At 38.0% G+C, this 115343-nt stretch carries 114 protein-coding genes and 2 pseudogenes (2 of these 116 running past the window's edge); 46 read left to right on the plus strand and 70 right to left on the minus strand.

Annotated elements, in window-relative coordinates:
* From PHU20_RS04180 to murQ, 4 genes are all read left to right on the plus strand, one after another.
* On the plus strand, positions 1-33 hold the 3' end of the coding sequence (locus tag PHU20_RS04180; protein ID WP_274824087.1) for a RagB/SusD family nutrient uptake outer membrane protein. The gene continues 1275 nt to the left of window position 1, outside the view; the window shows 33 of its 1308 coding nt (coding positions 1276-1308); its start codon lies beyond the left edge, outside the window; the stop codon is at positions 31-33.
* 104 nt (positions 34-137) lie between these two features.
* A complete protein-coding gene (locus PHU20_RS04185; RefSeq protein ID WP_274824088.1) occupies positions 138-1328 on the plus strand; it encodes an exo-beta-N-acetylmuramidase NamZ family protein in 1191 nt (396 codons plus the stop codon).
* A 22-nt stretch (positions 1329-1350) separates the two neighbouring features.
* Complete coding sequence (locus tag PHU20_RS04190) at positions 1351-2799, plus strand: sodium:solute symporter (RefSeq protein WP_274824089.1); 1449 nt, start codon at positions 1351-1353, stop codon at positions 2797-2799.
* Between the two features lies 1 nt (position 2800).
* The gene (murQ, locus tag PHU20_RS04195; RefSeq protein ID WP_274824090.1) at positions 2801-3619 is read left to right on the plus strand and encodes an N-acetylmuramic acid 6-phosphate etherase; all 819 of its coding nucleotides are present in this window, start codon (positions 2801-2803) and stop codon (positions 3617-3619) included.
* Between the two features lie 354 nt (positions 3620-3973).
* Here murQ and PHU20_RS04200 read toward each other — a convergent pair whose 3' ends face one another.
* The 7 genes from PHU20_RS04200 to PHU20_RS04230 all read right to left on the minus strand — a co-directional run bounded on the left by PHU20_RS04200 (position 3974) and on the right by PHU20_RS04230 (position 11018).
* Positions 3974-4717, minus strand: coding sequence for an NAD(P)-dependent oxidoreductase (locus tag PHU20_RS04200; RefSeq protein WP_274824091.1), 744 nt, complete (start codon positions 4715-4717; stop codon positions 3974-3976).
* Between the two features lies 1 nt (position 4718).
* Positions 4719-5573, minus strand: coding sequence for a CPBP family intramembrane glutamic endopeptidase (locus tag PHU20_RS04205; RefSeq protein WP_274824092.1), 855 nt, complete (start codon positions 5571-5573; stop codon positions 4719-4721).
* A 50-nt stretch (positions 5574-5623) separates the two neighbouring features.
* Entirely contained in the window at positions 5624-6742 is a 1119-nt protein-coding gene (locus PHU20_RS04210; protein ID WP_274824093.1) for an adenylate/guanylate cyclase domain-containing protein, read from the minus strand.
* A gap of 121 nt (positions 6743-6863) precedes the next feature.
* On the minus strand, positions 6864-7634 hold the full coding sequence (locus PHU20_RS04215) for a DUF6090 family protein (protein ID WP_274824094.1): 771 nt from the start codon (positions 7632-7634) through the stop codon (positions 6864-6866).
* Positions 7635-7771: 137 nt separating this feature from the next.
* Positions 7772-8803: a serine hydrolase domain-containing protein gene (locus tag PHU20_RS04220; RefSeq protein WP_274824095.1), complete on the minus strand. Its 1032-nt coding sequence runs from the start codon at positions 8801-8803 to the stop codon at positions 7772-7774.
* A 481-nt stretch (positions 8804-9284) separates the two neighbouring features.
* Positions 9285-10397, minus strand: a complete 1113-nt coding sequence (locus PHU20_RS04225; protein ID WP_274824096.1) for an acyltransferase family protein — start codon at positions 10395-10397, stop codon at positions 9285-9287.
* 21 nt (positions 10398-10418) lie between these two features.
* Positions 10419-11018 (minus strand): ankyrin repeat domain-containing protein, encoded by a 600-nt coding sequence (locus tag PHU20_RS04230; RefSeq protein WP_274824097.1) that lies wholly within the window; start codon positions 11016-11018, stop codon positions 10419-10421.
* Between the two features lie 270 nt (positions 11019-11288).
* Here PHU20_RS04230 and PHU20_RS04235 point away from each other — a divergent pair, with 270 nt between their 5' ends.
* Positions 11289-13316, plus strand: a complete 2028-nt coding sequence (locus PHU20_RS04235) for a helix-turn-helix domain-containing protein (RefSeq protein WP_274824098.1) — start codon at positions 11289-11291, stop codon at positions 13314-13316.
* A gap of 1235 nt (positions 13317-14551) precedes the next feature.
* Here the strand turns inward: PHU20_RS04235 and PHU20_RS04240 are convergent.
* The 38 genes and pseudogenes from PHU20_RS04240 to PHU20_RS04425 form a co-directional block, all read right to left on the minus strand.
* On the minus strand, positions 14552-14923 hold the full coding sequence (locus tag PHU20_RS04240; RefSeq protein WP_274824099.1) for a DUF4143 domain-containing protein: 372 nt from the start codon (positions 14921-14923) through the stop codon (positions 14552-14554).
* A gap of 18 nt (positions 14924-14941) precedes the next feature.
* Positions 14942-15067, minus strand: coding sequence for a hypothetical protein (locus PHU20_RS04245; protein ID WP_274824100.1), 126 nt, complete (start codon positions 15065-15067; stop codon positions 14942-14944).
* Positions 15068-15649: 582 nt separating this feature from the next.
* Positions 15650-15829 (minus strand): annotated as a pseudogene (locus PHU20_RS04250) (zinc-dependent peptidase); the annotation flags it as partial.
* Positions 15830-16010: 181 nt separating this feature from the next.
* The gene (locus tag PHU20_RS04255; RefSeq protein ID WP_274824101.1) at positions 16011-19097 is read right to left on the minus strand and encodes an efflux RND transporter permease subunit; all 3087 of its coding nucleotides are present in this window, start codon (positions 19095-19097) and stop codon (positions 16011-16013) included.
* A gap of 12 nt (positions 19098-19109) precedes the next feature.
* Positions 19110-20612, minus strand: coding sequence for an efflux RND transporter periplasmic adaptor subunit (locus PHU20_RS04260; RefSeq protein WP_274824102.1), 1503 nt, complete (start codon positions 20610-20612; stop codon positions 19110-19112).
* Positions 20613-20631: 19 nt separating this feature from the next.
* Positions 20632-20868, minus strand: a complete 237-nt coding sequence (locus PHU20_RS04265; RefSeq protein WP_274824103.1) for a hypothetical protein — start codon at positions 20866-20868, stop codon at positions 20632-20634.
* A gap of 18 nt (positions 20869-20886) precedes the next feature.
* On the minus strand, positions 20887-22071 hold the full coding sequence (locus PHU20_RS04270) for a TolC family protein (protein WP_274824104.1): 1185 nt from the start codon (positions 22069-22071) through the stop codon (positions 20887-20889).
* Between the two features lie 72 nt (positions 22072-22143).
* Positions 22144-22584 (minus strand): hypothetical protein, encoded by a 441-nt coding sequence (locus tag PHU20_RS04275; RefSeq protein ID WP_274824105.1) that lies wholly within the window; start codon positions 22582-22584, stop codon positions 22144-22146.
* Positions 22585-22666: 82 nt separating this feature from the next.
* Positions 22667-23440: a M90 family metallopeptidase gene (locus PHU20_RS04280; protein WP_274824106.1), complete on the minus strand. Its 774-nt coding sequence runs from the start codon at positions 23438-23440 to the stop codon at positions 22667-22669.
* Between the two features lie 15 nt (positions 23441-23455).
* A complete protein-coding gene (locus PHU20_RS04285; RefSeq protein WP_274824107.1) occupies positions 23456-23668 on the minus strand; it encodes a heavy-metal-associated domain-containing protein in 213 nt (70 codons plus the stop codon).
* A 20-nt stretch (positions 23669-23688) separates the two neighbouring features.
* Positions 23689-25947, minus strand: a complete 2259-nt coding sequence (locus tag PHU20_RS04290) for a heavy metal translocating P-type ATPase (RefSeq protein ID WP_274824108.1) — start codon at positions 25945-25947, stop codon at positions 23689-23691.
* A gap of 194 nt (positions 25948-26141) precedes the next feature.
* Positions 26142-28106 carry a heavy metal translocating P-type ATPase gene (locus PHU20_RS04295; RefSeq protein WP_274824109.1) on the minus strand — a complete coding sequence of 655 codons (1965 nt, stop codon included), beginning with the start codon at positions 28104-28106 and terminating at the stop codon, positions 26142-26144.
* Between the two features lie 44 nt (positions 28107-28150).
* Entirely contained in the window at positions 28151-28567 is a 417-nt protein-coding gene (locus PHU20_RS04300; RefSeq protein ID WP_274824110.1) for a Fur family transcriptional regulator, read from the minus strand.
* A gap of 4 nt (positions 28568-28571) precedes the next feature.
* Positions 28572-28910, minus strand: coding sequence for a P-II family nitrogen regulator (locus PHU20_RS04305; protein ID WP_274824111.1), 339 nt, complete (start codon positions 28908-28910; stop codon positions 28572-28574).
* A 111-nt stretch (positions 28911-29021) separates the two neighbouring features.
* Positions 29022-30254: an efflux RND transporter periplasmic adaptor subunit gene (locus PHU20_RS04310; protein ID WP_274824112.1), complete on the minus strand. Its 1233-nt coding sequence runs from the start codon at positions 30252-30254 to the stop codon at positions 29022-29024.
* A gap of 16 nt (positions 30255-30270) precedes the next feature.
* Positions 30271-34683, minus strand: a complete 4413-nt coding sequence (locus tag PHU20_RS04315) for a CusA/CzcA family heavy metal efflux RND transporter (protein WP_274824113.1) — start codon at positions 34681-34683, stop codon at positions 30271-30273.
* Between the two features lie 118 nt (positions 34684-34801).
* The gene (locus tag PHU20_RS04320) at positions 34802-35197 is read right to left on the minus strand and encodes a hypothetical protein (protein WP_274824114.1); all 396 of its coding nucleotides are present in this window, start codon (positions 35195-35197) and stop codon (positions 34802-34804) included.
* A gap of 53 nt (positions 35198-35250) precedes the next feature.
* Positions 35251-35367 (minus strand): annotated as a pseudogene (locus tag PHU20_RS04325) (GDCCVxC domain-containing (seleno)protein); the annotation flags it as partial.
* Between the two features lie 35 nt (positions 35368-35402).
* Positions 35403-37109 (minus strand): mercury(II) reductase, encoded by a 1707-nt coding sequence (merA, locus tag PHU20_RS04330; protein WP_274824115.1) that lies wholly within the window; start codon positions 37107-37109, stop codon positions 35403-35405.
* Between the two features lie 29 nt (positions 37110-37138).
* A complete protein-coding gene (locus PHU20_RS04335; RefSeq protein WP_274824116.1) occupies positions 37139-37507 on the minus strand; it encodes a heavy-metal-associated domain-containing protein in 369 nt (122 codons plus the stop codon).
* Complete coding sequence (merTP, locus tag PHU20_RS04340) at positions 37497-38090, minus strand: mercuric transport protein MerTP (protein ID WP_274824117.1); 594 nt, start codon at positions 38088-38090, stop codon at positions 37497-37499. Before merTP ends, PHU20_RS04335 begins: the two co-directional genes overlap by 11 nt.
* Entirely contained in the window at positions 38087-38461 is a 375-nt protein-coding gene (locus PHU20_RS04345) for an ArsR/SmtB family transcription factor (RefSeq protein WP_274824118.1), read from the minus strand. Before PHU20_RS04345 ends, merTP begins: the two co-directional genes overlap by 4 nt.
* A 103-nt stretch (positions 38462-38564) precedes the next feature.
* Positions 38565-39131 (minus strand): helix-turn-helix domain-containing protein, encoded by a 567-nt coding sequence (locus PHU20_RS04350; RefSeq protein WP_274824119.1) that lies wholly within the window; start codon positions 39129-39131, stop codon positions 38565-38567.
* 226 nt (positions 39132-39357) lie between these two features.
* Positions 39358-40062, minus strand: a complete 705-nt coding sequence (locus tag PHU20_RS04355; protein ID WP_274824120.1) for a PepSY domain-containing protein — start codon at positions 40060-40062, stop codon at positions 39358-39360.
* An 897-nt stretch (positions 40063-40959) separates the two neighbouring features.
* On the minus strand, positions 40960-41454 hold the full coding sequence (locus PHU20_RS04360) for a DUF3347 domain-containing protein (RefSeq protein ID WP_274824121.1): 495 nt from the start codon (positions 41452-41454) through the stop codon (positions 40960-40962).
* A 51-nt stretch (positions 41455-41505) separates the two neighbouring features.
* Complete coding sequence (locus PHU20_RS04365; protein WP_274824122.1) at positions 41506-41958, minus strand: heme-binding domain-containing protein; 453 nt, start codon at positions 41956-41958, stop codon at positions 41506-41508.
* Positions 41959-42609, minus strand: coding sequence for a DUF3347 domain-containing protein (locus PHU20_RS04370; RefSeq protein WP_274824123.1), 651 nt, complete (start codon positions 42607-42609; stop codon positions 41959-41961). It abuts the gene before it with no gap.
* Between the two features lie 70 nt (positions 42610-42679).
* A complete protein-coding gene (locus PHU20_RS04375; RefSeq protein WP_274824124.1) occupies positions 42680-43066 on the minus strand; it encodes a DUF302 domain-containing protein in 387 nt (128 codons plus the stop codon).
* 4 nt (positions 43067-43070) lie between these two features.
* Positions 43071-43262 carry an SHOCT domain-containing protein gene (locus tag PHU20_RS04380; protein ID WP_274824125.1) on the minus strand — a complete coding sequence of 64 codons (192 nt, stop codon included), beginning with the start codon at positions 43260-43262 and terminating at the stop codon, positions 43071-43073.
* A gap of 12 nt (positions 43263-43274) precedes the next feature.
* Entirely contained in the window at positions 43275-44573 is a 1299-nt protein-coding gene (locus PHU20_RS04385; RefSeq protein ID WP_274824126.1) for an APC family permease, read from the minus strand.
* Positions 44574-44575: 2 nt separating this feature from the next.
* Positions 44576-46957 (minus strand): multicopper oxidase domain-containing protein, encoded by a 2382-nt coding sequence (locus PHU20_RS04390; RefSeq protein ID WP_274824127.1) that lies wholly within the window; start codon positions 46955-46957, stop codon positions 44576-44578.
* A gap of 623 nt (positions 46958-47580) precedes the next feature.
* Positions 47581-48009 (minus strand): hypothetical protein, encoded by a 429-nt coding sequence (locus PHU20_RS04395; RefSeq protein WP_274824128.1) that lies wholly within the window; start codon positions 48007-48009, stop codon positions 47581-47583.
* Positions 48010-48016: 7 nt separating this feature from the next.
* On the minus strand, positions 48017-48370 hold the full coding sequence (locus PHU20_RS04400) for a P-II family nitrogen regulator (protein ID WP_274824129.1): 354 nt from the start codon (positions 48368-48370) through the stop codon (positions 48017-48019).
* Between the two features lie 79 nt (positions 48371-48449).
* Entirely contained in the window at positions 48450-48989 is a 540-nt protein-coding gene (locus tag PHU20_RS04405; RefSeq protein WP_274824130.1) for a DUF3347 domain-containing protein, read from the minus strand.
* A 26-nt stretch (positions 48990-49015) separates the two neighbouring features.
* On the minus strand, positions 49016-50866 hold the full coding sequence (locus PHU20_RS04410; RefSeq protein WP_274824131.1) for an efflux RND transporter periplasmic adaptor subunit: 1851 nt from the start codon (positions 50864-50866) through the stop codon (positions 49016-49018).
* Between the two features lie 7 nt (positions 50867-50873).
* A complete protein-coding gene (locus PHU20_RS04415) occupies positions 50874-52121 on the minus strand; it encodes a TolC family protein (protein WP_274824132.1) in 1248 nt (415 codons plus the stop codon).
* Positions 52122-52131: 10 nt separating this feature from the next.
* The gene (locus PHU20_RS04420) at positions 52132-55971 is read right to left on the minus strand and encodes an efflux RND transporter permease subunit (protein WP_274824133.1); all 3840 of its coding nucleotides are present in this window, start codon (positions 55969-55971) and stop codon (positions 52132-52134) included.
* Positions 55972-56071: 100 nt separating this feature from the next.
* A complete protein-coding gene (locus PHU20_RS04425) occupies positions 56072-56488 on the minus strand; it encodes an HYC_CC_PP family protein (protein WP_274824134.1) in 417 nt (138 codons plus the stop codon).
* Between the two features lie 497 nt (positions 56489-56985).
* On the opposite strand from PHU20_RS04425, the gene PHU20_RS04430 reads away from it, so the two are divergent.
* A complete protein-coding gene (locus PHU20_RS04430) occupies positions 56986-59220 on the plus strand; it encodes a TonB-dependent receptor family protein (RefSeq protein ID WP_274824135.1) in 2235 nt (744 codons plus the stop codon).
* Positions 59221-59394: 174 nt separating this feature from the next.
* A complete protein-coding gene (locus PHU20_RS04435) occupies positions 59395-60084 on the plus strand; it encodes a DUF6503 family protein (protein WP_274824136.1) in 690 nt (229 codons plus the stop codon).
* A 203-nt stretch (positions 60085-60287) separates the two neighbouring features.
* On the opposite strand, the gene PHU20_RS04440 is transcribed toward PHU20_RS04435, so the two are convergent.
* On the minus strand, positions 60288-60566 hold the full coding sequence (locus tag PHU20_RS04440; RefSeq protein WP_338040876.1) for a hypothetical protein: 279 nt from the start codon (positions 60564-60566) through the stop codon (positions 60288-60290).
* A gap of 262 nt (positions 60567-60828) precedes the next feature.
* Here PHU20_RS04440 and PHU20_RS04445 point away from each other — a divergent pair, with 262 nt between their 5' ends.
* The 32 genes from PHU20_RS04445 (at position 60829) to PHU20_RS20135 (ending at position 85798) form a co-directional block, all read left to right on the plus strand.
* On the plus strand, positions 60829-61248 hold the full coding sequence (locus PHU20_RS04445) for an HYC_CC_PP family protein (RefSeq protein ID WP_274824137.1): 420 nt from the start codon (positions 60829-60831) through the stop codon (positions 61246-61248).
* Positions 61249-61459: 211 nt separating this feature from the next.
* Positions 61460-62008, plus strand: a complete 549-nt coding sequence (locus tag PHU20_RS04450; protein WP_420828663.1) for a helix-turn-helix domain-containing protein — start codon at positions 61460-61462, stop codon at positions 62006-62008.
* 71 nt (positions 62009-62079) lie between these two features.
* The gene (locus tag PHU20_RS04455; protein WP_274824139.1) at positions 62080-62484 is read left to right on the plus strand and encodes a c-type cytochrome; all 405 of its coding nucleotides are present in this window, start codon (positions 62080-62082) and stop codon (positions 62482-62484) included.
* The gene (locus PHU20_RS04460; protein WP_274824140.1) at positions 62481-63641 is read left to right on the plus strand and encodes a porin family protein; all 1161 of its coding nucleotides are present in this window, start codon (positions 62481-62483) and stop codon (positions 63639-63641) included. The genes PHU20_RS04455 and PHU20_RS04460 overlap by 4 nt, the downstream gene beginning before the upstream one ends.
* A gap of 24 nt (positions 63642-63665) precedes the next feature.
* A complete protein-coding gene (locus tag PHU20_RS04465; RefSeq protein ID WP_274824141.1) occupies positions 63666-64076 on the plus strand; it encodes a hypothetical protein in 411 nt (136 codons plus the stop codon).
* Between the two features lie 112 nt (positions 64077-64188).
* Entirely contained in the window at positions 64189-65004 is an 816-nt protein-coding gene (locus PHU20_RS04470; protein ID WP_274824142.1) for a prohibitin family protein, read from the plus strand.
* A 155-nt stretch (positions 65005-65159) separates the two neighbouring features.
* Entirely contained in the window at positions 65160-65627 is a 468-nt protein-coding gene (locus PHU20_RS04475; RefSeq protein WP_274824143.1) for a hypothetical protein, read from the plus strand.
* 32 nt (positions 65628-65659) lie between these two features.
* Complete coding sequence (locus tag PHU20_RS04480) at positions 65660-65932, plus strand: hypothetical protein (RefSeq protein WP_274824144.1); 273 nt, start codon at positions 65660-65662, stop codon at positions 65930-65932.
* Between the two features lie 53 nt (positions 65933-65985).
* The gene (locus PHU20_RS04485) at positions 65986-66159 is read left to right on the plus strand and encodes a copper resistance protein CopZ (protein ID WP_274824145.1); all 174 of its coding nucleotides are present in this window, start codon (positions 65986-65988) and stop codon (positions 66157-66159) included.
* A gap of 278 nt (positions 66160-66437) precedes the next feature.
* Positions 66438-66656 carry an SHOCT domain-containing protein gene (locus PHU20_RS04490; protein WP_274824146.1) on the plus strand — a complete coding sequence of 73 codons (219 nt, stop codon included), beginning with the start codon at positions 66438-66440 and terminating at the stop codon, positions 66654-66656.
* Between the two features lie 16 nt (positions 66657-66672).
* On the plus strand, positions 66673-66951 hold the full coding sequence (locus tag PHU20_RS04495; protein ID WP_274824147.1) for a DUF5676 family membrane protein: 279 nt from the start codon (positions 66673-66675) through the stop codon (positions 66949-66951).
* A gap of 59 nt (positions 66952-67010) precedes the next feature.
* Positions 67011-67547, plus strand: coding sequence for a hypothetical protein (locus PHU20_RS04500; RefSeq protein ID WP_274824148.1), 537 nt, complete (start codon positions 67011-67013; stop codon positions 67545-67547).
* Between the two features lie 330 nt (positions 67548-67877).
* Entirely contained in the window at positions 67878-68678 is an 801-nt protein-coding gene (locus tag PHU20_RS04505) for an AlbA family DNA-binding domain-containing protein (RefSeq protein ID WP_274824149.1), read from the plus strand.
* 5 nt (positions 68679-68683) lie between these two features.
* The gene (locus PHU20_RS04510) at positions 68684-69388 is read left to right on the plus strand and encodes a lycopene cyclase domain-containing protein (protein ID WP_274824150.1); all 705 of its coding nucleotides are present in this window, start codon (positions 68684-68686) and stop codon (positions 69386-69388) included.
* 43 nt (positions 69389-69431) lie between these two features.
* On the plus strand, positions 69432-69896 hold the full coding sequence (locus tag PHU20_RS04515; RefSeq protein ID WP_274824151.1) for a universal stress protein: 465 nt from the start codon (positions 69432-69434) through the stop codon (positions 69894-69896).
* Positions 69897-69961: 65 nt separating this feature from the next.
* Entirely contained in the window at positions 69962-71359 is a 1398-nt protein-coding gene (locus PHU20_RS04520; RefSeq protein WP_274824152.1) for an NAD(P)/FAD-dependent oxidoreductase, read from the plus strand.
* Positions 71360-71371: 12 nt separating this feature from the next.
* Positions 71372-72385 carry a type II glyceraldehyde-3-phosphate dehydrogenase gene (locus PHU20_RS04525; protein ID WP_274824153.1) on the plus strand — a complete coding sequence of 338 codons (1014 nt, stop codon included), beginning with the start codon at positions 71372-71374 and terminating at the stop codon, positions 72383-72385.
* A gap of 10 nt (positions 72386-72395) precedes the next feature.
* Positions 72396-73457: a class I fructose-bisphosphate aldolase gene (locus tag PHU20_RS04530; protein WP_274824154.1), complete on the plus strand. Its 1062-nt coding sequence runs from the start codon at positions 72396-72398 to the stop codon at positions 73455-73457.
* A gap of 54 nt (positions 73458-73511) precedes the next feature.
* Positions 73512-74342: a universal stress protein gene (locus PHU20_RS04535; RefSeq protein ID WP_274824155.1), complete on the plus strand. Its 831-nt coding sequence runs from the start codon at positions 73512-73514 to the stop codon at positions 74340-74342.
* Between the two features lie 3 nt (positions 74343-74345).
* Positions 74346-75185, plus strand: a complete 840-nt coding sequence (locus PHU20_RS04540) for a restriction endonuclease (protein WP_274824156.1) — start codon at positions 74346-74348, stop codon at positions 75183-75185.
* Between the two features lie 39 nt (positions 75186-75224).
* Positions 75225-75479, plus strand: a complete 255-nt coding sequence (locus PHU20_RS04545) for a hypothetical protein (protein WP_274824157.1) — start codon at positions 75225-75227, stop codon at positions 75477-75479.
* 207 nt (positions 75480-75686) lie between these two features.
* Positions 75687-77069: an MBL fold metallo-hydrolase RNA specificity domain-containing protein gene (locus PHU20_RS04550; RefSeq protein WP_274824158.1), complete on the plus strand. Its 1383-nt coding sequence runs from the start codon at positions 75687-75689 to the stop codon at positions 77067-77069.
* 6 nt (positions 77070-77075) lie between these two features.
* Entirely contained in the window at positions 77076-77483 is a 408-nt protein-coding gene (locus tag PHU20_RS04555; protein WP_274824159.1) for a hypothetical protein, read from the plus strand.
* A gap of 104 nt (positions 77484-77587) precedes the next feature.
* Entirely contained in the window at positions 77588-77974 is a 387-nt protein-coding gene (locus PHU20_RS04560; protein ID WP_274824160.1) for a hypothetical protein, read from the plus strand.
* Between the two features lies 1 nt (position 77975).
* Entirely contained in the window at positions 77976-79478 is a 1503-nt protein-coding gene (locus PHU20_RS04565) for a thymidine phosphorylase family protein (RefSeq protein ID WP_274824161.1), read from the plus strand.
* An 8-nt stretch (positions 79479-79486) separates the two neighbouring features.
* A complete protein-coding gene (locus tag PHU20_RS04570; protein ID WP_274824162.1) occupies positions 79487-80377 on the plus strand; it encodes a ribose-phosphate pyrophosphokinase in 891 nt (296 codons plus the stop codon).
* Entirely contained in the window at positions 80377-81009 is a 633-nt protein-coding gene (locus PHU20_RS04575) for a hypothetical protein (protein ID WP_274824163.1), read from the plus strand. Before PHU20_RS04570 ends, PHU20_RS04575 begins: the two co-directional genes overlap by 1 nt.
* A gap of 6 nt (positions 81010-81015) precedes the next feature.
* A complete protein-coding gene (locus PHU20_RS04580; RefSeq protein WP_274824164.1) occupies positions 81016-81309 on the plus strand; it encodes a phosphoribosylpyrophosphate synthetase in 294 nt (97 codons plus the stop codon).
* A gap of 17 nt (positions 81310-81326) precedes the next feature.
* Positions 81327-83444, plus strand: coding sequence for a copper-translocating P-type ATPase (locus tag PHU20_RS04585; protein ID WP_420828664.1), 2118 nt, complete (start codon positions 81327-81329; stop codon positions 83442-83444).
* On the plus strand, positions 83444-84652 hold the full coding sequence (locus tag PHU20_RS04590) for an MFS transporter (RefSeq protein WP_274824165.1): 1209 nt from the start codon (positions 83444-83446) through the stop codon (positions 84650-84652). The genes PHU20_RS04585 and PHU20_RS04590 overlap by 1 nt, the downstream gene beginning before the upstream one ends.
* A 78-nt stretch (positions 84653-84730) precedes the next feature.
* Positions 84731-85405: a phospholipase D-like domain-containing protein gene (locus PHU20_RS04595; protein WP_274824166.1), complete on the plus strand. Its 675-nt coding sequence runs from the start codon at positions 84731-84733 to the stop codon at positions 85403-85405.
* Between the two features lie 96 nt (positions 85406-85501).
* Positions 85502-85798 (plus strand): phospholipase D-like domain-containing protein, encoded by a 297-nt coding sequence (locus PHU20_RS20135; RefSeq protein ID WP_420828665.1) that lies wholly within the window; start codon positions 85502-85504, stop codon positions 85796-85798.
* A gap of 321 nt (positions 85799-86119) precedes the next feature.
* Here PHU20_RS20135 and PHU20_RS04600 read toward each other — a convergent pair whose 3' ends face one another.
* From PHU20_RS04600 to PHU20_RS04635, 8 genes are all read right to left on the minus strand, one after another.
* Positions 86120-86275: a hypothetical protein gene (locus PHU20_RS04600; RefSeq protein WP_274824167.1), complete on the minus strand. Its 156-nt coding sequence runs from the start codon at positions 86273-86275 to the stop codon at positions 86120-86122.
* Positions 86276-86331: 56 nt separating this feature from the next.
* Positions 86332-87231: a polysaccharide deacetylase family protein gene (locus PHU20_RS04605; protein WP_274824168.1), complete on the minus strand. Its 900-nt coding sequence runs from the start codon at positions 87229-87231 to the stop codon at positions 86332-86334.
* Positions 87232-87247: 16 nt separating this feature from the next.
* Positions 87248-89641, minus strand: coding sequence for a TonB-dependent receptor (locus tag PHU20_RS04610; RefSeq protein WP_274824169.1), 2394 nt, complete (start codon positions 89639-89641; stop codon positions 87248-87250).
* A gap of 112 nt (positions 89642-89753) precedes the next feature.
* Positions 89754-91079: a M23/M56 family metallopeptidase gene (locus PHU20_RS04615; protein ID WP_274824170.1), complete on the minus strand. Its 1326-nt coding sequence runs from the start codon at positions 91077-91079 to the stop codon at positions 89754-89756.
* Positions 91072-91455 (minus strand): BlaI/MecI/CopY family transcriptional regulator, encoded by a 384-nt coding sequence (locus PHU20_RS04620; RefSeq protein WP_274824171.1) that lies wholly within the window; start codon positions 91453-91455, stop codon positions 91072-91074. Before PHU20_RS04620 ends, PHU20_RS04615 begins: the two co-directional genes overlap by 8 nt.
* Positions 91456-91659: 204 nt before the next feature.
* Positions 91660-93036 (minus strand): serine hydrolase, encoded by a 1377-nt coding sequence (locus tag PHU20_RS04625; protein WP_274824172.1) that lies wholly within the window; start codon positions 93034-93036, stop codon positions 91660-91662.
* Positions 93023-93499, minus strand: a complete 477-nt coding sequence (locus tag PHU20_RS04630; RefSeq protein ID WP_274824173.1) for a nuclear transport factor 2 family protein — start codon at positions 93497-93499, stop codon at positions 93023-93025. Before PHU20_RS04630 ends, PHU20_RS04625 begins: the two co-directional genes overlap by 14 nt.
* A gap of 287 nt (positions 93500-93786) precedes the next feature.
* On the minus strand, positions 93787-93999 hold the full coding sequence (locus tag PHU20_RS04635) for a hypothetical protein (RefSeq protein ID WP_274824174.1): 213 nt from the start codon (positions 93997-93999) through the stop codon (positions 93787-93789).
* An 857-nt stretch (positions 94000-94856) separates the two neighbouring features.
* On the opposite strand from PHU20_RS04635, the gene PHU20_RS04645 reads away from it, so the two are divergent.
* The 7 genes from PHU20_RS04645 to PHU20_RS04670 all read left to right on the plus strand — a co-directional run bounded on the left by PHU20_RS04645 (position 94857) and on the right by PHU20_RS04670 (position 102303).
* A complete protein-coding gene (locus PHU20_RS04645) occupies positions 94857-95549 on the plus strand; it encodes a LytR/AlgR family response regulator transcription factor (protein WP_274824176.1) in 693 nt (230 codons plus the stop codon).
* A gap of 774 nt (positions 95550-96323) precedes the next feature.
* Entirely contained in the window at positions 96324-96401 is a 78-nt protein-coding gene (locus PHU20_RS20085) for a hypothetical protein (protein WP_338040880.1), read from the plus strand.
* A 1669-nt stretch (positions 96402-98070) separates the two neighbouring features.
* On the plus strand, positions 98071-98406 hold the full coding sequence (locus tag PHU20_RS04650; RefSeq protein WP_274824177.1) for a single-stranded DNA-binding protein: 336 nt from the start codon (positions 98071-98073) through the stop codon (positions 98404-98406).
* A gap of 70 nt (positions 98407-98476) precedes the next feature.
* A complete protein-coding gene (locus tag PHU20_RS04655; RefSeq protein ID WP_274824178.1) occupies positions 98477-98857 on the plus strand; it encodes a DUF6876 family protein in 381 nt (126 codons plus the stop codon).
* 440 nt (positions 98858-99297) lie between these two features.
* Complete coding sequence (locus tag PHU20_RS04660; protein WP_274824179.1) at positions 99298-99837, plus strand: BfmA/BtgA family mobilization protein; 540 nt, start codon at positions 99298-99300, stop codon at positions 99835-99837.
* 1 nt (position 99838) lies between these two features.
* The gene (gene mobB / locus PHU20_RS04665) at positions 99839-100873 is read left to right on the plus strand and encodes a MobB family relaxase (protein ID WP_274824180.1); all 1035 of its coding nucleotides are present in this window, start codon (positions 99839-99841) and stop codon (positions 100871-100873) included.
* Positions 100870-102303 carry a type IV secretory system conjugative DNA transfer family protein gene (locus PHU20_RS04670; RefSeq protein WP_274824181.1) on the plus strand — a complete coding sequence of 478 codons (1434 nt, stop codon included), beginning with the start codon at positions 100870-100872 and terminating at the stop codon, positions 102301-102303. The genes mobB and PHU20_RS04670 overlap by 4 nt, the downstream gene beginning before the upstream one ends.
* 445 nt (positions 102304-102748) lie before the next feature.
* Here the strand turns inward: PHU20_RS04670 and PHU20_RS04675 are convergent, their stop codons facing one another.
* The 16 genes from PHU20_RS04675 to PHU20_RS04750 form a co-directional block, all read right to left on the minus strand.
* Positions 102749-103327 (minus strand): Pycsar system effector family protein, encoded by a 579-nt coding sequence (locus PHU20_RS04675; protein WP_476703470.1) that lies wholly within the window; start codon positions 103325-103327, stop codon positions 102749-102751.
* Between the two features lie 3 nt (positions 103328-103330).
* Positions 103331-104161, minus strand: a complete 831-nt coding sequence (locus PHU20_RS04680; RefSeq protein ID WP_274824183.1) for an ATP cone domain-containing protein — start codon at positions 104159-104161, stop codon at positions 103331-103333.
* 36 nt (positions 104162-104197) lie between these two features.
* Complete coding sequence (locus tag PHU20_RS04685; protein WP_274824184.1) at positions 104198-105097, minus strand: hypothetical protein; 900 nt, start codon at positions 105095-105097, stop codon at positions 104198-104200.
* Complete coding sequence (locus PHU20_RS04690) at positions 105094-105537, minus strand: DUF2141 domain-containing protein (RefSeq protein WP_274824185.1); 444 nt, start codon at positions 105535-105537, stop codon at positions 105094-105096. Before PHU20_RS04690 ends, PHU20_RS04685 begins: the two co-directional genes overlap by 4 nt.
* Entirely contained in the window at positions 105516-105920 is a 405-nt protein-coding gene (locus PHU20_RS04695) for a hypothetical protein (RefSeq protein ID WP_274824186.1), read from the minus strand. The genes PHU20_RS04690 and PHU20_RS04695 overlap by 22 nt, the downstream gene beginning before the upstream one ends.
* A complete protein-coding gene (locus PHU20_RS04700; protein WP_274824187.1) occupies positions 105910-106674 on the minus strand; it encodes an LOG family protein in 765 nt (254 codons plus the stop codon). Before PHU20_RS04700 ends, PHU20_RS04695 begins: the two co-directional genes overlap by 11 nt.
* A gap of 11 nt (positions 106675-106685) precedes the next feature.
* Positions 106686-107807 (minus strand): ABC transporter permease, encoded by a 1122-nt coding sequence (locus PHU20_RS04705; protein ID WP_274824188.1) that lies wholly within the window; start codon positions 107805-107807, stop codon positions 106686-106688.
* Positions 107807-108913: an ABC transporter permease gene (locus tag PHU20_RS04710; RefSeq protein ID WP_274824189.1), complete on the minus strand. Its 1107-nt coding sequence runs from the start codon at positions 108911-108913 to the stop codon at positions 107807-107809. Before PHU20_RS04710 ends, PHU20_RS04705 begins: the two co-directional genes overlap by 1 nt.
* Positions 108910-109638: an ABC transporter ATP-binding protein gene (locus PHU20_RS04715; RefSeq protein WP_274824190.1), complete on the minus strand. Its 729-nt coding sequence runs from the start codon at positions 109636-109638 to the stop codon at positions 108910-108912. The genes PHU20_RS04710 and PHU20_RS04715 overlap by 4 nt, the downstream gene beginning before the upstream one ends.
* Positions 109635-110540, minus strand: a complete 906-nt coding sequence (locus tag PHU20_RS04720; RefSeq protein WP_274824191.1) for an ABC transporter ATP-binding protein — start codon at positions 110538-110540, stop codon at positions 109635-109637. The genes PHU20_RS04715 and PHU20_RS04720 overlap by 4 nt, the downstream gene beginning before the upstream one ends.
* Positions 110541-110652: 112 nt before the next feature.
* Entirely contained in the window at positions 110653-111150 is a 498-nt protein-coding gene (locus tag PHU20_RS04725) for a hypothetical protein (protein ID WP_274824192.1), read from the minus strand.
* A 9-nt stretch (positions 111151-111159) separates the two neighbouring features.
* Entirely contained in the window at positions 111160-112071 is a 912-nt protein-coding gene (locus PHU20_RS04730) for an HlyD family secretion protein (RefSeq protein ID WP_338040877.1), read from the minus strand.
* Positions 112072-112159: 88 nt separating this feature from the next.
* Positions 112160-113281, minus strand: coding sequence for a TolC family protein (locus tag PHU20_RS04735; RefSeq protein WP_476703471.1), 1122 nt, complete (start codon positions 113279-113281; stop codon positions 112160-112162).
* A 126-nt stretch (positions 113282-113407) separates the two neighbouring features.
* Entirely contained in the window at positions 113408-114019 is a 612-nt protein-coding gene (locus tag PHU20_RS04740; protein WP_274824194.1) for a TetR/AcrR family transcriptional regulator, read from the minus strand.
* An 89-nt stretch (positions 114020-114108) separates the two neighbouring features.
* The gene (locus PHU20_RS04745) at positions 114109-114834 is read right to left on the minus strand and encodes a LytR/AlgR family response regulator transcription factor (protein WP_274824195.1); all 726 of its coding nucleotides are present in this window, start codon (positions 114832-114834) and stop codon (positions 114109-114111) included.
* Positions 114831-115343, minus strand: the 3' portion of a protein-coding gene (locus tag PHU20_RS04750; protein ID WP_274824196.1) for a sensor histidine kinase. It continues 519 nt past the right edge of the window; the window shows 513 of its 1032 coding nt (coding positions 520-1032); its start codon lies beyond the right edge, outside the window; it ends in the stop codon at positions 114831-114833. The genes PHU20_RS04745 and PHU20_RS04750 overlap by 4 nt, the downstream gene beginning before the upstream one ends.

A 115343-nucleotide genomic window follows, 5' to 3' on the forward strand; every position in this document is an offset into this window, starting at 1 on the left:
AACACGAATACCCCCTCAAATCCAACATCATAATCTAAAGATTGTTGTTAGTAACTAGTTGATGCCCTAGTTCTTGTTGCTTATCCAAGCCAAATCAGGTATTTGGCTTGGATTTTTCAATCTTAAAAAATGATGATATGCCGAAAATAAAAACAGGATTGGATGTACTTGTGGAAGATTATGGTCTTCAGCGTGAATTTCCAGGACAAGTCGCCCTGTTATGCCATAATGCTTCCGTGAATAGCAGCTTGGAACATGCCACACTGGCTTTTAAAAAAATTTTCTCAGATCGTTTTGTTAAGATATTTGGTCCCCAGCACGGGTTTTGTACCGATGCACAAGACAATATGATTGAAACGGCCCATAACGTACACCCCTATTTCAATATTCCGGTCTATTCCCTTTATTCGGAAACGCGGGTGCCAACGGAAGCCATGTTGGAAGGGGTCGACCATTTGTTCATAGACCTTCAGGATGTGGGCTGCAGGATGTACACCTACATCTATACGATGACCCTTATTTTAGAGGCTTGCGTATCGAAGGACATAGAAATCATCATCCTTGATCGACCAAACCCCTTAAACGGAATGGACTTGGAAGGTAACATCCTGAATATGGATTTTACCTCGTTCATAGGACGTCATCCCATACCCGTAAGGCACGGAATGACCATTGGTGAGGTTGCCTTAATGCATCAAAAACATTGGACCCATGAAAAAGCAAATTTACGGATCGTGGCCATGCAGGGTTGGAAAAGAGACATGTTTTATGAGGACACCGGACTACCATGGTTATTGCCCTCACCCAATCTATCCAGGATTGAAAGCGCTTTTACCTTTCCCGGCATAGTGTTATTCGAGGGAACCAAACTCAGTGAAGGACGGGGCACCACACAGCCTTTGGAAATAATGGGCCATCCAAGCATAGAACCCTATGGTCTATGGGACACGCACTTGTCCAAAGCATTTGCCAAAAGTGGTTTGGAAGGCGTGGCTATACGCCCCATCAATTTCTTACCCACTTTTCAAAAACAGGCCAATGTAGCCTGTGGCGGTTTTCAAATGCATGTCTTGAATCGGAAAATCTTTAAACCTTGGAGAACCGGACAGTGGTTGATGCGGGAATTGTACAAACACATGGATACAAATTTCGAATGGCTTGACCCACCTTATGAATACGATTATGACCATATGCCCATCGACATAATAAATGGTACCGATAAGCTGCGAAAATGGGTCGTTTCACAGGGATCGATGGCCGAACTGGATGCCATGGAAAACCTGTCGGGATATCAATCCATATTCTCGGACATTAAATTATACACCTAATTACGAAATAAAATATCCTGAAGTGAAGCCATTTGTTGTATTTACGATTATTGTTGCCTATTTCTGTTTATTGATGGTTATCTCCTACCTGACTTCTAGAAAAACCGATAACGAAACCTATTTTACAGGAGACCGCAAGTCACCTTGGTTTTTAGTGGCTTTTGGTATGATCGGGGCCGGCTTATCGGGGGTAACTTTCGTTTCGGTCCCGGGTATGGTCGCCAACAATAACCTTTATTTTTTCCAATTTGTTTTGGGAAACGTACTCGGCTACCTCTTCATCACCTTTGTTTTGATTCCGTTGTATTATAAATTAAGGTTGGTTTCCATATATGGATATTTAAAGAATCGTTTTGGAACTGTCTCCTATAAGACGGGATCACTCATTTTTTTGATTTCCCAGTCCTTCGGCGCCGCACTTCGACTACTTTTAGCCGCAAAAATCCTTCAATTTGTATTCTTTGATTCCATTGGTGTCCCCTTTATCCTGACGGTGGTCGTCATATTGATCCTAGTGTGGTTATATACCAACAAATCGGGAATAAAAACCATTGTGTGGACCGATACCATACAGACGGCATTTTTGATCATGGGTGCGGTTTTTACCATTGTGGCCATAATGCAATCATTCAATTTCACCGTTGGTGGTGCGATCCATGCGGTAAAGGAACACGAATATTTCAAAATCTTTGAATGGAACGGCAATTCGCCGAACAATTTTTTCAAACAGTTCATTTCGGGCTTTTTTATTGCCATTGCCATGATGGGACTTGACCAGAATATGATGCAAAAGACCTTAACCTGCAAAAATAGGTGGGATGCCCAAAAGAACACATTAACCTATAGTCTAATCTTGGCCGGGACCCAATTCTTGTTCTTGGGGTTAGGTATTTTACTCTACCTATATGCTGAAAACAACGGTGTTTACCTACCCCAAGATAAAAACGGGACCTTTCTGGATACCGACATGCTATTTCCCAATTTGACCATGAACTATCTTGGTACTTTGGCCGGGGTCAGTTTTTTATTGGGCATCATAGCCGCTTCGTTCTCCAGTGTCGATTCGGCCCTTACGGCATTGACGACTTCATTCACATATGACTTTCTTGAGATTGACAAAAAGATCGGCACCAACGTCAGATCCGTCAAGAACAAGGTACTTATTGCCTTTTCCACTATCCTGTTTTTAATAATAATGGTGTTTTCAGGGAGTAAAGGTGATGTGATTTCGTTGGTGTTTACCATGGCAGGCTATACCTATGGCCCATTATTGGGACTATTTATGTTTGGAATGTTCACCAAAATACAACTTAAGGATAAGTGGGTGCCGATAATATGTGTATTGGCCCCAATATCCACCTATTTCATCGGAATATTTTTAAAGGAATCATACGGTTTTGATATGGGCTTTTTTACAATTGCCGTAATCGGCGCCCTAACCCTTATTGGACTGATATTAATTAGAAAATAATATGAAAACATTTAATCCTATAACAGAACAACCTTCCCTATTTGACCATTTGGAGGATATGGACACATTGGAATTGTTGACCAACATCAATAGTATGGACAAGACAGTTCCCCAAGCAATTGAAGTAGCCATTCCGGCTATAAAACGTTTTGTGGATGCAACTTACGAAAAGATGGAACATGGAGGCCGCCTATTCTATATAGGAGCGGGTACAAGTGGTCGTCTGGGGGTTCTGGATGCTTCTGAGTGCCCTCCCACATTTGGGGTAGACTATGATATGATCATCGGCCTAATCGCGGGGGGTGATTACGCCCTAAGAAAGGCGGTAGAGAATGCCGAGGATGATACCGAACAAGCATGGAAAGACCTCACTCAATTCGATATTGACAAGAATGACGTGGTTTTGGGTATTGCCGCTTCAGGCACCACCCCCTATGTCATCGGAGGATTGAAAAAAGCCCGTATCAACGGTTTGGTTACAGGCTGCATTGTCTGCAACCTCAATTCACCCATGGCTGAAGAAGCCACCTATCCCATAGAACTGGTAGTAGGTCCCGAATTTGTAACCGGGAGCACCCGTATGAAAAGCGGAACGGCCCAAAAATTGGTCTTGAACATGATATCAACCGCTATCATGGTCAAACTTGGGCGTGTAAAGGGAAATAAAATGGTGGATATGCAATTGTCGAATAAAAAACTGGTACAGCGCGCTATTCGAATGCTGATGGATGAACTTCATGTTAATGAAAAGGAAGCTTCCCTTTTATTGGAAAAACACCACAACGTGCGAAAGGTATTTAAGCATTACGGAAAGCATTGAAACGACCAAACATTAACTATCCTAAGTTAGGACACGCCCCTGGCTATGGCTTCTAACGGCGCTATTGGTATATGAACATAACATCCGATCACTTTTGTGGTCGGATTTTGTCAATCGTTGTATAGGGTTTTACCCAATCCACCCTATTTCAATGATCAATGGGCCATTGGTTTTTCCTTTAGTGGCCGTAGGATAAGGCTTCCAATTAAATACCTCTGCTTTTGACTTCTTTTTTTGGGCACCACATCCAACTATATTATAGAATCAAACTCCAGCTTTTCTTTGATTGTCCAAAAAGCGGATTTCCATTCAATGTGCCCATTTACTCAATGTCCTTGTTTTTTACAAATAGGGCTACGTCTCCGATGAACTGTAAATGACGGGCATTTTCCCTTTCCATTTTTGCCATAGGCCATCATTGATTATCAAAGCTGCCATAAAATGGGCAACATTGATCCTACTGACCTTTCCCGCTTCAAAGATGGCACTCCTGATCGGGGAAGGATGCAATTCGTATGACGAAACCTGCGGCTCATTGATCAGACCGTCGGGGCGGACAGCCGTCCACTCGACCATGGCATCATTTTGACCGATTTTGGTCCGTAGATACTCCGCGGCCTTTTCATTATCCACATGGGGTGGCAACAACAACCGAAGTAAGGCGATTACCATTTTTTGGCCCAAAGAAATCGGCTCGTTCAAATCGCGATTGCTACAGCCAGAAGAATTCATCAGAACATATTTTACGGGCTTTTCCGGTTTAGTTGCCTTTATCGCGTTGCATAATCTACGTGCGGCATCGGTCACCAATCTTCGCGGCTTACCATAAATGCCCTTAAAGGTCAGATTATGGCCCAAGCAGGAGGCAACAGCATCACAACCGGCTACATGTTCAGCCATTTCCGCATCGCTAAGATCCAAAATACTGGCTTCGATAATGGATAAACGGTCATGATTTTTCAGGGCTTCCGGTAATTTCCCTGCAGATCGTAGAACAGCTTTGACATACTGCCCCTGTTCAAGAAGTTGTGCAACCATTTGTTGTCCTGTTGCGCCACTTGCCCCTACTACCAGTATGGTCATTTCTTTTGCTTTCATTTTATAAATTTTCATTCCTGGCTTTTCTCCAAAAATACACTCCAAATGAAAAGGTTACTATGGCAAACATAATTCCGTATTCCCCGAACCAGTATTCAGATCCTTCCATTTCCATTGTTAATGGAGGTAGTATTTTCTGTATATAAACATTGCTCACGGCATGGAAGATTACGGCAGGCCATAAACTATTGGATTTAAAGGTATAATAGGTCATGATAAATGACATCGAAATTATTACAATAAAGAAAGTTATCAGTTCCAAAACGATATTCCCTCCATAATATACGATCAAAGGCCAATGCCAAGAAGCCCAGATAAATCCACTAAAAAGGGAAACACCTGTAAATGGCAGCACCTTTCTTAATTCATATATAAAAAATCCCCGCCAACCGATTTCTTCCCCTAAGGTCGTTGCCATTGCCTTTAACACGCCAATGGTCCCCAATAATACAACACCCACGATGGTTGCAACCAACGGACTCAGGGTTCCTATCCCTACAAGACCAAGTTCTCTGGCCCAAGCCAAAATCATTTCTGCATCGGCCAGGCCTCCCAAGCCAAAAAGCCAGAGAAGCAAATAGGTAATCAAGACATATAGGGCAGGTACAACATAAGACCAGCGTATATATTTCCACTTGGCCCAATTCCAATTTAGTGAAGAAACAGATCGTCCAAGCAACGTTAAGGTAACAAAGGTAGCTATAGCCGGACTCCACATCAGTGCACCAACATAAAGGCTGGATGGGTACAAATTCACTATGGCATAATGAAACAGGGCACTTGTGGCCGTAACTATGGTCAAGAAAAGGAAGATTGACCTCCATGTTCCTTTATGTTCCAATTTCTTTTCTTGCATTTTAGTTTTAATCGAATAAAAACAAGACGAACCGATTGAAGCTTTGTTACTTAAACCTGATTGTTTTTAGTTGCCGCTCCCTTCCTATGAACCGTATACAACGCTATCTCTTCCTCCTTTCCTTTCAATTTGGCAATCCCCAAAGATTCGGTTTGAAATTTACTGCCGGATTGCAATGCAGTTAGCAGATCTTCCGAAATTAGGACATCCACATCGTAAGTATTGCAGAGCCCCTGAATACGGGCGGTGGTATTTAAAACATCGCCGGTAAAAATGATTTCCTTTTTGAGTGCACCTATTTCACCGGTAGTCACCTCACCCACATGCATTCCGGCTTTAAAAGTGGGTGCCACCCCGAAAGTTGTATTGTACCAATCCGTCCTTTTATCAAGGTCTTCTTTCATGGCAAAAAAGCAATTGATACAATTGTTGTTTTTAATCCCGTCTTCGTACTTCCAGGAAATGACGATTTCATCCCCGATATATTGATACACTTCCCCCGAGTAGCGAATAATGGCATCGGAAAAGTCGGAATAGTATTCCTTTAACAATTCAAAATATATGATATGGCCCATTTGCTCGGCTATGGCCGTCGAGGACTTCATATCCGAAAACAGGAAGATGCGTTTTTCCTCCTTTGGACGATGGTATTTTCCGGTAAAGAAATTCATCAATACCCCATGTCCTACATTTTCACTGATTTCAGAATAAAAAAGGCTTATAAAAAGACTGAAGGAAACCGAAACCATGGTACTGACAAAATCCATGCTGGCCAAGAAATTCGAGAATTTTTCAAAAACAAGCCTATCAAAGGGAGATACGTGTAATTCCAAACCGGCCGCTATGGGGTAGGTAATCAGAATTACCCCGAATAAGAAAAGGGAATAAAAAACCACCTTGTAGGCAATTTTCAGGGAAAAACTCTTTTTACCGAAAAGATTGCCCAACCACAACACCTCAATCGACCCCACCACAAGACCAACAATGGTCACGGCCAGACTGGCGAATACAAAAACGATCGGGGTCAAGGTGATTGTGGAAGTCGGGTTTATATTCTCACCTTGTGTGGCAGTCTCTTGGACAAAAAGAATAAACCACCCTAAAAAAAGCCAAATGACCCCAAAAGGAACTATTCGCGAAATATTTCTTTTTGTTTTTGGAGTCAACATATAAAACTTTTCAATATTTGACTTTTCGTAGATCGATGCATTAGTTACCGCATTATGGTTCGGAAAAAGGATATGCAACCAATTTTACCGTTCCTATTCAAAAAAAACAGCACTTTAGTCCCTAGTCTTTGTTCAACTCACTTTCCAACATTTCCAAAATTACCTTAAGGTCTTCCATCAAGGGCAAATAATGGTAACTCTCGGTGGTATATGTCGTAAGTATGAACATAAGTACATTATTTTCAAATTCTTTCGATTTCAATAATTTCAAGTTACCGTCTGTACGCTTCCCAAGGGGCAAATCCAATTCCTTACTTACTCCCGATAAATCAAAAATAGTACGTATACTATATGCTTTGTTCCTGAACATGTCAAGGACTTTTCCCCTTTGGTTTGCGAGATCGTTTTCTTGTTTGGCGATATCTTCCAATGTCGACACCCAATTGGTAAGATATATTCTTAGTTGGGTGTTGGAGATATCCTTCAAACTTCCCGAATTAATCATCTCATTTAAGAGTGAATTATTGGGGTTAAATGAAATATCAAGGGCAAATGATGCGTAAAGCAATTCCGAAAACTCTTTTTCGGTCAGGGTAACCGTATCATTTGAAAGGTGCGCCATTATGCTTTTTGCCCCTTCATAGTTGCCCTTATTCACTTTGATCAACTCCTCAAGTTTCAATTTACTGATTTGAAACTCTTTTTTTAATCCATTAAGGTAAATATCCTCCTTTATTCTAGTTGCCTTATATTGATTATTGTTGTTGATGGCCAGGGCGATCAAGATCCCAATTACCACAAGTATGATTTCCCCTATGGCATACAATAGGTAATTTCGGAGTTTTTTTTCAACAACGAACTTGAGTCTGTTTTTTCGAAAGAATTTCATCATCGGTCTATTGATTGGTTAAAAGAATCACCTTCGGAACAGTGGCCGGTTGTCTTGCACATTTGTGAAGCAACACGAAAATTGAATACGGCAAGAACCCCATAATCCTTGAATGTCATTAGTATTGATTCCGCACATGTTCAAGAGCTTTTTTCCCTACCCACTATTTTTACAATACGGTTAATAACGATCTCGGATAAATTCCATTCGTACCCATTGAAATCAGTTGTATTTATAAATTGAACGACTACGGTATCGATATCTTTGTGATATTCCGCAAGACTCTGATAGCCTGGAACCAGTCCGCCATGGTCATAGACGTAAGGATAGATTTCCTGTTCCCCTTCATCAAATATTGAACCATCGTTCAATGCCCTGAGAAATATGCCTACGTCTTCTGCAGTAGCCAACATTCCATTTTCGTTTGTTTTAAAATCTTTGTCAACACCTACATAATAGCCGCTCATCACATCGTCTATATTCACTTCCTTAAGCGAAAAGAACGTATTTTTTAACCCAAGTGGAATAAGGATTTCTTCCTTGATATACTGTTCATGGCTATACCCTATCACTTTCTCGATGATCCGGCGAAGCAACAAATAATTCGTGTTTGAATATTCATACCCCTCATCGGGTTCAAAACTAGCAGGCAGATCAAGGGCGAATTCCAGGGCTCTTTTACCATTTTCCTGTTCGTTTTCCCAATACGTAGGATTATCGGTGAAATTGGGAATACCACTGCGGTGTTGCACCATCATTCTCAAAGTGATTTTATCCGCATTTTCAATCCTTCCTACAAGTTCGGGAAAATAATCAGCAAGCGTTTCATCCAAGGACAAGTGTTTGTCTTTGGCTAGTTTCGTAATAGCAACGGCAACATATAATTTACTGATACTGGCAATCTTGAATAAGGATTTCGGGTCGGCAGGTATTTTATTTTCCCGGTCGTTCCACCCCCCTGTATAAAATGCCGGTGGTTTGCCCGCTTCGTCCACATAAACGATCATGCCATCAAAGCCATGGCCAATGGCCTCTTCTACTTGTTCTTGAACCGTATCGGGTAAGGGTAAAATCCAAGCCTTTACCAAGATCCATGGTACGAAAAACATGGAGACTATGGTTCCTATGAGCAATCCGATTCTAATAATCCGTTGTTTTTGTTTCTTGTTCATACCATTGAATGTTATTCTAAAAACGTCTTTTTTTATTTCCTTCCATGAGGCATCCGCTGCTCATCCTCCTTCTAATTTGTCGAAAACCCGACGTGCATTTTTTCTTCGGGAATCCTATAATCCATCTTCTTTGATGCCGTTCTTTCCAATTTATATTCATTGGACCTACTGATTCCCCATCGCACCAAATTGAAATGCTACTTAATCAATACAGTTTCGACAATGGGCAAAATATAGGCCTCCTGAAATACTTATCGATCGATACGCGCCATTTTTTACCTTCCTCGTATGGATATATTCCCCTCACAGCGCCTGCATGCTCTTTGGTCCATATTTTGACCGAAATCTATTTGCCCCTGAAATTTAACACTTTTTTGCTTTCGTTGCCAGACCTATAAATCAGTAACCCTTTGCATGTACACGGGAAGCTAGGACATGACTTCTCAATATCGAAGTATCGCGGATTCCGGCCCCAAAAAAGCTAATTTTCAGCATATTCCTTATTCGGGATGGATATTGGGGCTTGGACCTTATCGCTTTTTCTGGATGTCCATTTCATCCCAAATAAGGGACCCAAAAAATAGATCCGTCTGACCACGGATTCATATAGGACAAAACAACCTATTCCCGTAAACATGGTGATGGCCAAAAATTTTAGGACAACGGGGATTTCAAGGGGCAAAATAAGCAATGCTCCGGCATACAGCACGAACATATGGATAATGTAGACGGGATATGCCGCTTTGCTTAAGTAACCCAGAAGAGCACTAGGACGGTTCAGATTTTTGTGACCGAGACCGAATACCCAAAAAATCCAGCAATTGGATTCAATGGCCATTAGGTAACCCGGAGCTTCCGTTTCATACATAATGTATCGTACCCCATATAAAACAACGGCCATTCCAAAATATAACCACCTCCATTTCAAAACGGTTTTCCAAAAGGCTTCACCACTGTACATCAGGATAAAACCAAAAAAGAAAGCGAGGAGCCCTATAAAAAACCCATGCCATGTTTGTGCATACATCGCGAATAGTTGGGGCCTTACCACTATGGTCTCAAGGACAAATACCAGGGACAATAACAATGGCCCACCAGGATGCCCCATGACTAAGGATAATCCTTTTCTTAGTTTGCCTCCCCCTTTTTGCTTTAAACAGTAGAAAAACGGCAACAACACCAATACGTACACAAATATATTTCCCAAGAACCATAAATGGCCTTGGTGGGGAAAATAGCCCAAGGGCATATTGTAATATTTTTGGAATATGAACATATGCAGTGGGGTTATGGCCACAATACCAAAGAGAAAAGGCAGGAGGATACGCATTGTACGCTCCAAAAGCAATTGCCTCCAACTTCTTTTCTTCATGGCAAAATACAGTCCCATCCCCGAAACATAAAATAACAAGGGAATCCTCCATACATTGAGCATTGTCATGGGTTTCCAGAGCCCTTCAAGAAGTTCATTACTCCTTATAAAGCCAATGAACATGGCCCAAGGCTGAAAAATTATGGCTATGTGATAGATGAGCAACAAGCCAATGGCCAATACCCGTAACCAATCAATATCGTGTCGTCTTTCTGTTGTCATGGCTATAAAATTTTAAGTCCTTTATTGCAACATCATCGCAATGACCAGACGGGTTTTTTCTATTTCCTTTAAATCAATTTGCATACCCAACGGCCCCAATTGTTGCTGAAGCATTTCATAGATGGGTTTCATTTCCTCAAAAGGCCCCATTACGGTTTCCCTTGCCGTAAGGCCAAAATTGTTTTTTAAGGTTTTATCCGCCTTGGCGTCGATTAGCAGCTGTACGACTTCCACCCTACCGAAGAATGCAGCAACATGTAAGGCCGTGGCCCCATCATTGTTCTTTAACGTTAAATCCGCCCCGGCATCGATCAGCAGCTGCGATATCTTATTTTTTCCGAAACTTGCCGCAGTGATCAATGGGGTAGCGCCACTCATGGGGTCTTTTTTGTCAATATCCGTTCCAGCCTTAATGTGCTGTTCAACGGCTTCATGATTATCCGATAATATCGCTGCCTGAATATTGATTCCAGGTTTTTTGACGCTGGCCTCGGTTTTGATGCCAACAGCCGACCCTGCTTTTGGCTTATCGCCAGACTCCCCACAGGCACCTGTGAACAAAAGAAGGGCGAATGACATGTTTACCAATGATTTCAATGGATTGATTTTGAAAGTTTTCATGATTCTAATTTTTAATTGTTGTTTGTAAATTTCGTTATCACAAATGTCGAACAGAACCTGATGCAACACCTATGAGCTATGCGTAGAAAACCGTCAAGTTTCGGGAGGGCATAAAAATTATGGCGCAGGGATATCAATTATGATGCAAACGCGAACGAAAACTTTTCAAAAAGTGACCATCGGCACAATCTGAATTTTAACACATTTTTTCTAATTTAGAACCTGTAACGAAACCATATGGATAATCCCACATCATCTAGGTCGAATTTTATGGCACAAGCCGAGGCGATAATTCTGGAGCATATGGCCAATGAGCAATTTGGTGTATCCGAACTGGCCAAAGCCTTACATATGAGCAGGTCTAACCTACTCAGGAAAATCAAGAAACATACACAGCTTTCGGCGAGCCAATTCATTCGTCAAGTTCGCCTTAGGGAAGGGATGGCGTTGCTAAAGGACACCTCCCTAACGGTTTCTGAGATTTCCTATCAAGTAGGCTTTGGAAGTTCCTCTTATTTCATTAAATGTTTTCGAGAGCAGTATGGATATCCTCCCGGCGAGGTCGGTAAAGGTACCGTACAGATCGAAAGTGAAAAGATCAAGCCTAACTTTTTAAAAAAATACCGTTGGCCTACCATTGTTACGGCATCAATTCTAATAGTGGCGGTTTCCTTTTTCCTTATTGGCAAAAAAGATACCGTGAACAGGTTGGAAACCAAAAAATCGATAGCCGTATTGCCCTTTAAAAATGACAGTAGCGACTCCACCAATCTGTATTTTGTAAATGGGCTTATGCAATCGGCTTTGAACAATCTTCAAAAAATCGAAGCCCTAAGGGTAATCAGTAGGACCTCGGTAGAAAAGTACCGAAAAACCGAAAAGGGCATCCCTGAGATAGCCGAAGAACTGAATGTGGATTATTTGGTTGAAGGTAGTGGCCAAAGGGTCGATAATCAGGTGCTCCTCAATATCCAATTGATCGAAGCGTCAACGGATACCCCTATTTGGGCCGAACAGTACAATCAGGAGGTAGTCGACATTTTTACGCTGCAAAACGATGTGGCCAAAAAAATTGCGGATGCCATTGAGACGGTCGTGACCCCGGCAGAAATGGAGCAAATTGATAAAAAACCAACTGAAAACCTTCTGGCCTACGATTATTACCTCCAAGCATTGGACCCTTTTTACTCACGCACTCCAGAAGGTTTGGAAAAAGCCATCCCTTTATTTGAAAAAGCCATAGAACATGATCCACAGTTCGCCCTCGCCTATGCTGACCTTGCCATATCGTATTACTATCTTGACATATACCGGAAGCAGAAGCGATATACCGACCTTATAAATAATTATTCGGATAAGGCCTTACTGTATGATTCCAAAAATGACGTAAGCCTAATCTCCAAGGCATTGTATTATATGCATACCGAGGAATACAGATTGGCATTGCCCCATTTGGAGAAGGCCCTGGAATACAATCCCAATTCGGCCGATGTTGTTCAAGTACTTTCCATCTTATACAACAGTTACATTCCAGATACTGCCAAATACCTCAAGTATGCCTTGATGGGTATTCAGCTTAATATTGCCTCCAACGACTCGGTTTCCAAAAGTTATATTTATTTAAACCTAAGCAATGCCCTTGCCCAAACCGGTTTTACCGACGAGGCATTCACCTATATTAATAAGTCACTGGATTACGACCCCGGTAATTACTATGCCCCTTATTTAAAAATCTACATCCAGTATGCCAAGGATCGGGATATGGAGAAAGTCAAAAAATCATTACTGGAAGTATTGGAAAAGGATAGCACCCGCTTGGATATTTTACAGGAAGTGGGCAAAATGTACTATTTCCAAGAAGACTTCGAAAATGCTTTTAAGTATTATGAAAGGTTTGTAGCCATCCGGAAAAAGCAAAACTTGAGTATTTATCCCCATGAAGACGGAAAGATCGGTATGGTCTATGAAAAAATGGGGCTCGATGAACAAGCGTCTGAATTGTTCAAGGCGTATGCCGACTATTGTGAAAGGGACGAATCAATTTACAAAAATGCGAGTATGGCCCTGAAGTATGCCTATGAAGGGAAGATCGACCAAGGTATGGAACAGCTGAAAATCTTCGCATTACAAGACCATTACCAATATTGGATCTTATTGTTCCTCGAAAAAGACCCACTGATCGATCCGTTGAAAAAGCATCCTGAGTACAAAAAGACGATCCAAAAGATCAAAGACAGGTTTTGGGACAATCAGGCCAAACTGAAAAAATCCTTGGAAGAGCAAGGGCTTATTTCATAGCACGGAATAATTGCATCCTTCCCGGAATCTACAGGCATCCACATAGAAAAGACGGTATTTAAAAAAGGGGAAAGTTTTAAGACCACTGCCTTAATCCCGGTCCTCCCAAATAAGTAAAAACATAACTGGCCGCACAGGATTACCTCCCTGCGCTCGGTGAACCTGAAATGGGGTTGTTGCCCAAGATAATCCGACACAGGCCACGGCCTGTGCGTATTTTTTGTTTTCCATTGCTTAAGTACCTAGCGGTACTGCACTACGGAAAACAAAAAATCCGACCACTTTCGTGATCGGATTTTCTTGGTCGGGGTGGCAGGGCTTGAACCCAACCACATAAAACTTTACATACCAACAAGTTACATTTCAAAAAAACTTAACTGTTAGCCGATTTGTTGACGATACTTAAATGAACTTAAAGTAAAATGCCTTACTTCTGACGTTACGAATATAAAATATGTTAATTATTAAAACAACATAATTCGCGTCGAATCTTATAGATGTGTGACTATCACATTAACCGTTCCTACAGAGCATTCTGATCTCCTCTTTAACGACATTCGGTTAAGGTTCTTAACTGCAGTGAATAATTCGTGTGAGTTCATTAGTAAAATATTGGGCAAGAGGACATATGAAGTTGAGGGTGTTTTCATTTGTTTCGTCATTTAATCAACCACAGTATGTTGTCAGACGAAAGCCAAATCACTTAAAAAGATACATTTTATTACTGAACCGAAAAGGCCATTCCAACAATTAGATAGACACAAACGTTAAAACTGTTTTGTTATCCGATTTGTAGACTTTTCTTGACGGATTCAATTATTTCTCTTGATTCTTGAAAATACGATAAATCTTGAAAATCAACGGATTAAATGCATTTTTTTAGAGATAAAATTAGCAACTATTTTCATATAGATTCATTTAACTTCAAATTAAACACTTTTCCAGCGGTAATTCGTTTCACAAAATCTATTTCGACGTATAATTGCTAAGAAAGCAATCGATATACCTCGGCAGTTGCATCCCCAAATAATAGGGTAAATTCATCAATAAGTAGGGAGTTCCTTCGATTGATGTAAAATTTTAAATTCTCTCGCGTACATTCTCACAGCATATTGATGGTCTGTTCTATCCATAAATTGATGCAAGGATTTCAAGGTTCCTATTGCGCCAGACTTTATTTCAATTGGAACAATCTTATCACGATAGGCATCTACCAAATCTACTTCGGATGAAGACTATTTTCTTTCACGCACCCAAAAATGAGGTTTGGTATTTGTTATGGTGTTTAAAGATATGAGTTCTTGAGTGATTAAATGTGGTATTATAGCTCCTTTAAAGGCTTTGCTCAAATCATCCATACCTAATAACTGAGCTTGTACTCCCAAGCTGTAGTTCACTAATCCTGTATCCAAAAGTTGCAACCTTGGTGATTTTTTGATATCTGATTTGATAGGTGGCTCTATATCCGTGGTAGTATAAATAAGTTGTACAATCTTGGCTGCATCAAGATTACGCATGGCCTCCCCTACCTCCCTTGACCTATAGTTGGATTTTCCGAAATTTTGGAATTTGATTCGTTGGTCAATATGTAAGTGTGCGGTGCCCATGATATGTTTAATAACCTTTCATTCTGTGGCATTAGAAGTATATTTTTCAACATCCTCTTTGTAGGTGCCCCAGATAATTTCATATACTTTTGGAAGATTGGCCAGATTTCCTTCTCCGATATCCCCTTTGACCACTTCAGGCATTCCTCCAAAAATGAAATACCTATGAAAAAGCTCCAGTAATATTTTGTGTGTTATGGGGTTACAGGTACGCTGGTCAATTTTTTGAATACCATGGTAGGGTTTATCGCTTGCCTTTTGAAATTCATATCTAAATACTTTTGTAACAAAGTAAGGGTGTTTACACAATTGACGTCAATATTTAAGTCTATGTTATCCCAACTCTTACCATAACTTACCTTCACGTAGAGCTGTAAGTTTCCCTTAGATAGAAATGCTTAGTTTTCTAAAACTTTACTAAAGTTATTTTTTAAATTCTTTTGGGTCTATGTAACCTTTCCTAAAAAACAGGACACTATTATAGGACTATTTAAAATACAGTTCATTTTCAAAGGGCTCATTTTAAAACTCTCTTATTACTCCTATTAATAGGAAAAAAATCCCTCATAAAGTGACCATATTTTTGATTTATTGAACTAATATATTGTTAACAGAATCGAAGTTTCCTACGACTATTTACTTACTCCTCTATTTAAATCTTTGGTCTTAAGTATTATAAAGTCACTAAAGACAAACTTAAGATGGCTTTAGTGTCCAAAATTTCCATTACTCACCTAGTTTTTGCTTAAAACATTGTACCAGCATTAAGTATAGTTCTGGATGTTTTTCCTTTAGTAGATCGGGACATTCGAAAAAATACTCTGTAACTACGGCAAAGAATTCAGCTTGATTGATTCCTCCATATTTTCTGATATCAGAGTAGTTATCATTTATCGCTTCCAATTTGAATTCATATGTTCAAAAAAGAAATTTAAAACCGTAATTTTTACTATTACTTTTTAGTTTGTATCAACCGTAGTCCTTTGGTAGAAAAATTAATCCCACCCAAAATTCATATATTTATTCATTCTTAATTTTTAAAAATATATAATATGTTATATTTTGGGCAGGACTTATACTTATCAATTTATACTAAGTCTTTCTTTGTTATTAATTGATACACACAAGGAATTACCACCAAGTTCAAAATAGTAGCTGATAACAATCCTCCTAAAATTACAACGGCCATTGGACTTTGAATTTCACTTCCAGGTTCGCCTCCTTTTAAGGCTAATGGTATCAGTGCCAGACCTGTAGTAAAGGCAGTCATTAAAATAGGGTTCAATCTGTCTAAAGCTCCTGTTTTTATCAACTGAAAACCGTATATTCCTTCTTTTCTCAAATCTTCATACCGTGAGACCAATAGAATACCGTTTCGTGTGGCAATACCAAACAAACTGATAAAACCTATGGTCGCTGCAATACTTATGATTCCTGATGTGAAATACACAATTAAGATACCACCTATTAAAGCTAAGGGTAAATTAATCAATACTACAAATGCCAATTTTACATCCTTAAATTCATAATAAAGTAAAAGGAAAATAATAGCTATCGCAATGATTGCTGTTATCAAAAGTAATTGTGATGCTTTGGATTCACTTTCAAACTGTCCGCCATATTGCACACGGTAACCTTCTGGCATATTCACATTGTTTGCAATCACTTCCTTTATTTCGTTTACTGCACCACGTAAATCCCTGCCATGTACATTGGCGGCGACCACAATCTTTCGTTGCACATCTTCACGGTTGATGGTATTTGGACTACTTACCGATTGTACGGTTGCCAATTCGCCCAACGTAGTTTGTCCACCATTCGGCAGGCTAATCAAGGCTTTTTTGATATTCTCAATATTGTTCCGAAACGGTTTTTCATAGCGCACTACCAAATCAAAATACTGCTGTCCTTTATAAATCTCGCCCGCTTCTTCCCCTGCAAAGGCAATATCCACTTGCTCCATTAAATCGCCCACCGTCATTCCGTAGGCTGAGAGAATCTGGCGTTTGGGCTTGATGCGTATTTGCGGTACTTCAATTTGCTGGTCGAGCGCAACATCTGCCAGTCCATCAATATCCTTGATGTTCTGCTCTACGCTTTTGCCCACTTCGAACAGTCGTTGTAAATCGGAACCAAAAATCTTGATGGCAATATTGGCACGTGTTCCAGAAAGCATATGGTCTATACGATGTGCTATGGGTTGTCCTAAAGTGATATTCACTCCTGGTGCAACGCTCAATTTATTTCGGACTTCTTCAAAGAATTCTTCTTTGGTCTTGTCTTCAAGAACAAAAGGCACATCGATTTCCGAAGCATTGACACCTTGTGCGTGTTCGTCCAGTTCGGCACGTCCTTGTCTTCGTGTTACGACAGCTACTTCGGGCATATCCAATAGTATAGTCTCAATTAATTTACCTGTCTTATTGCTTTCTTCCAACGACATTCCCGGTGGACCAACTACACTTATTACTAAAGAGCCTTCATTGAATTCAGGAAGAAAACTTCGTCCCAACTGTGTGACCACTAATAGGCTTAACAGAAAGGCAATCACAGTTACGCCAATAATGGTTTTCGGTATTCGTGTGGCACGTTCCAAAAGGTTGAGATAATGTTTCTGTAGCAATCGCTCTACACGTGTGCCTTCTGCTTGCTTGTTCAAGAGCTTTTCACTATCCAACAAATAGGAACACAAAATAGGCGTTACCGTTACGGCAACAACCAATGAGGTCAATACCGATGTTACAAAGGCTATTCCCAGCGGTTGCAACAAACGACCTTCCATTCCGCTTAAAAAGAACAAGGGAACAAATGATACAATAATAATTAGGGTTGCAATAATGATGGAACTTCTAATCTCTACCGAAGCATCACGCACTACTTTTATAGTCGATTCCCGATCCGTTTTAGGTTTTCTGATATTTTCACGCAAGCGTTTATACACATTTTCCACATCGATGATGGCGTCATCCACCAACGCACCTATGGCAATGGCCATACCACCCAAACTCATCGTATTTATGGTGTATCCCAACCATTTTAAAATAATGATGGACACCAATAAGGAAATTGGGATAGCAAGCAAGGAAATAACGGTAGTTCTCCAGTTCATTAAAAAGATGAACAGGATAATCATTACAAAAAACGCACCTTCTATAAGAGTCATATTTAGATTACTAATAGAAGCATCTATGAAATCAGACTGCCTAAAGATTTGACTTTTTATGTTGACCCCTTTTGGCAAGGTAGTTTCCAAATCTGCAATAGCTTCGTCCAAGCGGTCTGTCAGCTCCAAGGTGTTTACATCAGGCTGTTTAGAAATAGTCAGAATCACAGCGGGATTTGCGTTTAATGAACCATCGCCAATTTTATCAGCTGCACCAATTTGTACGGTTGCAACGTCTTTAATCTTGATGGTTTGACCATTCACTTCCATAAGTACTGCTTCCTGCAAGTCTTCCAGCGTATAGGCTCTACCACTTCCCTTTATGATGTACTGATTGCCATATTGGTTAATGACACCACCGGGCGCATTTTGATTTGCTTCCTTAACGTGTTCTACCAATTCTGATAGGCTCACGTCGTAATATTTCATCTTTTCGGGATTGGCAAATACTTGGTATTGCTTGTAATCGCCACCAATTACCACCACGTTTGCAATACCGCCAATTGCCTTTAAACGAGGCCTGATGGTCCAGTCGGACAAGGTTCGCAGTTCCATTGGTGAAAGGCTGTCCGATGTCACTCCCAAGAGCATTATTTCGCCCATAATGGATGAAATAGGTGCCATCGTTGGTGCTCCTATGCCTTCGGGTAGGTTCTCTCGAACCATCGGGATACGTTCGCCCACGATTTGTCGGGCACGGTAAATATCCGTTCCCCATTCAAATTCTACCCAAACAATGGAAACACCTGCCGCCGATGAGGAACGGATTCGCCTTACATTGGGCGAACCGTTTAAGGCTGTTTCCAGTTGATAAGTCACTAATTTTTCTACTTCTTCAGATTCCATTCCGTGGGCTTCTGTAAGAATGGTTACCGTAGGTGCCGTGAGGTCTGGGAATACGTCCACGTTCATTGTACGCGCATAATAGATTCCCAAAACGCTCAATGCAACTGCTCCCAATAAAATGAGTAATCTGTTTTGAAGTGAAATTGATAATATTTTGTTTAACATTTCTCTTCGTTTTTAATGTTCGTGACCGTGCGCGGGTGTAGAACCAGACATTGAAGCCATTTTAACTTGATACGCTCCGGTTGTTACCACCACTTCACCAACTTGCAGACCTTCCAATATCTCTACATTTTCGCCATTGCGCTTTCCAATCTTTACGGGTCGTCTTTCAAAACTCTCGCCTGATAGTTGAACGATAACGGAATAACTTCCATAGTCTTCCAAGAGAGCATTCACAGGAATCATTGTGTTCTGTGTTGCATTTCCCATCGCTATCTGAACAGGTGTTAGACTTCCTATTGGCATATCGACGGTAGCATTGACTTCTGCAAAAACAGAAATCAAAGGGTTTTCACGTTCCACGTCCTTACCAATCGAAAGGATTTTGCCCTCTGCATCCGTTACGTCTTTCCATTGGTTATCATTATCCTGATACCATATACCTTGTATATTGCCCATCGCAAGTCCGTAGTTGGATGCTAACTGCGCTTTTAAAACTCTGGATTGATGTGTCCCAACTGTCACAAGCGAAACGCCTTGCTCAACATAATCGCCATTGGAAACGGTTATGGATTTGATAAAACCATCAAAAGGTGCACCTATTTGTTTACTTCCGCCCGAGACACCAGACACCAATGATTGATAGTTGGCTTTGGCTATCTCGAAACTGCTCTCTACTTTTTCAAATTCAGATTTCGGGACTATTTTGGATTCGTATAGCTCCTTCTTCCTTTCATATTCCGATTTGGCCTGTTGGAATGTCGCTTTCGCGGAAGCGATATCCGTACTCAAATTGTTGGATGCCAAACCTTGACTGTTCAAACTCATCAACAACTGACCTTGTTTTACTTCTGTACCTTCAGTAAGGTTATTTACTTTGAAATCTACCACACCATTGGATTTTGCTGCTAAAGACTTTGTTGAACCTGGCGATGGCATCCACACCCCAGAGGTATTGATAACATCGTAAATTTTACCCGAAACGACAGGTGCGGTTTGAAAATCGATTTTCCAAGCTTGTTCCTTTAAGAACGAGATTCCTGCATCTTCTTCTTCCGTACCCAAAGCTTTTATGGCTTCATCCGTAGTGGCATATACTACTACTTCATCAATGGAAATTTTATCTGAATTTTCTGGTGTTGTCAATTCAAAAACCAATTGATAGTTTCCAGCTTCTTTCGGTTGGATGGCAGGCGAAAAAATACCTGATGATGACGGTGCATCTACCGTATTTCTAATTCCTTTTCCATCTTTTATTAAGCTGACCGTTACAGAACCTTCTTGAACGGGCTGGTGTTTATCCAAAACCGTAAAATGGGCTGCAAATCTACTTCCGTTACCTACTATGAGTGCAGGAAACTCAACAAAGAGTTCTGTTTTATCCGTCCAAATAGTATGGCTCAATCGTGGAATTTCTTCGCCCACGTGAATACCATCTTCGTTGTGTGCGTGTATGTCTTCTGCCTTGTTATTGCAGGACATTGCCAAAAAGGCGAGTACTACTATTATATATTTCATCTTTTATATTTGTTAGATTTTAATGGTCGTGGTGTTCAGAACCATCATCGTGTTTATGAGTTTCAATTTTTATCTCCATAGAATCTTTTTTCACCTGAAATCCCTCTTGCTCTATGGTTTCATCCTCCATATGACTGCCATCTGCATCGTGTTCGTGGCCGTGGTCATCCGTACTTTCGATTTTTGTATCTCTGCAAGAGGTTACTGTAATCATTGAACCTATGGCTATTGCGAATATTGCTTTTGACATTTTCATAATCTTAGTTTTTAAGGTTTATAATGTATGTTTTAATAATTGTGCCTTTAATAATTGGATTTTCTTTTCTAATTGCAGCATTCTGTCAGATGCATTGCGGTAAAACTGCAGCTCTACATAGTAATCCATAAACGAATATTCACCCAACATATAGGCCCTAAAGAGCAGTTCTTCACTATTTAGGTTGGCCATCGTGGTTTGATACTCACTGTATTTTTCGAGCATCAATTCGTATCGATTGTATGTTTCCTGAAATTGTGCGTAAAGCGAAGCAGTAATTACTTGAGTGTTCGATTGCTGATACTCATAATTCGCTTCGGCCGCTTTTACCTTGTTCTTGCTTTTCCACAACGGAATAGAAAAGCCACCGTAAAAACCTGAATAATTGCTACCACTAACACCCTGGTAATTGTAACCAAGTGCCACATTGGGCAACACCTTGTTTTTTTCCAGTTTTACTTTTTGAAGCGAAGCTGTTTCAGCAGCCTTTAAACCTTTTAAAGAAGGGTCGTTTGCCAATTTTTCTTGCCAAAGCGTTTCGACCGCAGCAACCTCGATAGGTAAATCAATACCTGGCGTAAAACCATCAATGACTTTCCCCCCATTCAATGTTTTGAGTTTGGACAGTACAATTTGGATTTCGCTTTCTACTTGTTCAACCACAAACTGCTTTTGAATCCAAGCGATTTTCGCCTTGTTCAAATCTAAAATACCGACTTGCTCTTTATCATAAAGCTCTTCAATCTGGTCGAAAACCTGTTTGCTCTGGGCTCTTCTTTCAGTTTCAATGGCTTTCTGCTTTTGAAGGAAGGCGAGTTCAATCAATACCGATTTTGCTTCCAACAAAACTTCCTGCCTTTTTTTAGCATAAGACATTTGCAGTTGTATCGACTTTAAGTCGTTCCATTTACTACGTGAACCATAAACCGTCGGAAATTCAATGGATTGCGATATTTGAAATTCGGTATAATTTCCCATTGCGTTATCGCCAATGGGCAAATAATAGCCTGAAAGCTGTGGGTCAGGTAAATTATTGGTGCTCTTGTTTTCGAGCTGTTGGCTTTCAATGATAGATTGATAGCCTTTTAACTCTGTATTGTTCTGTTCTATTTCGTAAAGCAGTTCCCTAATGTTTTTATCCTGTGAGAAACCATTAACAAAGAACAGGCATCCGCAAATCGCGGACACGATGTATTTATTCATTGTTTTAAATTTTAGGTTTAATCTTAAATGTATAAGAGGATTCCTACCGTAGCGGCAGGTGTTCCTAAACGATTAACCTAAAGATGGAGGGGCTCGTAAATTGAGGGATGAGAGGTAAGGATTAAAATAATAACTTGGTGGCTGATAAATTGGGGGTTTAGAGTTTTTCCTATTATCAACGACATAAAATTCTTGAAAATCAGAAATAAGTTTTACGACATTGTCATCTACGATAGTTTGCCGCTCAACAGTATTCTTTTTAAGTACAACAACATCGCTGGACACCGTTGAATGGACGTGCATATCCATAAAGAATCCAAATAAACCGTATGGGGATTCTTCTTTCTCGCAAGAACTGTCATCGTGATGAAGGTGTTCGCCAGTATGGGCAATATCTGAATGGGAATGAGTTTCCTCGTGCTGATGATGCAAATGTGGAAAAGCCTGATGCAACATCAATAGGCTAAACAAGCCTAAAAAGAAAAATGCCGCTATTTTATTTGGTTTTTGCATCAAGTACAAATATAAAATTTTAAAACTTGTAACTTTGTTTTTTTATCAAGACATATAACTTTTGTTGAAAGACCTAAATGATTTAACTGATTGGCTTTTGATTAAAACATTTAACCAACATTTGATATAATTCAGGATGTTTCTTTTTAAGCATATCCGGGCGCTCAAAAAAATACTCTGAAGCAACGGCAAAGAATTCAGCTTGATTTGTTCCACCATATTTTCTAATGTCAGAGTGGTTACCATTTATCGCTTCCATTTCTTTATGGATTAAATTTAACCAAGGTATTGCATATTGATGTTCTAATAGCCGTTCTGGAACTCCGTCGATTACATCATCCAATTTATCTATTAGGTGTGCAAATTCGTGAATCCCCGTGTTTCCTTTATCACTGGTATTATTGAAACCGTGGTACAATGCTTTTTTAGAAAGTATCATCTGTTTCTCGAACCTTCCATTCCCAACTATTCCACCAATATTCCGTGAGTTATCTTTACTGCTAAATTGCATATCCTTATTAAAATTATCTGGATATAAAAGGATTCCGCTTAAATTGGTGTAGTGCCATTCTTTAAAGCCAAAAACAGGAATTACTGCACTTGCCGCAATTAAAATCTTGTCCAATTCTTCCAATTCAAGCTGTACAGCGTCGATATAGACCTCACTTAAAAATTGCATCATTTTTTGCTGAAAAATTAGCTGCCTATCGTTCGAAAGATTTCTATAAAACAGAACATTATTCATCAATAATTTGTGCCAATGCTCCGGAAATGGCTTTACACTATGGCGTTTCGCTTTTCTGTGAAAATGAATAGCAAAGAGAATAATCACAACCGAAATTAAAATATAAACCATATTAAAAGAAAAGTATTAATCAACAGCTTTGGCCTTGAATCCCACCTTTTGCAAAGTTGTCTTTACATCTTCTTCGGTTGCACCATCGCTTTCAATAGTCAGGATTTTATCGGGATTAATGGTATCCACTTCCCAACTTTCTACACCTTCTTGTCTGTTTAAAAAAGGGGTTACTTTCGATACACACCCACCACAATTAATATTTGTTTTGAATTTTAAAGTTTTCATTGTATTGAATTTATTTGTTATTAAAGTTTTACTCTTTTAAGTCTTAAGCTATTTGCTACCACAGATACACTGCTGAATGCCATTGCTGCACCTGCAATCATCGGGTCCAATAAAAATCCATTTACGGGATACAAAACTCCTGCTGCAATAGGAATACCGATGATGTTGTAAATGAACGCCCAAAACAAGTTCTGACGTATGCCCAACACGGTTCTTTTTGATAGCTCCAATGCTTTTGGGATGGATTGTAAATCTGATGTTATCAAAGTCATTTTTGCTACATCCATTGCGATATCCGAACCTTTACCCATTGCAATACTCACATTGGCTTGTGCCAAAGCGTGCGAATCGTTGATACCATCGCCAACCATTGCGACTATATTCCCGCCTGCCTGTAATTTTTCGACAAAAGAGGCTTTGTCCGAAGGCATTACTTCGCCCTGGTAATTTGAAATTCCCACCTGTTTTGCCACGGCAGAAGCCGTTTTATTGTTATCTCCCGTGAGCATATAGACCTCGATGCCTCTTTCTTGAAGTGTGGCTATGGCTTTTTTTGAAGTTTCCTTAATCTTGTCTGCAATGGCGAGTATCGTAAGCACTTGATGTTCGTCACCAAAGAATATGACCGTTTTTGCCTGCTCTTCTAGATTTTCTGCTGTCTGCATCAAGGAAGCGCCGATTTGAATATCCTTTTCGACCATTAGTTTATGGTTGCCCACATAATATTTTGAACCATTCTCCGATTGTGCTTTAACACCTTTTCCTGTAATGCTTTCGAAGGAGGTAATTTCTGCTTGTTCAAGGTTTTCCTCCTTCAGGTGATTAACGACCGCTTCTGCCAAGGGATGTTCTGATTGTGCTTCGATAGCCATAAGAATTTCCTTGTATTCTTTTTGATTTTCTAACTTATTGTCCCAGAGTATGTCGGTTACCAATGGTTTCCCTTCTGTAATCGTACCCGTTTTATCAAGTATTACTGCATTCACTTTATGGCCAAGCTCTAAACTTTCGGCATCCTTTATAAGGATATTATTTTCAGCTCCCTTACCGATACCCACCATTATAGCGGTAGGCGTTGCCAAGCCCAAGGCACAGGGGCAAGCGATAACCAATACGGCTACAGAGGTCAACAAGGCTTGAGAGAAACCATTATCGCCACCTACTGACATCCAGACTATGAAAGTTATAATGGAAATACCCAATACCACGGGAACGAAAATACCGGCAATCTTATCGACCAGTTTTTGAACCGGTGCCTTACTCCCTTGCGCTTGCTGAACCATTTTAATGATTTGAGATAACAAGGTTTCTCCACCAACTTTTTCAGCGGTAAATTGAAAGCTTCCTTTTTGATTAACTGTACCAGCGAAGACCTTTTCCCCTTGGGATTTCTGAACTGGAACGGGTTCTCCCGTTATCATACTTTCATCTACATACGAGCTTCCCTTGGAAACTTCACCATCCACAGGAATCTTTTCTCCGGGACGCACCAAAATGGCCTGACCAACCTGTACGGATGAAATAGGGATTTCCGTCTCTTCCCCATTCTCTATAATTTTAAGGGTTTTAGGCTGAAGACCCATCAATTTTTTAATGGCCGTAGAGGTATTTGATTTAGCCTTTTCTTCCAATAATTTCCCCAAGGAAATAAAGGTAATAATCACCGTAGCCGCTTCGTAATACACGTGAGGTTCGATACCACGACTTAACCAAAATTCAGGAAAGAAAGTATTGAATACACTAAAGAGGAAAGCGATTCCGGTACTCAAAGCCACCAAGGTATCCATATTAGCTTTACCGTGTTTAGCCTGCTTGAACGCGTTGATGAAAAAGCTACGCCCGAACCAAAAAAGAATGGGAAAGGCCAATACCAAAGAAATCCATTTGCCTGGTTCCCATTGCATATAGAACATTCCCAGCACAAAAATGGGTAGCGCGAGGATGGCCGACCAGATAGTACGTCTTTTTATGTCCTGATAGTGCTTTTGCTGAAGTTCTTGTTGTACTTCTGATGGGTCTTCGACATCTATTATAATATCATAACCGACCTCACGAAGTGCATTTTGAAGTTGATTAGGGTTCAACCCCTCATCATACTCTACTAGAACAGAGCTATTCGCGAAATTGACGCTTGCATCAAACACGCCTTCTGAGTGTTTTAATACAGATTCAACACTCGCTGCACAAGATGCACAGGTCATTCCCGTAACAAGAAATGATTCTTTTATCCCCTGTTTATGATTCTTTTTTTCGGTTTCAAATATGTTGATTGTCTCCATAAATCCATTCTTATTTGTACACTACAAATTTCAAGATTAATAGGCTTTAATATGTTACGTTATATGCTGAATGATTTGTAGAATTTGCTGAATTCGTTACATTTTAAAATGAGGTTGTAATTTAGTCACTCCCTTATAAAATGATAAGTTTAGTTTCAATACTAATAGATGCTTTAGTTACTCATTTTGAGACTTTAGTTCCAACTCATTCGCTGTAACCTAACAGCATTCAATATTGCCAATAATGCCACTCCAACATCTGCAAATACAGCTTCCCACATTGTCGCTAAACCACCTGCCCCTAAAATCAAGACAACCAATTTAACTCCAAAAGCCAATATGATATTCTGCCATACAATTTTTCGAGTTGAACGACTTATTTTAATGGCTTTAGCCACTTTTGATGGTTGGTCGGTTTGAATGATTACATCTGCGGTTTCAATAGCCACATCGCTTCCTAAACCACCCATTGCAATACCAACATTACTTGCAGCTAAAACAGGAGCATCGTTGATGCCATCCCCTATAAATGCAACTTTGTTTTCTGAATTTTGTTTTAATATTTCAACTTCATTTAATTTATCTTCCGGTAATAAACCGCCTTTTGCTTTTTCAACATTTAATTCTTTTGCAATTTTTTGTGTTACGGTATCTTTATCACCAGAAAGCATCATAATATTTTTAATACCCACTTTGTGTAATGCTGAAATCGTTTCTTTTGCATCTTCTTTTAATTCATCTGCAATAACTACATGACCAGCAAATACATTATCGATTGCTACAAATACAATAGATTCTACAATACTTTCAGTTTCCTTTGGAACATCTATATTATTAGCAATCATTAAGGCCTTGTTTCCTACTAAAACGGTTTTACCGTTTACAATTCCTTTTAAGCCTTTACCTGCAATTTCAAAGACTTCCTTTGCTTCAAAGTCTTCACCATTTTCTTTATACTCCATAATGGCTTTTGCAATTGGATGCGTAGATTGTTCCTCCAGAGCCATTAGGTGTTTCATAAATTCAGATTCTTCCCAACCTATAGCTTTAATTTCCTTGATTTTGAAAACACCTTTGGTAACTGTTCCTGTTTTATCCATTACCAATGTATTTATTTTCGTCATTGCATCTAAAAACGAAGCACCTTTAAATAAAATACCGTTCTTTGAAGCCGCACCCAATCCACCGAAATAACCTAATGGAATGGAAATAACCAATGCACATGGGCAAGAAATAACCAAGAAAATCAAGGCTCTATACAACCAATCTCTAAAAACATAATCATCAACAAAAAAGTAAGGTAGGAAAGTAACCCCAATAGCTGAAAATACAACTATTGGCGTATATATGCGAGCAAACTGCCTAATGAATAATTCCGTTTTGGATTTACGTGCCGTAGCGTTTTGAACCAAATCCAATATTCTGGCAATTGAACTATCCTCAAGCTTATTAGTTACTTCAACTTCAATAACACTTTCTAAATTAATACTACCTGCATATACTTTGGCTTCTTTCTGAACAGAATCCGGTTTACTTTCTCCTGTTAAAGCAGCGGTATTCAACGATGCTTTTTCTGATAATAAAATACCATCCAAAGGAATTTTCTCTCCTACCCGAATTTGAATTTTCTCTCCAATATTTACATCTTCTGGTGAAACACTTTTATAATTGCCATCACGAAGTACATTGGCTTCTTTTGGGCGAACATCCAACAAGGCTTTGATATTACCCTTTGCTTTTTTAACTGCAGCATTTTGAAATAGTTCACCAACTGCATAAAATAGCATTACAGCTACGCCTTCGGGATATTCACCAATGAAAAATGCGCCAATAGTAGCAATAGACATTAAAAAGAACTCTGTGAAGAAATCTCCTTTTTTTATACTTTCCCACCCTTCTTTCACTACAGGAAATCCAACAGGGATATAGGCTATTACATACCAAAGAATACGATTCCAATTAGAAAAATGTGGAAAGGCATCAAAATAATCAATAGCAATTCCAGCAATCAGCATTACAAGACTGAATATAGAGGGCAAGTAAGTTCTAAAATTGAATATCACTTCAGTACTGTTATTGTTATGACCGTCATCGTGGCTGTGCTCACCGTGGTGTTTTTTAGGATTTAAGTCGCGTAAATTTATTTTTTTCTTTTTCATAATCTTTGCAAATAATTAAAAATTGTAGTGCAACGGAAGTACATTTATTTAGCACTGCATTTATCACAAACACCTTTTACAACCAAGTTTACATTTTCGGCAGTAAATCCTTTAGGTAGATTGATATGCGGAATTTTATGCTCGGTCAAACAAATAGTTTCATTGCAATTGTTACAGTGAAAATGCAAGTGCAGGTCTGTATCTATTTCACAATTACAGTGCTCTTCACACAAAGCATATTTGGTTATTCCTGTGCCATCATCTATTTGATGTGCAATACCGCTTTCAACAAAGGTTTTTAGAGTGCGGTACAAGGTTGTTCTTTCAGAATTATCAAAATACGCTTCAACATTTGTTAGACTGACTGCTACTTTTTTATTTAAGAGAAATTGTAAAACCAACAAGCGCATGGCTGTTGGTTTTACATTATTAGTCTCTAATATTTGCTCTAAATTTGCCATGCTGCTATAAATTAAAGCGCTTTAAGGAATCTCCAGTCTTAATTTGAAAGGCATCCTCTATATTGGATATATAAATAATACCATCAGCTGGTTCTTCTGTTTTACCATTGGCTAAAATAATCTCTATAGCTTTTTGAGCTTCCTCATTTTGGCATACCAATTCTATTTTAATTACTGGGCTATCGGTAATACGAAAATCCAGCGATGGTCTTGCGCCTTTTGCCTTAAATGCTCCTGTGCCTTCTCCATTTGAAAGTGTCATACTTTCAAATCCATTATCGGTCAAGCCTTCTATAATTTTTTGTATCCTGATTGGTTTTACAAATGCTTTTATTTCCTTCATATCATTAATTTATTAAATTTTTAATCGATTTTGAACCGAGCCTGTTTTTTAATTTTTAACTAACTAATTAGAATGATAAACAAACTCGGAATCAAAATCTTTTATCTTTGATTAATCCTCGTGTTCCAGTTCTCCTTTTATTCTTTCTGATGACAACATATAAGATCCTTTGATGACCACTTTGGCATCCTTTGAAACTTCGGAAGGAAGATTGACTTCAACAAAGCCTAAATCGGTAATTCCGACCGTTACAGGTATCATATTAAATTTCATTTTGTTCGCTTCCATTTCTTCATCGTCATCCAGAATAAAAATAAAGGATTGTTCGCCCTCTTTTATAATGGCAGCTTCCGGTACGGCAAAACCTTTTTTCTCGCCCTGAACTATACGTCCTTCTACATACATCCCTGGAAGCAATTTGTCATTTTTATTTTCCATATCTGCATGAATATGTAATGCTTTGGGGTCGGTTTCAAAAGTTTTACCCATGGAATGTACTTTGGCCTTTAGTATTTCATTGGGCCTGGAGGCTACAGTAAAGAAAATTTGCTGACCTAATTCCACTTTACTAATGTCTTTTTCATACACTTTTAAATCGACATGCAGTTTGGAATTATCACTAACGGTAAACATTTTAGTTTGAGGAGCTACATAATCGCCAAGATTAACTATAACTTCATCCACAAAACCGTTTATTGGGGTAATAATAGGAATTGCGGAAAAAATTTGACCTTCAGCAATTTTATCAGTACTCAATCCTAGTAGCCTTAACTTTGATTTTAAAGCATTAACACTTGACGTAGTTGAACGGAATTTAGACTGTGCCATTTGAAATTCCTTTCCAGATGACACACCTTTATCATATAAGGTTTGTTTACGTTCAAAATCCTGTTTAAGGAAAACGAGTTCATCATTTTTTTCTTGAAACTCCTGTTGCATACTAATAATGTCAGGATGTTCTAAGTATGCCAATATTTGACCTTTTCTCACTTGGTCGCCTTCAATTACTCTTATTGTACTTACGTTACCCCCTACAAATGGACTAATATTTGCCCTGTCTTGTGGAAAAAGTTCAAGAACGCCTGTAACTTTAATGTTGTTCCCTAAATTACGCTCCTCCAATGGTTTCATTTCCAAACCGATGGTTTCAGCCTGTTGCTTCGTAAGTTCTACAACACCTTCTTCCTCACTGTGGCCTTCTTCACCGTGGGCATCTACTCCACCAGCTTCTGTTTTTGATACACCTTTAGCTTCGTTATGCCCAAGTTCAGATTTTTGGTCTTTCTTACAACTCATAAACATAAGTGTAAATAATACGGTACTTATTAATAATATATTCTTCATTTTTCTTTTTTTAAGATTATAGATTGCCCAATTGATATTGTAACTCAATGGCTTGTTGGTTATACTGGTTGATAAATTGAATGTGATTCTGCTTTATGCGAATGGCACTGTTCAGGATTGTGATATAGTTAACATAATCTATTTCACCTTCTTTTGAAGAAAGTTCTGCCGTTGTAATCTGTTCTTCAGCTAAAATCAACGCACCTTTTTGGTAATAATTAAGTGTCTTTTGGGTTTTCTCCAGGGATTTTAACAATTGTGAAACCCTACTTTCGGTTATGGCTTTCTGTTCCAGATACTGATTTTCGGCAACCATGGCATCTGCTTTCGCGGCCTTAACCCTTGATTTTTGTGGGAAGAACCACAATGGGATACTTATACCCGCTTGATATGCGCTAAATCCAGATATATCATTGTATTTAAGCTTATCATAACTAATGCTAAATTTTGGAAGAAATTCTGATTTTTCTACCCCAATGTTTGCTTTGCTTACCTCGGCATTTTGCATTGAATACTGCAACAATGGATTATTAGTAACAGATGCAGAATCAAAATCAGCTATAAAATTTATCGTTTCATAAGTAGATCCTACGGTTTCTATTTCTTGATCAATCCCCAAATACTGCTTCAATGCTCTATTAGCAATTTCAATATCATCATAGGCCTGTTGACGAAATACCTGTATCTGTTGATATTCAGAAGAAGCTGCAATAAATTCCAGTTTTCCGGTTTCTCCCGTATCATAACGTGATTCTGCTGCCATCCTGAAATTTGTATATACACTGTCCAGCTGTTCTGCAAATCGCAATTGTGCCTTGTTATAATTGATTAGGTCATAGGCCTGCATCACATTACGAACCAACTGTTGTTCGCTGAGGGCATAGAATTTTTCTCCAAGTTGGGTACGTTCTTTATAGTACTTGGATTTTGAGAAACCAGATAGCAAATCGATATCGCCTTGTTGCACGCCATAAGTTCGCAATGCTCCCTGCTGTACCCCTTGTTCTTCCCTACCTGTATATATGGAAGTGCTTCCCAGATCGAAACTTGTTCCCTTCATCGCCCGCTCCCGTTCAATAAATGCCTGACTTTCTTTAAGTGACGGATAATTCTGTTTTGCCATAGCAATAGCCTCATCTACAGTCAAGGTTTTTGGAATTGTACCATCTTGATTGGTGTCTTGTGCAAAAGCAGTTCCAGAAGCCATCAAACCACCAACCATCAGCAATACGGTCACAATATTCGTGGATTTGTTAATATAGCTTACATCTTCATCGGTTTTGTTTCGTTCCTTTCTCGATTCCAGCCAATAATATAATACTGGAAGGACCACAAGCGTTAAAAACGTTGCAGTAATCAAACCACCAATAACCACTGTTGCCAATGGTCGCTGCACTTCTGCCCCGCCAGAGGTAGAAATCGCCATTGGGATAAAGCCCATAATGGCCGCCGTTGCCGTAAGCAAAATTGGACGTAAGCGTTCGTGTGTTGCCTCGTATATTCGTTTTTTTAAGTCTGTCATTCCACTTTCTTTTAATTCATTGAATTTGTTTATCAGTACCAATCCGTTTAAAACCGCAACTCCAAAGAGCACAATAAAACCAACGCCTGCCGATATACTAAAAGGCATTCCTCGTATCAATAGTGCAAAGACACCTCCAATGGCCGCCAAAGGCACTGCCATATAAATCATTAGTGATTGCGAGAACGAACTCAATGCAAAATAGAGCAGTATGAATATTAGGAAAAGTGCGATAGGAACTACAATCATCAATCGGTCTGAAGCACGTTGAAGGTTTTCGAACGATCCTCCGTAGGTTACAAAATAACCTGGTGGCAGTTTCACTTCCGTTTCCAATTTTTGCTGAATTTCCTCGACCATCGATTTTACATCGCGCCCACGAACATTGACCCCAACCGAAATACGGCGAGAGGTATTGTCCCTTGAAATTTGCATTGGTCCTGGCTTATAGCTGATATCTGCGACCTCCTTTAAAGGCACTTGCGCTCCGTTTGGTAAATCGATATAAAGATTTTTAAGACTGTTGATATCTTGTCGAAATTCCTTCGCCAAACGAATGACCACATCAAACCTTTTTTCGCCTTCAAAAATCACACTTGCCTGTTCTCCAGAAAATGAAGCACTCACATAATCATTCAGCTTGTCAACGGTTACACCGTATTGTGCCATTTTCGCACGGTTATATACCACCGTCATTTGTGGTAAACCGCTTGTAGCTTCCGCATTGAGGTCAGCTGCTCCGGGAACGGTTCTGATGACTGCTGCGATTTCCTGTACTTTGTCTGCCAACACTCCCAAATCTTCTCCATAAAGTTTTATCGCCACATCCTCACGGACACCTGTAAGCAATTCATTAAAACGAAGTTCTACAGGTTGCGTAAACACGAAATTTACGCCGGGAACTACTGAAATTTTTTCTTGAATTTTTTCTATGAGTTCTTCTTTACTATCTGCGGAAGTCCATTTACTCTTATCTTTTTCAAGAATAATGTAACTATCCGCAATGTCCAGAGGCATCGGGTCTGTTGGTATTTCGGCTACACCAATTCTTGAAATTACCGTTTTTACTTCTGGAAATTCATTGATTAAATTTTGAAGTTTTTTTGAAGCCTCAATGGATTCTGTAAGACTGCTCCCCGGTTTTATCAACGCTTGAAACGCAATATCGCCCTCATCAAATTTTGGGATAAATTCGCCACCCATATTGCCGAAAATAAATCCCGCAATCAAAAGCAAGGCAACAGCGCCTATAACGACTCCAGCCCTAAAGCGAAGTGCAAAATTGAGCAATGGTATATACCCTCTGTTTAAACCGGACATTATTTTATCACTGAACCTATCAATCTTGTTTTCAAATTTGGCAAACCAACTATTCTGATTTTTAGCAGGTTTTAGGAACATCGCCGAAATCATGGGAACATAAGTAAGACAAAGGATAATCGCTCCTAAAACGGCAAATCCAAAAGTAAACGCCATTGGACGGAACATTTTTCCTTCTACACCCGTCAAAAAGAGAATCGGTGTAAATACAATAAGGATAATAAGTTGTCCGAAAAACGCCGAATTCATCATTGTACTTGCCGATTCATAGGCTATTTCATCCATTTCAGACTGGTCTATGGCGGTTGTGGTTTTTTTCATCCGTTGATGAATGTGGAATACCATTCCTTCTACAATGATTACCGCACCATCCACGATGATACCAAAATCGATTGCTCCCAAGGACATTAAATTTGCCCATACACCAAATTGTTTCATCAAGATAAATGCGAAGAGCAATGATAAAGGGATTACCGAAGCTGTAATTAATCCACCACGGAAGCTTCCCAAAAGCAAGACCAAAACAAAAATCACAATCAATGAACCTTCAATAAGGTTTTTTTCAACGGTGCTTGTGGTTCTTCCAATGAGTTCACTTCGGCTTAAAAATGGTTCTATATAAACACCTTCTGGAAGTGATTTTTGAATTTCATCGATACGTTTTTGCACATTTTCTATTACGGTGCCCGGGCTTTGTCCCTTAAGCATAAGTATTTGTCCTCCTACAGATTCGTGGCCATCTTGGGTGAATGCACCATAACGTACCTGATTTCCGAAACCTACTTTTTCAGCCACATCACGAATTAAAATTGGGCTTCCATTTTGCGTGGTCACCACGGTATTTTCCAAGTCTTTTAAACTACGTGCCAATCCTTCACCTCTAATAAAATTGGCCTGATGGTTTTTTTCGATATAAGCACCTCCTGTATTGGCGTTGTTCACTTTTAGAGCTTCAAAGACTTGGTTCATGGTGATACCAAAACTTTTTAATTTATCTGGGTTGATAGCAACCTCATATTGCTTAACAAAACCTCCAAATGCATTTACCTCTACCACGCCAGGCACCAATGCCATTTGGCGTTTTACAATCCAATCTTGTATGGTACGAAGTTCCATCGCATCATATTTGTCTTCATAGCCCTCTTTAACTTTTAGCGTATATTGAAATATTTCACCCAAACCTGTCGTTATTGGTGCCATAAAGGGCGTGCCGAAGCCTTCAGGGATTTCTCCAGCAACTTCGGTTAATTTCTCCTGTACTAATTGCCGTGGCAGATAAGTGCCTGCCTCGTCCTTAAAGACAATGGTAACCACGGACAGCCCAAAACGGGATACTGAACGCAGCTCGATTACGTCAGGAAGATTGGCCATTGCCAATTCTACGGGATAGGTAACAAATTGCTCAATATCTTCAGTACCTAAATTTGGGGCAACTGTAATAACTTGTACTTGGTTGTTGGTAATATCGGGTACAGATCCCAGATTTATTGTGGCCATAGACCAAATGCCCGTGCCAACCAATGCCACTATAAATAAGCCAATAATAAATTTATTATTAATGGAAAATGAAATGATTTTGTTAATCATAGAAAATGTATTAATTCAGTTTAAAACTTACGATGCGAATAGGTGCAACGCATTTATATAGCAATGCCTATCTTGAGAAGCATCACGTTAGGATATAGCTATCCTAAAAAAAACTGAATTATACTTTAGGGGGTTGGAAAAACGATTCCAAATATCTGGAAGTGAAGTTTACTTTATGTAAGGTAAGCTGTTTTTTTACTTCAAACTTTAGTCGATTAGTTAAAGCCAAATCGTTGTTCGCAATAATTAATACTAAAGGATGACAACATTGATTATGGGAATGAACTGGTGCATTCTCCTTATCTGGGTTATTATGATGCCCTTCATTTTTTGCATCGTTGTCAATGTAATCTTCAACTACATATTCAAGGAATGAGTCTCCATAAACTTTATGGTCTTGATAATGGGTAAAAATGCTTGAAATTTCTTTAATTGGTCCACAAAAGTCCATATCAATGCTAATTCCCTGAAAAAAGAATAAAATAGACATTGATATGGAAAAGAATATTTTCATAAAGTTTTACAAAAATACAAATTAATCGATGCACAGGTTGTGCAAAGAAATTATCAGCACCTTTTATTTTTTTGAATCGGTGAGAAAGGAATTGTTCTATAAGAATAATACACACAACAATCTCCTTCTTTTGGTTTTAATACTTTCTCGCAGTTTTTACATTCATAAAAGAACTGGCATTCCCTTTAAAACCTTTTATTTTGAATTAACTCGCACAGCAACTTAATTTAGAAACATCTTTTCCAAAGGTAATTGCTGCCAGTTTAACAGCTTCTCCTAATGTCAAATATGGATAAAAACTTTCAGTTAAATCTTTTACTGTAATACCAAACTTAATAGCCATACTTAATTGTTGGATGAGTTCGCCACCTTCTGGTGCTATGACCCTTGCGCCTATTAATTTATCGGTTTCAGTGTTGCGAATCAGTTTTATGAACCCTCTGGTATCTTGAGCTGCCAATGCTCTTGGAACGTGAATTAAATCAAGTTTACTGACTTCAAAAGGAATTCCCTTTTTTTCTGCTTCTATTTCATCTATGCCTGCTCCTGCAATTTGAGGGTCTGTAAATACTACCCAAGGTAAAGATGAATAATTCAAAATGGTTTTTGATAATGAAAATGCGTTTTGTATTGCTGCACTGCCTTCGGTTGCTGCTGTATACACAAATGCTGGTGTATTGGTAACATCTCCTGCGGCAAAAATATTGGAAATGTTGGTTTCCATTTTTTCATTGACAATAATATGGCCTCTTTCTGTTAACTCGAGACCAATATTCTCAAGCCCTAATTTAGAGGTGTTAGGCTTGGTTCCTGTAGCAACCACAATGTTACCCTTTTCTATAATTTGTGTTGTAGAACCATCGGGGCAATTACAATGAATAATTGTATCGTTACCTTTCTTTTCAAATTTAAACGCTCGAAAGTTTGGAAGGATTTCAATGCCTTCACTTTTCATTTGAGCTTCCAACACGTCTGTAATGTCTTCTGTTTGACTGCGTAATGGCCTATCGGTAAATTCTATGATACGCACTTTTACACCTAAACGATTATATGCCATCGCAATTTCCAAACCAATATAACCAGCTCCCATAATGGTCAGGCTTTCAGGCTTTTCCTCTAAATCGAACAAGGTCACATTGGTTAAATATCCAACCTCATTTAATCCTTCTATATTTGGGATATTAGTTGTTGCGCCTGTTGCAATAACAATGTTTGTAGCGGTAAATTTGTCTTTTCTATCAACAAGAATTGTATTATTATCCATAAATTCTGCCCATCCTTTAAGTATCGTTAGGTTTTCAAAATCACTTACTACATCCATATATTTTTGTTGCTGAAGTGAAGCAACCAATGCTTTTTTATCTTTTATGATTTGTGCAAAATCAATGTCTGCTCCTTTAGGTTTTATACCCTTAAAATTGGAATGCGTAGCGAGACGTACCGTTTCGGCAGCCCGAATAAGGTTTTTAGACGGTACACAACCCACATTTACGCAAGTGCCACCAAAATCTAATCCTGCATTTACCATAAGTGTTGTGAGCCCTAAACCTTCAGCTTTAATGGCTGCTGAAAATGCAGCTGAACCACCACCAATAATTATTAAATCGAATTGATTTTGGCCTTTGGAATTTACAGCGGAAACCTCTTCCTCGTCGACATTATTTACAACCGAATAATCACCAACGCTGTTTATAGCATCTATTACATTTGCCTTACTCATCTTATCAGCATCAAAAGTAAATTCGCCTTTTCCGGTTTCGTGGTTAACTGTGGAACTTAAAACTCCTTGAGTTGCGTTCATATCCTTTTTGATATGTGTTGCACAACCTTCACAGGTCATACCCTCGATTTCCAATATAATGGTTTCTCTATTTTGAGGCATTTTGATTTTCATTTTAGCTGTATTTTTCATTGAAATCGGTACTGTTTACTTATTAAAAATTAGACCTTCCCTTTAATTACTTCGGCCTTAAACCCTTTCTTTTCTATGATAAGCTTTAGGGCTTTGATACTTGTTTTTGAACCATCAAACTCAATAACAGCAATATCTCCAGGGTATTCAACCGAATGTTCCAAAACACCATCTATTTCCTTTAATGCATTATAAATAGCATTGGAACAACCAGCACAAGTAATGCCTGTAATTTTAAATTTCACCGTGGTTGCATTGTGTTTCTTTGAAGCTACTTCCACAACTTGATTTGTAACCTCCTTGCTTTGTGATTTGGCCTGAAAAGAAAACAGTATTAAAGCCAAAATAGGCACTATTGATAATTTTTCATAATGGGTGATTTTGCGTTTATTTATCATTTATAACTTTGTATCCTGTTGCGTTAATTGCCTTTTCAATTTCTTTTTCATTGGTTTTGGTTTTATCAAACTCTACGATGGCATTTCCCTTTTCATACGAAGGGGTTACATTTATAATACCGTCCAATTCATTTATAGCGTGTTTTATGCTTTCTTCACAGCCAGCACAAGTCATTCCTTGAATATTAAAGTTTACAGTTTGAATATTTGATTGGTTTACAATGACTACTTCTTTTTTATTATCTGGATAAAAAATGGATGAATAATATGGAAATGCCAGCATTATAATTGCAAATACAGTTACAATTCCTAAAAACTTTTTTGATTGTATAAATTTTGGTTTGTCGTCTGTATCGCATTCACAGTCGATTTCCTTTTGAGGTTTTAGTTTTTGATACCAAGCAAAGCCGAGCACTAAAATTGTCAGCCCGATTAGATAAGGTCTAAAAAGTTCAATCCAAGAAAATGTTGAAACAATTCCGCTTGTTCCCGCTATTAAAGCCAAAACAGGTGTAATACAACATAATGAAGCTGTTATTGCAGTCAGCAAACCTGCACCAATTAATTTGTTCTCACTTTTCATATCGTTTCCAAGATTTTGTTTTTATCAAGTATTTCAAAAAACGGATTTAACAATGTTGAATATTCAAGTGTCAATGAGTAAAAAATCGTTTGAGCATCTCTTTCGGTTTCCAATAAATTTCTGTCTTTCATTTTTCTTAAATGTTGAGAGATAGCAGAAATGTTCATTCCTAGAATATCACTTAAGTCACAAACGCAAAGTCGTTTCTCCTCAAAGAGTAAGTAAAGTATCTTAAGTCTTACGCTATTTCCAACCAATGAAAGTCCATTTGCTAAATAATCAAATGTTTCGCTTAGTTCTGAAACTGTTTCTTTACAACGGTTTATCTGTTCAATATCCGCCTGTTGTCTTATACAAGAATTATTTTCCATAAAGCAAAGTTACAATTATTTCTTATTTAAGCAATTACTAAAATAACAATTTTACAAGTAGCTGTGAACTTTAAAATAACCCTTCGTTTTTAATGTACTTTAATTAAATCTCATCCAAGAATTTCCTGTTTTTAACTAAACTGTTCTTAAAATGCGTCGATGTCATACCGGTAATCTTCTTGAATTGGTTGCTCAAATAAGCAACACTGCTGTAATCCAATTGATAGGAGATTTCGCTCAAGCTCATCTCATCATAAACTATCAATTCCTTTACTCGTTCAATCTTTTGGTGGATGATGTATTGTTCAAAGGTGATACTTTCAATAGATGAAAACAGGGAACTGGCATACTTATAGTCAAGATGCAATTTGTTGCTGATGTATTCTGCCCAGTTGATATTTATGGGATTGTTTGAGTGGTGCAGTTTTTCAATGACCAAGCTTTTCATCTGCTCTATTAATTGGCTTTTACGATCATTAATTAATGTAAAACCGATTTTTTCAAGCCTACTTTTTAAATCTTTCTTGACTTCGCCCATAAGTTCTTCCGTTAAGGTTATTTCACCCAATCTAACGGATTTATAGGGAATCTCCATTTTATCCAAAATTTCTTGGACAGCCATAATGCACCGTGGGCAGACCATGTTCTTGAGATGGATAATGTTTTTCATGATTTTCCTATTTAAGAGGAATTTATTGTTCGTTAAGAAAGTGCTTCGAGGATAATCAATACAAACGCTACCAAAAATAGAATTAAAATTGAAAGTGCGGCGTATATTCTTTCTTTCTTGGATACCTTATTAATATTACCTTCCCTCTCCTTCTTCCTTCTATTTCGTCGATTTTGGCTCATTCTTTTGTTTAATTTTAGAGAATAAAATAATTCAATTAACCTCCCTAATTCTTTTTATTTATTTTTCTAATTGTTGGAGAGGATATATACCAAAGCATAAACCCACTCAATACAGTAATTAACCCTAATAGCGAAAACACTCTTAATACTATAGTATTGAAATTGTCCCTTCCTTGATAGTCCATAGTATGGGTCATCCATAGAAAATCAAACCAACGCCAATTACGATGTCGAAGAGTTTGAAATGAACCATCCGCAATGGATACATAAGACTTAATATCTATTTGGGAATCATATGAAATAACATAGACAGGTAGCGGCCTGCCACGATATTCGTGATGATTCCCTACTTCTGCTATCTTCTCAATTCCTTTCACTTTCAGTTCTGGTAACATATTTTGTCCAGCCACTGCCAAAGCCTCCTTTGCCGACACTTCCTTTTTAATTTCCCCTGTTTTGGCATTTACTAGGTTTTCTTTGTTTATCCAGTAATAGGGTTTTCCTGCAATATCACGTAGTTCAAGAGAAGTGATTTTCGTATTGTGCTTAAAGATTGTAGGACTTATCAAATTATCGAAAAGTGACAATTTAGCTACCGGATTTTTAAATTGGTCTCCGTGTATCTCATCAATATCAGTCCAGCTGAAATACATTCCACTAATGGTCCATATTAAGAATTGAATTCCTAAAAAAACACCCAAGTATCTATGCATTTTCCTGATTTTCAATGCTGTTTGTCTCTTCACCATATTTATCTATTTGGAACAGGATTTCTTACTTTTAAAAATTTAATGGCTTATTACCCGTAAAATAAGCGACCCTATGATTGTTACTATGATACCGATATAAAGTAGACAGCTTAACCAGTATACTATTTTCGATTCTTTCTTTTTCCTATATTTTCCTCGACGATTCTTCACATCTTTCTTCTTAATTGTGCCTGTCAAGGGAAGGGTATTAAACACTAACCATTAACTAAATATTCCCTTCCCAAAACAGGACTTTAACTTTGATAATATCATCTGGGTAGAAATGGATGACACTAAAAAATCAATTAATAACACTTTCTTACCCTACCCAGAAATTTATATTTCTATTACTTTTTCTTCATAAACATTTACCTTGTCAAAACAATTCGCCACAACTAAATCGTAAATTATAATAATGGTGAATTCCCACATCAACCAAAGGAGGTTTTTGAATTTCCTCTGAATAGGCCCAATAACCTATTCTTGTAGAACACATTTCTGTAATTATTGCTAACACCAATCCGATACTGAACAAGACCATAGTTTTTTAGATTTAGAATTCGAATCCCGAATATGTTCGTATAAAGCATTCCTAAGGCAAAAAACAGTAGCAATACAATGAGTAAAACACTACCTATGCTGGGGCATAGAATGAAATATGTTCCCAGTCATATTTAAAACCTGATCGAGAGGGGCCTGGGCAACTTCCCAAATAGAATTTACCGTAAACGCGGCAATGGCATTATTCAACACCTAAAAATCATTGGCCACAAGGTTCTGTTTTCCACTTTAGCATCTTCCACATTTTCAGTATATTTCTTTTACATAGACCTAGACCTGAATAGGGAAGGAATTAACTAACCTCTAATGACTCTCCCTCCCCTAACAGGGCTATTCCTATTCAATTACTTCAGCTACCTTACCGCAGTTAATCATATTAGCTCCATAATATGGATTCCTAATATCCTCAATCGAGGATAGCCAATGTGCTCCACTTCCAAATGCCATGGGACAAAAATCTTTATAGATCTTCCCAGACTTGATATGTCCTCTTATTAATCCTTCCACTGCATTACTTAATTCAGCAAAGGCCTTTCGTTGTACTTTTAAGTCAAAGGAATTGGCAATTCTTTTTGATGCCGTTAACGCCTCTTCCGAACCCTTGATTTTATCCAGGGCGTCGATTAGCATTATTGCTCCCTTTTGGGCATCTCCCGAATTTGAACCCACCAGGTCATTTTTGATATGTTCATAATGTTCGTAAACGGCAGCAAAATTGAGGTCGTTGAACTCTGGTGTCATTTTCATACCGGTCATGTCCATCTTGCTATGGTCATGATTCATTTTATCTTTTTCCTGCGCATTGGTACAAGCAACTGTGATTAGTAGCATAGCTGTCATATACATGTTTAAATTTATCATCATTACTATTTTTAATTTTTGTTACAAACTATCTTTCAATTGTGTTATCCATTTTATCACGATTTCTTTGTTTTTTTCTGAAAGTTGGGCATCGCTATGGATTAGCGTATAAGATGTGAGCGGCATTTCATCGTCCTCGATTTGGCTGATGATTGATTTCAACTTACTGTTTCTTCTTCTCGATGAATAGTTCCCCCATTCGTTAAAATTCAATTCTTTCTTACCATCCTCTACGTGGCCCTCCAAAAACCAAGCTACAGGCTGAACTTTGTTGTACCAAGGATAGTTTGTGTTGTTACTATGGCAATCATAACAAGAGGTTATTAAACTATTCTCGACTGGTTTAGGTACGTTATTCACAATCATAAAATCTGTTGTGGGCACTATGTCGCTCTGATTACGAGTGGTAGACACAAACTGGATACCCACCAACACTATCAGTAAAACCCATCCTATAACCTTTGCAATCTTCATCTAATTGATCTGCTTTTGAACACTACCACAAGTCACCATTTTACTTCCGTAGTAAGGATTCTTTATTTCTTTAGTAGCACTTAACCACTGGGCTCCCTTTTTATCATTGAACATTGGGCAAAAATCTTGATACAAGGTTTTTTTCGTTCCTGTAATGCTAATAAGGTCTATGACATCCTTGCTTAGGACATCAAAGTGTTCCCGTTGATGGTCAAGATGGCTTTTGGCGATATGCTCGGCATGTTCCGTTGCGTCTTCGATGATGTCGGTTAACTCTCCCTGCTGTTCTTTATCGAATTTGCTTTTATCAAAATTTTCAAGGGAACCCACCAATTTTTCACCAACTTTCGCCGCAGCTTCTTTATTATCGGCCACGAGCGCATTCTTTAGCTCCAGATAATCCCCGACAATTTGGGAAGACCTCATGGCATTTTTGTTCATGTCCATCATCTTATCGGATAATCCCATTTTATCGTGATCCATTGTTGAGTGGTCTTGAACACCATCGTCCAAGTGCCCATTTTCTTCCATTTGTTCGGTATGGTGCGCATCTTCGTTATTATTTTCTTTTTTGGTGTCCTTACACGATGTTGCCATTAAGGCAACTACTGCCATTGCCAATATTCCTGTTGGTATCTTTAATTTGCTCATTTTCTTCAATTTATGGATTAATCAATGTCAATAATTCCTAATCGTTTTCCATTTAGTAAAAATCTTTAACCTAAAGTTTCTCGATTACATTTTCCAGTTTTGCCGTAATTTCCTGAGCAATCTCAAATAATTTCTCATTTTCCACGGCTTGCATCGAAGCCATGGGGTTTACTGCGGCAACTTCTACGCAACTTTCCTCTATTTCCTGTACGATCACATTACATGGTAACATGGTACCTATTTTGTCTTCGGCCTCCAACGCTTGATGGGCATAGGGTGGATTACAGGCACCCAGTATCCTGTACTTCTTGAAATCGACATCAAGTTTCTTTTTCAAGGTTTCCTTGACGTCGATTTCAGTTAGAATTCCAAAACCTTCATTTTTTAGTGCTGATGTAACCCTTTCGATTACACTATTAAAATCTTCATTAAGCGTTTTGTTGAAATAATATTTCATAGTCTTAATTTTTAGAATTAATAATTCGTTTTTGTTCTTCGTATTCCTCTTTGGTAATTTCACCCCTCGCAAAACGGTAGTCCAAAATATCAATAGGAGTTTCTCTATTCCTCTTATTATTTCCATTCTTTCCCATATAGTAAAAAATTACTAAAGCTATCACAGCCAAGACTATAACCCACCAGTACATCATCATAATTAATATGTTTTAAATGTTATCGTTCTCTTTTAAAAACCATTTTTCCCCTGTAAAAACCAGCACCATAAATACTGCTGCCACGATTACTACAAATACATCGCTCGATGCCTTGATCCATAAAAACGCACCCAGAACTATAAGGTCAAGAATAATGGCAGTTACGATTACCCAGGTTTTTACCTTTATTTCTTTTCTAAGGTTTCTTAAGATACCCCAGTGGATTCCGATGTCCATAACTAAATATAGTATCGCTCCTAATGAAGCAATTCTCGTTAAGTCGAATAAGGCGGTTAAGGCAATAGCCAGGACTACCGTATAAATAAGCATATGTCTTTGAATACTTCCGGACATTCCAAAATGATTGTGTGGTATGAGATTCATTTTTGTAAGCATGGCTGTCATTCTGGAAACCGCAAATACACTGGCAACAACCCCAGAAATAGTAGCGACAATGGCTATACCTACCGTAAACCAAAGACCATACTTGCCAAATGCGGGTTTGGAAGCCTCTGCCAAAGAATAATCTTTAGCTTGAATGATCTCGCTGATCGATAGGTTGGAGGAAACGGCAAAAGCAACCAATAGATATATCAACGTGCAAATGGCCAACGAAATGATGATGGCCCTACCCACATTCTTATTCGGATTTACAATCTCGCCCCCGCTATTGGTTATTGTGGTAAACCCTTTATATGCCAATATGGACAATGCCAGAGCCCCTAAATAACTTGTAACGGGATACTCCGACAAATCGTTTGATGGAATAACTTCTCCAAAAGAAAAGCCGGCGGCCCAAAGACCCCCTATAGCAAAAATAGAAATGCCCCCGATCTTCAGTATTGCCATAGCCAAGGACGATTTGCCTATAACATTGTTACCCGAAATATTTATAAGGAAGGCCACAATCAAAAGCAAAACTCCAAGAACAGGTACCCAAACACTATTCTCGCCCACATCGAACAATTGCAAAGTGTACGACCCGAAGGTACGCGCAACCAAACTCTCGTTGATGACCATTGAGAACGCCATTAACAAAGCTCCGGAAGCAGTAAGTGCCCCTTTACCATAAATTTTCTTGAGATAAGTTGCAATACCCCCGGCGGATGGGTAAGCATTCGATAATTTGATATAGGAATAAGCACTAAAACCAGATATAATGGCACCCACCAAAAACGCAATCGGAAACCATTGACCTGAAAGCTCCGCTACTTGTCCCAACAACGCAAAAATACCCGCACCAATCATTACACCGGTACCTAGGGATACGGCACCGGTCAAACTCAAGCTATTTTTTTTATATTGTCCCATATTTAAAATCTTACCAAAAGTCCGCCCCCCCAACCATATCGATTATTGTAGTTAGCTTGGATTGAAAAATTGCGCGAAAGAATGTATGCAACCCCTACCAACCATTGTGTTTCGCTTTCAAAGGATTTGTTATTCTCTAAATCATTGACCCATCCAAAATCTGCTCTGTATTCGTATTCGCCTTCCAGAAAAATTCTTGGAAAAATCAAAAGTTCTCTGTCCAAACGTATTCTTGGGCGTAGCTGATGGTCCATACTCACATCTACATTAAATCTATAAGGCGTAAAATACTTTACACCAACCAATCCTACGGTATTAAATGTATCGTAAGAATCTGGTGTTGACGTTTCGGTATTTACTCCTGCATAAACACGTACCCAATCGTTCAGATACCTATTATAACTTATTTCGGCTTCAAGATTTTGGTCGTAATCGAACTCTGCTCTCAAACCAAATTCATTTCGGATATTGCTCGACGTTAAAAAGAGTTCATTAAAATTTGAACCTGCACGACCCAATCCCCACGAATAATAATGGTCTGTCTCATCGATGAGTTTCTGAACTGGATAATCTTTCATCCTTTCATCCCTTGGGGTATCATAACTGAACACTCTTGCCATACCACCCATCATATGATACAATACGTGACAATGAAAGAACCAATCACCATACTCCTCGTTATAAAATTCGATAACTACTTTTTGCATCGGTGGCACATTAACAGTATGCTTTAACGGTGAACGCTCTCCATTTTCATTGATGACCCTGAAGTAATGCCCGTGCAAGTGCATTGGATGGTGCATCATAGTTAAGTTATTCAATGTAATTCTGGTTACCTCACCTCCTTTTATATTTATCTTGTCGGTTTCTGATAATGGTACTCCATTCATACTCCATACATATCTCTGCATATTGCCTGTTAGGTTCAATAAAACATCATTTACGGGCAAATCGGCTTCGTAGGTAGTATTTTGTTTTGCCTTTAAAAAGTCATAGTTGAAATAGGTTTTTCGCTCTTCGTAATCAAACGAGGAAGTATCATTCTGCATCATTGGCATACTGTGTCTATGACCTTTCATTTTATCTGATGCTTCATTTTGATTCATTGACATCGAGTCCTTTTTCATCTGGTCACTTTCCATTGGTTTTTTATCATCCATTTTCATATCCATTTGGTCATTCATCTTGCCATCTTTCTTAGACATCTTATCGTGCTTCCCCATAATCATCTGACCGTCGTTCATATCCATCTTCATTCCATACTTCTGCATTAAAACTTCGGGGGTATTCTTTTTTTTGTTTCCCACCATTGCAGGTGCTCCCATTTTCATATCCATTTTAGCCATTTGCTTCATCATCGCTACTTTGTCCGGTCTGTCAATTCTTTTGGCCGGATAAAGAGTGCCATTACCTAATAGTATTGAGGTATGCCCAGAGCCATCTTGTGCCGTTGCCGTGACTTCCAAAGTACCGTCAGGTATGGTTACGATTACGTCGTAGGTTTCGGCAATACCAAATAGAAATCGGCTTTTGGATACGGGTTGCACATCAATACCATCACTGGACACCACCATTGGGTTTCCGCCACCAAAATCTATCCAAAAATAAGTAGATGCAGAGGCATTGATAAAGCGAAGACGTACTTTTTCGCCTGTCGTAAATTCAGGATACTCTGCCAGTTTTCTACCATTGGATAAAAATGCGGGATAGTAAATATCTGCAATATCAGCGCCCTCCATACGGTCTCTCCAAAATTTAAATTGAGCACCAAAGGCACCTTCTGAAATGACTCTACTTAACGGAACTGCTGTGCCTTTTTTAACTTGATACCACTCGTTTCCTCTTTTGAGGTTTCTTAATGCATTCATTGGTTTTTCATTCGTCCAATCAGAAAGAACAGCGACTAAATCTCTATCATATTCCAATGTTTTTTCTTTTGGCTGAATGACTATGGCACCATAAACTCCCTTTTGCTCCTGCAACATAGTATGGGAATGATACCAGTACGTACCTGATTGGTTGATAGGAATTTTATACTGAAATGTTGTACCTGGTTTTATTGGAGGTGTTGTTAAATATGGAACGCCATCATAAAAGTTGGGCAACAACAACCCATGCCAATGTACGGATGTTTCCTCGTCCATTTTATTGGTCACGTTTATCACCGCATATTCTCCTTCGGTAAATTCCAAAACAGGACCAGGAATGCCCCCATTGATGGTCATTGCCTTAACATCCTTACCTGTAAAATTGACGGTTTCATAATCTATTGTCAAATCATATTCATGTACAGGAAGATTATCCACATTTCCTTCCACGGATTGTGCGGATATGTAACTTAGTGGTGTTATCAACAAAATAATCAGGTATTTTAAATTGTTCATTTTTAATTTTTTAAATTTATAATCAAACGAAAATAATGATCCAATTGCCCATTCCTTAACTCATTCCATCTTTTTACTAACTCTTTATACACTTTAAAATCGGAGACTTATATTTGGAATCCTTCAATAAATTCGATTGGGTTGTACCATGGTTTTAATTGCTGCCCCTGAATCTCCTGAACCTTGTTAAATTGATAGTTACCGTTTCACAACTATTGCTTGAAATCTACCCCGTATCGGCCACTTGCTGTCCCATTCTCTAATTATTCCCAACCTTATTCCCTTCTTCATAGTTATCCGTTATTGTTTCATTATCATAGGCCTGGCTTTCTGTAAAAGGCTTTGCGCTCCTAGAATGTTGACGAAGAAATCCCTGCTTTTCCCCTAGGTATAGCGAAATACCAAAGACAATTATACCAATACCCAATGCCCACCAGTACATTTACAATTAGTTTTTATTAATTAATTTTTTTCTATGTATTACCTACAACCTGAATTCATCAACACTGCATTCATTATATAAGCTCTTACATTAAAAAATAGTAATTAGCACAGCATTAATTACATTCACTACTTTAAAATCGCTATGAATATCCGCTCAACCATTCACTAAACTCAACTTTTCAATTATTTAAAGTTTCTTTATAGTTTAAAAAATTCTGCTCTGATTCAAAATATGCAACATCACCCTCATCTTTCATCAATACTATATAGGCTTCCGTTTTATCAATAGGTTTTTTGCTAAACGGATCAATACCGACACGTGCACTCTCATTATTGTTTAGTGTACCGACACACATTTCGCAACATCCATAATAGGTCTTGCCATTTACCAGAACAGGGATTTGAGGCTTGGCCATATAAGCATTGTTTACCATACATACTAAATCGTCGGGTACTTGGGAACCTACTTTATACCCCGAGGAAGGTTCTTCATTTGTTTCAACACTTGTTTCGACAATAGGTTTTTGGACCTCCATTTTTTTTGTGTCGGTTTTGCAACTCATTAGTGTAATTGTCATTAATACGCCAGTAATCAATTGTTTTTTCATTATATTTTTATTTATGGGAATGTATGGTATTTCCATTATTACGCTCCCCGGTTTTGATTTTAACACTATAATCAACACTACTCACATAGATCAGACCATCACCACTTTTGCCTGTATGGGCATGTTCCCTCAAGACATTGATGATTTTTTCTGTTTCTTGCTTGTTACATACGATTTCTATTTTTATGATGCTATGGTGTAAAAAAGGAAAGTTCAAACTTGGAAATTCAGTTTCCGGATCTATATAATCCCCTACACCCTCTCCTTCAAAAACCGTAAAACAGCAGAAGTGTTCTTTTTTAAGTCCTTTGGCTACTTTAGTTAGCATTTCTTTACGGATAAGCGCTTTGATTTCTTTCATTTTATTAACTGTTTAGATTAATAAGCTGGCTTAAAAACGACTTTAAGAATGATTTATAAACCAGCCTATTCTATACTAATTACATAGCATGAAACGTTTCTTTTACACTACCGCAGCTTGCCATGGCTTTATCCATATAAGGATTTACAATTTTACTTGAATTGGAAAACCAATACGAGCCACCATCCTTAGCCATTGGACAAAACGTTTTATATATTTCACCTTCAACAATATTACCCTTCAGTAAAGGTTCGAATGCTGTTGTAAGTGATGAAAACATAATACGCTGATCCTTGATGTTGGAGGTTGATGCCATTTCTGCCGCTACTTTTTCCGCTTCCCCAGCTTTAACATATTTCTCTAAGATCGCAACAAGCATTTTAGAGCTTTCTTTTGCTTTTTCTGAGTTGGCTTCAACCAAGGCTTTGTTGATCATTGTATAATGCATATAGGCTTTGGTAAGGTTTTTATCGTTTAACTTTACCATTTTGTCGTTATAATCCATCATTGCATGATCGTCCTGTTGCTTATTCATCTTGCTGTGATCGTGTTGTGCATGTGTGAAACTCGATACGCTAACCATAAAAGCGATCATTACTACTGATTTTAAATTTTTCATCTGTTTTTGTTTTTAAAAAGTTTTTATTATTTTATAATTACTGCTTTTGTGTCACCACAGGTTAGCATTTTAGCCCCTAAATAAGGATTTTTAATAGCTTCATCAAGGCTTAACCAATAGGCGCCATTGTTGTTGTCGGCCATAGGGCAAAATTGTTCATACACTTTTTGATTAACCCCAAATAGCTTTACTCCTTTTGATAAATGCGCTGATAAATGCTTGAAATGGCTGCGTTGTTCTACTATATCCGAAATTTCTGAAATGGAATTTGCCGATCCCAAAATTTCTTTTGAAATTGTCATCCAGTGGTTATGTGCTTTATGGTCGGTCAATTGCTTCATGTCCACCTTTTTCATGGCACTCAACAATGTTTTAGCCAATGTACTGGCAGCACCGCTATCATCACTTACAAAAGCATCTTTTAATTCAATGTAAGCGTTGAATACCTGTTCTAATTGACCTTTAAACGTATCTGTTGTTGTGATTCGCTGGTTCATATCAGTATGATCTGTTTCAGCTTCCATTGTAGTATTGCTCATATCCATTTGAGAATGATCGACACCATCTTCGCTCTCACCTTTATCCATTTTCATTCCACCATGGTTATGACCAGTATTTACCTTGCCTCCCTCAGGGTTCATCATGCTTCTTTGGCCCAATAATTGAGCAGAAGCATCTATTCTGAACACACCATTTGTGGCAACAATTTCACCTTCTTCCAAGCCGTCAGCAACACTATAAAACTGGCCCATATCCTGCCCCAGCTCTATTTCCCTATATACGAACGAAATGGTTTTGTCGTGTGGTACTTTTACGTAAACCACAGCACGTTTTCCGGTCCAAAGTACTGCCGATTTTGGTATGACAATGGCATTCTCCATATCTTTCATTTTTGCGCGAATGATACCGCTTGCATACATTTCAGGCAGGAGCTTGTTCCCAGGATTATTTACCTCAACACGTACTTTGGCAACTCGTGTGCTAGGTGATACAAAAGGATCAACGTAGGTTACTCTACCTTCAAAGGTTTTGCCTGGGATGGCCTGTATAGTAAAACTTACCTTATCATTAATGTTTATCCACGGTATATCGGCTTCATAGGCTTCGAACATGACCCAAACAGTGCTTAAGTTTGCTATATCAAATAAATTTCCACCTGCCATGACATAATCGCCAACCTCGACATTGCGCTTCATAACATAGCCCGAATGATCGGACAAAATATCAATTTGCTCCTGTACATTTCCGGTCGCTTCAATGGCATCAATTTGCTTATCGGATAGCTTCCATAATTTTAATTTATTACGTGATGCCTTATAAAGCTGTGGGTATATATCTTTAGATTTAATCGCTTCAAACAATTCTTTTTGTGCGGAAATTAATTCCGGTGAATAAATACGCACAATTTTTTGACCAGCATATACTTTTTCACCCGTAAAATTCAAGTATAATCGTTCTATACGACCAGGAATGTGGGAAACTTGAGAATACAACCGACGTTCATCAGGTTTTACCCTGCCCAGTAATCGTATTTCTTTACTAGCACTAGCTTTTTCAACTATTGTGGTTTGTATATTTGCCAACTGATACGCCTCTTCGTTCATAACGATTTCGTTGGCTGCAATGTTTTCTGAAGAACTGTCCTCTTCTACCAATGGAATGAGTTCCATCCCACAAATTGGGCAATTTCCAGGTTCTTCCAATTTAATTTGTGGGTGCATGGAACAGGTCCATAAACCTGTTTCTTTGTCTTGAACATATTCATGTTCACCATCTGCATGTGTTGGTTCTGAACTTCCCCCGGAAAACACGTTTCCTAAAATAATTCCGATAATTAAAATACCGGCTGCTATGATATAATTTTTATATTTTTTCATATTTTTTTTATTTTCCTATTAAATAATCCATAAATGCTACTGCTGCATTTTTATCAGTTAAAGCCTTTTGATATTCCAATTCGTATTTGAGCATTTGTCGTTCTATACGCAATACTTCTTCAAAATCTTTAGCGTTTGTAGAGTATGATGTAATCAATATGTCCAATACTTTTTTGGCTATTTCAGACTGCCGTTTGTTTAATGCAATTCGACGATCGCCATCGTTAAAATCTTTATTTATATTTTCATAAACTGAACTTAAGGTATTCTTTTTATCCACTTTTCTGGAAATTTCGGCTTCTTGCAAATATTGTGCTTCCTTGATCAAGGCTTTATATTTTTTACGATATAAGGGAATTGTAACACCCACAGATGGAAACATAAACGCATCTTTACCGTTTTCTGCAACCGAAGAACCTGCGTTCTCACCAACAACGGTATAACCAAGACCAATATTGAATTTTGGCAAACCTTGTTTTTTTGCGACAACTTCTTGGTTTACAAATGCATTGAGTTTATGCTCTATACTTTTTATTTGATGGTTTGATGCATAAATCTCATCGAGCATTTTTAATTGATCCAAAGGAATATCTTCCTGCCACAATACTTCCGGAATTACAATTTCGGAAGTATCATCTATATCCAGCAGGTTATTGAAGTTTACTTGTAAGGCATCCTTGGTGTCCAAAAACAGAGCTAATTGATTTTCCAGGTCGTTCAGCTCCAATTCTACACGCAGCTCGTCAACAATAGAGGCTGTTCCAGCCTCAATCTTGACCAATGATAAGCGCTTAAAGACTTCTAGGATTTCAATATTCTCTTTTGTTATTTCAATAGCCTTTTCAATAAAATAATAGTTATAATAGGCAGTTTTTACTTCAAAGAAAATATTTGATTTTGTGTTTTCAAAGTCTTCATATTTAGCTTTTGCCATTTCGGTGGCAACATCTTCCTGTGCACTCAAGAGTCCGAACCACGGAAAGCTTTGTGCTAAATTAAAAGTTGCCCTTTGCGGACCAACCCTTGTTTCCGGCGATTGGATAAAATATCCAAAGGCAACAGTTGGATCCGGTAAAGCACCCACTTGAGGCACTTTTTCCATAGCAGCCATATAATCGTTGAATTTTGCTTTTAGTGCAGGATTATTATTGGCTGCGATTTCCAGATAGTTATTCAGATTTTCTTGACTAAAGCTGCTTATAGTAAGCATCAAAACTAGACTCAAGAAAAGGTATTTATTAGTTTTAGTTTTCATCTTTCAAAATTTAAGCATTGCTTTGTTTTAATTGTTTTTTTAGCCCCTTTTCTTTCCACATACTGTACAGTACAGGCACCACAAACATGGTCATTACCTGTAACAGCATACCACCAAATGTAGGTATCGCCATTGGTATGACTACATCAGCACCTTTACCAGTTGCTGTTAGAACCGGGATTAGAGCAATTATAGCTGTTGCAGCAGTCATCATTGCTGGACGAACTCTTTTGGAACCTGCAATTAAAACTGAGGATCGAATACCTTCAATTGTAGTCGGTTTTTTTTCATCAAACACCTGAGTTAAATAGGTCCCCATAATAACCCCATCGTCGGTAGCAATACCAAATAAAGCTATAAACCCGACCCAAACGGCAACACTTAAATTAATTGTATGCAGTTGAAACAAGTCTCGCATATGAACTCCGAAAACTTCAAAGTTTAAGAACCAACCTTGTCCATACAACCAAATCATAAGAAAACCACCAGAAAATGCCACGAAAATTCCCGAGAATATCATTAATGAAGGAATCAACGATTTGAATTGGAAATACAAAATCAGCAGAATTAGAATCAATGAAATTGGTACAACAATCATTAAACGCTTTGAAGCCCGGATCTGATTTTCATAATTTCCTGTAAAACGATAGGTTACACCATCGGGCAAAGAAAATTCACCACTCTCCATTTTTTGCTCGATAAGGGCTTGTGCATCTTCAACCACATTGGTTTCGGCATAGCCTTCTTTCATATCAAAAATCACATATCCCGTTAAAAAGGTATCCTCACTTTTAATCACCTGTGGGCCCCTAACATATTCAATTGAAGCCAACTCACCCAGTTCTACTTGAACCCCTGCCGGGGTTGGAATCAATATCTTTTTAATATCGTCCGGATTGTCCCTAAACTCCCTAGCATATCGCACACGTACGGGGAATCGTTCCCTACCTTCAACCGTTGTGGTCAATTGTTTTCCCCCTATGGCTACCGATAGCTGCATTTGCATATCTTTAATGGTCAATCCGTAGCGCGACATGGCTTGTCGATTCAAATTTATCTCCAAGTACGGTTTCCCTACCACTCTGTCAGCAAACACTGTTGGCGGATTAACACTTGGAACTTCTTTCAAAATATTTTCCAGTTCAAACCCAACTTTCTCAATTACTTCCAAAGTCGGGCCAAACACTTTAATACCCATTGGAGCGCGCATGCCTGTTGCCAACATAATCAAACGGGTTTGAATGGGCTGCAGTTTTGGAGCGGACGTTAATCCAGGGAATTTGGCATGTTTGACAATTTCATTCCATATATCGTCTGGCTTTTTTATATGTTCACGCCATTGCCTGAAATTTTCCCCATCATCATCCGGTATGAGTTCTTCTCTGGATATTTTTCGAAACTCGTCCGTACCATATTTATAGGTTGTACCATCTTTTAATACAAAAGCATCATGCTCATTTACTTTAAACCGTACCCTGTGCCCATCTTCATCCAAAATATACTCTGGCACATAATTAATGGTATTTTCATACATAGAGGTTGGTGCAGGGTCTAATGCAGAATTTACACGCCCCCATTTCCCAACTGATGATTCAATTTCAGGAATGGTCATCACATGCCTATCGACACTGGCGATAACTTCCATGTTTTCAGAAATTCCAGAGTGCGGCATAGTGGTAGGCATTAACAAGAACGAGCCTTCATTTAAGGCAGGCATAAATTCTTTACCAATTCCCGGAAATGATTTTTCTATACTCGCCCAAGCCTTTGTGTCTTTTACAAAATCTGGCATAAAGCCAAACACATTGCCAATACCCATCCAAATAGTAACACCAAAAACAACTAAAAAAATTGGTATAGTTAAAAACTTCCATTTGTTATTCAAACACCAAACTAAAATTCTTTTATAGAAATGTACTATAGTCATTAAAAAGCCTAAAACAAGACCAATTACAACTATAACAAATATAAAGTTGACAAAAGTTGAATTTGAAACCCCTAACGGCATCCATTCAATGGTTAAAAAATAAACCAATATTATTATGGTTATGGCTATGTTTATGTAATTTCCTAATTTTTCAGAATATGGTAATTTTAATTTCCCGTTGAAGAAACTTTGCTCTTTTACTTGTGTCAATAAATTATTAACACCAAACGCTATTAATGAAATAGCTATAAGGCTTCCATATTTTATTAAAAAAACAATCCCGAAACCAATTAAAATACCATTGAATATTCTACTAGTTCTTTTTTTGTCAATTCTAATTGAAAACAAAACCTTTGCCAAGGCAGGGATAAACATAATTCCAATAAAAAGTGCAGATATTAATGCAAATGTTTTCGTCCATGCTAATGGTCTGAATAATTTTCCTTCAGAAGCCTGCATCGCAAAAACAGGAAGAAAACTTACGACTGTCGTAGCAAGGGCCGTAATAACTGCCGATGCTACCTCTACCGTTGCTACATATATAACCTGTATCAACTCTTTACCCTTAACTCCTTTGTTTTCTGGCATTTCCAAATGCCTAACTATGTTCTCGGTAAAAACGATACCGACATCGACCATTACCCCTATAGCAATAGCAATTCCGGAAAGAGCAACAATATTGGCATCTACACCAAAATACTTCATTAATATAAAGGTCATCAACACCCCTATTGGTAATAAAGTAGAAATTAATACCGAGGCTCTTAAATTTAACACGAGTATGATAACTACCAGAATACTAATCAATATTTCATGTGAAAGTGCAGATTCTAAGGTTCCCAATGTTTCCTGAATTAAACCAGAGCGATCATAGAACGGTACAATTGTTACTTTTGAAACGGTACCGTCTTCAAGTGTTTTTGATGGCAGTCCAGGTGCCACTTCCTTAATTTTAGCTTTAAGATTTTGAATTACTTCCTGCGGGTTGGCACCATAACGTGCCACGGCAACACCTCCTACAGCTTCCACACCACTTTTATCCAGACCTCCTCTACGAGTGGCAGGCCCGAATTGTATTTTAGCAACGTCCTTTAAACGTATTGGGACATTATCCCGAACCGTAACCACACTTTCCTCAAGATCACTTAAATTTTTAATATACCCCAAACCTCTTACCAGATATTCAGCTCTGTTAAACTCTAATGTACGTGCGCCAATGTCGAGATTACTGTTTTTTACAGCGTTCATTATTAATTTAACGTCCACATTGTTGGCCTTCATTGCATCAGGATCTATCTCGATCTGATACTCTTTTAGGAAGCCTCCAATGGAAGCAACTTCTGCAACACCACTTGCAGCCGTTAAATAATAACGTACATAAAAATCCTGTATGGTTCTTAATTCGTGTGGATCCCAACCTCCTGTTGGTTTGCCGGTTTTAGCGTCTCTACCTTCTAAGGTATACCAATACACTTGCCCTAAAGCTGTTGCATCCGGCCCAAGTGCTGGAGTAACTTCATTAGGTACAGTGCCTGGTGGTAGGGAATTTAATTTCTCAAGGATTCGGGTTCTACTCCAGTAAAAATCGACATCGTCTTCAAAAATGATATAAATGCTGGAAAGCCCAAAAATGGAATTACTTCTAATGGTCTTTACACTGGGTATCCCAAGTAATGCCGTGGTCAATGGGTAGGTGATTTGATCTTCAATATCTTGGGGCGATTGTCCCATCCATTCGGTAAAGACAATTTGTTGATTTTCACCAATATCCGGTATGGCATCAACTGGCACAGGGTTTCGTTCTATCAATGAGGTTTCCCAGTTAAATGGGGCTGTTATAATTCCTCCAACAATAAAGGCAAGGAGCAACATAAATGTTATCAACTTATTTTCAAGAAAATAACGGATTGTTTTATTTAGCATACTAATGATTATTAAATAATTGGAAATTCAGGTTGAAAAATCAACAAAAAAATGCCTATAACATTTATATGTTAGGCTTATGAATTCAATTATTTAATAATCAAATGAGGAAAGTCTGATCAAGGACTTGCACGTCCCTAACCAGTAGAGGTGAAGAATAATCCTTAAAAGGAACGATATTTGAATCGAGTCCCTCATAAAGATTTATGTAAGAATAAATAAAGGAAACAACAAAAAGTTGTTGTTCCATATTAAATTTTTCAAAGGAAATTTTCAGGTCGTCTTGACCATTAATGGATAAAGTTTCATTGCTACAGCAATTTTTCTGAGTAAGATCACATTCACCGGAATCGGAAGATTGCTGTACATCCATACCACAAGAATCTGCTTTACCATACAGTGATGAATCTACTAAAATATCACCACAATAATGATTTTCAATCGTAAAAGAGAACGTTGAAAGAAGCACAATAAGTGCCATTAAAAAAGATGATATTTTGGTAAAAAACTTCTTCATTAGATATGCAAAGTTATAAAAAATTTGATACAAGAAGTTCCTTTAACATTATTTTAGGGTCAAATGAAATGGTATACAATCGAATTGTCTTCCTGGATTTACTTGATGACCTGAATATTTTCCACTAGATTTTAGATGCCTTTCTGTGGGTTTTCATAGTCGAACCCTGTTGATTCGTAAACTTGCATTTTCAAAAGGATTTCAAGTTTAGTGTGAGTTGCCTATTTGACAATCGTTTCTTAGATGGAGCTTACAAATAGGGCATTCCTTTCAGGTCGAAACTATTTATTAAACTAATTTGAAGCAGGTGCTTGTACAATTTTAAAAGGAATTTTTTAAGTGACTGGATTTATGACAAAGGGTCGCATTAATTTAGAATTAAAATAATTCTGCTGATAAAAACAAGAAAATTTTAAGAAAGATTTTAAATAATTTTTTTTGTTTAAAAAGTATATTTAGGTTTGTACTTATTTTTATTAAATCTAAATAAATATAAAATGAATAAGTTCTTGTTCTGGAACATTGCCGTATTACTGGTATCCCAAGCTTGCGTATCCCAACAGAAGGAAAGGGTAAAGGATTCAGTTACAACGAAAATCGAAATGCTAAAGGAGGTGATAGTAAGTGGGAGCGTAATCCTGGGGAGTGAATTCGAGGCAAGGAACAGGACCGGATCAGCACAATTTATATCTGAAAAGGAACTACAAAGATTTGGTTACACTGATATCAATCGAACATTGAAAAGAATTCCAGGTGTTAATATATATGAGGAGGATGGCTTCGGTCTGAGACCCAATATCAGCTTAAGGGGCACATCTCCTGAAAGGAGTGCAAAAATTAACTTGATGGAAGATGGGGTACTGATTGCACCTGCTCCTTACAGTGCCCCTGCGGCCTACTACTTTCCTACTTTGGGCAGAATGCAGGCCTTGGAAATTTTAAAGGGAAGCAGTCAGATCCAATACGGCCCAAATACTACAGGGGGAGCGATCAATATGATATCTGCACGCATTCCGTCTCAATTTGGAGGCAAGGTCGCCATCTCAGCTGGTAATTTCAATTCAAGGAACACACAAGTTGTTCTCGGTAATAATTATGGAAATTTTGGATTCGTAAGTGAGTACTACAATTATAATTCCGATGGTTTTAAAAATCTGGATGGTGGGGGAAATACGGGTTTTGATAAATCGGACTACTTGGCAAAATTCAGAATAAACACAGATAAGGAAGACAAAATCTACCAATCGCTTCAATTCAAAATTCAATTTTCCGAGGAAAAGGCCAATGAAACCTATTTGGGCCTGACCGATAGTGATTTTAGGAAAAATCCATATCGAAGATATAGGGCATCTTCCGAGGATGTTATGGATACGGAGCATCGGCAGTATCAATTGACGCATTTTCTAGAACTTTTCCCTAAACTTAGTATCAGTACTACTGGATACCTTAACAAGTTTAAACGTAATTGGTATAAATTGGACGATGTTACCCTAGGAGAGCGAGTTGGAATAAATGAGGTGCTCTCGGATCCTGGAACATATGATATGGAATATGGTGCATTACTGGGAAATGATGATACAGCAGCCGATGTTTTTGGAATAAAGGCCAATAACAGGGAATACAGTTCCAAGGGAATACAGTCTATTGCCAGATTCCGTTGGGGCTCGGATTGGTTGCAAAGCCTAGAGTTTGGGGTAAGGTACCACACAGACGAGGAGGATAGATTCCAATGGATAGACAGATATGCCATTTCAAATAATGAACTTATACCTACGACTGTGGGAATCAAAGGAACCAATGCAAATCGAATCAGCAAGGCGAAAGCATTTGCGGCATACACCATGTACAAATTAAATATTGGCAGATTTACCTTAACCCCCGGACTTCGTTATGAGAACATAACTATGGGGAGATTAGATTATGGGAGCAATGATTCCGCGAGATCGGGTACGGAGCTTTCCGAGCGATCCAACAGGGTGGATGTGTGGATTCCAGGCATGGGGGCAAATTATACTTTTACCAATTATTTATCGGTTTTCGGCGGGATACACAAAGGGTTTTCTCCTCCTGGAAACATCGATGGCCAGGATGTCGAAAAAAGCATAAATTACGAATTAGGAACCCGCTTTAACCGTATGGGAATTCGGGGTGAGGTCGTTTTATATTACAATGATTACCAAAACCTATTGGGCAGTGACCTTGCCGCTAGTGGGGGAACGGGAAGTCTGGATCAATTTAACGCTGGAGCCGTAAGGGTCAGTGGAGCGGAACTGCTATTGAGTTACAATCTCCTGGAGAAAACATCTAAAAAATTAGGACTACCTTTATCCTTTACTTACACCTTGACGGATACCGAATTTCTCAGCTCCTTTGAAAGTGATAATGATATCTTTGGGGCGGTAACCGCAGGTGATGAAATACCATATATTTCTAAACACCAAATCAATTTGAACCTTGGAATGGAACATGAGAAATTTACCCTCGATTTGGGTGCACGTTACACGGATGCATTCAGAACGCTGGCCGGCACAGGTACGATCTCGCCAAATCTAAAGGTGGAATCCAATTTTGTTATCGATATATCCGCGCGATATTTTTACAATGAATACTTTGCATTCTCCATGAATATTATAAATCTATTGGATGAAGTCTACGCGGTGTCAAGGGTTCCTGCAGGCTTAAGACCTGGTCATCCTTTTGGAATCATTTTTTCAATAGCACACGAGTTTTGAGATTAGAAGAATACTCCAAGGCATTGATAGAATTTAGACTTAAACGTTAAAAGTAATCAAATTGGAAAATTTCTTAATAATTAAAAAACTACGTAACCTATGCAATCAATCAAGTATCGCACATACCTTTCGTTTGGTATCTTTCTAGTATCATATTTTTTGCCAAACGCAGTAGTGGCACAACAAGAAATTGTAACGATGGCCATCGAGGTTTCTGGGACCGCGAAATTGAAAAATGCAGAAGCCTCCTTTACCTTTCGCGATAACAGCTATAAATACAAAAGAAACAAAGGACGATTTGAATACACAAGAATCGGCAAGAAGATAGATGGCACCAAAATACGGGATGTCTATACCAACGAAGGGCTCTTCCGTTATGTGGATGACACCATGGTTGCACTTACCGAGAAAAGAAAGAAGGCCTTTACAAATTCTGTCAATTCGGTAATTTATTTTGCATTTCTTCCTTTATGGCTCAAAGACCCTGCGGTGATACTTGAAAATAAGGGAATATCGAAAATCAAAGGCAAGGAGTACCATAAAATACGCGTCACTTTCAAGCAAGAGAGTGGTGGCGATGATTTTGAGGATGTATTTTTATACTGGTTTGATGTTCATGATTACCGCATGGATTACCTTGCATATAAATATTTTACCGACAAAGGCGGAATACGGTTCCGTGAAGCTTATAACCAACGTACAGTTAACGGCGTTACTATACAGGACTATCGTAACCTACAACCCAAAATCAAAGGAAGTATTGATTTTGAACATATTGATAAAGCCTTTGAAAATGATAAATTGGAAGAACTGTCCATTATTGGATTAAAAAAAGTAAAAATAGCATCCATTCCAAAAACTTAACCTTTATTTCTTAAAAAAGAAACAGTTTTTTGGACTCAACACCATGATGTTATTCATTCAAAAACTCGAAGTATGTTTCCAGTAAGTTCTGTTTGAAATATTTTCAAGGGATTGCTTGTGATGCTGTTTAACGGTTTTCCTGTCTGGTCAAACCGTGCACCGTGCGTAGAACAGTAATAGATGCCCCCATCATTCGAAATAAATCACACTTCCTCGGTCTGTTGATGGCTACAGATTTGGCTCGCCGCTACATACTGCCCCTCCAAGTTTTTTGCCACGACCACAAATTCCTTTAAAATAAATCCCCCATTATTCTGTAATGGCACACCTTCCTGAGAGTCAAGGTAAATGGTAAAATCAATTCCGGTAGAGACAGCAAGGCCCGTTTCTGCACTGTCTTCAGAACAACCATGAACGCAGGGAAAAACTATGGCAAATGCCGCACCAGCACCCAAACTCCGCAAAAACTGTTTTCTTTCCATAACAAAAACGATTTTAAAAAAGAACATTTCAATTTCTAAAATCGTATTGCTACTTACCAATAATTTCCTAAGAAAAGCTCATTGTTAATTCTGTGTGAAAATTTTTATGAACATGACAAATATCATGTCAAGGCCTTGTTAGCTATCCTATTTTTGTAGTTGAATGCCAAAAAATACATAACTATATAACTATATATCAGATAATTATAAACCGGGAATAACTAATATTCAGAGTTAAATAATTTTTAACTAACTTTATAATGTGAAAAAGTTTTTTACCAAAATACTATCTATCAGTTTGACTTGCGCCGTGCTCTTCACATCGACGGCGTTCACGGCAGATATGCATTTCTGTTGTAATAAATTGGTAGATGTAGCCGTATTTGGTAAAGCAAAACCCTGCAAAGATAAAATTCAGAAAGCAGAAAAATATTCAAAAAAATGTTCCTTCGACCAAAAAGATTGTTGTAGTAATAAGAGTTTTGTGAAGCAGGGAAATGACAACTTAAAGAAGGTTACTTTTGAACTGGGTGCAGAAAATTATGTTTTCTTACAAGCTTTTTTATACACCTATGTGAACCTTTTTGATGGGTTCGAAAATAAATTAGTTGCCTTTGTAAACTATAATCCACCTTGGATTGAGAAGGACATTCTTGTGCTTCACGAAACTTTCTTGATTTGATTTTTATTTAAGCAGATTATTGATTTAATAATCTGTACTTCCCCTTTAGCCAGTAATTGATTATTGGCTACCTCTTGTCGTACTCGTATTCTAACGACAGCCTATTCCGACCCCTATTAAAAAAAGGGATTTAACCTCTGTTCGGCTTTAATGCCAGGGAAAATCAACATATATACTCATGGAATCCATTCGGAAATACTGGATTAAAAACATGGTTTGCAGACGGTGTCTGAAGGTCATAAAACAGGAACTTGTAGCTATCAACGTCGAAGTACTCTCCCTAGAATTGGGAAAATTAACAATACGTACTACTCCTATTAATGTTAGGCAAATCGATATTCAAATAGCAAATATTCTTTACTCAAATGGCTTTGAAATCGCCAAAAGTGAAGAAGAAATGTTGATTGAAGAAATAAAGATATCACTAATAGAACTTATAAAAGATTTGCCTATATCCATAAAGGTGAATACCTCCGAGTACTTGGCCTCGACCTTACATCGTGAATATAAAATATTGAGCAAATTGTTTTCCAAAACTGAGAAAACAACTATTGAAAAGTATTTTATAAAACTGAAAATCGAAAAGGCAAAAGAGCTAATGCAATTGCAACGATATACTTTCTCGGATATTGCTTATCTCTTGGATTATAGTAGCGTGAACCATTTATCAAGGCAGTTTAAGAATATTAGCGGAATGAGTATGACAGATTATAAAAAAACAGAAGATTGGAAGCGTAATTTCTATGACGAAATTATATAGAAATGAAAGAAAATTATACAGAAGAAAGCTATCAATATAAGATAGATTTACTAACAATGAAATATCAATAAATGAAAAATATAAAATTCTTACCAAGCACCATTACTATAACAATGTGTTTTCTGTTCATAGGGTTTAATACCCATGCACAGGATAAATGGGTTGCACCTGCTAATGCTGACAAGATTATAAACCCTCTTAAAGGAAATACCTCTGCAACGGAATCCGGTAAAAGAACCTTTAAGATGTTATGCGTTGTATGCCATGGGGCTAAAGGCAAAGGCAATGGAATAGGTGGTTCAGGATTGACCCCGAAACCATCAGATTTGACGAGTACAAGTGTACAGAACCAAACAGACGGAGCAATTTATTGGAAGCTTACTAAAGGACGGCCTCCAATGGCGTCTTATGAAACCGCAATACCTGAAAATAAAAGGTGGGAAATCATTAACTATATAAGAACCTTAAAAAAATGAAAAAGCTAATCATATTAATAATAGCAGTTGTCTTTGGCAATCAAATGAACGGTCAAACTTACAACACCTTTGAACCAAGTAAGACCCAGTTCATGATACGGGGTTATGGTCATACCGGATTCGAGTACATGAAATCGGGAGACGAAAAGGAATCAACTTTCTTAGGTTCAGCATTTGCCCCAATTTTTTTATTCAAACATTCAGATAAGCTGATGTTCGAAGCGGAATTAGAATTTGTTTTAGAAAACAATGAACTCGAAGTAGGATTGGAATATGCCGATGTTATGTATGTATTGAATAAGAACATGACCATAAGGGCAGGGAAATTTCTGCTACCCTTTGGAACGTTTATGGAAAGATTGCATCCTGCTTGGATCAATAGGCTTCCGACAAGACCATTGGGTTTTGGCCATGATGGAATTGCACCCTCCTCTGGTATCGGTGTTGAATTAAGGGGTGCTTTTGATCTAGGCGGTCCTTCCCTGAACTATTCTGTGTATTCAACAAATGGCCCTCGTTTAAAAGATGGAAGTGTAGAGCCGGAAGAGGCCGGCATGCTTATGTTCCAAAATTTTGAGGATAATAATTTGAGTAAGGCCATAGGTGGTCGTTTAGGATTATTGCCTTTTGCCGATTCTTCGACCGAAATAGGTATTTCGGCATATTCAACATCTGGTGTTGGTGAAGAGGATTCGGTATATGAAGATATAGGCGCTTTTCTTTATGCACTGGACTTTGCTTTCGTAAAACAAATACCTGCAATTAGTGGATTAGTTGATATCAAGGCCCAGTATAATAGTTCCAATGTAGATACGGCAACTTTTATAGAAACTCATGAGGATGGTGATGAAGAGGCATACAGTTTTGACAATCAAAGTGACTCCTTTTACGGACAGCTTAGTTATAGACCTACAATGGCAGATAGTGACTTTATGAAAAAGTTGGAGTTTGTTGGAAGGTATTCAGATTTCAATGCTCCCGAAGGGGCCGAATGGGAAGAGAAATCCATTCAATACGCATTTGGCATCAACTACTGGTTAACATGGCGATCAGTAATCAAAATGAGTTATCAAACGACTGAGACCGAAGGTGGTCATGACGGAGATGGAATAACCAATACGGATGGTTTTTTCCTTCATTGGGCAATAGGATTCTAATAAAACAATATATAAACAGAAAACATGAAAATAATAAAACAAATTATAGTACTGGGATTTTTCTCCGCAGGAATCATCTACGAGTTGTTATCAAAACTTTTTAAAATTATGAGCGTGAAAACAGTGCAGAAAAAGTTGTCAATAGGGATTGTTTTTTTAACCATCGGAGCAACCACAATTGCCTGTACTTCAACAAAAGGAACTAATGCTGATGACCCGACAATCGCAATAGCAGAAATTGTTGAAGAATTCAAAATAGAAAAATCGGGGGCACAAATGTGGGGGGAAACCTGTAACAGATGCCATTTGGCTCCTTCACCGGCAGATTACAACGACACTGATTGGGAAACCATTAGTCTGCATATGAGGGTAAGAGCGAATATTACTGAAAACCAAATAACGAAAATTGAGGAATTTCTTAAATCGGCCAATTAAAATGGCAAAAAACACTCCAATAGTTGCTTCGATAATACAGCGATAGAGGTAAAATAATGCCCGAATCCAAAAATGGAACAAAACAACTTAGAACTAATTTAAAATAGATGTAATGGACAAATTGCCAAAAATTGCGTTACCTGCAATATTCATAATTTTCGTGCTGGTTATTTTAATTACAAAATCTGCAGTAACGATTGGATCCGGGGAAGCCGGGGTACTCTACAAAACCTTTGGGGGCGGAGTGGTTACGGATCAGCCGCCTTTGGGCGAGGGTTTCCATATTGTGGCACCTTGGAACAAGGTTTTTATATATGAGGTTAGACAGCAAGAAGTTTTTGAAAAAATGCAGGTGCTTTCTTCCAACGGATTGGAGATAAAACTGGATGCCTCCGCTTGGTTTGAACCAAAGAGGGAATTTTTAGGGAAACTTCACCAAGAAAAAGGTACCGAATACGTTAACCGTGTACTACTGCCCACAATAAGATCTGCAGCAAGAAGCGTTGTGGGGCGCTATACCCCAGAGCAATTATATTCCAGTAAACGAGATGCAATACAGGCAGAGATTTATGAAGAGACCAAAAAAATCGTTGACGGACAGTACATTCAGCTCAATGAGATACTAGTGCGAGATGTTACTTTGCCAGGCACAATAAAGGAAGCTATAGAGCGTAAACTTAAACAAGAACAAGAGTCGTTGGAATATGAATTTCGTTTGGTTACCGCCAAAAAGGAAGCGGAAAAAGTAACCATTGAAGCACAAGGAAAGGCTGATGCGAACAAAATTTTAAGTGCTTCCCTGACCGATAAGATATTACAGGACAAGGGTATCGATGCAACATTGGAACTAGCGAAGTCACCTAACTCGAAAGTAGTCGTAGTTGGTAGTGGCGATTCTGGACTACCGTTGATACTGGGCAATAATTGATTTTTTGTTTAGCACAATGGGACTAAAAGTTTAAATGAACCCATTTAAACTTTTGGATTGAAGCGAAAATTAGGGCATAAAATGTGCCTCCGAAACTTTGGGGGCAAGTAAAAGAAAAAGTTAAAACGAATCGAGTAACTCTTAAATCAAATACAATGAAAAAAGTAACACTATTTTTTTTGACAATCGGGCTGGTAACCTTAAATGGTTGCAACCAGAAAACTGACGTTAACGCAGTTCTTGAAAATTCGGAAACAAAGACTGAAATTTTTGATGCGATTGCGAACAATCATAGTTATATGATGCAGTTTATGCAAAACATGCAAGCTAGTGATCATGCGATGCAGATGATGAAAGGCGACAATCAAATGATGGGCAAAATGATGCAAGGTGGTATGCAGATGATGATGAAAGACAGTATGATGATGATGAATATGATGCAATCCATGATGAAGGATGGAAAGATGATGGGGAACATGATGCGAATGATGCACGAAAAGGGGATGATGAGTGATGAATGCATGGAGTCTTGCAAGAACATGATGGCCGAGAAAGGAATGGACATTATAGAACAAGGCGAGTTGGAATTGAGCAAAAGCCAAAGTCATGGCGATCATCATTAAAACACTAATGTTTAACGCAAATACAGGTAAACATGAAAAGTCATTGGATATGGATGATTATCGGTTGTGGGCTACCCCTACTACTGATATTTTTCGCCCCGGCATTGGGCATCACAGGGTATAATAGCCTTTTCGGTTTTATAATCCTGATGTTCATATTGCATCTGTTTATGCCGCATGGCTCACATGGTCGCTATGGACACGATCATGCCGGACATGGCAAGGCAGGGCATGCGCATAATCATGATAAAAAAGAAACCCAAGAGGGAACAAAAGAAGAGCATAAAGGGCACCAGCACCATTAAAAAATTAGACAAATGAAACGCAAATTTCATATCGAAGGAATAAGCTGTGGTGGATGTGTGACAAGGGTCAAAAATCATTGGAAGCCCATCCTGCGGTAGATAAAACGCAGATTTCCTTACACCCAAAAGGTGCCACAATTATCGATATGAATGAAGAACTTTCAGTAGAAGATCTTCAATATCAACTCAATGAACTTAATGGTTATACAATTACGAAAATGAAATAATAGCAACCTTAAATCTAATAATATGTTTTACAGAGACGGATTTTTTTGGGGCATGCACTTTATATGGTGAGCCATATGGTTTGTGCTCCTAGTCTGGATATTCTTGGCCACATCCAGCACATCACTTCAAGAAACGGAGGAAGACAACCCCCTCTAAATGCTAAAAAGACGTTTCGCAAATGGTGAGATTACCAAGGGGGAATATGAAGAATCAAAGAAATTTTTAAAATCGGACAATTAATCCAAAAAATAAGTATTAACAACTAAAATATAAAACTATGCATTTATTTGATGGACACTACGGCGGTATGCACTTCATCTGGTGGTTCGTATGGTTGGTCCTATTGATCTGGATCTTTTTTGTGCCTTACGACCTTCCCTATACCAAAAATAGAAAGGAAGACCCTCTACGTATTCTTAAAAAGCGATTCGCCAAAGGCGAGATTACAAAAGAAGAATATGAGGAAGCAAAGAAAATTTTAGAATCTGATAATTAATTTAAAAACAAAAATCATGAATCGTATCAATATAAAAAAATTCGGTTTTGCAATGGGTCTAACAGGAGCTTTACTCTACTCGGGCTGCATGATCGTTTTGGCTACTGCTGGTCAGGAAGGAAGTATAAAATTCTTTAACAGTCTATTACATGGCTTGGACACAACTAATATAATAAGGATGGATGTGCCCATTTGGGAGGCATTGATCGGCATCGTTCAGACATTTATAATCGCATGGCTCACAGGCGCCCTTATTGCGGCTTTTTACAATGCCCAGTTAAAACTGAAAAGGTGAGTAAAAATCATGTGGAGTGGTTTAAAACATAAGATAAAAAACTATTAAATATAAAAACAATGAGAAGGATTGTATTAATTGCTATTACTGTTGTATTAACCGTTTTCGCTCTAGCAGCTTGTGAAAAATCAGAAGAACAATTTGTTAATTTGATTGAAGGAACCTATGTGGGAATTATTACCAATTCGGAGGGCTTGAAAGGCCAGGGTGCTGGGGAAACTATAGGGGATGCTAGTGCCGAAATTACCAAAATCAGAAAAGGAACAATTGAGGTCCATTTATATAATGTTGAATTGGACACAACCTTTATGTTGAATGTTTATGAGCACCAAGATAGTGTGCAAGTGTGCTTCACCGGGGATTACTTTGAAAACATGTATGGCCATAAGATGGGACAGGGCCACATCAGTGGTGGCATGATGAATGATATTCAAAATGATGAAACAGAATGGATGCATCACTTGAACGATGAGCACGAGAACAATGATGAGCATTTTGGAGTTTTTAATATGCTCAACCATACGTTTGGGTACCGATTCATTAGTATTGAAGGCGGCATATCTACCTACCTGAAATTTGAAGGCAAGAAAGAATAGGTTCAATAGACAAGGCATTTTCTGATAGTTGGGTCATTAGGGTAGTTAGCTGATTTATTTCAAATGGGAAACTATTTGTAAGTGAAGCAATTTGGAGTCAACCAAACGCGATACTATTGGTTTTTTCTAGGCCAATCAAAAGAGGGTACGAAACAACGTAACGACAAAGTGAAGGCTCGTTGCAATTAGCCATGATCCAGAAATTATCCTTTCAGCAAAAAGTTAGGAATATAGGAGGTTTTTAAATCTAGATTGCACCTATATACAATAGCTAAAATAATACAATGGGGCTAAACCATTTATCCCAAATATTGAAAATTGAAATTAATTATGAAGCCAAGAATATTGACAAAAAATTTAAAAACAATATTGATCCATGTGATTATTGGGATGGGCTTGTTCTATTTTTTGGTTCATCCTTTTACCATGGTTCTTTATTGGTTTGAGTTTAATAATACCGCCTATTCCTTTACGTTGTTCCAAGAGGTTTTGAGAGAAAGATTGGTTGAGGCCTTTACATTTAAAATGGTTGGGATGAGTGGCCTACTTACCGTTTTAGGCGGTTTTTTGGGGTTTATATCCGGTTTGATTTGGATTAACATCAAACAGAAAAAGGACTTGATCAACAAGCAGGAACGTCTTCTCCAGCGTGATATAAATGAGTTGATAGCAAGGGGAGAGGATGAGTGGGTCGAATTTAAATCCTCCATTCGATACGATTATTATCGGAAAACCACAAATCGCAGTTTGGAAGGGGTCATTGCCAAGACCATCAGTGGTTTTATGAACGCCAAAGGAGGAAAACTGATTGTTGGCGTCGATGATGATGGTCATGTTCTGGGTTTGGAGAACGATTTTAAAACCCTAAAGCACAAGAACAAAGATGGTTTTGAGCGCGAAGTTTTTAGAATCATTTCTGAATATCTAGGCCGTAAAGCCAGTTTTGGATGCCATTTGTCCTTTTATCGACATGAACAAAAGGATATATGCCTGGTAGATGTTGAGTCGTCGTTGGATCCAGTATATGTAAAAGATGGTAAAAACACCGTCTTTTATATTAGGACGGGCAATGCCACCTACCCTCTTTCAGTAGAGGAAACTGTTGAATATTTAAAAATTAAAAAAACTTAATAACTATGCAATACGTCTGGTTTATATGGTCTATTATCATTTTTGCCCTTTGGGCAGTGGTTTACTTCTTAAAAAAAGACTCTAGGAAAGAGATGCTTAAAATGAGTTGGATTACTGTGCTTTTTGGGCTTACTGAACCTTTATTCGTGCCTGAGTATTGGCACCCGCCATCTCTTTTTGATTTGGCTATAAAAACGGGCTTCGATATTGAAAGTCTCATCTTTTCGTTTGCCATTGGGGGTATTGGCACGGTATTGTACAACCTTATCTTTAAAAGGCGTTATGTCAAAATGCCTCGATCGGAGCGTAATCATGATATGCATAAACTACATATTTACATCCTTTTTGTCCCATTTTTTGTTTTTTTGGCTTTAGGTCCATTTACTCCACTAAGTCATATCTATTGTGGAATATTGGCACTGTTCTTAGGGGGACTGGCGACCACTTATTGTCGTCCAGACCTGTCTACTAAAATATGGATTAGTGGGTTCCTTTTTACACTACTATATTTAATTTATTTCGGAAGTATCCTTCCCTTCTACCCTAAATACGTAGAGCAATTTTGGAATTTAGATAATTTGACCAAATTTTTTGTTTTCGGCATTCCAATAGAAGAGTTATTATTCGCATTTACTTTCGGCATTTACTGGGCTGGGTTATATGAACATATGTACTGGAGAAAGTTAATTAAACCCACAGTGGAAAGCTGAGGTTATTGGACAATTATATTAATGTAACACTTAAAAAAAATTCATGAAAATAGTATTAGCCATAGATGGTTCGGAATATAGTAAAGTAGCGGTTGACGAATTAATGCAGATGCCATTCGCACCCGACACCGAGGTACGCATTGTATCGGTTTTTGAGAATGTTTTATTGGGCGCACCAGGACCGGTTCCGATGGGCGGTTTACCGAGCGACTATAAAAAAGCCATATTGGCGGCAAAAAAATCAGCGAAAGATACCGTTGAGCATGCCGCTCAATTATTAAAAGAAAAAAACACCCAATTAGTGGTAACCACGGCAGTTCTTAATGGTCTGCCAAAACATGCAATTCTTGAAGACGCAGAAGCCTTTAACGCTGATTTAATTGTAGTAGGGTCACAAGGTCATGGCGCGGTATCCCGGTTTCTGCTGGGATCTGTCTCCCAGTCTTTGTCGATGCATGCCGACTGCTCGATCATGATAGTACGTAAACGTAGCGCTAAGTTAAAATAACCAGTAGGAATAATCATGAGCTGTTTGAACGCCTGTATTGGAAAATATCTTAAAATGAAATCGTCATGAGCAATAATCAAATGTTAGACGATGTCGATCATGCTACCTGTAAGGTAACAATTTCAATTTGTTTGCCAAATTCAAAGCTCCCACGTGTAGTGGTGGTTGGTGGTGGCTTTGGTGGCTTGGCATTGGTAGAAGGCCTGAAAAACAAAGATGTTCAAGTAATACTGATAGACCGCAACAACTTCCATCAATTTCAGCCCTTATTTTATCAAGTGGCTACCAGTGCTCTCGAACCGGATAGCATTGTATTCCCTTTTAGGAAACAGATATCTGGATATAAAAATGTTTCATTTCGCTTGGCGGAAGTTCAGGAAGTGCAACCATCCATCAATACCATTGTTACCGATAAAGGTACGTTGACCTACGATTATCTGGTAATGGCCACGGGAACGGCCACCAACTTTTTTGGGATGGAAAACGTGGAAAGAAATAGTTTGGGCATGAAGGATATTCGGGACTCTTTGAATATCCGCCATATGATGTTGCAAAACTTGGAGCAAGCCGCGATAACCTGCGATGATGAGGAACGAGATGGCCTTACCAATTTTGTCATCGTTGGTGGCGGCCCAGCAGGAGTGGAAATGGCAGGTGCCTTGGCGGAGTTTTGCAAATTCATCCTTCCAAAGGACTATCCCGAATATCCTTCTTCCATAATGAACATTTATTTAGTGGAAGCGAATATTCAACTACTGGCAACTATGTCGGATAAAGCCTCTAAGAATACTTTAAACTATTTGAAGAAACTAGGTGTTGAAGTTCTCTTGAACGAATCGGTCAGCGATTATAATGGCAAGATCGTCCGGACAAAAAGCGGTAAAAAGTTGTTGGCCCGAAATCTTATATGGACAGCTGGGGTAAAAGGGGACTTCCCCAAGGGTATCGATCAGAAGCATGTAGTCAAGGGCAATCGCCTAAAAACCGATGCATATCTCAAAGTGGAAGGCCAAAAAGACATTTATGCCATTGGGGATATTGCTGCATTGATTTCCGAGGAAACCCCGAAAGGCCACCCACAGGTGGCCCAGGCCGCTATCCAACAAGGAAAATACCTGGCCAGGGCGTTGTTGAACATTATCAATAAAAAAACGGCGCGCCCTTTTAAATACAAGGATAAGGGGTCATTGGCCACGGTTGGAAAACGAAGGGCGGTCGCCGATCTGGGCAGATTAAAATTCGCCGGTTTTACCGCATGGCTGTTATGGTCCATTGTGCACCTTATGTCCATCAGTGGCTTCAGAAATAGATTAATGGTAGGCTTTAATTGGGCCGTAAGCTATTTTTCTTATGAGAAGAGCAATAGGGTTATTATTAGGAATTTTAAAGTGGACAAAGATAAAAAGAAAAGTTTGGTGAGGCCTCTCAACCCAATGCCAACAAATATAAATACAGATAGTTAAAACAAAAAAAAGATGAAAAACGTAGGATTAGTTGGATATGGGGTCATCGGGAAAAGAGTCACCGATGCCATAAATGTACAAGATGATATGAATCTTGTTGGGGTTTGCGATGTTATAAGCGATTGGCGTATACAAAACGCCGTAAGAAAGAATTATGACATCTATGCGGCAACTACCGAAGCCGAAAAAGAAATGAAGGTTTCAGGTATTTCAGTAACTGGTCATATGCAGGACCTTTTGAATAAGGTCGACCTCGTAGTCGATTGTACTCCGAAGAACATAGCGGCAAAGAATGTAGAAATATATAAAAAAAAGGGTATAAAATTCATTCTTCAAGGTGGTGAAAAACATCAAACGACTGGCCATTCCTTTAGTGCAGAAAATAATTATCAATCCGCTTTAAATTTAGATACAACGAGGGTGGTTTCCTGCAATACCACCTCCATTCTACGAACCCTAGGAGCTTTGAAAAGGGCAGGGTTACTTGACTATGCTCGCGGCACATTGCTTAGAAGGGCCACCGACCCTTGGGAAAGCCATTTGGGGGGTATTATGAATACAATGGTACCCGAAAAAGAAATCCCTAGTCATCAAGGTCCCGATGCACAAAGCGTAGATCCCGATTTGGATGTCATTACTACAGCAGTCAAAGTCCCCGAAACCCTTAGCCATATGCATTATTGGAACGTTAAATTAAAAAAACAAGCCACGAAGGAAGAAGTGCTGAACGCTTTTAAAACCTCTACGCGCATTAAGCTAATCCGTTATGACCAAGGCTTGGTTTCCAACAACACCATTAAGGAAATGTTCATGGATATGGGTAGACCCTGGGGAGATATGTACGAGGTGGCCCTATGGGAAGATATGCTAAAGGTAGTGGGAGATGAACTTTTTTATGCCTATGTGGTAGATAATCAGGCCATCGTAATCCCAGAGACCATAGATGCAATTCGGGCACTAACCGGTATTGAGACCTATGCCCATAAATCCATCAACAAAACCAATGAAAGTTTTGGTATCAAATAGATAAAGAGCTATGAAAACGTACGAAAATATTGTGGAACACCTAGGGGATAAAGCCTCCTTCTATCTCGAGCATGTAAGCGAAAAAATTACCCAGGATGAATTACAGTTGCCCGACAAAAATATTATGGATAAAGTTTTCATCAATAGTAATCGAAATCCACAAGTGCTTCGAAGTCTTGCCCAATTGTATGGGCATGGCAATCTGAAAGATACGGGGTATTTAAGTATACTACCCGTAGATCAAGGGATTGAGCATAGTGCCGCTTTTTCCTTTTACAAGAACCCTGATTATTTTAATCCAGAGAACATCATTAAATTAGCAATCGGTGCGGGTTGTAACGGGGTGGCCTCGACTTTTGGGGCCTTGGGCCTCCATGCTCGTAAATATGCCCATAAGATCCCGTTCATAGTCAAGATAAACCACAATGAGTTACTATCCTACCCCAATACCTATGACCAAACCTTATTCGGAAAGGTCAAGGAAGCATGGGACATGGGCGGGGTAGCGATCGGGGCCACTATCTATTTCGGATCTAAAGAAAGTAATCGACAGTTAAAAGAAATCGCCGAGGCTTTTGCCGAGGCACATAACCTTGGGATGGCCACGATCTTGTGGTGCTACACCCGTAACGACGCTTTCAAAACGGATAATGAGGACTATCATACCGCTGCGGATTTAACGGGGCAGTCGAACCACCTCGGAGTTACTATACAGGCGGACATCATCAAACAAAAATTACCCACCACAAATTTTGGCTTTAGGAATCTTCAATTTGGGAAATATAATGATGCCATGTACGAAACCCTGACGACGGAACACCCAATTGACTTATGCAGATTGCAAGTGGCTAATTGCTATATGGGTAAAATAGGATTGATCAATTCCGGCGGGGGTTCCAAAGGAGCATCCGATATGGGCGAGGCCATCACAACTGCAATCGTAAACAAACGAGCCGGAGGCTCGGGTCTGATACTGGGAAGAAAGGCCTTTCAGCGGCAGTTCAAAGAAGGCGTAGAATTGTTACATGCCATACAAAGTGTGTATTTAGAAAAGAAGATCACCATAGCCTAGTATCCTATTAATAGTATAGGGACTTTTATTCGGAAATACTTAAAACCACATACAATGAAAAATATATTAGTACCCACCGATTTCTCAGAAAACTGCAGGAAAGCAGCCGATCTTGGCATCAAAATGGCCAAACTTTATGACGCAGAGATTCATTTCTTTCATTTAATCCATACACCGGTGAATTGGGTAAAACTTGATAAACAAAAGGAAAAAAGATATCCCGAAACCCTAAGACTAATTGGGGCGGCCAAGGCTGCATTGCGGGAATTGGAAAAAAGAGCAGAAAAGGAAGGCCTAAAATGCGTGACATTTTTGGAGTATCAGGTGGAAACAACCAATATTTTAAGACATTCGGGGCATTTTGACCACGATTTTATCATCACGGGAAGTAGTGGAACCAAAGGCTTTGTGAGGGAATTGTTCGGCAGCAACGCTGAACAAATAGTACGAAAATCCAATGAGCCGGTAATTGTGGTCAAGGAGGATGCTGTTACCTTCCCGTTCAGGGATATTGTCTTTGTCTCCGATTTTTTTGAGGGTATGAGTACGGCTTTCGAACAAGTAATCTCCATAGCGGAAAAATGCGGTGCGAAAATTCACCTTTTGCACATCAACACCGAATCGGACCGTAACAGTGTAGTACTTGGTCTTAGTCCCATAAAGAAGTTTTTGGAAAAATTCCCCCAACTCAAGAACTACTCGATGAATTTGTATAACGAAAAGACAGTGGAGATTGGTATAAACACATATCTCAGACATAACAAAGGTGATCTTATCGCGATGTGCACCCATGGGAATTCCGGGTTTTTAAGCATGTTCTCCAAAAGTATAACAGAGGGTGTAGCCAATCATTCGATGCTACCAGTAATGACCTTTAGAATTTAGGGGATGAAAACAATACATATCAAAAAATATTCAGGTGAGTTAGAGGCCTTTGATGTGGACAAACTCATTAGCTCTTTGCGGAGGTCTCAGGCCGATGAAAGTCTTGTACTGCAAATCGCCCATGATGTAGAAAGTAAAATCGAGGATGGAATGACCACAAAAAAGATATATCAAATCGCTTTCAGAATGCTAAAAAGCAGAGCGAGGGTTAGTGCGTCAAGGTACAAACTTAAGAACGCCATTATGGAATTAGGCCCTACAGGTTTTCCATTTGAAAAATTTGTAGGTAAAATATTGGAATCCGAAGGTTATGATACAAAAGTCGGCGTAATTGTCCAAGGCAAATGTGTACAGCACGAAGTAGATGTGATTGCCCAGAAGGAAAACAAACATTATATGATCGAATGCAAGTACCATAGTGATCAAGGGCGGTTTTGCAATGTAAAAATTCCATTATATATCCAATCAAGATTTTTGGACGTGGCAAAAAAATGGGAAAAACAACTAGGCCACGAAACCAAATTTCACCAAGGCGGTGTTTATACCAATACCCGTTTTACAAGCGATGCCATACTATACGGAAACTGTGTCGGATTGATACTGACCAGTTGGGATTATCCCATGGGTAACGGACTAAGAGAGAGAATAGACAAATCCGGCCTACATCCACTTACATCACTTACAACACTCACTAATGCAGATAAATCAAAATTACTGGAAGAAAATATAGTCTTGTGCAGTGAGGTCGCAAATAATCCATCTCTATTGGAGAAAGTAGGTATTGACAAAAAAAGACATAAACATATACTTGAAGATTCTGAAGAATTATGTAATACCTATTAAAACAACAATATAAATACAATAACAAAAATACTTAAACAGATGAAAACAAAAGAATTGCAAAAACAGAAGAGTATCAATCTTGAGCCATTTTACCAAGCACTGGAAGATGACCCAATCTTAATGGAAAAAGCCTTTGAAATACTATTGGAAATGGTAAGCACCGAACATAAATCGGCCAAGAAAATGGCCCTTCTTATCAAAGATGACTTTCATGTTCTATATAAAGAAATAGAAGCGTTATGCAAATCGAACCAAGATAAAGGAAAAACACCTTCCTGCTGTGGGGGACACTAAAATTGGGCATATGTACAACCCCAACAACCGATTACATCCATTGAACAGGACTATCGGACTCATAGAGACAAGGGTTGTGGATGACGTGAACGGGTAAATCGAAATCATCAATAGTTCAAGGTGATGTTACTTTTTATTCAAATGACAAAAAAATTTAGGCTTTCATAAGAATTGTACAGCCGGCATTAGTGGATTTTATCAAAAACGATGGAAACAGATACAATAAAAATTCATTTTTTAGGTGCTGCGGGAACTGTTACGGGCTCGAAATACCTTTTGGACACAGGGAAAAGAAGAATATTAATCGATAGTGGTCTATTTCAAGGACTCAAGGAATTACGACTTAAAAACTGGGAATATCCACCCGTTGAAGTTCCGAAAATTGATGTCGTATTGCTAACCCACGGCCATATGGATCATACAGGCTATCTGCCAAGATTGGTAAAGCAAGGCTTCAAAGGACCTATTTACGGTACCTATCCCACCTTGGATATCACAAAGATAGTATTGAACGATAGTGCCAAAATTCAGGAACAAGAGGCCGAACGTGCCAATAAGGAAGGATATTCAAAGCATAGTCCTGCGGAACCCTTATATAATTTAAAGGATGTTGAAAAGACCATTCCATATTTCAAAGGAGTACCTCCCAACCAGTGGTTACCCTTGTTAAAAAACGTAAAAGCAAGATTTCAGTATAACGGACATATCCTGGGTGCCACCAATATTGAATTGGATGTAAATGGAAAACGCTTTGTCTTTTCGGGCGATATTGGCAGAACAAATGATTTGCTCTTATATCCCCCAGTAAAACCAAAAAGGGCGGATGTATTAATTATAGAATCCACTTATGGTGGCAGGTTCCATCCTGAAGAGAAGGAGGCCGTTCCACTATTAGAAAAATTGGTCAACGAAACCATAGAAAGGGGCGGTAGCCTGTTCGTTCCAAGTTTTTCGGTAGAACGCGCCCAATTGATGATGTTGATATTTTGGAGACTTTTAAAAGAAAAGAAAATCCCAAAAGTCCCGATGATCATGGACAGTCCCATGGGGGCCAATGTTTTGGAACTATTTCACAGAACAAGGGACTGGCACAGGTTGGAAGAGGACGAGTGCGATGAAATGTGTTCCCATTTTACCGTCGTTAGCAGTTACCGTGAAACCATGGAACTTAGAAGTGACGACAAACCCAAAATCGTTATTGCCGGTAGTGGGATGCTAACGGGTGGTAGAATGTTGAACTATTTAGAAACACAGGCACAAAACCCTAATAACACCTTACTATTTGTTGGCTACCAAGCTGAAGGTACCAGGGGAAGAAAATTATTGGAAGGGGAAAAGGAACTAAAAGTCTATGGAAAGACAGTTTCCTTCAAAATGCAAATGGCAGAGATTGAAGGGCTTTCGGCACATGGCGACCATACCGAACTCCTGGATTGGTTGAGTGATATAAAGGAAAGACCAAAAAGGATATTTATTGTCCACGGTGAAAAGGAAGGAGTGGAAGCCTTAAAACAGGGAATCAAGGAAACCTATGGATGGGATAGTGAAATTCCGACGTTGTTCAGTATTGAAGAACTAAAAATAAACTAGAAAATTATGGTCGAGCTATTGATTGGAATTGTACTAGGATTTTTAACGGTCTTTGCAGGCAAGGTGACCGGTTTTGAAATAGACCGGAGTTTTTACCCTGTTATGTTGATTGTAATAGCATTGTATTATGTGCTTTTTGCCTTTCAATCGTCCGATAAGGTTGAAATCTTATTTGAGGTTGCCATAGCCTTGTTGTTTTCCGCTTTGGCGGTGTGGGGTCATCGTAAAGGTTTGATAATAGTTGTACTTGGACTAGTACTGCATGGTATTTACGACTTGGTCCAAAGCAATATTGAACTTTCGACAGATCCTCCCGAATGGTGGACAATGTTCTGTCTAGGCTATGATTTTACCCTGGCCATGGGATTAACAGTAACTACTTACACTTTTAGAAAAAGACATTTTAGAATTTAACATGAGACGTTAAGCAAACAATATCCACGCAAATGAAAAGCTCCAGTAACATATCCGCAAATGAAGTACTAAGACCATTGAAGTTGTCAATCCTTTTTTCAGTATTGGGAGAATTGGTCATTTTTCTAATCTGGGGCGTATTATTATATCCCGATGGTAATCTGTTACACAAATTTTTGTGGACGGTTGTTTTCTGTGGTCTTGGAATGGGGTCTACAATCGGGGCTGCTATTTCCTTATTAGTAGTCGGTAAATGGAAAGGAATACAAGCAGTAATTCTTTGTGCAGAACTATCAGGATTAATACTAGGTATCTTTTGTAATTACTTGTGTTACAGTTTGGATATGAATTTTGACCATTTCGGTGGAATGGATACCCCTGTTCTAATTGTAATAACCGGTACCGTTATGGCCATTCTTGGAGGAGCACTGGTTGGTTGGCTTTGCTTTATGGAAAATGGTAAAAAGATTTTAAACAGATACAACGTATAGGATGGAAATAAAATCAAACATCCTTAAATATAAACCCCTAGGTATTTACACACAAAATGAAAATGTGGTGTATATGCGCGAGGATTGTCATGTCTGCATTTCGGAAGGGTTTGAAGCATTGACCCGAATACGGGTGTCCAACCTGACCACTTCGGTTATTGCAAGCTTACATATCATCACTTCTGATGTATTGGGACTGGGCGAAATAGGGTTGTCACGGATAGCAGCAAAAAAACTTAAAGTATCGGATGGCGAAACGTTATATGTTTCCCATTTAGAACCCATAGAATCATTGAGTTATGTGCGGGCCAAGATTTATAATCAAAAACTGGATTACAAAGCCTACAAGGAAATCATTACCGACATCATTGAGGGGGATTATTCCAATATCCATTTATCGGCATTCATTACGGCCTGTGCAGGTGACCGAATGGATATCGATGAGATTTCAAACCTCACCAAGGCGATGATAGCCTCTGGAAAGCAATTGGATTGGAATAAGGAGATAGTAGTCGATAAACATTGCATTGGCGGGTTGCCGGGCAATAGAACAACTCCTATCATAGTTGCCATTACCGCCGCTTACGGGCTGACCATGCCAAAGACCTCCTCACGGGCCATTACATCGCCAGCGGGTACAGCAGACACCATGGAAGTTCTTACGAATGTTACCCTCTCCGGCAAAGAAATCAAACGTGTCGTAAATCAGGAGGGTGGATGTTTGGTATGGGGTGGTTCCGCACAATTGAGCCCGGCGGACGATATTCTTATCAAAGTGGAAAAAGCCTTGGATATCGATAGTGAGGGCCAACTAATAGCCTCTGTTTTATCTAAAAAGGCAGCGGCGGGCTCTACGCATGTTGTTATAGACATCCCTGTTGGGGAAACGGCCAAGGTACGAAGTGAAGAGGCTGCAAAAAAACTCAAGGAACATATGGAAACCGTAGGGAAGGCCGTAGGGTTACAAATAAAAGTTGTCATTACCGATGGCTGCCAACCGGTGGGTAGGGGTATTGGTCCTAATTTAGAGGCTATAGACTTATTAGACGTATTGCAAAATAAGGGCGATGCCCCAAAAGACCTTAAAGAAAGGGCACTTTTGTTGGCAGGGAATCTCTTGGAACTATCGGAAAAAGTGGAGACGGGAAAAGGCATGGAAACCGCAAAAGAACTATTGGAATCCGGAAAGGCTTATCAAAAATTTGAGGCCATTTGCAGAGCTCAGGGAAGGTTTTCAAAAACCCTGATTGCCCCTTTTCAATTTGAGATGTACGCACCAAAACAAGGTGTTATCAAAAAAATTGATAATCGTAAGATTGCAAAACTGGCAAAACTATCGGGAGCACCACAATCCAAGTTGGCAGGTATTTGGATGAACGTCCATTTGGGGGATAAAATAGAAAAAGGCCAATTGCTTTTCACTCTTTATGCTGAATCAACTGGAGAACTGAACTATGCTATGGAATATTATAATAACCATGATGATATTATTACCATCAATTAAAAAAAAACATGAAAACGATACTATTTAGCCTTCCTGGCAATCAAGAACTTACGGAGCTTTTGGCAAAGAAAATGAATGCTGAAATCGGGGAATGTATGATACGTAAATTTCCCGACGGCGAATCCTATACTCGTATCCTTTCCGATGTGAGAGGAAAATGTGTTGTAATGGTCTGTACGCTGCACGAACCCGATGAAAAGCTTTTGCCGCTCTACTTTTTAAGCCATACGGCCAAATCATTGGGCGCAAAATGTACCTGTTTGGTGGCACCCTATTTGGCATATATGCGTCAGGATAAAGTATTCAATGAAGGTGAAGGTGTAACCTCTGGTTTCTTCGGAAAATTGATTTCAGGTTTCGCCGATAGCATTACCTCTGTTGACCCTCATTTGCACAGAATAAGTTCTTTGGGAGAAGTCTATCACATCCCAAATAAAGTGATTCACGCAGCTAACGCCATTTCTGAATGGATAAAAGAAAATATAAAAAACCCAGTCCTTATTGGCCCCGATTCTGAAAGTGAGCAATGGGTATCAGAGGTTGCTAAAAATGCAGGAGCACCCTTCACGGTATTGCAAAAAGTACGTCATGGCGATCGTGATGTAGAGGTCTCGGTTCCTGATGTCGATAAATACAAAAATTTAACACCAGTTCTAGTCGATGATATCATTTCTACGGCGCGTACAATGATTGAACCCGTGGAGCAATTAAAAAAGGCTGGAATGAAACCACCTATTTGTGTTGGTATCCACGCAGTTTTTTCAGGTAATGCTTATCAGGATTTATTAGATTCTGGAGTAAATAAGATAGTCACTTGCAATACCATTCCACACCCTTCAAATGCAATTGATTTAAGTGATATAATGGCAAAAGAAGTGCAAAAATTAATGAATCACTAATGAGAATACTAATTTTTATCTTATTCAGTATCACAATGAACGGTCAATCTGAAATGCTCATAGGGCAAATTTCAGGCAGAGTTGTTGTTCGAGAAAATTTTGATAAAGAAGGTGCTTTTCTAAATAAACAAACTTTTGAAGCTGGAGAAACAATAAATAAAAATGAGTATTATGAAATTAAGGTGGTTACAGAATTGTTCGATAAGGACAAAAAATCTACAGACAAATACACCACCACCTATCGCTGTAAGCCTGATGAAGCCAGTATAATGGTAATGGCATTTCCGTTTTCAAATCCAAAATCGAAGGCAACAGAAATTAATACCGTCTCTGAATATTTTAAAGAGTTGTATGATTTAGAAAACTTGGAAGATATAAAACTTGAAATGAGTTTTGATTCGGGCTTATTAAATTTTTTTGGTTCAAAAAGCACGATAAAGATTTTCGACCGAAAGTTAGATAGTAACAAAAATAATATTAAATCAAAAATTAATATTAAAGCCTATGCCTTGGGGATCCGAATAAAACAACTTAACTATTCAGTAATTGAAAAATTAAACAGTAACGGTTTTTTGACCTTTCAAAAATTTACTGAAGAAGACAACAGTTATTTTACAATGACTTATAAATAAAAGAACATGAAAAATTACGACACTCTTTCAGAAGCCATTAACGATTTACAGGCAAACGAATATCCTTATGATTTTAACTTAAAGCCTGAATGCTTGGAATGCGCTTCACTGAAAATTGAGCTTCGACCAGAAGATTTTAAAGTAGATAAAACCTATCGCTTCGAAGGAATGAGCAGTACAGATGACAATAGCGTTCTTTATGCCATTTCATCAAAGAATGGAGTTAAAGGACTGTTGGTAGACGCCTACGGTGTCTATGCCGAAAATATTTCAGAGGCAATGCGCAAAAAATTACGATAACACTTAAATAGAACACTATGGACAATAACAAAGACAAAAAAATGGACCACTCGAAAATGGAAAGCCCAAAATCCAACGACCACAGTAAGATGGATCACTCTAAGATGGATCACTCTAAGATGGATCACTCAAAAATGGAACATTCCGATCATGGGGGAAGTGTTCCTATGGGAATGGCAGGTCATGACCATCATAAAATGATGATAGCCGATTTTAGAAAAAGGTTTTGGGTCACTTTGATATTAACCGTACCCATTCTATTCTTTTCTCCGATGATCCAGGAATTCTTTGGATATAGTCTTCTGCTTCCGGGGAACCCCTACATCCTATTTGCCCTTTCCTCCATTGTATATTACTATGGTGGCTGGCCATTTTTAAAAGGTCTCGTTTCTGAGATTAAAAAGGGTGCTCCAGGAATGATGACCTTAATATCCATGGCTATTAGCGTCGCCTATTTTTATAGTTCAGCGACGGTTTTTGGGTTACAAGGCGTCGATTTTTTCTGGGAATTGGCTACCCTAATTGCAATTATGTTGTTGGGGCATTGGATTGAAATGAAGAGTGTTCTCGGCGCATCAAAAGCCCTACAGTTATTGGTTAGTATGATGCCTGCTGAAGCACACCGGGTAAAAGGGGATACTATTGAGGACATCAAGTTGGAAGACCTTTTAAAGGACGATGTTATTCTAATTAAACCTGGGGAAAAAGTACCTGCCGACGGAATCATTACAGAGGGCTCCAGTTACTTGAACGAATCTATGCTCACCGGAGAGTCCAAACCGGTCAAAAAGGAGTTGAACGATAAGGTAATCGGGGGTTCGGTAAATGGCAATAGTACCTTAAAAGTTAAAGTAGAGCATACAGGAAAAGACAGTTATCTCAACAAGGTAATAAAGATGGTCGAGGAAGCCCAGAAAACCAAGTCCAAGATGCAGAACCTTTCCGATAGGGCTGCAAAATGGTTGACTTACATAGCACTGGCCATTGGCTTTGGCACCTTGGCGGTTTGGTTGATTTTAGGCTTTCCGTTTGTGTATGCCTTGGAGAGAATGGTTACCGTAATGGTTATTGCCTGCCCGCATGCCCTAGGTTTGGCCATTCCCTTGGTAGTAGCCATTTCCACTGCGGTTTCCGCACAAAATGGACTGCTAATCCGTAATAGAACGGCATTCGAGGAATCCCGAAAAATATCAGCATTGCTTTTTGATAAGACGGGTACGTTGACCAAAGGGGATTTTGGAGTTACGCGTATTGAATCGGTGGATAAAAAGTACACTTCGGATGAAGTCTTACGACTGGCAAGTGCCTTGGAACAAAGTTCCGAACACCCCATTGCTGTTGGGATAATAAAAAAGGTCAAGGAGGAAAGTGTTGCAGTCCCGAAACCTGAAAGTTTCAAGTCCATTACCGGAAAAGGTGTTGAGGCTACCGTAAAAGGTAAAAAAATAAAAGTGGTAAGCCCCGGTTATTTACGGGATAAAAAAATAACCATTCCCGAAGATGCCTATAGCGATGCCGCAGAAACGGTGGTATTCGTTTTAATAGATGGGAAGTTGGCAGGTTACATTGCCCTTGCCGATGAGATCAGGGCAGAATCCGCCGAGGCCATTAGAGTATTTAAAAAGAACAATATCAAAGTGTTGATGGCTACCGGGGATAATGAAAAAACCGCTAAGGCAGTAAGCGATAAACTTGGCCTAGACGGTTATTATGCCGAAGTACTGCCCCACCAGAAAGTGGAAATCGTAGAAGAATTGCAAAATAAAGGGGAATTTGTGGCTATGACAGGAGATGGCGTAAACGATGCCCCTGCATTGGCCAAAGCAAATGTTGGTATTGCGGTGGGATCCGGCACTGATGTTGCCGCCGAGACCGCCGATATTATTCTGGTCAACAGCAACCCACAGGATATCGCCAACCTAATTTTATTCGGGAAGGCCACCTATAACAAGATGATCCAAAACCTGATTTGGGCTACGGGTTACAATGTTGTTGCCATTCCTTTGGCTGCCGGAGTATTGTATTCTTCAGGGTTTGTTTTAGGACCGGCCGTTGGAGCGGTATTTATGAGCTTATCCACCATCATAGTAGCCATCAACGCTCAATTATTAAAGAGGAAAATCGGGAAAAAATAATGAACAAAAAAGAAAAGCTTAACAAAATATTTTTGGTTTTGTTGAGCCTATTTGTGGTAATGCTGGGATATGGTATTCTGCTGCCCATTCTTCCCTACTATACGGAAAGATTGGCTTTGGAAGACAACCTGGATGCCGATCTAATCAACTTCCATATCGGAATGTTGATCAGCATTTATCCGTTATTTCAGCTCATATTCGTAATTGTATGGGGAAGACTTTCCGATAAATATGGTCGTAAACCTATAATTTTAATAGGCCTGATCGGATTTATAGTGATGAACTTATTGACGGGTCTGGCTACTTCTCTTACAATGTTATATGTAGCCCGTATCTTCGGGGGAATATTTACATCATCCGTAATTCCTGTCAGCAATGCCTATTTAAGTGATATAACCTCTGAAAAGCGAAGGACCAAGATTATGGCATGGTCCGGGGTTGCCATTAGTTCTGGCCTTATCTTTGGCCCAGTGTTGGGGGGTCTATTGTCCCAAGCCAACGTTCACTTTCAATATTCTTTTGGGGTATTCCATTTTGACCGATTTTCAGTTCCTTTTCTTTTTGCTGCAGTATTAGGGTTAATCATATTGATAGTTATTATAAAATGGTTGAAAAACACTGCCATAGTCACCAAGATTAGAGAAGAAGCGACAAAATTCAGTTTCTCCTTTAGTAGCTATTTTATGTTGCTGTTAACACTGTCTTTCGTTATGCAATTTGTTGTGACACTTTTCGAAACTGTCTTTTCAATTTATGGGAAGGATGAATTGGCGTTCGATAGTAGTCAAGTCGGTATTGGCTTTATGCTTTGCGGTTCTGTGATGGCGGTTTTACAACCTGTTTTCGCTGTTTATGGGGAAAAGATAATGTCTTCGAAGAGTCAAATTGCAATAGGTTTAACGATAACTGGACTTTCGCTTATTGTTTTTCCATTTATGGGCAATGAATTATTTGTTTACGGATTAATCGTTGTATTTGCTGCTGGAGGTGCTTTAGTAACACCAAATTTGCTATCTGCTGTTTCATTGATATCCAAGAATGACACAGGCAGGAATATTTCTATACAAAGCTCAACTAATAGTATTGGCCAGATTTTAGGACCTGTTTTAGGGACTTGGCTAATTGCAGGCGGTTTTTACTATCCATTTATAATTGCTGGTGTGGTCGTTTTGGCTGCAATAGGATTGGTTTATTATTTAAAGCAATAAGATCAATGGATTCAACTTTAAGTTGTGAATCCGATAAAATATAGATTACAATGATAGAGGGGAAAACAAAAAATATCAATGACGTACAAATCAACAGAAGATAATGCTCAAAAAGTATTTCAATATATGGACCATAATGAAGAATATATCGAGCTGGTCCATTCAGGAGATGATTATTTTCATCGGTTGGAGAAAATAATCGAAAAGGCACAAAATGAAATCCATTTACAAACCTATATTTTTGAAAATGACGGAACAGGAAATAGGAAAGCCACTTGCCTGAAGGAAGCTGCCCAAAGAAAGATGAAGGTCTATGTCTTACTGGACGCCTATGTTAGTGCAGCGCTTCCTGATAGTTTTTCCCAAGATTTGGTATATCACGGAATCTCGCTTTGGTTTTTTTCTCCCTTGTTCTCCAAGAACAATTTTTATCTTGGTAGGCGAATGCACCATAAAATTGTTGTGGCTGACGGAAAAACGGCATTAGTCGGTGGGATCAACATCGCTGATAAATACCACGGAACTCCTGCTTCCGAAGCTTGGCTTGATTACGCCGTGCAGTTGGATTGCCCTGCAGCGATGATTTGCAAATATTGTCGAGAGATTATTTTTTTAACAAAGGGAGCTCAAAAAAAAACAAAACCCGTCTTACATTCGGCGGGAAGGGCACTCATGGGAATCTTACAAAACGACTGGCTGAAAAACAAGACAGAAGTTTGTGACGCTTACACCAATGCCATCCTTTGTACCTAAAAGGAAATAGTAATCGCGGGTTCCTTTTATTACCTGGAAAAAATGGCAATAGCACTAAGAAAAGCTAGTAAAAGGGGTATATAAACAACAATAATCGTGGCGGGCGTTAGTGACTTACCTTTGGTGCGTCGTGCAACCACCTATTTATACTCATCTTTTCTAAGCCGTCAAATATTAATATTTGAATGGAACAAATCTGTGCTTCATGGCAAAGCCGCGGCTATTGATAACAAATGGGCCACAATTGGTTCGTTTAATTTGAATAGCCTTAGTTGCTATGATAGTATCAAGATGAATGTGCAAGTATATTCACCCGATTTTGCAGAAACCCTACGTTCCGATTTTGATCGGGTTAAAAGTAAGTGCCGAGAAGTTACCAATGAAACACTTTAACAAAGACCCAGAGTGGTTGAAAGGCTTTCAAATTGGTTTCTTATCAAATTACGCGGACAAAGATTCTTTTTCTAACCTTTTTGCCTCACCTAAGGTTTATAAAGAAATTCAGATTATAGTTGTCAGTATACTTGATACCATCAGAAAAGGAAGAGTTCTGTATTACTAGATCAAATAAGTGACTTTAGGTTCATGTCATTACCCTAGTGGTCTTGGTTTATTAATTGAACAGATCAAATTAACGATTTAACAGAAACCAAGTATTGGTATCCTGGTAAATCATATTTGTTATAATGCAATATCGTTCAGCACATTCCCACTTCATTCCATTACTCTCCATTTCGGGCAAAGCGCTTCACTAAAAAAGTCTTGGACCCAATCCCCGTTTTTGGCTTTCCACTTCGCTACCCCCTCCCCGCTTTGCTGGGAAAGAACGTTACATTCCCAAACAAAAACCGTAGATAGCGTCCTCTTCATCAAAAACTAATTTTAGCAATCACAACAATTATTATATGTAAAAAAAGCAACTCAAATCACAATCCTAATTCATCCATTTTTTCTTTTTCATATCTACTACCCTCTGCTGGATAACGCAATATATCTTTATATTGACCAGAATCTTTAGCAAGAGCATATATTAAACTTTCACCTGCAAAGTTGGTTTCAGTTTTATAAACCGGATCTTCATAAGCTACAGTTGCTGAAACAATTTCCCAACCTTTATCCTTAAACATTTTAATCAAGTCGTCTATAAATAATGCAGCAGCCAAATTATGGTGCAATAAAAGTGTATGTTTAATATGCCTTCCGTTAAGTTCTAAAGACAATTTTTCATAAAATTGCGCACGTCTCCAAATATGACTTAAATAAAATTCTCTAAAATCACTTTTATCGGCATTGGGATTGTCTCTTAACCTTTTCACTAATCTGCTATCAATGTACCAATCTGAAGCATCAATCGTAACAAAGCCGTTTTTATAATTCCGGCTTTTCAGGAAACTACGAAAAGCATCTACTTTTTCTTTGGTATTACCTTCCTTCAAATATGGGAATCTAAAAAACCTGCTATAGTTGGAATAAGACTCAATGACTTTATCGTTTTTAATGAAATCGCTTTCAAAGTCAGCAATCGTAGTCGTTATAGCACTATAATTTGAATGCGAAAACGTATGATTCGCAATTTTATGACCATCATTATTCCAACCTTCCAATAGTTTTTTCCCTTTTGCACCTGTTTTATCATTTCCTGTCACAAAAAGCATCGCTTCTATATTGGCATCCTTTAGTTTTTTTAAAAGCATTCCGTTCCATTCGTCAAAAGTGTAGTTTGGTCTATTGCCTAACGCGCCATCATCAAAGGTAAAACTTACCTTTGACTGGCTAAATACCTGAATTGTAACCAATAAAATTAGTGTTGTTATTATCTGTTTCATTTTCATGGTTTTAGTGTTATAATCTATCGTATTGTTGTCCTTTTTTGCCTTGATATCGTTTTTGATTCCATCTATAAATAAATGAAACGTTTAATTGTGGTACGCGAACCTGTGATTTTATGTTTTGCTTAAAGTTTTCACCTCTGGTTTTAATATTCCATTCCCAACTGTCAAAAATATCTTTAATGTTGATACTCAATGACGCATTATCATTTAACAGATTTTGACTCATACCAAAATCTAATCGGTATAGGGCCTTTCGTGATAATTGACCTCTGTTGTTGGCGCCTCTAAATCTATTCTGAAATTGAAACTTAAAAGAATTGGTTACCTTAAAATCAAGATGCAATCGACCACTAAATGCAAATCCATTGGTATCAAAATTTGTGGTTTCATAACTACCTCGCTGTTCATACCCATTCAAAGTAACTTCATTATAAATGCTAAACCAGTTTATTGGTTTATAGATAAAGCCCAATTCAAGTCCGTAAGAATTGTCAGTACCAATATTCACTGTTCTGGTCACAAAGACTTCTTCAATGTTTCCATTGATTGAAATGTTTTCTTTTTGAATAAAGTAATCCATATCTTGATTCGTTCTACGGAAGAATAATGTTGGCGCTAAAGTAAATTTATTGCTGAACTTTGACTCAAAAGCCAGTTCCGTAAGAATAACGTACGATGGATTTACCTCGGGATTACCCACGAAAATATTCCTGGAATCACTAAATGAGGAAAACGGAACAATATCATATCGTCTTGGTCTTTGAATTCGTCGAGATATTGAAAAACGAAGGCTTTTATCATCATTAAACTGATAATTCAGAAAACTTGAAGGAAATGCATTTGTATAGTTTCTCGATATTTTTTTTGTATTATTATTAGATGTGATGTCGATATTGGTCGTTTCTGTTCTTAACCCTATTTGAAATTTGAACTTCTTAAAACTTTTTGCATATTGTCCATAAAATGCAGTCACATTCTCGCTGTAGTTAGTCTCATCAGAAAATTCAGGGATTATAGTTGTGATGTCATCTTCTAAACGATTTCCCACATAGTCATTATCTATATTTGTAAATCTGCCTCTGCTGCCAAATTCAAGCTGTGATTTGTTCTTCAGTATATGAACATAGTCAATAGCCACCGTAAAACGTTTGTCGTCAATGTCGTTGTCAATGGCGTCATTGGCATAAATTTCCACCTGTGGAAATGTGTTTTCTTCTACAATTGTAGAGTTGCCGTCTTCAATGGATGATTGTGTTAATGCACTTAATTTTAGTAGTGAGCCTCTTTCATTCAGATTTAATTTATATTCACTTGCAATCTGAAAGAAATTGTTATTAAATTCTTCGGAATCAAAACGCTCCGAAGTTCCATATAAACTATTATTATCATAATCTTCATAAGCAATGGAATTGATCGTATTCAGATTTGCGAGTCGATAGGTAAAGTCTGCTGTAACAGAATGTTTCGAATTGAATTTATATTCGCCGCCAAGGTTATTCAAAACATAAAATTGTTTGAGTATTTTTTCGGAATTCTGGAAACTTTCCGATGGAAATGATTCAAAATCAGAAAGTGCTATTTCGCCTGTTGCTTTTGGTTCAGAATAGCCCAAGCCACTATTAATGTACCACGAGTAATTTTCGTCTGCTTTATTGATGTTTACATTGACACCAGAGTTTAAACGTACCCCAGAAAAGATCTCAAAGCTGCTACTTAACCTTTTTTTCTTACCTTTTTTTAAAATAATATTAATGATTCCACCAGAACCTTCGGCGCTATATTTTGAGGATGGATTGGTAATTACCTCTACCTTATCTATGGACGCTGCTGGAATCGTTCGCAAAAGTAATGCTGTATCTGTCAAGCCACTAATACGACCATCTATTAAGATATGCACACTTCCATTTCCCCGAATACTCATTTTACCATCAACTTCTACCTGTACAGATGGTACATTTTGCATAACATCGATTAAGCTTCCTCCACTTACCGAAAGGTCTTTAGATACATTGTAAACTTTTTTGTCCAGTTCAATTTTATAGTTTGAATCATTAGAAGTGACAACGACTTCATCTAACGAGACTTCCGTATTTATGATAATATCGCCAAGATTCTTTTTGCTTTTTGAACTTGCTAAATCGAGCGATGTAATAGTTGACGGGAAACCAATTACAGAGACTTCAAAATTATAGACTTGTTTTGGTACTTCAATTGAGAAATTTCCATTCTCGTCTGTCAAAGTTCCGAAGATGGTTTCAGGATTAACTTTAGCTATAAGTATAACATTTACATAAGGCACAGGAACATAGGCTTTATCTTTAATGGTTCCTGTAACAGTCGTATTTTGGGCTAAAATACTGTGTGAAAAGCAGAGGATATAGAATAATTGAAATATTGATTTCATAAATATTTTTATGGAAATTTGGATGTACTTGTCCTGTTCTTCTTAAAAAAGAGAACCTTAATTTGGTCAAAAGACCATATTTAAAATTTAGATAATATTTAGAGAGTGGCTACTATTCTATAAAATCCATAGGGTTTAATTGCGTACCGTTTTGCTTTACTTCGTAGTGCAGATGTGACCCAGTGGAAAGCCCCGTATTTCCAACATAACCGATAATATCTCCTTTTTCCACGGCTTGTTTTTCGCTGACATTGAACCCGTTTAAATGTGCATACCAAGTTTCGTAGCCATCTGTATGCGTCATGACTATTAAATTCCCCCAATCACCTTCCATTGAAGCTTTGGCAATTGTACCATCTGCGGTAGCAATAACCAGTGTGCCAATTTTTGCCCTAATATCGATACCAGTATGTGCTACACTTGTTTTGGTTTTTGGACGTTTACTTTTTTCTCCAAAAAAAGATGTAATGTCATTTTTTGAGGCATTCTGTATAGGAAATAGCGTAGGAGGTGTACTTGAAAACCCAGGAACTTTTATAATATTCAGGTTTTCAACAGTTTCAATACCTGATGCTATAAATGCTGTAATTAAAAATACACAAACCGGTGATAATAACATGTATTTAAGTTTTGCAAGACCATTGGATTTAGGCTTGGTCATCATTGTTATTCGTTTTTTTAAGATAGGTTCATTGAAGTAATTGTATAAATTATTTGGATTTGAAATCTCAAGGCTTTGCACTAGTAATTGTAGATATTGTGAAGTTTTGACTCCATTTTGAAGCACACCTTTATCTGCTTGAAATTCGTGCACTGCTTTTAAAGACCTTCTATAAAAACACAGTAGTGGATTAAACCAAAAGAATGCAATATAAACCTCTGTTAGAAGCACATCCCATGAATGTTTTAATTGAATATGTGCTTTTTCGTGTTCTATGATTTGTTTGTCATAGTGTTCGATTTTATCTTCTGGAATAAAAACCCAATTGAAGTATGAGAATATTTCAGGAACCTTTGATACAATTAATTCATATCCATTTTTTTGAATAATTCTAGAATGACTTCTCAATACATATAAATGCCATACTCTGGCTAAAAGTCTAATAAATAAAACGGAAAATACTAACCAATATAATGTAATTGATAGTGTGGAATAATTAAATGATGAATCAATCAAAGGTTGCTCAATAACCTGCAATTGCTTGTTAAATGTGTCTAAATTAACCTGCTCAAATAAAGGAACTTTTATAATTTTTGATCCTATGGAAGGAAATAGATTATTTGAAAAGGGAATACTAACTGAAACAGGAAGCAACAATAGTAAAACAAGCCTGTTTACATTATGAAACGTCAGTTTATTTAAAAACATGATATACAGAAGATAGAACACCGAAAAAACCGTGGCTACTTGAATGAGATATAAAATTATATTATTCATTTTTTTTCTTTAGTTTTTCGATTTTGCTTTCAAGCATTAACTTCATTTTTTCCAATTCAGTAAGGTTTAGATCTTCATTATTGGCAAAAAACAATGCAAACTTACTCGGTGAACCACTAAAGAAGTTGCCAATCACTTCCTTCATATGTCTTTTAAAGTAGGTCTCCTTTGAAACCGCCGCATAATACCGACGGATTTTACCATAGGTGTCAAATTTTAAAAACTCTTTTTTTACTAAAACCCTTACCACGGTTGATATAGTAGTATATGCAGGTTTAGGTTCTGGAAACTGTTCTACAATATCCTTAAGGAAGGCTTTTTCAAGTTTCCAAACATATTGCATCACTTGCTCTTCGGCTTTTGTTAGTTCATTCATATGGTAAATATATAAATAATATTCAAAATACGACTATAAATATAGTAATATGACTATATTCATAGTCGTATTGCATTTTGTGTCTTTTTATTAGATGTACGATTGAAGGTCATATGTGATTTTCAATAGTAATATGTATTATCTTTATCCATTGTGTAATCCCTCACAATCAACTACCTACTTTAATGAAAATCGTATTTAGTCTTATTGTTTTTCTCCTTCTAACTCAATCCTTTTTTTACTGGAAAGAAATTGTAATTTCATTTTATTGTTTATTTCAATAAATTTAAAATACAATTCGAAGGACAAAGGATAGAATTGATCTTGAGCCATTGGTAATAATTTCACTTTTGGGAAAACCGGACTGTCTGTAAATAAGGAACCATTTTCTAAATATATTCGAATGGGAAAATTGTGATTTGTTTTATATGTACCCACATATTTTTTCAGAATGCTCTCTTTTAAAATTATTGTTCTGGGTATTTTTGTTTCCCAATGCAATCCTTCAATGACTTCCATACCATTAATTAGGATTGCCTTATTAATAGTATTGGTAATACTGGCCCCGTTGTCGCTGTTCACAAAAATTACGATACCATTTTGACTTTTTGGGAATAGTATCAGCGTGGTAACCACACCTGGGTCACCACCATCGTGATTTATTATATACTCGCCATTACTCAGTTTATCATAAACCACCCAACCCAATCCTTGGTTCAATTTTTCATTTATGGCCGATTGAGGTTTTATCATCTCATCATATAGAACACCATCAACTACTTTTTTATGCATAATGGCATTCCCAAAAAGCAATAAGTCATTTACGGTTAGCAGCATATCATCTGCTGCGTTGATTTTTGTTATTTTGTAGTTTATGGAATGTAGATTTCCCCTTGTATCGTACCACTTGGCAAATCGGGAAGTATCTTTATCTGCCAACCAACCCATTTTGGCATCTTTCATTTTTAAAGGTTTAAAGACAAGAGAGTCCACAATCTTTTCCAGCCCTATTTTAAATTTGCTTTCAACAGCGTGCCTCAAATATTCCATGCCTTCACCAGAGTACTGAAATTCGGTTCCTGGTTTAAAATTGAATTTTAATTTTCCGTCTTCTTCATCCCAACGCCAGTTTTTAAATCCTGTGGTATGCGATAGGCAGTTTCTAGTTGTGATTAATTTTGCGTAGGCATCGTTAGCTACATCTGGATCTGTCCAATAATGATACAAGGGTTCGTCTAAATCCCAATCGCCATGAGCTACCAGTTTTAAAATAGCTGCCGTTACAACAGGTTTGGTAATACTGGCAACATTAAAAATAGTGTTTTGTGGTGCTTTAGAGCCTTTTTGATTTTCGCCATACACTTTTACCACTTCAATTTTACCATCTTCTATAATTCCCACGCCGACAGCTGGAGCATGATATTCAGCCATAAGTTTTGGGACAATACTATCTAATGTCTTTTTATAGTTTGGTTTAAAGATGGTTGTTTTGCTGTTTGATTTTTGCTCATTGGAACAAGCAACTAGCAATAAAAAGAACAGACAATATCCGTAGAATGATTTAGTTTTAAACAGGCTCATGATCGTAGCTTACTGTGCGTTTTATAATCCAAGAACTTTCATTTCTTTCCCAGATAATAATAAACTTTCCTCTTTGTACTTTCTTTCCATCCTCATAAAATTCATGAATGCCCATTTCTACGGCGCCATAATCGCCTAAAACATGTACTGTAGCATTAACTAATTGTCGGGTCACAGCAAAAGGTCTGGAACATCTGTCGTTAAAAGAAGCAATTTCAACATCAAAAGATGTATTAAGTCCAGAACGGTCATCGTAAAACTCTATATTGGGGGACATTATTTTCTTATAAAGTTCTAAATCGCATTTGTTGAATGCTACATTAAAAAATAAACTGTCCATTTTTAGAATCTCGTATTTTAATGATTTTTCGGTTATTGGATTATCTGCTTTTTGCGAGAAAAGAGGGTTTGAAAAGAATATAAAAAGAAGAAATGCGTAATTGAAGAATTTTATTGCTTTCATTGTTTTTATGCGTTTGATTAATATCTGATTGATGTCATCTAGACGATTTATTCATACTGTTGTTACAATGTCAATATTGTATATAAACCGGTTTTTCAAGCTGCAATACAACTTGTTCTTCAGTTTTTGTTAGTTCATTTATTGACCGAATATATTATTTTTCTTCATTTGACTATAAATATAGTCATATTACTATATTTATAGTCGTACTCTTATCGGAAATATTATAAAAAAATTATAAAGGCAAGAAAAAAGCACTGTAGTTAATAGAGTATTTCTGCACTTTTCTACCTAAAGCCTTGGCCATAATCACCGTATTTGGCTTTCCACTTCACTACCCCTCCCCGCTTTGCAGGGAAGTAACGCTTCATTACCACACCAAAACCGTGAATCAGGTCCGCTTGTAATCGGAAAGTCAAAGCCTCGATTTTATTGACAGAAGTATCAGCAAAGTCTACTATTGTCTTTTCCGATACTTCTTGAAAATCAAGTCTTCGCATTACACATTTTAAGGAGTTTATAGATAAAGCAAACACCATTTAAAATTTATTTGTGTTTAAATAAAAATTATGACCATTACATAGCAAATACCATAATTACCATATAACAAAAATTCCTTAAGCCTTTCATGGACGAAAAGACATTTGATAACCATTACGAAAAACACCATGTGGCCGATACAAACAATCTGCCGGGTTTAATAAAGTATTCTCCAATAGAAGAGAGCCGTATTGAAATCATTATTTAGAAAGGGCTTAAGGAAAATAATAATGCGCTGTTCAACAATACTGCCCAACTTTCTAAACACAGTTTCTTTTTGCATTGTCTTCGCCTGATGTCGGAAAGACTCCTGATGGGGAAATCGGAAGATTGATAACTCATGATTTCACCTGTTTTGATCAATTCAAAGAACAGTTTCTATTTCGGTCGCTAAGTTGTTTAGCTATGCATGGGTTTGGTTGTCACAGGATGAAATAAATATCTTGAAATTATTTCAATGAAAGGTGCGCATACCCCACAAACAGAAATTAAAAAACAATTCTCACTCCAGATGTTTGGGAACACTACAATACTATTGATTATCTATAAGCCCGGCCATAAATCGTAGAAGGTTTCAGCGAAATCATACTGGGATTTTTCAAACTAAAATTTGTAATTAAAATGAGTGACATCTGAATGAACCATTTAGTAAGTTATTGGCAAACGTTAACGGTCTCCTTCAATGAACTCAACCAAATCTTAAAACCATTATTATCTCCATTTACACAACATTTAATTCCCTATTCACATCTTTTATTGCGGTGAAAAATGATATTCATTTACCTTTCTGATGATTTAATACCAAAGATTATTACAAATGAAATTAAGAAGTATAATTGTAGACGATTCACATATGCAGCGGATGGCGATGAACAGATTAGTTAATAATCATCCGAACTTAGAACTAGTAGAGGAGTACAACAATGCAATTGAAGCAAAAAACGGTATCAAAAACAATGAGATCGATCTTATTTTCTTGGATGTCGAAATGCCGATTTTAAATGGTTTCGATCTTATGGAGTCATTGGTCAATCGACCACAGGTAATTTTGATTACCGGTAAACCAGAATATGCCTTTAAGGCCTTTGATTATGACGTAACGGATTATCTTCACAAACCCATCACCTTGACCCGTTTTAACGCTTCGATCAAGAGAGCAGTAGCCAAATATGAGCGGATTCACAAGGTGGACGAAAATGAGGAGCATATCTTTGTGAAAAGCAACCTGAAAAAACGCAAAGTTATACTTAACGACATTAAATGGATCGAAGCACTTGGCGACTATATTAAATTGGTGACAGTTGAAGCCAATATCATCATTCTATCAACCATGAAATCCTTTGAACAAAAGTTGCCGGAGGATAAATTCCTAAGAATCCATAAGTCCTATATTGTAAATCTGGAAAAGATCGAAAAGTTCAACAGTAAGAATGTTGAAGTTGCTGGAAGACTGATACCATTGAGTCGAAACAAAAAAACGGAATTGATGGAGGCATTGAATAGCGTTTAGGGTTTCTCGAGAGTTTAAAATGTAGTGACCTTGCCAATACAATTTTTCGTTTTAACCAAGGAATGATTTGATGGGGTCTTCTGTGGGATATTCTTTAAGTGCTGATTTATGAAATAAAAAACAGACGGGAATCCCCCTAAAAAACGTTGGCTTTATTCCAATAATAGGATTGAGATTCGGGATGAGCATGAATAGACATTATAAGCAAAGGTTTAATCAACATTGTAGCCTTACCCTTATGGGGAAACTCTAAATACAACGATTTTTCGTTACTATTCTTCGTTTTAGGGAAGAATCAACAACGTATGCCGTTTCATGTAGGCCACTTCCATACCGCCTTATTTCTTGAGCCAATAGTAATTAGCTAACTCGTCGATTCCCTATTCCCATGCAATTTCAGGCAATCAATATCCCAGTTCAATTTCTTTTAGGATTTTAATGTTCTGGCCTTCGCTAAACGTACTTTTCTTCATTTGAGAGTTAAAATCTAAAATAAATTCGAATTTTATACTGTCCGATTTATCGGGAGAAAGTCACAGGATATCCAAGAAAATTACTTTTGGTCCTATTAGATCAAACTACATCTCCTTGATTATTGTAAGGCTTTACGGATGGTTCTTAATCCAAATGTTGTTTGGTCCTAATTCCACACCTTATGACGAAAAAAACGTTCGATATTTCAACAACCAAACGACCTTTGTATCAAAACAAAACCCCTGATGCATGAAAACAATTTTACTTGTTAAGGTAATCTATTGAGGGACATTCAAGAACATTCAAAATTATGTCGCAATACACTATCTCAAAGCTTTTACATGGTTCACCTTGGCCATGTTCGCAATGGTGCTATAAGTCTTTTTATACAGACTATCTATGGACTTCCAATTTTCTAATCTCTAAACATGCATAGAAAAGGACGAGATGGGAAAGTGTTGATTATTTCCGGTGCCTTATTTGTTGGCGCTATACTCCTATTGGTCATTATCATGACCTTTGGAATATAAAGGAATTTCTATAATTATCAGTCAGTGCTACGCTTTTTGATATAAACGCCATAATAGATTCTATCGTCTCCAATGGTTTCATATTATCCCTTTAACTAAAGATTGAATCTTACTAAAGTTTTTTATTTGTCAACCCAGATTTATGTAATAAATTTGATTACTGATCCAGTATGAATATTTTGAAACTATTTTAAATATAGAATAATACTGATTTGATTTCAAACCCTAGATGAACTTTACTAGTTTCAACAAAAGGTATGGCCTGATTCACTTAATGGAGTAGTAATTCCTTTATTATAACAATAATTTTATGGTAGCTTTTTTAGTTAATGGTTAGTGTTTAAATGCTCCATAATTTAAGGGCTCCATAACTTGGGGCCCTTTTTTTAATATTTCCAATTCTACTTGTTCCATACGTATCAATCCAGGGACAATGATTTTCGCCGGAAAAATCACACCTGGATTAAAAATGTATTTAGCCCCTATTTTGGAACCATCCCCGATCAGAGATGTTCTCCCCTATTAAATGGATAGTTAAGACTTTAGGATTAAGGGCAAAAAAATGTTTGGCTTTAAATAAGCATAAACCATTGTTTCATGTTGAACGCCTATTTTTTTTCCAATTTAAAACGATTGAAAAAATGATTTGTTACGACGATTAAATCAACCCTCCAAAATGACCTTTTTAATGAACTATCATTCTTGATCATTCCCTTCTTATAAGAACTTCCTATACTTGATATCCTTTTTTAGTTTCGTCAATTGACGTCTTTTGAAACCGAAAAAAAATCTCCTTAAAATATCAACACACATTTTAATCGTATAGTTCGCTTTAAATCCTACTTGAAGAGGAAAATCTATTTTCTTGAACCATTCAGCACGTTCCCTTTCATTATATTCCAGGCAAAGAGCTTCACTAAAAAAGTCTTGGACCCAATCCCCGTTTTTAGCCTTCCTCTTCGCTACCCCTCCCCGCTCTGCCGGGCAGGAACACTGCGCTCCCTAGCCAAAACCGCGAATCAAGTCCGCTTGTAACCGGAAAGTCAAAGCCTCGATTTTCTTGACAGAACGATCGGCAAATCCGACTTCGGTCTTTGCTCGATACTTCTTGAAAATCAAGACTTCGCCTTACACATTTTAAGGGGTTTATAATGGATGAAGCCTTTTCTGTTTTTCGGGACAGCGAAAATCAGGCAGGGTATAACCAATTCTAGTTTAAACCAAGCTTCCTATTTCGCTTAACTCCCGGTACACTCAAATCGATACTGGGTTTAAAAGAATTGCTAATGCCCTTGTGGAACTTGTCAAGACTGTACAGGTTTTAGTAAAAAATAAGGTTTCTACTTCCTTGAAAATCCAAGGATTTTACGACGTCGCAGACACTCGTGATTTATTCCCTAAAAGTCTTGACAAAACCCACTTCATCCATTGTGCGGAGCACAAAAGAAAAGAACAAACACCCCTTAAAATTCAGTCTGGATTGAAAAGGGAATTATTAATCTTTAAATTTTTTATTTATGAGTACTATTAGAAACCACGTACAGTTAATTGGTAATGTTGGACAAGAGCCAACTGTTACGAACCTTGAAAGCGGTAAGAAAGTAGCCCGATTCCCATTGGCCACCAATGAAAGCTACAAAGACAATAAAGGTGAAAAGCAAACGGACACCAATTGGCACACCGTTGTTGCTTGGGGCAAGACTGCCGAAATCATCGAAAAGTATGCCGATAAAGGCAAGGAAATCGGTGTGGTCGGAAAATTAAAGTCCCGCACCTTCACCGCAAATGACGGTAACCAACGCTATGTTACCGAAGTGGTAGCCGATGAAATCCTGTTAATGGGCACTAAGTAAAAAGATAAAGAGGGTGTTCCCTTGGCAAGTAACACCCTCTTTTCATCATTAAACCCAAAAAGACGTAATAATGAAAGCACAAGTTAATGAAATACTAGAGGGATTGCAACATTTTCACGGTTCTGAAATGTACTATGAAATCCCATTGATACGAACCCGATTTACAAACGGACTGCAATATTTGGCCCAGGTAGCGGAATGCTTTTGGTTGATTACCGATACTTCGGTAATCGCCAAAAGTTTATTGGATAGAAGCTATTTTATCACCATTGATTTTAAAAGGCTATCGAAAGAAGAACAGGATTCTACAGGCTACGAGGCCGAAATAATCTACAGCGATGGAAACGGTACTATATTGGAAACGCATCGATACCACGTTACCGATTTTCCTCTGGATGAACTGCGCTTGTATTTTGTGGATGATACGCTGATGCTACCAAGTGAATATTAAAGTGGAAGACTTATGAAATCCATACAACCATAAGTAGGTTTCCCATATCCAAATAACAAAACACACCAAACGGGCCCTTTTATTATGAAGGGCTTTTTTGATGCCCAATCCCCTAATTTCCATATCTTTATAGCTTTAGAAAAGCATTGATTTTCTAGTGGTCATCACCTTGATTTTAATTTGACTTTCCTTGATGGCCATATTCGTAAAATATGATAGAGGCAACCCACGATAGTGAGGTTGTTCGGAAATTTTTGGTCCCCTTGGGACGAAAAATGGAGAAGCAAGAGGGTAACACGCTGCGCGATGTTACGACGGTTTATCTATATACAATATACTGATTTACAGCGTATTAAATGTGTTTATGAAATCGATGGCCTGGGGCTTTTACAGCAAATGACGTCAGAACACCCTTAAACAGGTACTTTTTTACAGTAAAAATGAAGGATCCGTATCAAAAATATCGTTTTTCGGCCATTAATATCAAAAAGGATGTTGCCATACGCTTTCGGAACTTTTCCCGATTGGTGTCGGATTCGCATACCCATACCTTGGAGAGGGTCATGAACTTCTTTGAATGGAACGACCTTTCACCCAACGATGATCTGGGCATCAATAACAACAGGACCAACAAGCGGATCAATGCCGTTATCGCCATACTTAAAAATATTGAAAAGCATCAGACCCTACCCACCAAGGCGATGCTGGATACCCTCTTCCAAGAGATTTCAAACATGGAAAATACCGAGGAAAAGGAGGAAGATTTTGATTTTGGGTCGCCCGAACCGCTTTCCCGGGACAACGAACTGGACCACTACCGAAACCGCTATGAAGAAATGCAACAACTCCTTGGAAATCACAAAAACAGGATGCTGGATCTTTTGAAGCGTATGACCTATGTCAAAGGAACTTTTGGGAAAGGGCATTATAAACTGGATATGGACCAACCCGAATTTGAAAAATTAAAAAAAGAACTATAATATGTACATTACCATTACCGCACAGCAAGTTGAGGGCAATTATTCCCAAAGTGCCACCGCTTTCGTGGACTATCTCGAAAAGGAAAACGAGGGGAAACCCATAGCCGAACTGGAATATTTCTTTAACCAGTATGGGGATGAAATCCCTGCCGAAGAGGTGGTCATCGAAATTGACGGGAACACGGCCAAGCTGAAAAGGACAGAGCCCAAATTCTATTCCATCACCCTGAATCCAAGTAGGCGCGAACTTAAGGCTATAGGGAATTCCCCCGAGGCCCTCAAACGCTATACCCGGGAAGCGATGAAGGACTATGTCAATGCCTTCAATAGGGACATTGACGGTAGGCCAGTAACCGTGGACGATATTAAATACTATGCCAAGGTGGAACGCCAACGCACCTTTAAGGGAAGTGATGCACAGATTATCGAAAACCAACCCTATGCCACCAAAATCCTGAACTTGAAGCAAGAGATCCGTCGTATCGAAAACGGGGAACATAGAGGGGATATCAAAAAACTGCAAAGGGAGATGGTGCGCCTGGAAAGGAAAGCCCCCCACCAATTGAACGGCAAGCGCATTGTCAGGGGAACGCCCAAACCGGGACCGCAGTGCCATATCCATATCATTGTCAGCCGTAAGGACGTCTCCAACCGGTACAGCCTCTCCCCTGGGAGCAAGTACAAGGCCTCCGTTGTTGAGATGAACGGTAAGACCGTAAAACGCGGCTTTGACAGGGATACCTTTATTACAAATGCGGAGAAGACTTTTGACCGGTTATTTCGTTTTAACCGAAACTTCGTAGAGACCTATACCGCTAGGAAGACCTTTCTAAAGAATCCGAAGCTTTATTTTTCCATAATCACAAAACTACCGACCAATGAAAAGGCCCTGGCGTTTAAACTCCTGCAAAAAGCTGGGGTCAGTACCTCCTTGTTACACCTTCCGACCAATAAGCTCCAAGTGACCGTCAAAGCGATCAATCTATTGAAAAAAGGAATCGGCAAGGCCATCGAATCAGGCTCCATTGGGTTATGAGCTGGCAGGCCGAACATATCATCCTTTATATTGTTGTACCGGTGTTATTCGTGGGTACGGTACTCTTTACACTACTGTTCGGGGAAGTGCATGAACGGACGGATAAAAAATACAAGGTTCGTTTCAAATTAAAGTACGGTAGCTTCACCGTGGATAATATCCGTAGGGGTACTTCGGTCATCGGTTCGGCAGGAAGCGGCAAGACAGAAAGCATCGTCTATAATTTCTTGCAACATTTCAGTGCGTACGGCTTCTGTGGGGTAATCCATGATTATAAGGACTTTGATCTGACCGAGATCGCCTATCCCTTGTTCAGGGAGAACAACATTCCGTTCTATACCATTGCCTTTGATGAGATCCATTTCCGGGTCAACCCCATCGCCCCTAAATATTTGCCCAACGAGGAAAGTGTCAATGAACTCTCCAGGGTACTGATGGAAAACTTGTTGGAACAGGACCTATCACAGAATAAAGGGAGCAACAAATTTTTCTCCGACGCCGTAGAGGGTCTTTTAAGCGGTATTATCTGGAAAATGAAAACCGCCTATCCGGAGTATTGCTCCCTCCCCCATATCATTGCCCTCTTCCATACGGCAAGTACCAAAAAACTGGTGGCTTTACTTAAATCGGACCTGACCTCCCAAAGTATGGCCAGTGCCTTTATCCATGGAATCGAATCCGAAAAGCAGACCGCCGGCATCAAAAGTACCCTCTCCAATGCCTTTAAAAAAATCAGTTCCAAAAAGGTGTTCTATGTGCTTTCCAAGGATGAAGTACCCCTGGACATCAACAACCCGGACAATCCGGCCGTGGTATCGCTGGTCAACAACCCTAAATACGATGCGGCCTACTCCCCTATCATTGCTATGGTCATGCATACCCTAGTCAAACAGATGAGTGTCCGTGGTATGAAACCTTCCTTTCTCTTGATGGAAGAGGCACCGACCATCAAACTACCCAATATGCACCGGATTCCCGCTACCTTGAGGAGTTACGATATTTGTACCGTTTATGTTATGCAGGATAAGGTGCAGAACGATCTGCTATATGGGGACAAGGCAAGCAAGGCCATTTTAAGCAACCTGTCCTATCAGTTCTTTGGTAAGGTCAATGACCCCGATACCGCCAAATATTACGAACGTTTTTTTGAAATCATTAAAAAGCCCACACGAAGTATCAGCAAGAACAGTGGACTCAGCTTTGAAAGCCGCATTACCAAAGGTGAAAAGGAGGTTTCCAAACGTAGGGCGGATATTTTTTTTCGATTGAAACAAGGCGAGTTCGTCGCCTTTGCAGATGGGAAGGATAAAAAAGTACAATTCAAATTACAACCTATTCGCAAAGCAATACCTGATACAAGCAAGACGTACTCCAATGAGGATATCCAATTGAACTTTGAGAGAATCCATAGGGAAATAAAGTCCTTATAAAAGTAAATAATTTCTGAAAAGTACTATAATCATAATATCCGAGCATCACCTCTCTTTAAGCTCGATTTAGTACTATTTAAAATACGATTAAGCTGATTTTCCATAATGTCAAAAATCTTTAACTGGAACTTAATTGATAAACCATAATCGCCTTGTTTTGTTATTATACCAATTGAATTATCTTTTGAGTTGTTCGTATAGGACGAATCCAATGTCACGCCGAGTGAGAGATACCTTTGCACTCTTACATAAAGTATATCATCAGCACATTATCAATGGTCCTTCATTGCACTTCGATATCACATTTGGACAACCCGAACCCATAAAAACCGCAGATGTGAATATTCTTCGTGTGTTATCAGTAAATCCTATTTTCTTTTCCTGTTTTTAACGTATTATCATGTTTTTGGATGATGCTCTGCAAACCTAAAATTAAATACCATCATTAAAACACAATGATTTCGGTTATTAAAGTATAGAATATCGTAAGAATTAATCCCGTTAAAAATAATATCACTGAAATTGTCAAAAGTCGTTGTTTTAGGGCGATGCTTTTACCCAAAAAATAGAGATCATTGATCATTTCATTATAAATGTTCTGACCACTATCCATTATACGTTCAAACTCTTTCTTGAATTCATCTAAGGTATGTGTCGAAAAGCTTTCTGCGTATAGTGTTCCTTTATAACCACTTTTTTTGAACTTAGAACCAAAATAATGATGTGGCAACATGCCTATAAGGGCAAAGATCATCGATAACATACTACTGATGACCAATATTTTGATTGCGACATTAATATTAATCTCTTGGGTTTGAAAATTTATGAATTGTACGCCGAATAAAAGGGATGTTATGATTGAATTTACGGTAAGTACTATTCTAGATTTATTATCTATCATTTTTAAAAGGTTATAATGATTTCTAGAAACTGTCCTGAATAGGGTCTGCACCCCCCGTGAATCATATTTTAGAAGCTTTTTTTTCGTTTTTGGCTTATCTTGGGTATTAGTTTTATTTTCCATATCCTACAGATTTGTTCTACATAATTGTCCCACTTCGGAGCATATTTTTTTAATCCTTTCAGGGTTTAAGTTCATTTCCCCTAAACAACGTGATTGAATTGCAAGTTCTTTTACCAAAATAATATCTTTTGCGATCAACTGCTCTTTTTCTTTTCTGGCCAATGTTGTAAGCGTGGTGATCGGGTACAAGGCGTAGGTATCTATATTGGCTTTCAGCCCCTTGTTCTTTGGGTAGTCCCAACTCAACAATGTTAGACCCACGCATTTAGCGTAGTTGATGGCATCATCGGTAAATCGGGTATTTGTGACCAACCAGCCCTGTTTTAAATGCGTTTTGTTTTTTATGTCCGAATTCCATTGTTCTTGAATGTCCAAGAATCTTGAATTGATATACAGAGGGGTTTTGACGTTACTTGAAATATCGGGTTTGGAATGGAACTTACATTCGATGGCATAGACGTTCCCGTCCTTTTTTGCCAAAACATCCACTTCATGGGTAACACATTCACCCTGTAATATTACACCGATGTCAGTTTTATATCCCTTGTGGTTCAATAATGCCCCTACCATTCGCTCAAAAGGGTATCCCGTAGGCCCCAGATCGAAGATGGCCCTTTTTAAACTGTATTTTGAAGCATACATACGGTTGTATTTCTTTAAAAGGGGAAAGACTTTTTTATGGATTTCCTCCGAAGATATACCATCGTATAGTTGTGGTTCTATAGTTTTGACCAGAATTTCGGCCTCGTCATTTTTCACACCACAATTCCGTAAGGACTCCTTGATCTTTCTTATTGAAAAAATTTCCGCATCGCCCGAACTCTTGGTAACCATATATTTGTGTTTGTCCATATCTTTATTCCTTCAATATTAAAACCGCAACAATTCGGTCATTATCCCAAACCTGATTACATCCAATCGGTGCTGAAAATAGATGTTATAATTATCCGTTCCATGATAATACCGTACAAAAAAACCAATATCTTCCAAAAACTTCGGATGGTAATAAAACGTAAGACTGGCACTGAACCGCTTGATGTCAAAGGTGTCCCAGTCGTTGATGTTATCCAAAAACCAAGTGGTCTCTGCCTTTAGGGAGAAATCGGCCTTTACCGACCCACGATGTCCCATTTTTACAGGGAGTTTGTAAGCGAAAAAAGCATTGTTCCAACGAAAGCCGCTATACTTGCCATGCAGTTCGTCAAGCATCCAACTTCTTGGGTGTACCTCAAGGGAACTTTTAAAAAATTTTGAAGCATTCAACGCTTTGCTGAACGATGTTCTTATCAGGCCCAATTCAAAGAAGTTGGTGGCAAAGTTGCCATTCAGTAAATTGATATTGCCATCCATATTATAAAAATCGCCGTCCTGACCATTGGAATGGTGTGCCAATTTACCAAAAAGTGTATAATGGTCCGTAGGATTCTTGTCCCCCATTAAATAATAGATAGTTATCTGCGGAATATAACTCGGCGTTCTGACCGGATATGATACCTCATTGAACATTCTAATAGTGATCTGCGAGGTTAGGACCGCCATTAAATTAGACTCCTTACGTTCCCTGATGACAAAACTGGGATTAACGTTGGCCTCGAACATCAAAGGTTCCAGATTACCGATATCCATGGGAAAAGTGATATAGCTGTCGCTTTGGTTGACCTGCGCTATTTTTGCAAGGTCAAGATCAGGTAGGGAGTCGTTGTTTATTTGACCAAGGATTCCCTGTGAAAAAAATTGTATTAGGATCAGTATGTAGCCATACCTTTTCATTTATAAATCATTTTTACGGAAATTGTGGTATCGGAATCCAGTTCAAAACTCGCCTTGGTGAAATTGGGACGGTTCGACAAGCCTATGCTCGTATAGTTGGAAAAACCGATACCTTCTACGGGTAATGGTAACATAATTTTTTTATCCAGTTTTCCATTGTTGTTTTCATCATGCAAAACAGCAATGGCATAACGGCCCTGCTGTAAATTTTTAAATGAGCACACTGCTTTTCCCCCTACGATTTTCACGGTTTTTTTTATATAATAATTCTTGAATTTCTCATCAGGAATTGAGCCTTCTTTGTTATAAAGAGCAAATATCGCAGACCCTTCAGAGTTTTTCAATCCGTCTATTTTCACGGTTAAGGAGTACATGTCCATGCTGGAATTTGACAGCATTGAAATAATCAATAGTAAAGTTAAAATGAATGTTTTTTCCATTGTGTTGTTTTATATTTAACATAAAAGACAAATAATAAGGTCAAGGTTATTCTAAACATCATCGCATAAATGGTTTTCGTTTCATAGTCCCCTCCCGTTTTTATATGCAAAAAAAGTCCTGATAGGGCAGCAAGCAATAACATAAGGGAGGAATTAATGGGTAGTATAGCCCATAGTTTGCGCCGTATCAACCCAAAACTTGTTATTAAGTAGAAAATGCTACAAATAAAATTCACCCAAACGATAAATAGAACATAGTTTCCTTCTTTGGCCCTTATACCAAACCAATCAAAAATCACAGAACTACTTAAAAATAAAGTGAGCAATGCGAATAATGTTAAAACAGTAATAATCAAAGTATTGATAATCTTTTTAGTTTTCATATTGTATCTTTTTTGTTTTAGTCCCCCTAAGCCACCATTTTCCCCTTACCCGGTTTTTTGTTAGTCTGAATTTTTTAATGGAATATGTTTCGATATGCATAATTAAATCCGCTACAGAGTCAGTTACAAAAAGCAGTTTCTGATCTTCGGGACTGATGCTTTCGTTTTCTGCCATTAATTGAATATGCCGGCACAATTCCTTATGGTATTCGGAATCATAAATAACCACTGGAAAATCTTGGATTATTCTAGTTTGAATTAGGGTTAAGGCCTCAAACAACTCATCTAAAGTACCTATACCGCCAGGCATGATCACAAAAGCATAAGAGTATTTTACAAGTATAACCTTGCGCAAAAAGAAATAGGGAATATTTATCCACTTGTGAAGATATGGGTTTGGTTTCTGTTCATTGGGTAAAATAATATTGCACCCAACTGAATAGCCTCCAGCCTCAAAAGCTCCTTTGTTTGCAGCTTCCATAATGCCAGGGCCACCACCTGTTAAAACCGTAAATCCTATTTTGGCCAATTCAGCCCCGATATTCTCCGCTGCTTTATAATAATCTGTATTTTTTGTAAACCTTGCAGAACCAAAAACAGTTACACATGGACCAATAAAATGCATTCTCCGAAACGAATTTATAAAATGGAAAAATACACTAAAGACAAATGTTAGTTCCTTAAAACGAGTTAATGGACCTCTAACGAATAAAGATTCATCTGTAGACAATTTTGTATGATGTTGAGATTCCATGCGAGAACTATTTAAGCCGTTTTCTTATAACTCCATACTGCCAAACCATTCATTACAATGGCATAGGCCAATGTTTTTAATGCAAGTGGCAAAATATCACTGAATCCAGATCCTTTAAGCATAACCATGCGCATTATCTCAACAAAATATTTAATGGGGTTGAATTCGGTAAGTAATTGCGCCCATTCCGGCATACTTTCAATCGGAGTGAACAACCCACTCATTAGAATAAAGATCACAACAAAAAACCAAGCGATAAACATTGCCTGCTGTTGCGTATCCGTGAAATTCGATATAAAAAGACCCATCCCTAGGATTACTAGGATATAAATAGAAGTGTACCCGTATAATAGTAGCAAACTTCCTACCATTGGAACATCAAAAATGAGTTTCGCCAGTATTAGACCTATAGTCAACAACCCCATACCTATAACCCAAAAAGGAAATAATTTCCCTATTATGAATTGACTTTTTCGAATCGGCGTGACATTCATCTGTTCGAGGGTCCCTATCTCTTTTTCTCTTACAATATTCATCCCAGACAGAAACAATGTAATCATAGATACGAGCAAGACTAAGATTCCCGGAACCATAAAAGTTTTGTAATCAAGTGTTATATTGTACCAGAAGGATGGAATACTCAATATATTTACCGGTTTTGGTGTTTTATTTGAAAGCCCTACATAAGTTACTTTCAAATCTTTATTAAAGTTTTGTACAATTTGATTAATGTAGCCACTTTCAACACCTGCAGCTGCACCATCAATTGCATTAATGGTAATCCCCAAACGGGAAGCTTTTTCTTTTATAAAATCACGTTCAAAATGTTTTGGTATTTCTAAAACCACATCAACATTTCCCAAGAGCATTGCCGAACTTGCTTTCTCATGTGATGGGAAAGTGGTCATTACATTAAAATAGGAGGAGGCATTAAACCGATCGACCAAAGCCCGGGACGTTGAACTATGATCCTGATCCACATAAGCGAATTTTATATTTTTCACCTCATAGGTAGCGGCATTTGACAAAATGACCAACTGCAAAATTGGCAGAATAAATATAATCGGTAACATCCCTTTATTTCTAAAGATCTGTTTGAATTCTTTTTGTACGATATATGCTATTGTATTCATTATTCTAAACGGATTTTATATTTCTTTATGCTTAAACCTATAAATAAGATGGTCATGCCAATTAGTATCACACTTTCTTTCCATAGAAAGGAGATGTCAACACCTTTTAACATAATTCCTTTAATAATGACAATAAACCATTTAGCGGGGATTATGTGACTAATTACCTGTAAAGGTTCCGGCATACTCGAAATCGGGAAAATAAAACCAGAAAGTAATATTACCGGAAGCATTAACCCCATCAAGGAAATCATCATTGCAGTTTGTTGGGTTTCTGATATTGTTGAAATCAATATCCCCAAGGCCAATGAAGCTATGATAAACAGTACACTTTCAGCACCTAATAAAAACAAGCTTCCTTGAACTGGCATTTTAAAAATAAATATGCTCAGAATTACAATGACAATGGCATTGATGACAGATAGAAAAATATAAGGGACCACTTTCCCTATTATTACTTGAAAAGGTTTGATAGGTGACACTAAAAGGATCTCCATCGTACCTAATTCCTTTTCCCTTGTAATGGATATCGAGGTCATCATTGCGGATACTAGCATTAGTATTATCGTCATAACCCCTGGGACAAACGTAAAGACACTCTTTAGTTCAGGGTTGTAAACCATCCGTGTTTCTGGGATAACCTGGTAATCAAGCTCTATACTTCTATTTTTAGACTGCTCATAATTCTTAAGTATGGAACTAATATAGTTGGTTATGGTATTTGCCGTATTGGGATCTGTCGCATCGGAGATAATCTGTAAGGTTGCACGCTGCTCCTTAATTAAGTTTTTACTGAAATCCTTTTCAAAATTTAATACTGCTTTTATTTTTCCTTTTTTAAAAGCATCTTCAATATCCGCTTCCCGGGTTATGAATTGTTCTATTGTAAAATATTTGGATGCGGATATCTTGTTAATAATCTCCTGTGTAGATGCATCTTTGGAATGATCCAAAATAGCTATATCCACATTGTTGATCTCATTCGTAATGGCGAAACCGAACAACAATATTTGAGCGATGGGCATACCGAACAAAATGAACAACGATCGTTTATCCCTGAAAATATGATAAAATTCTTTTTTAATAAATCCAATAAACCGTTTCATCCTCTAGCTAATTTTAAAAATACATCGTTCATGTTATCCACATTGAATTGTGCTTTGAGTTTTTTTGGCGTATCCAAGGCCTCGATTCTTCCATCTACCATTATTGAGACACGGTCACAATATTCGGCCTCATCCATGTAATGTGTTGTTACGAAAATGGTTGTGCCCTGATTCGCCGATTTATAAATCATTTCCCAAAATTGTCTGCGGGTAATAGGGTCAACACCTCCTGTGGGTTCATCCAAAAACACAATTTTCGGTTCATGTAATAGGGATACTGAAAATGATAGTTTCTGCTTCCATCCTAAAGGCAGGGAACCTACCAATTGATCGGCTATTCCATCCAAACCCAATTCCATAATCAAGTGCTTCGTTTTTTCCTTTATTCTGGCTCTAGACAAACCATAGATCCCTCCAAAAAAAGTGATGTTCTCCTTCACTGTTAAATCATCATACAATGCAAATTTCTGGCTCATATATCCTATGTTCTTCTTTATGGACTCTGCTTGTGCATACACATCGAAACCTGCTACTTTTGCTTTCCCTGATGACGGTTTTGAAATTCCGATCAACATCTTCATGGCCGTGGTTTTTCCAGCACCATTAGCGCCCAAAAAGCCAAATATCTCACCTTTCTTAACTTCGAAACTTATGGCGTTCACTGCCGTAAAAGCACCAAATTCCTTTGTTAATTCCTCAGCTTCTATAACATTGTTTTCTTTCATTTCTTTGCTAATTCCATAAACGTGTCCTCTATAGTGGGTTTAGTGGGTTCAATGCTGAAACTTTTAAGACCTTGCGCATCTAAATATTGTGCCAAATCGGCTATATTGAATGCTGGTCGTTTATCGGCATAATGAACAAACTCCCCAAAAGGGTATACGCTATATAAATGTTCATAATTATTTAAACTCCGTATCAGTTGGTACATATTGTTGGCCCCTATATTATAAAGGGCCTTAGGGAACTTATGCACAATGGATTCAGGTGTATCAATCTCTAATATCCCGCCATCCTGAATAAGAGCAATCCGATCGCACAGGGCAGCTTCATCCATGTATGGAGTAGAGACCAATATGGTTATGCCTTTCTTTTGAAGTCTTTTTAGCATTTCCCAGAATTCCTTCCTTGATACTGGGTCAACTCCTGTAGTGGGTTCATCCAAGAACAGCACTTTCGGTTTATGTATCAAAGCGCAGCTTAAAGCCAATTTCTGTTTCATCCCTCCAGATAATTGACCGGCTCGCCTCTTTTTAAAAGGCTCTATTTGAATATAGATATCTTTGATTAGATCATAATTTTCCTCTATTGTCGTACCAAAAATAGTGGCGAAAAAATTGAGGTTTTCCTCTACGGTCAAATCTTGATATAATGAAAATTTACCTGGCATATATCCAACACTCTGCCTAATATCTTTATAGTCTAACACTACATCATATCCTGCAACAGTCGCTTCTCCTTCATCAGAAAACAATAAAGTGGTAAGAATTCTAAATAAAGTTGTTTTTCCGGCTCCATCCGGTCCTATAAGACCGAACAACTCCCCTTCCTTAACATCAAATGTGATCCCTTTTAAGGCTTTTACATTTTTATAGGATTTTGATATGTCAGTAACTCTAATACCCATACATCCCATTAGATTGTAACCCTTCTGGAGAGGTTATCCCTCCTTTTAGGTTTTGTTCGCAACTATTATCGTTAATATATATATCCATATCCGTTACAATTTTATTTATTTCCTATTCGAAGTAGTTGTCATAAAAAACGATATTCTCTATTATACTATTTTTGATTTTTGATGCATTTTCAATCGTTTTTGTTTCTGAGAGTGCTTCGATTTTATGTATTAGTGGTACGAGCCAAATGTGTAAATTATCGTGGGAGCCTCCTTTCATTGTACAATTATTTACAATAAAAAAAATGTCTTCATTGAGTTGTTCGGCTAATTGATGATAATCCTCTAGTGTTTTGAGAGTTTGGACTTCGATGTTATTTTGCATTTTCAAAATAACCTCATTAGTTGTTGCGTCGGCTTTCCATTTGATACCATTGTTCATTACGATTTCTTCCGTCCATGAATTGTCATATACACTAGAAGCCCCGTTCTGCCATTCTTTGTTCGTAGATGCCAAGGCCGGTTTTGTTGTAGTGCTTGTGATGGTTTTGTCTTCTTTGTTTTTACCGTCTTTACAGCTTACTAAAGCCATTAGGCTCAATACTAAAATCAAATATTTCATTGTTGTTTTTTAGTGAATATTATCGGTTGAATTCTTAAGCCATACTTCTGCCGGCATTCCTATTTTTAAGCCACCATCATTTACCACATCAACCTTAATGGCATAAACCAATGCTACCCGCTCCTCCTTGGTTTGAATGATTTTAGGTGTGAATTCTGCTTCTGAAGCTATCCAACTGATATGTCCTGTGTACGATCTCATACTATCATCAGAATCGACCTTAACTATTACTTCCTCTCCAATGCTAATTGTAGAAAGTTGAGTTTCACTGATGTATGCACGTAATTGCATGTTGTTTAAATCCGCTATCTTATATAGGGGCTTGCCAAATGAAAACACCTCGCCTTGTTCTGCATAAGTGACTAGGACAGTGCCCTCGATAGGGTTGACGATTCTACTCTTACTTATTTGGTCATCAACTTGCTTTAACTGTACATCTATGGATTTGAGCTCATTGAGCGTTGATGCATTTTGGATCTCAATACTTCTAATTTGTTGGTTGAGTACGTTTATTTCCCCAATAATATCGTCCAATTGTTGTTGGGTCCCAGCGTTATCCTGAATTAGCTTTTCAGTTCGGACTTCATTGATTCGCGCTGTTTTAAGTTTAGCTTTTAAAACAGATATTTCAGAAAGGACACCTTTTGATTTTGAGGATATAATTTCTTTTGATGTATATAATTCTTCCCGTTTAATCGTCAGAGGAATGGTATCAATGAAGCCTATGAAAGCTTCTTTTTTGATAACATTGCCTTCTTGAACATTGAACGACATGAGTTTACCATTGTTCTCTGCCGAAATTATAATTTCAGTTGCCTCAAAGTTTCCATAACCATCCGCCCCATTGCTGTCGCCATTGCATGAAATCAAACTCAAAACAAGTAAGCTTAATACTATTAAATTTGTCTGCTGCATCTTCATTTTGTTTATTTTTAAATGTTTTTATCCTTAAGAAATGATCTTAATACTACTTTTGTTGATTGCTGATTCGTAAATAGGAATTTTGTGCTTAATTCCCTTTGATAATATTATAATTTGATTTTGCCAATTCCAGTTGAATTGTATGGGTTACTAACCGGTTTTCTTCTTCATATAAATTTGTTAATTCCGTAATGTAGATAGATGTGGTAATTACCCCGTTACGCAATTGAGACTCGGTGGCACTTAAGACTTCCCTTCTTAGAGCTATAATTTCACTATCTTTCACTAATAATTCCATTAACTTTTTAATATCGGATTCGTGCTGGTCCAGTTCGATATTCGTATTCAGTTTAAACACCTCTGTTTCATTATCCAGAATGTCCTCGTTGATTTTTAAGGCCCTGCGTTCCTTTTTGTTGGAATTCCAATCAAAGACATTCCATTTTAATTTCAAACCAACCGTATAGAAACCTTGAAATGAATTGTCAAGCATATTCAATCCTGGATTTCCAAGGCCACCATCAACAAAACCAGAGAGTTTTGGTGCATTTTCAATGGCCAACAAGGAAGTAGAAGCTTCGATTTCCTTTTTTTTGAGGTTGAATAATTCTAGTTCCGGACGTTCTATTTCAGAAGTCATGGAGGTATTGACCATAGGGGTCTCAAACACGGTATTTTCATCTAGAACTATTCCTATTATTGAAGACAAACTACTGATTAATGATGCCTTTTCTTTCAAAGTTGATTCAATATCCTGTTCTATTTTCAAAAGTTCTACTTCTATGGTCCTATCCGATGTCGGGAGAAGTGTGCCATTTGCGATACCGGACTTCACTTCTTTTAATTTGGTGGTTAACTGCTCCTGTTTTAAAAGTAAAAGTTGATGCTTTTCTTGCATTAATAATATTGAAAAATAGAATTGGTTAATCTGGGACTTTAATTGATATAGGTCAACCTCGATTTGTTTTCTACCTGTATTGTATTTAGCGTTATTTAAATCCGATTTAATATTAAGTCCCCCTCCGTATATTAATTGGTTTACGGTAAGATTGGCTCGATACTGCTCCTTGTTTAAGGATTCTACGGTGTTTCCCGTAATAGGAATCTCGATCACGTCAGATTGATACGTTCCTTGTGCGGATAGTCCAACTTGAGGTAGTTTTTTAGCATTTATGGAAGATCTTTCAAATTCTTGTTGCGAATTGAGCATTGCCGTTTGTTTTGTTAATGGATAGTTTTCATTAACAAGCTGGTAGCACTCTTCTAAAGTAAGCGCCTTTTGAGACCACGACATTGTGGTCAGTAATAAAAAAATAATTAAAATAGTAAGTCTCATTTATTTACGTTTTATTGAATTAATGATAAAATCTGCTACTTCGGTTTTTCGGGTTTTCAATATTGACTTATAAGTATTTGGATCACTGTTCGTTAGCCCTCTTATAAAGGGTTCAGCCATACAAGGGAAAATATTCAAGGATAGAATGTGTATAAATAATTGTTCTGGATTAATAGGGATTAAAATACCTGCCCGTATTTCCCTTTCAACTTGTATCTTGAACTTTTCAATATTGGGAAATTTTGGATGTGTTTTTAAGCTGTCGAAAAAGTCCCCATTTTCATTTAATTCGTGAATCACAAAATTTGATAGATGAGGATGCTTTTGTTTAAAAGCAAAATAGTTTGAAGAGAATCTTCTTATTTTATCTTCAATTGTAGATTCGTCATTGATAATATCGTCTATTTGTGGTGCCACTATGTAGAAGACATTGTTGAAAACCATCTCATAGAGTGTTTGCTTATTTTTGAAATAGTAGTGGATAAGCGATTTATTGACTTCTGCCAAATCAGCGATTTCCTGCATTCTTGAACCATGCAGGCCTTTGGCCTGGAATATCTCATTTGCAGCTCTTAAAATTTGGTCTTTTACCTTTAATGATCTCATATTCATAACTATTACGTTTAACCATTTGGTTTAACCAAATGGTTAGTTCAGGGGTGTGAAATTCCCGTCCTAATGTATTTTTTACTTAAGCCTTCTTAAATTCCTATTCTCTCAAAAAATGCCTCTTTGTAATTTTCCCCTATTGGAATTCTCTCACCATCAATAATTACCTTATTTCGTTGTAGCAGTTCGATTTTTGAAATATTAACTACATAGGATCGATGTATTCTGATAAAAAGAGTGCCAGGTAATTTAGCTTGGAAATCCCTAAAATTGGTGAGGGTCAATATCTGACCATTCGTTTGGGTAAACACTTTTAGATAATCCTTAAATCCTTGTATATATTTTATGTCACTTACCAATATTCTAATATTATCATATTCCGATTTGATAAATACGAAATCATCTTCCAAATGCACTCGATTATTACCGACCTGGGTTTGAACATTTTTATTCAATTCTGTGAATTTCAGCTGTTGTTTGGCCCGTTGAATAGCTTTTATGAATCTTGGAAAAGGTATGGGTTTGACCAAATAATCTATGGCATTTAACTCAAAGCCTTCCAAGGCATACTGCGGATAAGCCGTCGTAAAAATGAAAATAGGTCTATTGTCCTCGAGGGATTTTATAAAATCTATACCATTAATATGATGCATTTCTATATCCGAAAAAATCAGATCCACAGTATGGTCCTTTATAAAGTCAATAGCTTCCAATGCATTGGCAAAAGTACCTAGTACGGTTATGGAATCAACCGATTCACAGTAGGACTCCAAAACCTTAATGGCCATTGGTTCATCATCAATTATAATACAATTCATAGCAAATATATTTCCAAATACACATTGTAATACTCTTCTTCAACACAAGTCGTCAAACTATAATTACCTCCATATAAATACTCCAATTGGGATTTGATATTATCCATACCAATTCCTGAATTATCTATATCCTTCTTTTTTAATCCTATGATATTCCTTACTTTAAAAAAAAGAAAACCTTCATCAACAGTAATGGTAATATCAATAAAAGTTCGACCATCATGGGTAGTTCCGTGCTTAAAGGCATTCTCTATAAAGGAAATCAACAACAAAGGATAAATTTTTAGATTCCCGCAATCCTCATCAATTACCAGTTTTATGTGTTCGCTGTCGGCCAATCGTAATTTTTGTAAAGAAATATAATTGTTTATATATTCGATTTCCCTCTCCAATGACACTTTGTTCTTTCCTACTTCATACAACATATACCGCATTAGTTCCGAAAGTGTGATGACCGCCTCCGGTGCATCCTCCGATTTACTTCTTACCAAAAAATAGATACTATTTAA

Origin of the sequence: Maribacter polysaccharolyticus (assembly GCF_028882255.1) — a bacterium.
Taxonomy (GTDB): Bacteria; Bacteroidota; Bacteroidia; order Flavobacteriales; family Flavobacteriaceae; genus Maribacter_A; species Maribacter_A polysaccharolyticus.

What these genes read in the sequence shown, in the direction of transcription:
- PHU20_RS04185 (WP_274824088.1), top strand. Translation starts at nt 138, where the DNA reads ATGCCGAAAATAAAAACAGGATTGGATGTACTTGTGGAAGATTATGGT.
- murQ (WP_274824090.1), top strand. Translation starts at nt 2,801, where the DNA reads ATGAAAACATTTAATCCTATAACAGAACAACCTTCCCTATTTGACCAT.
- PHU20_RS04200 (WP_274824091.1), bottom strand. Translation starts at nt 4,717, where the DNA reads ATGAAAGCAAAAGAAATGACCATACTGGTAGTAGGGGCAAGTGGCGCA.
- PHU20_RS04205 (WP_274824092.1), bottom strand. Translation starts at nt 5,573, where the DNA reads ATGCAAGAAAAGAAATTGGAACATAAAGGAACATGGAGGTCAATCTTC.
- PHU20_RS04210 (WP_274824093.1), bottom strand. Translation starts at nt 6,742, where the DNA reads ATGTTGACTCCAAAAACAAAAAGAAATATTTCGCGAATAGTTCCTTTT.
- PHU20_RS04215 (WP_274824094.1), bottom strand. Translation starts at nt 7,634, where the DNA reads ATGATGAAATTCTTTCGAAAAAACAGACTCAAGTTCGTTGTTGAAAAA.
- PHU20_RS04220 (WP_274824095.1), bottom strand. Translation starts at nt 8,803, where the DNA reads ATGAACAAGAAACAAAAACAACGGATTATTAGAATCGGATTGCTCATA.
- PHU20_RS04225 (WP_274824096.1), bottom strand. Translation starts at nt 10,397, where the DNA reads ATGACAACAGAAAGACGACACGATATTGATTGGTTACGGGTATTGGCC.
- PHU20_RS04230 (WP_274824097.1), bottom strand. Translation starts at nt 11,018, where the DNA reads ATGAAAACTTTCAAAATCAATCCATTGAAATCATTGGTAAACATGTCA.
- PHU20_RS04235 (WP_274824098.1), top strand. Translation starts at nt 11,289, where the DNA reads ATGGCACAAGCCGAGGCGATAATTCTGGAGCATATGGCCAATGAGCAA.
- PHU20_RS04240 (WP_274824099.1), bottom strand. Translation starts at nt 14,923, where the DNA reads ATGGGCACCGCACACTTACATATTGACCAACGAATCAAATTCCAAAAT.
- PHU20_RS04245 (WP_274824100.1), bottom strand. Translation starts at nt 15,067, where the DNA reads ATGCCTGAAGTGGTCAAAGGGGATATCGGAGAAGGAAATCTGGCCAAT.
- PHU20_RS04255 (WP_274824101.1), bottom strand. Translation starts at nt 19,097, where the DNA reads ATGTTAAACAAAATATTATCAATTTCACTTCAAAACAGATTACTCATT.
- PHU20_RS04260 (WP_274824102.1), bottom strand. Translation starts at nt 20,612, where the DNA reads ATGAAATATATAATAGTAGTACTCGCCTTTTTGGCAATGTCCTGCAAT.
- PHU20_RS04265 (WP_274824103.1), bottom strand. Translation starts at nt 20,868, where the DNA reads ATGAAAATGTCAAAAGCAATATTCGCAATAGCCATAGGTTCAATGATT.
- PHU20_RS04270 (WP_274824104.1), bottom strand. Translation starts at nt 22,071, where the DNA reads ATGAATAAATACATCGTGTCCGCGATTTGCGGATGCCTGTTCTTTGTT.
- PHU20_RS04275 (WP_274824105.1), bottom strand. Translation starts at nt 22,584, where the DNA reads ATGCAAAAACCAAATAAAATAGCGGCATTTTTCTTTTTAGGCTTGTTT.
- PHU20_RS04280 (WP_274824106.1), bottom strand. Translation starts at nt 23,440, where the DNA reads ATGGTTTATATTTTAATTTCGGTTGTGATTATTCTCTTTGCTATTCAT.
- PHU20_RS04285 (WP_274824107.1), bottom strand. Translation starts at nt 23,668, where the DNA reads ATGAAAACTTTAAAATTCAAAACAAATATTAATTGTGGTGGGTGTGTA.
- PHU20_RS04290 (WP_274824108.1), bottom strand. Translation starts at nt 25,947, where the DNA reads ATGGAGACAATCAACATATTTGAAACCGAAAAAAAGAATCATAAACAG.
- PHU20_RS04295 (WP_274824109.1), bottom strand. Translation starts at nt 28,106, where the DNA reads ATGAAAAAGAAAAAAATAAATTTACGCGACTTAAATCCTAAAAAACAC.
- PHU20_RS04300 (WP_274824110.1), bottom strand. Translation starts at nt 28,567, where the DNA reads ATGGCAAATTTAGAGCAAATATTAGAGACTAATAATGTAAAACCAACA.
- PHU20_RS04305 (WP_274824111.1), bottom strand. Translation starts at nt 28,910, where the DNA reads ATGAAGGAAATAAAAGCATTTGTAAAACCAATCAGGATACAAAAAATT.
- PHU20_RS04310 (WP_274824112.1), bottom strand. Translation starts at nt 30,254, where the DNA reads ATGAAGAATATATTATTAATAAGTACCGTATTATTTACACTTATGTTT.
- PHU20_RS04315 (WP_274824113.1), bottom strand. Translation starts at nt 34,683, where the DNA reads ATGATTAACAAAATCATTTCATTTTCCATTAATAATAAATTTATTATT.
- PHU20_RS04320 (WP_274824114.1), bottom strand. Translation starts at nt 35,197, where the DNA reads ATGAAAATATTCTTTTCCATATCAATGTCTATTTTATTCTTTTTTCAG.
- merA (WP_274824115.1), bottom strand. Translation starts at nt 37,109, where the DNA reads ATGAAAAATACAGCTAAAATGAAAATCAAAATGCCTCAAAATAGAGAA.
- PHU20_RS04335 (WP_274824116.1), bottom strand. Translation starts at nt 37,507, where the DNA reads ATGATAAATAAACGCAAAATCACCCATTATGAAAAATTATCAATAGTG.
- merTP (WP_274824117.1), bottom strand. Translation starts at nt 38,090, where the DNA reads ATGAAAAGTGAGAACAAATTAATTGGTGCAGGTTTGCTGACTGCAATA.
- PHU20_RS04345 (WP_274824118.1), bottom strand. Translation starts at nt 38,461, where the DNA reads ATGGAAAATAATTCTTGTATAAGACAACAGGCGGATATTGAACAGATA.
- PHU20_RS04350 (WP_274824119.1), bottom strand. Translation starts at nt 39,131, where the DNA reads ATGAAAAACATTATCCATCTCAAGAACATGGTCTGCCCACGGTGCATT.
- PHU20_RS04355 (WP_274824120.1), bottom strand. Translation starts at nt 40,062, where the DNA reads ATGGTGAAGAGACAAACAGCATTGAAAATCAGGAAAATGCATAGATAC.
- PHU20_RS04360 (WP_274824121.1), bottom strand. Translation starts at nt 41,454, where the DNA reads ATGCTACTAATCACAGTTGCTTGTACCAATGCGCAGGAAAAAGATAAA.
- PHU20_RS04365 (WP_274824122.1), bottom strand. Translation starts at nt 41,958, where the DNA reads ATGAAGATTGCAAAGGTTATAGGATGGGTTTTACTGATAGTGTTGGTG.
- PHU20_RS04370 (WP_274824123.1), bottom strand. Translation starts at nt 42,609, where the DNA reads ATGAGCAAATTAAAGATACCAACAGGAATATTGGCAATGGCAGTAGTT.
- PHU20_RS04375 (WP_274824124.1), bottom strand. Translation starts at nt 43,066, where the DNA reads ATGAAATATTATTTCAACAAAACGCTTAATGAAGATTTTAATAGTGTA.
- PHU20_RS04380 (WP_274824125.1), bottom strand. Translation starts at nt 43,262, where the DNA reads ATGATGATGTACTGGTGGGTTATAGTCTTGGCTGTGATAGCTTTAGTA.
- PHU20_RS04385 (WP_274824126.1), bottom strand. Translation starts at nt 44,573, where the DNA reads ATGGGACAATATAAAAAAAATAGCTTGAGTTTGACCGGTGCCGTATCC.
- PHU20_RS04390 (WP_274824127.1), bottom strand. Translation starts at nt 46,957, where the DNA reads ATGAACAATTTAAAATACCTGATTATTTTGTTGATAACACCACTAAGT.
- PHU20_RS04395 (WP_274824128.1), bottom strand. Translation starts at nt 48,009, where the DNA reads ATGAAAAAACAATTGATTACTGGCGTATTAATGACAATTACACTAATG.
- PHU20_RS04400 (WP_274824129.1), bottom strand. Translation starts at nt 48,370, where the DNA reads ATGAAAGAAATCAAAGCGCTTATCCGTAAAGAAATGCTAACTAAAGTA.
- PHU20_RS04405 (WP_274824130.1), bottom strand. Translation starts at nt 48,989, where the DNA reads ATGAAAAATTTAAAATCAGTAGTAATGATCGCTTTTATGGTTAGCGTA.
- PHU20_RS04410 (WP_274824131.1), bottom strand. Translation starts at nt 50,866, where the DNA reads ATGAAAAAATATAAAAATTATATCATAGCAGCCGGTATTTTAATTATC.
- PHU20_RS04415 (WP_274824132.1), bottom strand. Translation starts at nt 52,121, where the DNA reads ATGAAAACTAAAACTAATAAATACCTTTTCTTGAGTCTAGTTTTGATG.
- PHU20_RS04420 (WP_274824133.1), bottom strand. Translation starts at nt 55,971, where the DNA reads ATGCTAAATAAAACAATCCGTTATTTTCTTGAAAATAAGTTGATAACA.
- PHU20_RS04425 (WP_274824134.1), bottom strand. Translation starts at nt 56,488, where the DNA reads ATGAAGAAGTTTTTTACCAAAATATCATCTTTTTTAATGGCACTTATT.
- PHU20_RS04430 (WP_274824135.1), top strand. Translation starts at nt 56,986, where the DNA reads ATGAATAAGTTCTTGTTCTGGAACATTGCCGTATTACTGGTATCCCAA.
- PHU20_RS04440 (WP_338040876.1), bottom strand. Translation starts at nt 60,566, where the DNA reads ATGGAAAGAAAACAGTTTTTGCGGAGTTTGGGTGCTGGTGCGGCATTT.
- PHU20_RS04450 (WP_420828663.1), top strand. Translation starts at nt 61,460, where the DNA reads ATGGTTTGCAGACGGTGTCTGAAGGTCATAAAACAGGAACTTGTAGCT.
- PHU20_RS04455 (WP_274824139.1), top strand. Translation starts at nt 62,080, where the DNA reads ATGAAAAATATAAAATTCTTACCAAGCACCATTACTATAACAATGTGT.
- PHU20_RS04460 (WP_274824140.1), top strand. Translation starts at nt 62,481, where the DNA reads ATGAAAAAGCTAATCATATTAATAATAGCAGTTGTCTTTGGCAATCAA.
- PHU20_RS04465 (WP_274824141.1), top strand. Translation starts at nt 63,666, where the DNA reads ATGAAAATAATAAAACAAATTATAGTACTGGGATTTTTCTCCGCAGGA.
- PHU20_RS04470 (WP_274824142.1), top strand. Translation starts at nt 64,189, where the DNA reads ATGGACAAATTGCCAAAAATTGCGTTACCTGCAATATTCATAATTTTC.
- PHU20_RS04475 (WP_274824143.1), top strand. Translation starts at nt 65,160, where the DNA reads ATGAAAAAAGTAACACTATTTTTTTTGACAATCGGGCTGGTAACCTTA.
- PHU20_RS04480 (WP_274824144.1), top strand. Translation starts at nt 65,660, where the DNA reads ATGAAAAGTCATTGGATATGGATGATTATCGGTTGTGGGCTACCCCTA.
- PHU20_RS04485 (WP_274824145.1), top strand. Translation starts at nt 65,986, where the DNA reads ATGTGTGACAAGGGTCAAAAATCATTGGAAGCCCATCCTGCGGTAGAT.
- PHU20_RS04490 (WP_274824146.1), top strand. Translation starts at nt 66,438, where the DNA reads ATGCATTTATTTGATGGACACTACGGCGGTATGCACTTCATCTGGTGG.
- PHU20_RS04495 (WP_274824147.1), top strand. Translation starts at nt 66,673, where the DNA reads ATGAATCGTATCAATATAAAAAAATTCGGTTTTGCAATGGGTCTAACA.
- PHU20_RS04500 (WP_274824148.1), top strand. Translation starts at nt 67,011, where the DNA reads ATGAGAAGGATTGTATTAATTGCTATTACTGTTGTATTAACCGTTTTC.
- PHU20_RS04505 (WP_274824149.1), top strand. Translation starts at nt 67,878, where the DNA reads ATGAAGCCAAGAATATTGACAAAAAATTTAAAAACAATATTGATCCAT.
- PHU20_RS04510 (WP_274824150.1), top strand. Translation starts at nt 68,684, where the DNA reads ATGCAATACGTCTGGTTTATATGGTCTATTATCATTTTTGCCCTTTGG.
- PHU20_RS04515 (WP_274824151.1), top strand. Translation starts at nt 69,432, where the DNA reads ATGAAAATAGTATTAGCCATAGATGGTTCGGAATATAGTAAAGTAGCG.
- PHU20_RS04520 (WP_274824152.1), top strand. Translation starts at nt 69,962, where the DNA reads ATGAGCAATAATCAAATGTTAGACGATGTCGATCATGCTACCTGTAAG.
- PHU20_RS04525 (WP_274824153.1), top strand. Translation starts at nt 71,372, where the DNA reads ATGAAAAACGTAGGATTAGTTGGATATGGGGTCATCGGGAAAAGAGTC.
- PHU20_RS04530 (WP_274824154.1), top strand. Translation starts at nt 72,396, where the DNA reads ATGAAAACGTACGAAAATATTGTGGAACACCTAGGGGATAAAGCCTCC.
- PHU20_RS04535 (WP_274824155.1), top strand. Translation starts at nt 73,512, where the DNA reads ATGAAAAATATATTAGTACCCACCGATTTCTCAGAAAACTGCAGGAAA.
- PHU20_RS04540 (WP_274824156.1), top strand. Translation starts at nt 74,346, where the DNA reads ATGAAAACAATACATATCAAAAAATATTCAGGTGAGTTAGAGGCCTTT.
- PHU20_RS04545 (WP_274824157.1), top strand. Translation starts at nt 75,225, where the DNA reads ATGAAAACAAAAGAATTGCAAAAACAGAAGAGTATCAATCTTGAGCCA.
- PHU20_RS04550 (WP_274824158.1), top strand. Translation starts at nt 75,687, where the DNA reads ATGGAAACAGATACAATAAAAATTCATTTTTTAGGTGCTGCGGGAACT.
- PHU20_RS04555 (WP_274824159.1), top strand. Translation starts at nt 77,076, where the DNA reads ATGGTCGAGCTATTGATTGGAATTGTACTAGGATTTTTAACGGTCTTT.
- PHU20_RS04565 (WP_274824161.1), top strand. Translation starts at nt 77,976, where the DNA reads ATGGAAATAAAATCAAACATCCTTAAATATAAACCCCTAGGTATTTAC.
- PHU20_RS04570 (WP_274824162.1), top strand. Translation starts at nt 79,487, where the DNA reads ATGAAAACGATACTATTTAGCCTTCCTGGCAATCAAGAACTTACGGAG.
- PHU20_RS04575 (WP_274824163.1), top strand. Translation starts at nt 80,377, where the DNA reads ATGAGAATACTAATTTTTATCTTATTCAGTATCACAATGAACGGTCAA.
- PHU20_RS04580 (WP_274824164.1), top strand. Translation starts at nt 81,016, where the DNA reads ATGAAAAATTACGACACTCTTTCAGAAGCCATTAACGATTTACAGGCA.
- PHU20_RS04585 (WP_420828664.1), top strand. Translation starts at nt 81,327, where the DNA reads ATGGACAATAACAAAGACAAAAAAATGGACCACTCGAAAATGGAAAGC.
- PHU20_RS04590 (WP_274824165.1), top strand. Translation starts at nt 83,444, where the DNA reads ATGAACAAAAAAGAAAAGCTTAACAAAATATTTTTGGTTTTGTTGAGC.
- PHU20_RS04595 (WP_274824166.1), top strand. Translation starts at nt 84,731, where the DNA reads ATGACGTACAAATCAACAGAAGATAATGCTCAAAAAGTATTTCAATAT.
- PHU20_RS04600 (WP_274824167.1), bottom strand. Translation starts at nt 86,275, where the DNA reads ATGAAGAGGACGCTATCTACGGTTTTTGTTTGGGAATGTAACGTTCTT.
- PHU20_RS04605 (WP_274824168.1), bottom strand. Translation starts at nt 87,231, where the DNA reads ATGAAACAGATAATAACAACACTAATTTTATTGGTTACAATTCAGGTA.
- PHU20_RS04610 (WP_274824169.1), bottom strand. Translation starts at nt 89,641, where the DNA reads ATGAAATCAATATTTCAATTATTCTATATCCTCTGCTTTTCACACAGT.
- PHU20_RS04615 (WP_274824170.1), bottom strand. Translation starts at nt 91,079, where the DNA reads ATGAATAATATAATTTTATATCTCATTCAAGTAGCCACGGTTTTTTCG.
- PHU20_RS04620 (WP_274824171.1), bottom strand. Translation starts at nt 91,455, where the DNA reads ATGAATGAACTAACAAAAGCCGAAGAGCAAGTGATGCAATATGTTTGG.
- PHU20_RS04625 (WP_274824172.1), bottom strand. Translation starts at nt 93,036, where the DNA reads ATGAGCCTGTTTAAAACTAAATCATTCTACGGATATTGTCTGTTCTTT.
- PHU20_RS04630 (WP_274824173.1), bottom strand. Translation starts at nt 93,499, where the DNA reads ATGAAAGCAATAAAATTCTTCAATTACGCATTTCTTCTTTTTATATTC.
- PHU20_RS04635 (WP_274824174.1), bottom strand. Translation starts at nt 93,999, where the DNA reads ATGCGAAGACTTGATTTTCAAGAAGTATCGGAAAAGACAATAGTAGAC.
- PHU20_RS04645 (WP_274824176.1), top strand. Translation starts at nt 94,857, where the DNA reads ATGAAATTAAGAAGTATAATTGTAGACGATTCACATATGCAGCGGATG.
- PHU20_RS04650 (WP_274824177.1), top strand. Translation starts at nt 98,071, where the DNA reads ATGAGTACTATTAGAAACCACGTACAGTTAATTGGTAATGTTGGACAA.
- PHU20_RS04655 (WP_274824178.1), top strand. Translation starts at nt 98,477, where the DNA reads ATGAAAGCACAAGTTAATGAAATACTAGAGGGATTGCAACATTTTCAC.
- PHU20_RS04660 (WP_274824179.1), top strand. Translation starts at nt 99,298, where the DNA reads ATGAAGGATCCGTATCAAAAATATCGTTTTTCGGCCATTAATATCAAA.
- mobB (WP_274824180.1), top strand. Translation starts at nt 99,839, where the DNA reads ATGTACATTACCATTACCGCACAGCAAGTTGAGGGCAATTATTCCCAA.
- PHU20_RS04670 (WP_274824181.1), top strand. Translation starts at nt 100,870, where the DNA reads ATGAGCTGGCAGGCCGAACATATCATCCTTTATATTGTTGTACCGGTG.
- PHU20_RS04675 (WP_476703470.1), bottom strand. Translation starts at nt 103,327, where the DNA reads ATGGAAAATAAAACTAATACCCAAGATAAGCCAAAAACGAAAAAAAAG.
- PHU20_RS04680 (WP_274824183.1), bottom strand. Translation starts at nt 104,161, where the DNA reads ATGGTTACCAAGAGTTCGGGCGATGCGGAAATTTTTTCAATAAGAAAG.
- PHU20_RS04685 (WP_274824184.1), bottom strand. Translation starts at nt 105,097, where the DNA reads ATGAAAAGGTATGGCTACATACTGATCCTAATACAATTTTTTTCACAG.
- PHU20_RS04690 (WP_274824185.1), bottom strand. Translation starts at nt 105,537, where the DNA reads ATGGAAAAAACATTCATTTTAACTTTACTATTGATTATTTCAATGCTG.
- PHU20_RS04695 (WP_274824186.1), bottom strand. Translation starts at nt 105,920, where the DNA reads ATGAAAACTAAAAAGATTATCAATACTTTGATTATTACTGTTTTAACA.
- PHU20_RS04700 (WP_274824187.1), bottom strand. Translation starts at nt 106,674, where the DNA reads ATGGAATCTCAACATCATACAAAATTGTCTACAGATGAATCTTTATTC.
- PHU20_RS04705 (WP_274824188.1), bottom strand. Translation starts at nt 107,807, where the DNA reads ATGAATACAATAGCATATATCGTACAAAAAGAATTCAAACAGATCTTT.
- PHU20_RS04710 (WP_274824189.1), bottom strand. Translation starts at nt 108,913, where the DNA reads ATGAAACGGTTTATTGGATTTATTAAAAAAGAATTTTATCATATTTTC.
- PHU20_RS04715 (WP_274824190.1), bottom strand. Translation starts at nt 109,638, where the DNA reads ATGAAAGAAAACAATGTTATAGAAGCTGAGGAATTAACAAAGGAATTT.
- PHU20_RS04720 (WP_274824191.1), bottom strand. Translation starts at nt 110,540, where the DNA reads ATGGGTATTAGAGTTACTGACATATCAAAATCCTATAAAAATGTAAAA.
- PHU20_RS04725 (WP_274824192.1), bottom strand. Translation starts at nt 111,150, where the DNA reads ATGAAATATTTGATTTTAGTATTGAGCCTAATGGCTTTAGTAAGCTGT.
- PHU20_RS04730 (WP_338040877.1), bottom strand. Translation starts at nt 112,071, where the DNA reads ATGAAGATGCAGCAGACAAATTTAATAGTATTAAGCTTACTTGTTTTG.
- PHU20_RS04735 (WP_476703471.1), bottom strand. Translation starts at nt 113,281, where the DNA reads ATGCTCAATTCGCAACAAGAATTTGAAAGATCTTCCATAAATGCTAAA.
- PHU20_RS04740 (WP_274824194.1), bottom strand. Translation starts at nt 114,019, where the DNA reads ATGAATATGAGATCATTAAAGGTAAAAGACCAAATTTTAAGAGCTGCA.
- PHU20_RS04745 (WP_274824195.1), bottom strand. Translation starts at nt 114,834, where the DNA reads ATGAATTGTATTATAATTGATGATGAACCAATGGCCATTAAGGTTTTG.